Annotated in this window: 116 protein-coding genes, 2 tRNA genes and 2 pseudogenes (2 of these 120 running past the window's edge); 62 read left to right on the forward strand and 58 right to left on the reverse strand. The window is 62.7% G+C overall.

The window, feature by feature from the left end; translation table 11 throughout:
• A protein-coding gene (locus NKH70_RS19625) for a LysR family transcriptional regulator (RefSeq protein ID WP_353025855.1) crosses the window boundary here: on the forward strand, positions 1-66 show its 3' portion. The gene continues 828 nt to the left of window position 1, outside the view; 66 of the gene's 894 nt are visible here — the last part of the coding sequence; its start codon lies off the left edge, out of view; it ends in the stop codon at positions 64-66.
• A 104-nt stretch (positions 67-170) separates the two neighbouring features.
• On the opposite strand, the gene rpsI is transcribed toward NKH70_RS19625, so the two are convergent.
• From rpsI to NKH70_RS19640, 3 genes are all read right to left on the reverse strand, one after another.
• A complete protein-coding gene (gene rpsI / locus NKH70_RS19630; protein WP_023717316.1) occupies positions 171-653 on the reverse strand; it encodes a 30S ribosomal protein S9 in 483 nt (160 codons plus the stop codon).
• Between the two features lies 1 nt (position 654).
• Positions 655-1,119, reverse strand: a complete 465-nt coding sequence (gene rplM, locus NKH70_RS19635) for a 50S ribosomal protein L13 (protein WP_023674645.1) — start codon at positions 1,117-1,119, stop codon at positions 655-657.
• Positions 1,120-1,331: 212 nt separating this feature from the next.
• Positions 1,332-1,796 carry a PaaI family thioesterase gene (locus NKH70_RS19640; protein ID WP_353025857.1) on the reverse strand — a complete coding sequence of 155 codons (465 nt, stop codon included), beginning with the start codon at positions 1,794-1,796 and terminating at the stop codon, positions 1,332-1,334.
• Between the two features lie 149 nt (positions 1,797-1,945).
• Between NKH70_RS19640 and NKH70_RS19645 the strand changes: the two genes are divergently transcribed.
• The 6 genes from NKH70_RS19645 (at position 1,946) to NKH70_RS19670 (ending at position 6,300) form a co-directional block, all read left to right on the forward strand.
• The gene (locus tag NKH70_RS19645; protein WP_352714780.1) at positions 1,946-2,767 is read left to right on the forward strand and encodes an enoyl-CoA hydratase; all 822 of its coding nucleotides are present in this window, start codon (positions 1,946-1,948) and stop codon (positions 2,765-2,767) included.
• A 9-nt stretch (positions 2,768-2,776) separates the two neighbouring features.
• Positions 2,777-3,199 carry a VOC family protein gene (locus tag NKH70_RS19650; RefSeq protein ID WP_352910857.1) on the forward strand — a complete coding sequence of 141 codons (423 nt, stop codon included), beginning with the start codon at positions 2,777-2,779 and terminating at the stop codon, positions 3,197-3,199.
• Between the two features lie 11 nt (positions 3,200-3,210).
• Positions 3,211-3,987, forward strand: a complete 777-nt coding sequence (locus NKH70_RS19655; protein WP_353025886.1) for an AAA family ATPase — start codon at positions 3,211-3,213, stop codon at positions 3,985-3,987.
• The gene (locus tag NKH70_RS19660; RefSeq protein WP_292654186.1) at positions 3,984-4,505 is read left to right on the forward strand and encodes a CoA-binding protein; all 522 of its coding nucleotides are present in this window, start codon (positions 3,984-3,986) and stop codon (positions 4,503-4,505) included. Before NKH70_RS19655 ends, NKH70_RS19660 begins: the two co-directional genes overlap by 4 nt.
• A gap of 158 nt (positions 4,506-4,663) precedes the next feature.
• Positions 4,664-5,944, forward strand: a complete 1,281-nt coding sequence (locus tag NKH70_RS19665; RefSeq protein ID WP_352714775.1) for an O-acetylhomoserine aminocarboxypropyltransferase — start codon at positions 4,664-4,666, stop codon at positions 5,942-5,944.
• 5 nt (positions 5,945-5,949) lie between these two features.
• Positions 5,950-6,300, forward strand: a complete 351-nt coding sequence (locus tag NKH70_RS19670; protein WP_292654182.1) for a cupin domain-containing protein — start codon at positions 5,950-5,952, stop codon at positions 6,298-6,300.
• Between the two features lie 33 nt (positions 6,301-6,333).
• Here NKH70_RS19670 and NKH70_RS19675 read toward each other — a convergent pair whose 3' ends face one another.
• Complete coding sequence (locus NKH70_RS19675; RefSeq protein WP_353025860.1) at positions 6,334-7,581, reverse strand: cytochrome P450; 1,248 nt, start codon at positions 7,579-7,581, stop codon at positions 6,334-6,336.
• A gap of 96 nt (positions 7,582-7,677) precedes the next feature.
• Between NKH70_RS19675 and NKH70_RS19680 the strand changes: the two genes are divergently transcribed.
• On the forward strand, positions 7,678-8,781 hold the full coding sequence (locus NKH70_RS19680; protein WP_352910852.1) for an NAD(P)/FAD-dependent oxidoreductase: 1,104 nt from the start codon (positions 7,678-7,680) through the stop codon (positions 8,779-8,781).
• 4 nt (positions 8,782-8,785) lie between these two features.
• Here the strand turns inward: NKH70_RS19680 and NKH70_RS19685 are convergent, their stop codons facing one another.
• A complete protein-coding gene (locus tag NKH70_RS19685; protein WP_353025862.1) occupies positions 8,786-9,376 on the reverse strand; it encodes a hypothetical protein in 591 nt (196 codons plus the stop codon).
• 348 nt (positions 9,377-9,724) lie between these two features.
• Between NKH70_RS19685 and clpP the strand changes: the two genes are divergently transcribed.
• From clpP to NKH70_RS19705, 4 genes are all read left to right on the forward strand, one after another.
• Entirely contained in the window at positions 9,725-10,354 is a 630-nt protein-coding gene (clpP, locus tag NKH70_RS19690; RefSeq protein WP_352516802.1) for an ATP-dependent Clp endopeptidase proteolytic subunit ClpP, read from the forward strand.
• Positions 10,355-10,660: 306 nt separating this feature from the next.
• On the forward strand, positions 10,661-11,935 hold the full coding sequence (gene clpX, locus NKH70_RS19695) for an ATP-dependent Clp protease ATP-binding subunit ClpX (protein WP_006332719.1): 1,275 nt from the start codon (positions 10,661-10,663) through the stop codon (positions 11,933-11,935).
• A 280-nt stretch (positions 11,936-12,215) separates the two neighbouring features.
• Positions 12,216-14,627 carry an endopeptidase La gene (gene lon / locus NKH70_RS19700; protein WP_352491903.1) on the forward strand — a complete coding sequence of 804 codons (2,412 nt, stop codon included), beginning with the start codon at positions 12,216-12,218 and terminating at the stop codon, positions 14,625-14,627.
• Between the two features lie 197 nt (positions 14,628-14,824).
• Entirely contained in the window at positions 14,825-15,097 is a 273-nt protein-coding gene (locus NKH70_RS19705; RefSeq protein WP_006201846.1) for an HU family DNA-binding protein, read from the forward strand.
• Between the two features lie 74 nt (positions 15,098-15,171).
• Here NKH70_RS19705 and NKH70_RS19710 read toward each other — a convergent pair whose 3' ends face one another.
• Entirely contained in the window at positions 15,172-16,194 is a 1,023-nt protein-coding gene (locus NKH70_RS19710; RefSeq protein WP_352714765.1) for an aldo/keto reductase, read from the reverse strand.
• Between the two features lie 186 nt (positions 16,195-16,380).
• Here NKH70_RS19710 and hxlB point away from each other — a divergent pair, with 186 nt between their 5' ends.
• Positions 16,381-16,947, forward strand: a complete 567-nt coding sequence (gene hxlB / locus NKH70_RS19715; RefSeq protein ID WP_352977416.1) for a 6-phospho-3-hexuloisomerase — start codon at positions 16,381-16,383, stop codon at positions 16,945-16,947.
• A 5-nt stretch (positions 16,948-16,952) separates the two neighbouring features.
• A complete protein-coding gene (locus NKH70_RS19720; RefSeq protein ID WP_352977417.1) occupies positions 16,953-17,696 on the forward strand; it encodes a creatininase family protein in 744 nt (247 codons plus the stop codon).
• Between the two features lie 49 nt (positions 17,697-17,745).
• Here NKH70_RS19720 and NKH70_RS19725 read toward each other — a convergent pair whose 3' ends face one another.
• The 3 genes from NKH70_RS19725 to NKH70_RS19735 form a co-directional block, all read right to left on the reverse strand.
• The gene (locus NKH70_RS19725) at positions 17,746-18,663 is read right to left on the reverse strand and encodes a carbohydrate ABC transporter permease (protein ID WP_352977418.1); all 918 of its coding nucleotides are present in this window, start codon (positions 18,661-18,663) and stop codon (positions 17,746-17,748) included.
• A 26-nt stretch (positions 18,664-18,689) separates the two neighbouring features.
• Positions 18,690-19,811 (reverse strand): carbohydrate ABC transporter permease, encoded by a 1,122-nt coding sequence (locus tag NKH70_RS19730; RefSeq protein ID WP_352977419.1) that lies wholly within the window; start codon positions 19,809-19,811, stop codon positions 18,690-18,692.
• An 83-nt stretch (positions 19,812-19,894) separates the two neighbouring features.
• A complete protein-coding gene (locus tag NKH70_RS19735; RefSeq protein WP_352491909.1) occupies positions 19,895-21,571 on the reverse strand; it encodes an ABC transporter substrate-binding protein in 1,677 nt (558 codons plus the stop codon).
• 294 nt (positions 21,572-21,865) lie between these two features.
• Between NKH70_RS19735 and NKH70_RS19740 the strand changes: the two genes are divergently transcribed.
• Genes NKH70_RS19740 through rbsK form a run of 3 tightly spaced genes read left to right on the forward strand, consistent with a single transcriptional unit; the run spans position 21,866 to position 24,354 of the window.
• Positions 21,866-22,924: an ABC transporter ATP-binding protein gene (locus NKH70_RS19740; RefSeq protein ID WP_352977440.1), complete on the forward strand. Its 1,059-nt coding sequence runs from the start codon at positions 21,866-21,868 to the stop codon at positions 22,922-22,924.
• A gap of 31 nt (positions 22,925-22,955) precedes the next feature.
• Positions 22,956-23,408, forward strand: coding sequence for an RbsD/FucU family protein (locus NKH70_RS19745; RefSeq protein ID WP_352977421.1), 453 nt, complete (start codon positions 22,956-22,958; stop codon positions 23,406-23,408).
• A gap of 4 nt (positions 23,409-23,412) precedes the next feature.
• Positions 23,413-24,354, forward strand: a complete 942-nt coding sequence (gene rbsK, locus NKH70_RS19750) for a ribokinase (protein WP_352977422.1) — start codon at positions 23,413-23,415, stop codon at positions 24,352-24,354.
• Between the two features lie 227 nt (positions 24,355-24,581).
• Here the strand turns inward: rbsK and NKH70_RS19755 are convergent.
• Positions 24,582-24,658, reverse strand: a tRNA-Asp gene (locus NKH70_RS19755).
• A gap of 217 nt (positions 24,659-24,875) precedes the next feature.
• Between NKH70_RS19755 and NKH70_RS19760 the strand changes: the two genes are divergently transcribed.
• A tRNA-Val gene (locus tag NKH70_RS19760) sits at positions 24,876-24,951 on the forward strand.
• Positions 24,952-25,766: 815 nt separating this feature from the next.
• On the forward strand, positions 25,767-26,087 hold the full coding sequence (locus tag NKH70_RS19765; protein WP_353025865.1) for a hypothetical protein: 321 nt from the start codon (positions 25,767-25,769) through the stop codon (positions 26,085-26,087).
• Between the two features lie 195 nt (positions 26,088-26,282).
• On the opposite strand, the gene NKH70_RS19770 is transcribed toward NKH70_RS19765, so the two are convergent.
• The 14 genes and pseudogenes from NKH70_RS19770 to NKH70_RS19835 form a co-directional block, all read right to left on the reverse strand.
• Positions 26,283-26,930 (reverse strand): GNAT family N-acetyltransferase, encoded by a 648-nt coding sequence (locus tag NKH70_RS19770; RefSeq protein ID WP_352714750.1) that lies wholly within the window; start codon positions 26,928-26,930, stop codon positions 26,283-26,285.
• The gene (locus tag NKH70_RS19775) at positions 26,927-27,712 is read right to left on the reverse strand and encodes an SDR family oxidoreductase (RefSeq protein ID WP_352714748.1); all 786 of its coding nucleotides are present in this window, start codon (positions 27,710-27,712) and stop codon (positions 26,927-26,929) included. Before NKH70_RS19775 ends, NKH70_RS19770 begins: the two co-directional genes overlap by 4 nt.
• Positions 27,709-28,704: an ABC transporter permease gene (locus NKH70_RS19780; protein WP_031193507.1), complete on the reverse strand. Its 996-nt coding sequence runs from the start codon at positions 28,702-28,704 to the stop codon at positions 27,709-27,711. Before NKH70_RS19780 ends, NKH70_RS19775 begins: the two co-directional genes overlap by 4 nt.
• Before the next feature lie 164 nt (positions 28,705-28,868).
• On the reverse strand, positions 28,869-29,909 hold the full coding sequence (locus NKH70_RS19785; RefSeq protein ID WP_292663104.1) for a sugar ABC transporter substrate-binding protein: 1,041 nt from the start codon (positions 29,907-29,909) through the stop codon (positions 28,869-28,871).
• A 39-nt stretch (positions 29,910-29,948) separates the two neighbouring features.
• Complete coding sequence (locus NKH70_RS19790) at positions 29,949-30,713, reverse strand: ATP-binding cassette domain-containing protein (protein WP_352714746.1); 765 nt, start codon at positions 30,711-30,713, stop codon at positions 29,949-29,951.
• Entirely contained in the window at positions 30,710-31,876 is a 1,167-nt protein-coding gene (locus NKH70_RS19795; RefSeq protein ID WP_352465582.1) for an ROK family transcriptional regulator, read from the reverse strand. Before NKH70_RS19795 ends, NKH70_RS19790 begins: the two co-directional genes overlap by 4 nt.
• A gap of 119 nt (positions 31,877-31,995) precedes the next feature.
• On the reverse strand, positions 31,996-32,751 hold the full coding sequence (locus NKH70_RS19800) for an ABC transporter permease (protein ID WP_352714744.1): 756 nt from the start codon (positions 32,749-32,751) through the stop codon (positions 31,996-31,998).
• Positions 32,748-33,521 (reverse strand): ABC transporter ATP-binding protein, encoded by a 774-nt coding sequence (locus NKH70_RS19805; protein WP_352714742.1) that lies wholly within the window; start codon positions 33,519-33,521, stop codon positions 32,748-32,750. The genes NKH70_RS19800 and NKH70_RS19805 overlap by 4 nt, the downstream gene beginning before the upstream one ends.
• Positions 33,521-34,548, reverse strand: a pseudogene (locus NKH70_RS19810) (ABC transporter substrate-binding protein). The gene NKH70_RS19805 and the pseudogene NKH70_RS19810 overlap by 1 nt, the downstream one beginning before the upstream one ends.
• A 90-nt stretch (positions 34,549-34,638) precedes the next feature.
• On the reverse strand, positions 34,639-35,076 hold the full coding sequence (locus tag NKH70_RS19815) for a VOC family protein (protein ID WP_023717347.1): 438 nt from the start codon (positions 35,074-35,076) through the stop codon (positions 34,639-34,641).
• 2 nt (positions 35,077-35,078) lie between these two features.
• Positions 35,079-35,819, reverse strand: a complete 741-nt coding sequence (locus NKH70_RS19820) for a FadR/GntR family transcriptional regulator (protein ID WP_352714741.1) — start codon at positions 35,817-35,819, stop codon at positions 35,079-35,081.
• Positions 35,816-37,252 carry an FAD-binding oxidoreductase gene (locus NKH70_RS19825; RefSeq protein ID WP_352714740.1) on the reverse strand — a complete coding sequence of 479 codons (1,437 nt, stop codon included), beginning with the start codon at positions 37,250-37,252 and terminating at the stop codon, positions 35,816-35,818. The genes NKH70_RS19820 and NKH70_RS19825 overlap by 4 nt, the downstream gene beginning before the upstream one ends.
• A gap of 221 nt (positions 37,253-37,473) precedes the next feature.
• Positions 37,474-38,754: a M23 family metallopeptidase gene (locus NKH70_RS19830; RefSeq protein ID WP_352714739.1), complete on the reverse strand. Its 1,281-nt coding sequence runs from the start codon at positions 38,752-38,754 to the stop codon at positions 37,474-37,476.
• A 115-nt stretch (positions 38,755-38,869) separates the two neighbouring features.
• A complete protein-coding gene (locus tag NKH70_RS19835) occupies positions 38,870-39,337 on the reverse strand; it encodes a peroxiredoxin (protein ID WP_352977424.1) in 468 nt (155 codons plus the stop codon).
• A 96-nt stretch (positions 39,338-39,433) separates the two neighbouring features.
• Here NKH70_RS19835 and NKH70_RS19840 point away from each other — a divergent pair, with 96 nt between their 5' ends.
• Positions 39,434-42,811: a hypothetical protein gene (locus tag NKH70_RS19840; protein WP_353025867.1), complete on the forward strand. Its 3,378-nt coding sequence runs from the start codon at positions 39,434-39,436 to the stop codon at positions 42,809-42,811.
• Positions 42,812-42,961: 150 nt separating this feature from the next.
• Here the strand turns inward: NKH70_RS19840 and tyrS are convergent, their stop codons facing one another.
• The gene (tyrS, locus tag NKH70_RS19845; RefSeq protein WP_352977426.1) at positions 42,962-44,215 is read right to left on the reverse strand and encodes a tyrosine--tRNA ligase; all 1,254 of its coding nucleotides are present in this window, start codon (positions 44,213-44,215) and stop codon (positions 42,962-42,964) included.
• On the opposite strand from tyrS, the gene NKH70_RS19850 reads away from it, so the two are divergent.
• The 3 genes from NKH70_RS19850 to NKH70_RS19860 all read left to right on the forward strand — a co-directional run bounded on the left by NKH70_RS19850 (position 44,202) and on the right by NKH70_RS19860 (position 45,557).
• Complete coding sequence (locus NKH70_RS19850; RefSeq protein ID WP_352977427.1) at positions 44,202-44,387, forward strand: hypothetical protein; 186 nt, start codon at positions 44,202-44,204, stop codon at positions 44,385-44,387. The genes tyrS and NKH70_RS19850 overlap by 14 nt on opposite strands.
• 116 nt (positions 44,388-44,503) lie before the next feature.
• Entirely contained in the window at positions 44,504-45,232 is a 729-nt protein-coding gene (locus NKH70_RS19855) for a glycosyltransferase family 2 protein (protein WP_352977428.1), read from the forward strand.
• Entirely contained in the window at positions 45,225-45,557 is a 333-nt protein-coding gene (locus tag NKH70_RS19860; RefSeq protein WP_023717355.1) for a lipid-A-disaccharide synthase N-terminal domain-containing protein, read from the forward strand. The genes NKH70_RS19855 and NKH70_RS19860 overlap by 8 nt, the downstream gene beginning before the upstream one ends.
• Before the next feature lie 41 nt (positions 45,558-45,598).
• Here NKH70_RS19860 and NKH70_RS19865 read toward each other — a convergent pair whose 3' ends face one another.
• The gene (locus tag NKH70_RS19865) at positions 45,599-46,249 is read right to left on the reverse strand and encodes an FMN-binding negative transcriptional regulator (RefSeq protein ID WP_352977429.1); all 651 of its coding nucleotides are present in this window, start codon (positions 46,247-46,249) and stop codon (positions 45,599-45,601) included.
• A 6-nt stretch (positions 46,250-46,255) separates the two neighbouring features.
• Positions 46,256-46,930: an alpha/beta hydrolase gene (locus NKH70_RS19870; protein WP_023674683.1), complete on the reverse strand. Its 675-nt coding sequence runs from the start codon at positions 46,928-46,930 to the stop codon at positions 46,256-46,258.
• A 237-nt stretch (positions 46,931-47,167) separates the two neighbouring features.
• On the opposite strand from NKH70_RS19870, the gene NKH70_RS19875 reads away from it, so the two are divergent.
• From NKH70_RS19875 to sufA, 7 genes are all read left to right on the forward strand, one after another.
• On the forward strand, positions 47,168-48,331 hold the full coding sequence (locus NKH70_RS19875; RefSeq protein WP_352977430.1) for a cysteine desulfurase family protein: 1,164 nt from the start codon (positions 47,168-47,170) through the stop codon (positions 48,329-48,331).
• Between the two features lie 187 nt (positions 48,332-48,518).
• Positions 48,519-50,036 carry a Fe-S cluster assembly protein SufB gene (gene sufB, locus NKH70_RS19880; protein WP_352977431.1) on the forward strand — a complete coding sequence of 506 codons (1,518 nt, stop codon included), beginning with the start codon at positions 48,519-48,521 and terminating at the stop codon, positions 50,034-50,036.
• A gap of 30 nt (positions 50,037-50,066) precedes the next feature.
• Positions 50,067-50,822, forward strand: coding sequence for a Fe-S cluster assembly ATPase SufC (gene sufC / locus NKH70_RS19885; protein ID WP_352977432.1), 756 nt, complete (start codon positions 50,067-50,069; stop codon positions 50,820-50,822).
• A gap of 43 nt (positions 50,823-50,865) precedes the next feature.
• Positions 50,866-52,134 (forward strand): Fe-S cluster assembly protein SufD, encoded by a 1,269-nt coding sequence (sufD, locus tag NKH70_RS19890; protein WP_352977433.1) that lies wholly within the window; start codon positions 50,866-50,868, stop codon positions 52,132-52,134.
• Between the two features lie 51 nt (positions 52,135-52,185).
• The gene (locus NKH70_RS19895; RefSeq protein ID WP_353025871.1) at positions 52,186-53,427 is read left to right on the forward strand and encodes a cysteine desulfurase; all 1,242 of its coding nucleotides are present in this window, start codon (positions 52,186-52,188) and stop codon (positions 53,425-53,427) included.
• A gap of 5 nt (positions 53,428-53,432) precedes the next feature.
• Complete coding sequence (locus NKH70_RS19900; RefSeq protein WP_352977436.1) at positions 53,433-53,825, forward strand: SUF system Fe-S cluster assembly protein; 393 nt, start codon at positions 53,433-53,435, stop codon at positions 53,823-53,825.
• Between the two features lie 110 nt (positions 53,826-53,935).
• On the forward strand, positions 53,936-54,316 hold the full coding sequence (sufA, locus tag NKH70_RS19905) for a Fe-S cluster assembly scaffold SufA (RefSeq protein WP_006206001.1): 381 nt from the start codon (positions 53,936-53,938) through the stop codon (positions 54,314-54,316).
• Between the two features lie 181 nt (positions 54,317-54,497).
• Here the strand turns inward: sufA and NKH70_RS19910 are convergent, their stop codons facing one another.
• Positions 54,498-54,995, reverse strand: coding sequence for a GFA family protein (locus NKH70_RS19910; RefSeq protein WP_352978867.1), 498 nt, complete (start codon positions 54,993-54,995; stop codon positions 54,498-54,500).
• A gap of 90 nt (positions 54,996-55,085) precedes the next feature.
• Between NKH70_RS19910 and NKH70_RS19915 the strand changes: the two genes are divergently transcribed.
• The gene (locus tag NKH70_RS19915) at positions 55,086-55,409 is read left to right on the forward strand and encodes a TfoX/Sxy family protein (protein ID WP_353025873.1); all 324 of its coding nucleotides are present in this window, start codon (positions 55,086-55,088) and stop codon (positions 55,407-55,409) included.
• Positions 55,410-55,443: 34 nt separating this feature from the next.
• Here NKH70_RS19915 and NKH70_RS19920 read toward each other — a convergent pair whose 3' ends face one another.
• A complete protein-coding gene (locus NKH70_RS19920; RefSeq protein ID WP_353025875.1) occupies positions 55,444-56,376 on the reverse strand; it encodes a carbohydrate kinase family protein in 933 nt (310 codons plus the stop codon).
• Positions 56,377-56,654: 278 nt separating this feature from the next.
• Between NKH70_RS19920 and recA the strand changes: the two genes are divergently transcribed.
• From recA to NKH70_RS19935, 3 genes are all read left to right on the forward strand, one after another.
• Complete coding sequence (recA, locus tag NKH70_RS19925) at positions 56,655-57,752, forward strand: recombinase RecA (RefSeq protein ID WP_023717366.1); 1,098 nt, start codon at positions 56,655-56,657, stop codon at positions 57,750-57,752.
• Positions 57,753-58,011: 259 nt separating this feature from the next.
• Positions 58,012-60,678: an alanine--tRNA ligase gene (alaS, locus tag NKH70_RS19930; protein ID WP_352715217.1), complete on the forward strand. Its 2,667-nt coding sequence runs from the start codon at positions 58,012-58,014 to the stop codon at positions 60,676-60,678.
• A gap of 64 nt (positions 60,679-60,742) precedes the next feature.
• Complete coding sequence (locus NKH70_RS19935) at positions 60,743-61,537, forward strand: PhzF family phenazine biosynthesis protein (RefSeq protein ID WP_352714714.1); 795 nt, start codon at positions 60,743-60,745, stop codon at positions 61,535-61,537.
• A 278-nt stretch (positions 61,538-61,815) separates the two neighbouring features.
• Here NKH70_RS19935 and NKH70_RS19940 read toward each other — a convergent pair whose 3' ends face one another.
• Both NKH70_RS19940 and NKH70_RS19945 read right to left on the reverse strand, forming a co-directional pair.
• Positions 61,816-62,442, reverse strand: a complete 627-nt coding sequence (locus NKH70_RS19940) for a glutathione S-transferase family protein (RefSeq protein ID WP_352910833.1) — start codon at positions 62,440-62,442, stop codon at positions 61,816-61,818.
• Between the two features lie 9 nt (positions 62,443-62,451).
• Positions 62,452-63,663, reverse strand: coding sequence for an NADP-dependent isocitrate dehydrogenase (locus tag NKH70_RS19945; RefSeq protein ID WP_096445278.1), 1,212 nt, complete (start codon positions 63,661-63,663; stop codon positions 62,452-62,454).
• A gap of 206 nt (positions 63,664-63,869) precedes the next feature.
• Between NKH70_RS19945 and NKH70_RS19950 the strand changes: the two genes are divergently transcribed.
• The 4 genes from NKH70_RS19950 to NKH70_RS19965 all read left to right on the forward strand — a co-directional run bounded on the left by NKH70_RS19950 (position 63,870) and on the right by NKH70_RS19965 (position 66,694).
• Positions 63,870-64,736, forward strand: coding sequence for an RNA methyltransferase (locus NKH70_RS19950; RefSeq protein ID WP_352714712.1), 867 nt, complete (start codon positions 63,870-63,872; stop codon positions 64,734-64,736).
• A gap of 79 nt (positions 64,737-64,815) precedes the next feature.
• Positions 64,816-65,460 carry a DUF805 domain-containing protein gene (locus NKH70_RS19955; RefSeq protein WP_352714711.1) on the forward strand — a complete coding sequence of 215 codons (645 nt, stop codon included), beginning with the start codon at positions 64,816-64,818 and terminating at the stop codon, positions 65,458-65,460.
• 156 nt (positions 65,461-65,616) lie between these two features.
• Positions 65,617-66,429 (forward strand): glutamate racemase, encoded by an 813-nt coding sequence (murI, locus tag NKH70_RS19960; protein WP_352910830.1) that lies wholly within the window; start codon positions 65,617-65,619, stop codon positions 66,427-66,429.
• Positions 66,430-66,505: 76 nt separating this feature from the next.
• Positions 66,506-66,694, forward strand: a complete 189-nt coding sequence (locus NKH70_RS19965; RefSeq protein WP_023674705.1) for a DUF3008 family protein — start codon at positions 66,506-66,508, stop codon at positions 66,692-66,694.
• 90 nt (positions 66,695-66,784) lie between these two features.
• Here NKH70_RS19965 and NKH70_RS19970 read toward each other — a convergent pair whose 3' ends face one another.
• Positions 66,785-66,997 (reverse strand): hypothetical protein, encoded by a 213-nt coding sequence (locus tag NKH70_RS19970; RefSeq protein ID WP_352714707.1) that lies wholly within the window; start codon positions 66,995-66,997, stop codon positions 66,785-66,787.
• A 380-nt stretch (positions 66,998-67,377) separates the two neighbouring features.
• Here NKH70_RS19970 and rpsD point away from each other — a divergent pair, with 380 nt between their 5' ends.
• From rpsD to NKH70_RS35825, 4 genes are all read left to right on the forward strand, one after another.
• A complete protein-coding gene (gene rpsD, locus NKH70_RS19975) occupies positions 67,378-67,995 on the forward strand; it encodes a 30S ribosomal protein S4 (RefSeq protein WP_023717376.1) in 618 nt (205 codons plus the stop codon).
• A 154-nt stretch (positions 67,996-68,149) separates the two neighbouring features.
• Positions 68,150-69,037, forward strand: a complete 888-nt coding sequence (gene ttcA / locus NKH70_RS19980; protein ID WP_352714705.1) for a tRNA 2-thiocytidine(32) synthetase TtcA — start codon at positions 68,150-68,152, stop codon at positions 69,035-69,037.
• On the forward strand, positions 69,027-69,854 hold the full coding sequence (locus NKH70_RS19985; RefSeq protein ID WP_352714704.1) for an inositol monophosphatase family protein: 828 nt from the start codon (positions 69,027-69,029) through the stop codon (positions 69,852-69,854). Before ttcA ends, NKH70_RS19985 begins: the two co-directional genes overlap by 11 nt.
• Before the next feature lie 49 nt (positions 69,855-69,903).
• A complete protein-coding gene (locus tag NKH70_RS35825) occupies positions 69,904-70,311 on the forward strand; it encodes a UCP034077 family protein (RefSeq protein ID WP_352467257.1) in 408 nt (135 codons plus the stop codon).
• A gap of 19 nt (positions 70,312-70,330) precedes the next feature.
• On the opposite strand, the gene NKH70_RS19995 is transcribed toward NKH70_RS35825, so the two are convergent.
• Positions 70,331-71,530 carry a multidrug effflux MFS transporter gene (locus NKH70_RS19995; RefSeq protein ID WP_502908380.1) on the reverse strand — a complete coding sequence of 400 codons (1,200 nt, stop codon included), beginning with the start codon at positions 71,528-71,530 and terminating at the stop codon, positions 70,331-70,333.
• Between the two features lie 207 nt (positions 71,531-71,737).
• Positions 71,738-72,073: a Grx4 family monothiol glutaredoxin gene (grxD, locus tag NKH70_RS20000; protein ID WP_023674712.1), complete on the reverse strand. Its 336-nt coding sequence runs from the start codon at positions 72,071-72,073 to the stop codon at positions 71,738-71,740.
• Positions 72,074-72,235: 162 nt separating this feature from the next.
• On the opposite strand from grxD, the gene NKH70_RS20005 reads away from it, so the two are divergent.
• Positions 72,236-73,042, forward strand: coding sequence for a phosphodiester glycosidase family protein (locus tag NKH70_RS20005; protein ID WP_352714698.1), 807 nt, complete (start codon positions 72,236-72,238; stop codon positions 73,040-73,042).
• A gap of 12 nt (positions 73,043-73,054) precedes the next feature.
• Here the strand turns inward: NKH70_RS20005 and NKH70_RS20010 are convergent, their stop codons facing one another.
• The 3 genes from NKH70_RS20010 to NKH70_RS20020 form a co-directional block, all read right to left on the reverse strand.
• A complete protein-coding gene (locus NKH70_RS20010) occupies positions 73,055-73,288 on the reverse strand; it encodes a BolA/IbaG family iron-sulfur metabolism protein (protein ID WP_023798252.1) in 234 nt (77 codons plus the stop codon).
• An 86-nt stretch (positions 73,289-73,374) separates the two neighbouring features.
• Entirely contained in the window at positions 73,375-75,612 is a 2,238-nt protein-coding gene (purL, locus tag NKH70_RS20015; protein WP_352715214.1) for a phosphoribosylformylglycinamidine synthase subunit PurL, read from the reverse strand.
• A 149-nt stretch (positions 75,613-75,761) separates the two neighbouring features.
• Complete coding sequence (locus NKH70_RS20020) at positions 75,762-77,174, reverse strand: aminotransferase-like domain-containing protein (RefSeq protein ID WP_352714696.1); 1,413 nt, start codon at positions 77,172-77,174, stop codon at positions 75,762-75,764.
• A gap of 93 nt (positions 77,175-77,267) precedes the next feature.
• Between NKH70_RS20020 and NKH70_RS20025 the strand changes: the two genes are divergently transcribed.
• The 3 genes from NKH70_RS20025 to NKH70_RS20035 all read left to right on the forward strand — a co-directional run bounded on the left by NKH70_RS20025 (position 77,268) and on the right by NKH70_RS20035 (position 78,111).
• Complete coding sequence (locus NKH70_RS20025; protein WP_352714695.1) at positions 77,268-77,519, forward strand: DUF1127 domain-containing protein; 252 nt, start codon at positions 77,268-77,270, stop codon at positions 77,517-77,519.
• A gap of 165 nt (positions 77,520-77,684) precedes the next feature.
• Positions 77,685-77,936, forward strand: a complete 252-nt coding sequence (locus NKH70_RS20030; RefSeq protein WP_352662547.1) for a type II toxin-antitoxin system prevent-host-death family antitoxin — start codon at positions 77,685-77,687, stop codon at positions 77,934-77,936.
• Positions 77,929-78,111, forward strand: coding sequence for a hypothetical protein (locus NKH70_RS20035; protein WP_352714693.1), 183 nt, complete (start codon positions 77,929-77,931; stop codon positions 78,109-78,111). The genes NKH70_RS20030 and NKH70_RS20035 overlap by 8 nt, the downstream gene beginning before the upstream one ends.
• Before the next feature lie 249 nt (positions 78,112-78,360).
• Here NKH70_RS20035 and NKH70_RS20040 read toward each other — a convergent pair whose 3' ends face one another.
• From NKH70_RS20040 to purC, 7 genes are read right to left on the reverse strand one after another with little or no spacing between them, the layout of a single operon-like run.
• The gene (locus NKH70_RS20040; protein ID WP_352714691.1) at positions 78,361-79,008 is read right to left on the reverse strand and encodes a Pr6Pr family membrane protein; all 648 of its coding nucleotides are present in this window, start codon (positions 79,006-79,008) and stop codon (positions 78,361-78,363) included.
• 4 nt (positions 79,009-79,012) lie between these two features.
• Complete coding sequence (locus tag NKH70_RS20045; protein ID WP_352714689.1) at positions 79,013-79,423, reverse strand: hypothetical protein; 411 nt, start codon at positions 79,421-79,423, stop codon at positions 79,013-79,015.
• Positions 79,424-79,425: 2 nt separating this feature from the next.
• Positions 79,426-80,091 (reverse strand): glutathione S-transferase family protein, encoded by a 666-nt coding sequence (locus NKH70_RS20050; protein ID WP_352714687.1) that lies wholly within the window; start codon positions 80,089-80,091, stop codon positions 79,426-79,428.
• Positions 80,092-80,122: 31 nt separating this feature from the next.
• Complete coding sequence (purQ, locus tag NKH70_RS20055) at positions 80,123-80,791, reverse strand: phosphoribosylformylglycinamidine synthase subunit PurQ (RefSeq protein WP_352714685.1); 669 nt, start codon at positions 80,789-80,791, stop codon at positions 80,123-80,125.
• Positions 80,788-81,042 carry a hypothetical protein gene (locus NKH70_RS20060; protein ID WP_352467267.1) on the reverse strand — a complete coding sequence of 85 codons (255 nt, stop codon included), beginning with the start codon at positions 81,040-81,042 and terminating at the stop codon, positions 80,788-80,790. The genes purQ and NKH70_RS20060 overlap by 4 nt, the downstream gene beginning before the upstream one ends.
• Before the next feature lie 18 nt (positions 81,043-81,060).
• Positions 81,061-81,303, reverse strand: a complete 243-nt coding sequence (gene purS, locus NKH70_RS20065; protein ID WP_292659850.1) for a phosphoribosylformylglycinamidine synthase subunit PurS — start codon at positions 81,301-81,303, stop codon at positions 81,061-81,063.
• Between the two features lie 40 nt (positions 81,304-81,343).
• On the reverse strand, positions 81,344-82,138 hold the full coding sequence (gene purC / locus NKH70_RS20070; protein ID WP_023674725.1) for a phosphoribosylaminoimidazolesuccinocarboxamide synthase: 795 nt from the start codon (positions 82,136-82,138) through the stop codon (positions 81,344-81,346).
• 270 nt (positions 82,139-82,408) lie between these two features.
• Here purC and NKH70_RS20075 point away from each other — a divergent pair, with 270 nt between their 5' ends.
• Both NKH70_RS20075 and NKH70_RS20080 read left to right on the forward strand, forming a co-directional pair.
• Entirely contained in the window at positions 82,409-82,729 is a 321-nt protein-coding gene (locus NKH70_RS20075) for a DUF1476 domain-containing protein (protein ID WP_023674726.1), read from the forward strand.
• A gap of 120 nt (positions 82,730-82,849) precedes the next feature.
• Positions 82,850-83,623 carry an HpcH/HpaI aldolase family protein gene (locus NKH70_RS20080; RefSeq protein WP_352714683.1) on the forward strand — a complete coding sequence of 258 codons (774 nt, stop codon included), beginning with the start codon at positions 82,850-82,852 and terminating at the stop codon, positions 83,621-83,623.
• On the opposite strand, the gene NKH70_RS20085 is transcribed toward NKH70_RS20080, so the two are convergent.
• Positions 83,620-84,168, reverse strand: a complete 549-nt coding sequence (locus NKH70_RS20085) for an RBBP9/YdeN family alpha/beta hydrolase (RefSeq protein ID WP_352715211.1) — start codon at positions 84,166-84,168, stop codon at positions 83,620-83,622. The genes NKH70_RS20080 and NKH70_RS20085 overlap by 4 nt on opposite strands.
• A 271-nt stretch (positions 84,169-84,439) precedes the next feature.
• Here NKH70_RS20085 and NKH70_RS20090 point away from each other — a divergent pair, with 271 nt between their 5' ends.
• Entirely contained in the window at positions 84,440-85,252 is an 813-nt protein-coding gene (locus NKH70_RS20090) for a VOC family protein (protein WP_352714681.1), read from the forward strand.
• 1 nt (position 85,253) lies between these two features.
• Here NKH70_RS20090 and NKH70_RS20095 read toward each other — a convergent pair whose 3' ends face one another.
• The 4 genes from NKH70_RS20095 to NKH70_RS20110 are packed head-to-tail and all read right to left on the reverse strand — an operon-like array spanning position 85,254 to position 88,430.
• Positions 85,254-85,826, reverse strand: coding sequence for an RBBP9/YdeN family alpha/beta hydrolase (locus NKH70_RS20095; protein ID WP_352714679.1), 573 nt, complete (start codon positions 85,824-85,826; stop codon positions 85,254-85,256).
• Positions 85,826-87,133 carry an adenylosuccinate lyase gene (purB, locus tag NKH70_RS20100; RefSeq protein ID WP_352714677.1) on the reverse strand — a complete coding sequence of 436 codons (1,308 nt, stop codon included), beginning with the start codon at positions 87,131-87,133 and terminating at the stop codon, positions 85,826-85,828. The genes NKH70_RS20095 and purB overlap by 1 nt, the downstream gene beginning before the upstream one ends.
• Before the next feature lie 59 nt (positions 87,134-87,192).
• Positions 87,193-87,693 (reverse strand): hypothetical protein, encoded by a 501-nt coding sequence (locus NKH70_RS20105; protein ID WP_352714675.1) that lies wholly within the window; start codon positions 87,691-87,693, stop codon positions 87,193-87,195.
• A gap of 11 nt (positions 87,694-87,704) precedes the next feature.
• Positions 87,705-88,430: a DUF2259 domain-containing protein gene (locus tag NKH70_RS20110; protein WP_352714673.1), complete on the reverse strand. Its 726-nt coding sequence runs from the start codon at positions 88,428-88,430 to the stop codon at positions 87,705-87,707.
• Between the two features lie 247 nt (positions 88,431-88,677).
• Here NKH70_RS20110 and NKH70_RS20115 point away from each other — a divergent pair, with 247 nt between their 5' ends.
• The gene (locus NKH70_RS20115) at positions 88,678-88,932 is read left to right on the forward strand and encodes a DUF2171 domain-containing protein (protein WP_023674734.1); all 255 of its coding nucleotides are present in this window, start codon (positions 88,678-88,680) and stop codon (positions 88,930-88,932) included.
• Between the two features lie 47 nt (positions 88,933-88,979).
• Here the strand turns inward: NKH70_RS20115 and NKH70_RS20120 are convergent, their stop codons facing one another.
• Positions 88,980-89,999: a P1 family peptidase gene (locus NKH70_RS20120; RefSeq protein WP_352978934.1), complete on the reverse strand. Its 1,020-nt coding sequence runs from the start codon at positions 89,997-89,999 to the stop codon at positions 88,980-88,982.
• A 14-nt stretch (positions 90,000-90,013) separates the two neighbouring features.
• Entirely contained in the window at positions 90,014-91,087 is a 1,074-nt protein-coding gene (locus NKH70_RS20125; protein WP_352714671.1) for a branched-chain amino acid ABC transporter substrate-binding protein, read from the reverse strand.
• Positions 91,088-91,266: 179 nt separating this feature from the next.
• Here NKH70_RS20125 and NKH70_RS20130 point away from each other — a divergent pair, with 179 nt between their 5' ends.
• The 6 genes and pseudogenes from NKH70_RS20130 (at position 91,267) to NKH70_RS20155 (ending at position 95,723) form a co-directional block, all read left to right on the forward strand.
• The gene (locus NKH70_RS20130; RefSeq protein ID WP_352467274.1) at positions 91,267-91,761 is read left to right on the forward strand and encodes a flavin reductase; all 495 of its coding nucleotides are present in this window, start codon (positions 91,267-91,269) and stop codon (positions 91,759-91,761) included.
• 89 nt (positions 91,762-91,850) lie between these two features.
• Positions 91,851-92,091 (forward strand): annotated as a pseudogene (locus NKH70_RS20135) (VWA domain-containing protein); the annotation flags it as partial.
• Between the two features lie 25 nt (positions 92,092-92,116).
• The gene (locus tag NKH70_RS20140; RefSeq protein ID WP_352714669.1) at positions 92,117-92,455 is read left to right on the forward strand and encodes an XdhC family protein; all 339 of its coding nucleotides are present in this window, start codon (positions 92,117-92,119) and stop codon (positions 92,453-92,455) included.
• 6 nt (positions 92,456-92,461) lie between these two features.
• On the forward strand, positions 92,462-93,166 hold the full coding sequence (locus NKH70_RS20145; protein WP_352714667.1) for an XdhC family protein: 705 nt from the start codon (positions 92,462-92,464) through the stop codon (positions 93,164-93,166).
• On the forward strand, positions 93,163-94,773 hold the full coding sequence (locus NKH70_RS20150) for an NTP transferase domain-containing protein (RefSeq protein WP_352910821.1): 1,611 nt from the start codon (positions 93,163-93,165) through the stop codon (positions 94,771-94,773). Before NKH70_RS20145 ends, NKH70_RS20150 begins: the two co-directional genes overlap by 4 nt.
• A gap of 92 nt (positions 94,774-94,865) precedes the next feature.
• Positions 94,866-95,723 carry an alpha/beta hydrolase gene (locus NKH70_RS20155; protein WP_352714663.1) on the forward strand — a complete coding sequence of 286 codons (858 nt, stop codon included), beginning with the start codon at positions 94,866-94,868 and terminating at the stop codon, positions 95,721-95,723.
• Here NKH70_RS20155 and NKH70_RS20160 read toward each other — a convergent pair.
• On the reverse strand, positions 95,720-96,757 hold the full coding sequence (locus NKH70_RS20160; protein ID WP_352714662.1) for a DUF1176 domain-containing protein: 1,038 nt from the start codon (positions 96,755-96,757) through the stop codon (positions 95,720-95,722). The genes NKH70_RS20155 and NKH70_RS20160 overlap by 4 nt on opposite strands.
• A gap of 123 nt (positions 96,758-96,880) precedes the next feature.
• Here NKH70_RS20160 and NKH70_RS20165 point away from each other — a divergent pair, with 123 nt between their 5' ends.
• The gene (locus tag NKH70_RS20165; RefSeq protein ID WP_352714660.1) at positions 96,881-97,387 is read left to right on the forward strand and encodes a DUF1993 domain-containing protein; all 507 of its coding nucleotides are present in this window, start codon (positions 96,881-96,883) and stop codon (positions 97,385-97,387) included.
• Positions 97,388-97,438: 51 nt separating this feature from the next.
• On the opposite strand, the gene NKH70_RS20170 is transcribed toward NKH70_RS20165, so the two are convergent.
• Entirely contained in the window at positions 97,439-97,585 is a 147-nt protein-coding gene (locus NKH70_RS20170) for a hypothetical protein (protein WP_353025888.1), read from the reverse strand.
• A gap of 399 nt (positions 97,586-97,984) precedes the next feature.
• On the opposite strand from NKH70_RS20170, the gene NKH70_RS20175 reads away from it, so the two are divergent.
• On the forward strand, positions 97,985-99,052 hold the full coding sequence (locus NKH70_RS20175; RefSeq protein ID WP_353025880.1) for an aldo/keto reductase: 1,068 nt from the start codon (positions 97,985-97,987) through the stop codon (positions 99,050-99,052).
• Positions 99,053-99,099: 47 nt separating this feature from the next.
• Complete coding sequence (locus NKH70_RS20180) at positions 99,100-100,365, forward strand: cysteine desulfurase-like protein (protein WP_352714656.1); 1,266 nt, start codon at positions 99,100-99,102, stop codon at positions 100,363-100,365.
• Positions 100,366-100,383: 18 nt separating this feature from the next.
• Here the strand turns inward: NKH70_RS20180 and NKH70_RS20185 are convergent, their stop codons facing one another.
• The 5 genes from NKH70_RS20185 to NKH70_RS20205 form a co-directional block, all read right to left on the reverse strand.
• On the reverse strand, positions 100,384-101,415 hold the full coding sequence (locus NKH70_RS20185; protein WP_352714654.1) for a histone deacetylase family protein: 1,032 nt from the start codon (positions 101,413-101,415) through the stop codon (positions 100,384-100,386).
• Complete coding sequence (locus tag NKH70_RS20190; protein ID WP_352714653.1) at positions 101,412-101,921, reverse strand: GNAT family N-acetyltransferase; 510 nt, start codon at positions 101,919-101,921, stop codon at positions 101,412-101,414. The genes NKH70_RS20185 and NKH70_RS20190 overlap by 4 nt, the downstream gene beginning before the upstream one ends.
• Positions 101,922-102,130: 209 nt before the next feature.
• Positions 102,131-103,060, reverse strand: coding sequence for a 3,5-dioxohexanoate:acetyl-CoA acetone transferase (gene kce, locus NKH70_RS20195; protein WP_352714651.1), 930 nt, complete (start codon positions 103,058-103,060; stop codon positions 102,131-102,133).
• A 7-nt stretch (positions 103,061-103,067) separates the two neighbouring features.
• Positions 103,068-104,435: an aminotransferase family protein gene (locus NKH70_RS20200; protein ID WP_352714649.1), complete on the reverse strand. Its 1,368-nt coding sequence runs from the start codon at positions 104,433-104,435 to the stop codon at positions 103,068-103,070.
• Between the two features lies 1 nt (position 104,436).
• Positions 104,437-106,077, reverse strand: coding sequence for a N,N-dimethylformamidase beta subunit family domain-containing protein (locus NKH70_RS20205; protein ID WP_352714648.1), 1,641 nt, complete (start codon positions 106,075-106,077; stop codon positions 104,437-104,439).
• Between the two features lie 154 nt (positions 106,078-106,231).
• Between NKH70_RS20205 and NKH70_RS20210 the strand changes: the two genes are divergently transcribed.
• From NKH70_RS20210 to NKH70_RS20220, 3 genes are all read left to right on the forward strand, one after another.
• Positions 106,232-106,480, forward strand: coding sequence for a ParB N-terminal domain-containing protein (locus tag NKH70_RS20210; RefSeq protein ID WP_352492428.1), 249 nt, complete (start codon positions 106,232-106,234; stop codon positions 106,478-106,480).
• A 123-nt stretch (positions 106,481-106,603) separates the two neighbouring features.
• On the forward strand, positions 106,604-107,089 hold the full coding sequence (locus tag NKH70_RS20215; RefSeq protein ID WP_352714646.1) for an SRPBCC family protein: 486 nt from the start codon (positions 106,604-106,606) through the stop codon (positions 107,087-107,089).
• Positions 107,090-107,113: 24 nt separating this feature from the next.
• On the forward strand, positions 107,114-107,942 hold the 5' portion of the coding sequence (locus NKH70_RS20220; RefSeq protein ID WP_352714644.1) for an alpha/beta fold hydrolase. 128 nt of this gene lie beyond the right edge of the window; only the first 829 of its 957 coding nucleotides appear in the window; it begins with the start codon at positions 107,114-107,116; its stop codon lies beyond the right edge, outside the window.

Below are 107,942 nucleotides of genomic sequence, written 5' to 3' on the forward strand. Positions count from 1 at the left end.
TATTATCCCGGCCGGCGCCTCGTGCCGGCGCCGCTGCGGGCGTTCATTGACTTCATCAAAGTCTGAAGTCCGCCAGCATGCGTACGAGCCGCGCCCGATGGGTGATGGCTCTGCACGAAAAGAAAGGCCGCCCGGAGGCGGCCTTTCGATAGTGTGTAATTGCGCAGTGCTTAGCGTTTGGAGAACTGGAAGCTCCGGCGGGCCTTCGCCTTGCCGTATTTCTTGCGCTCGACGACGCGGCTGTCGCGGGTCAGGAAGCCACCCTTCTTGAGCACGGCGCGCAGCGCCGGCTCGTAATAGGTCAGCGCCTTGGAGATGCCGTGGCGCACGGCACCGGCCTGACCGGAGAGGCCGCCGCCGATGACGGTGGCAACGATGTCGTACTGGCCGGCGCGGTTGGCGGCGATGATCGGCTGGTTGAGGATCATCTGCAGCACCGGACGCGCGAAATATTCGGCGAACACCTTGTCGTTGACGACGATCTTGCCGGAGCCGGGCTTCACCCAGACACGGGCGATGGCGTTCTTGCGCTTGCCGGTAGCGTAGGCGCGGCCCGATTTGTCGAGCTTCTGGACATGGACGGGTGCTGCCGGCTGGGTGTTGGTGTTGCCGGTGGCAGTTCCGAGTTCTGCGAGCGAGGAAAGCTCAGCCATTTTACGAAACCTTCTTGTTCTTGGCGTTCAGCTTGGCCACGTCGAGGACGACGGGCTGCTGGGCGACATGCGGATGTTCCGTGCCTGCATAGACGCGGAGATTTTTCATCTGGCGACGGCCGAGCGGGCCACGCGGGATCATGCGTTCAACGGCCTTCTCCACGACACGCTCGGGAAAGCGGCCCTCGAGCAGCTGGCGCGCGGTGCGCTCCTTGACGCCGCCGGGGTGGCCGGTGTGCCAGTAATAGACCTTGTCGGTGAACTTCTTGCCGGTGAACACCACTTTGTCGGCATTGATGACGATGACGTTGTCGCCGTCGTCGACGTGCGGGGTGAAGGTGGGCTTGTGCTTGCCGCGAAGATGATTGGCGATGACAGTGGCGAGACGGCCGACGACGAGACCCTCGGCGTCGATCAGCACCCACTTCTTCACCACATCCGCAGGCTTCTGCGAAAAGGTTGCCATGGATTGTTGCTTTCGGTTCGGACCTTCAAAGAAGGCGTTTCTTGTTGCTTGGATTGGCGAAAGGCACTTGCCGTCGCCAATAACAAAACGGCGGCCTTTGCGGGCCGCTGCTTCGTCAGGGCTTATAGGGGAGGGTGGTTATCGCGTCAAGGCGCGTGAAAAGAAGAATGGCAAGCAAAAACAAACAAAAACAATGATTTAACTGAAAGGTATTATTTTACCACATCGTTGATCCGCCTCGGCGGGATCGAATAGGTGCCCGTGGCGTGCGCCACCGTGTGTCCGTCGGGTCCGGCGACGATGTCGATATCGAACACCATCAGGCTCTTGCCGAGCTTGAGGATGCGGCAATGGCCGTCGATCGGCCCGGCCTCGGCCTTGCGGACAAAATTGATGTTGAGATTGGTGGTGACCGAAAGCGCATCCGGCCCGGCATGCGAGAGCACGCAGACATAGCCGCCTATGTCGGCCAGCGTGAACAGCGCCGAACCCGACACGGTGCCGCCGGGACGCAAATGGCGCTCGTCTGCATTGAGCCGCACGATACAGCCGCCTGGAAACACCTCCAACGCCTCATAGAAGGTGAACTGGTCGTTGAGTTGCGGGAAAACGGTCGCCATCAGCGCGTTGATTTCGGCAGCCGTCAGCACCGGCTTGAGATTGCTTTGAGCAGGCATGTCGGTCTCTCGTTTGCGCCTACCTGTATGAGCGTAGCGTGCCGTTTCTGGCAACAGCCATTCATTATTGCAGAAGCGGGGTGTTGGACGAAGCGAGACCCGCATACTAGATTAGTCCATCACCGATCCGGAATCGCGGAGGAACGATCATGGCCGAAATCGTCGCCATCAAGCCTGCCGTTGCCGAAGGGCCGGTCGCCGCCCGGCTGGATAAGGGCGTGCTGCGCCTTACGCTCGCCAATCCGCCGGCCAATGCTCTTTCGCTTGCAGTGATGGCGGCGCTGATGACGGAACTCGACCGCGCCAAGGCCGACAAGTCCGTCCGCGTCATCGTCCTTGGGGCGGCCGGCAAAGTGTTCTGCGCCGGGCACGACCTCAAGGAGTTGAGCACGCATCGCGCCGATGCCGATCGCGGCAGGGCCTTCTTCGAAAAGACGTTTTCCGCCTGCGCTTCACTGATGCAGGCGATCGTTCGCCATCCCAAGCCGGTGATCGCCGAAGTCGACGGACTGGCGACGGCGGCCGGGTCGCAGCTGGTCGCCAGCTGCGACCTCGCCATCGCCTCGCACGAGGCGACCTTCTGCACGCCTGGCGTCAATATCGGACTGTTCTGTTCGACACCGATGGTGGCGCTGTCGCGCAATGTCTCGCGCAAGCACGCCATGGAGATGCTTTTGACCGGCGAGACGATCGATGCGGCAACCGCCAAGGAATTCGGCTTGGTCAACCGCGTCGTGCCGCGCGAATATCTGAATCAGATCGTCACCAAATACGCGCAAACCATTGCGTCCAAATCCTCCTTGGTCGTCAAGATCGGCAAGGAAGCCTTCTACGAGCAGGCGGAAATGGGGCTGGCCGAGGCCTATGATTACACTGGGCGCGTCATGGTCGAGAACATGCTGGCGCGCGATGCGGAAGAGGGCATTGGCGCCTTCATCGGCAAGCGCAAGCCGGAATGGCCGGAGGAATAGGAGGCGGATATGGAACCGCGCATCTCCATCATCACCATCGCCACGGACGATCTCGACCGCGCCACGCGCTTTTATGAGGCGATGGGCCTGACCCGCCACGCTGGGATCACCGACGGCGTTGCCTTCTTCCAGATGGGCGGCGCCATCCTTGCCCTGTTTCCGCGCCCAAGCGCCGAGGAGGATTCAGGCGTGACCTTCGGCAAAGCGCCGTCGGCCGTTTACCTTGCCTACAACACCCGCTCCGACGCCGAGGTCGATGCAGTGCTGGCGCTGGCCGAGACGGCCGGCGGCCGTATCGTCAAGCCGGCGCAACGCGCCTTCTGGGGCGGCTGGTATGGCTATTTCGCCGATGCCGACGGGCATGTCTGGGAAGTGGCGCACAATCCGGCTTTTCCGATCGCGGAAGACGGATCGATTTCGCTGCCGGCTTGACGAGGTTCCCTCTGGCTCATCGCAAGCAACTGACGCGGCTGAAGGCGCCCTATCTCAAGCGTATCCTGATCGAGCCCGGCCGGGTCGTCGATTGGGAAAAATATCCCTGGAACCTGCCGATCTTTCACGGCCACGAATTCGAGCTCGAATTCACCACGCCGATCACCATCATCGTCGGCGAGAACGGCACCGGCAAATCGACATTGCTCGAAGCGATCGGCGCGCTGGCCGGCTACGATGAAGCTGGCGGCGGCAAGGGCTACATGCCGGTCGACCACTCCCGAGCCATCGACAAGAGCGGCGCGGCGCTGGCGGCAACGTTGCGTGGCCACTGGCTGCCGAAGGTCACCGCAGGCTGGTTCTTTCGCGCCGAATCCTTCTATTCGGTCGCCCGCTATCTCGATCAGGCTGCCATCGACGCACATGAGGCGCCGCCCGACTTCCTGTCCTGGTCGCATGGCGAGGGCTTCATCAGGTTCTTCGAGGAGCGCTGCCGCCGGCAAGGCATTTACATCCTGGACGAGCCCGAAAGCGCCTTGTCGCCGACGCGCCAGATCGAACTTCTCAAGATGCTGCGGCGGATGGACCAGTCCGGCACGGCACAGGTGATCATGGCCACGCATTCGCCGCTGCTGATAGCCTGTCCCGGCGCGCGGCTGTTCAGCATCAGCCGGTCCGGGCTCGATCCCACCGATTTTAGCGATACCGACCATTTCCGCATGATGCGCAATTTTTGCAATGATCCAGATGGTTTTCTCGCCGAAGCGCTGTATGAGGACGAGGCATGAACCACGACGCCTACGACAACGCCTATATCGCCGGCATCCTCAATTCGGTGAAGACCATCGCCATGGTCGGCGCGTCGGCCAATGACGTGCGGCCGAGCTATTTCGTGCTGAAATATCTGCTCGGCAAGGGGTTTTCGGTGTTCCCGATCAATCCCGGCCAGGCCGGCAAGGAGATCCTCGGCCAGATGACCTACGCCAGGCTCGCCGACGTTCCGGGACCTGTCGACATGATCGACGTGTTTCGCGCTTCCTCTGCCGTGCCGGGCATTGTCGACGAGGTATTGCGGCTCGATCCGCTGCCGAAGGTCATCTGGATGCAGCTTGGCATACGCCATGACGAGGCAGCCGCACGCGCCGAAGCCGCCGGCATCAAGGTGGTGATGAACCGTTGCCCCAAGATCGAATATGGCAAGCTGTCCGGCGAGATCGGCTGGACCGGCGTCAATTCAGGCGTGCTGTCCTCCAAGAAGCCGCTGATGCGCCCGGGGTTCCAGAGTTTCGGCGTTCGCCAGAAGTAGGTAGTGAATGGTGAATGGTGAATGGTGAATAGAAGGATTTTTCTGGAAGGCGGGCAAGGCGGCATATGAGCCGCTTGCAATCAGGGTGGGGCTGGCCGACTTTGCCATTCACCATTCACCATTCACCATTCACCATTCACCATTGGGGGAGGTTTTCGATGGCCCGCACGCCCGGTTTCAATACGCTCGCCGTCCATGCCGGCGCCAAGCCGGATCCGGCGACAGGGGCGCGAGCGACGCCGATCTACCAGACGACCTCCTTCGTCTTCGACGATGCCGACCATGCCGCCTCGCTGTTCGGGCTGAAGGCGTTCGGCAACATCTACACCCGCATCATGAACCCGACCCAAGCGGTGCTGGAAGAGCGCATCGCGGCACTCGAAGGCGGCACGGCAGGCCTTGCCGTCGCCTCCGGCCATGCCGCGCAGGTGCTGGTCTTCCACAACCTGATGCAGCCCGGCGACAATTTCGTTTCAGCGACAAAGCTTTACGGCGGCTCGATCAACCAGTTCGGCCACGCCTTCAAGAATTTCGGTTGGCAGGTGCGCTGGGCCGACACCAATGACATGTCGACCTTCGAGAGCCAGATCGACGACAGGACCAAGGCGATCTTCATCGAAAGCCTGGCCAATCCGGGCGGCGTCTTCGTCGATATCGAGAAGATCGGCGACATTGCCCGTAAGCACGGCCTGCCGCTGATCGTCGACAACACGCTAGCCTCGCCCTATCTGCTGCGGCCGATCGAACATGGCGCCGACATCGTCGTGCATTCGCTGACCAAGTTCATCGGCGGCCACGGCAATTCGATCGGCGGCGCCATCGTCGACGGCGGCACCTTCGACTGGTCGAAGTCGGGCAAATATCCGATGCTTTCGGAGCCGCGCCCTGAATATGGCGGCCTCGTCCTGCACGAAACCTTCGGCAATTTCGCTTTCGCCATTGCCGCCCGCGTGCTCGGCCTGCGCGATATCGGCGCCGCGATTTCGCCGTTCAACGCGTTCCTGATCCTGACTGGCCTGGAAACCTTGCCGCTCAGGATGCAGCGCCATTGCGACAACGCGGCGGCGGTCGCCGGATGGCTCTCCAACCACCCCAAGGTCGCCTGGGTGTCCTATCCCGGCCTGCCCAGTGACAAGAACAACGCGTTGCAGAAGAAGTACTCGCCGCTTGGCGCCGGCGCGGTGTTCACCTTCGGGTTGAAGGGCGGCTACGCGGCGGGCATCAAATTCGTCGAAGCGCTCGAACTGTTCTCGCACCTGGCCAATGTTGGCGACACCAAGTCGCTGGTCATCCACCCGGCATCGACCACGCATCGCCAGCTTTCCGACGAGCAGAAGATCAACGCCGGGGCAGGGCCGGACACGGTCAGGCTTTCGGTCGGTATCGAGGATGTCGACGACATCGTCGCCGATCTGGAACAGGCTCTCGCCAAGGTTTGATCGCCATGACCAGGCCGAAATTTCTTTCCGTCGGCGTCGACACCGTCGAACCGGAGCTTGGCGCACCGGCGCCGGATCGCCTGATTTCGGGCGATCCGAAATTCCGCACCTGGAATGTTGAGGAGCAGGACGGCGGCCTCTATGCCGGCATATGGGAAGCGACGCCAGGCAAATGGCGCATCGAATATGATGAGTGGGAGTTCTGCCACATCCTTTCAGGGGTCTCGGTGATCGCCGAAGACGGCGGCGATGCGCGCACTGTCGGGGCCGGCGATAGTTTCGTGCTGAGGCCGGGCTTCAAGGGCAGCTGGGAAGTGCTTGAAACGACTCGCAAGGAGTATGTGATCAAGCTTTGATCACCCTGCGGCTGAGCCTGCCGGATCGAATGCTCAAAAGCGTACCGCGAGCGTTTCCAGCCCGTGGAAATGATAGCTGTCGCGGAAGCGTGGCTGTTCGGCGAGATGGAGCCGCGGCAAGCGCTCGAACAGGGTTTTCAGCGACACCTGCAGTTCGAGCCGGGCGAGCGGCGCGCCGATGCAGAAATGGATGCCGGCGCCGAACGATACGTTCTTCTGGTCGGCACGGTCCGGCCTGAAGGCGAGGGGCTCGGCAAACGCAGTAGGGTCGCGATTGGCCATGCCGAGCAACAGCCCGATCGTCTCGCCCGGCTGGACGATGATCCCCGGCCCGGCCTCGACCTCCTGATAGGCGTAGCGCGTGAACATGTGCAGCGGCGCGTCGAAGCGCAGGCACTCTTCGACCGTCGCGGCTGTTGCTTCCAGTGAGGCGAAGAAGCGGCGCGGGTCGCCGCCTTGCGCAAGGATCGAGCGCACCGCATTGCCGGTCTGGTGGACAGTTGCCTCATGACCGGCATTGAGCAAAAGGATTGCCGAGGACACCAGTTCGTCCTCCGACAGTTTCTGGCCGTCCTCCTGTGCCGCAATCAGCAGCGACAGAAGATCCTCGCCCGGCCTCTTTCGCCGCTCGGCGACGTAGCCGCGCAGAAAATCGGAAAAGTCGCGCGCGGCGCGATTGGCCGTCTCTTCGGTCTCGCGGGTGCGGCCATGCATATACATGGCGACCATCCGATGCGACCAGTCGAGCAGCTGCGGCCCCATGTCGACCGGCACGCCGAGCATTTCCGCAATGATGGTAATCGGCAAGGGAGCGGCGAACGCCGGCAGCAGGTCGACTCCTCCTGGTTCGAAACGGTCAATCAGTTCGTTGGCCAGCGCCTCGACGCGCGGCCTGAGCCGCTCAACCTGGCGCGAGACGAAGGCGCGGTTGACCAGCGTTCTGAGCCGTGTGTGGACGGGCGGCTCCAGCTCCAGCATCGAATTGGCCTCGACGCCGTCGAAGGCGCTGAGATGCGTGCGGTCCTGGCCGATGCCCCGGCTGTCCGGAATGCCGGCCGGGTTCTGCCGGCCGAAGCGGCGATCGCGCAACAGACGGTTGACGTCGTCGAAGCCGCCAAAGCACCAGAAACCAAATTCTTCCCAGACGAAGGCGTTCGATGCGCCGTGCAGGAAGGTGTAAGCTTCGTAAGGGTCCTGGAAAAAAGCCGGCTCGTGCGGATCGAGCCGCAGGCGACGCGTGGCTGGATCAAAGGCAAGGTAGGGCGGCTTCAATTCGGTCATGCCAGATCATTAGCGCGGCTTGCCAGTCTGGTGCCAGACCGTGTGTTGGCCCTCCCGAGAGGTGAGCCGCCGAAGCGGTTGCGGAAGGACGGTTTCATGAATGTGATCGTGGTCGGTGCGGGCATTGCCGGGCTTTCCACAGCGTGGTCTCTGGTCAAGGCCGGTCACCTCGTCTCGATCGTCGAGCAGGGACCGATTCCCAATCCGCTTGCAGCGTCGGGCGACCATCATCGCATTATCCGCCGCGCCTACCGGGCCGGAACGGGCTACGGCCGGCTGATCACCGAAGCCTACGAAGCATGGGACGAGATGTGGGCCGATCTCGGCGAAAGCCATCTCGATCCGCGCGGCTTCATCTGTATTTCGCGGGAGCCGGGAGATGAGGCGGAGGAATACCGCGAAGGCATGGAAGCCGGGAATTATCCGTTCGAATTGTTCGAACCGGACGCCGCGGTCGAACGCTGGCCGTTCCTGCAGCCCGGTTCGTTCCGCTATGCGTATTTTTCGCCGGACGGTGGCGCGTTGCACTGCCGCAAGATCGCCTGGGGCCTCGCCACGTGGCTGCGCGCGAATGGCGCCAATGTCTACGAAAACAGCAAGGTGGTCGAGATCGACGCCGACGCCGGACATGTCGTGCTTGCGAGCGGCGAAACGATGCAGGCCGACCGGATCATCGTCGCTGCCGGCGCCTGGGTGCTAAAACTGTTCCCGGAGCTGGATGGCCAACTGAAAACCTGGCGCACCGCGCTCGCCTATGTCGAACCGCCGGCGGATCTGAAAGCAGCTTGGCAGGCTGCACCCGTTGTCCTCGACATCGGCGGCAGCGTCGACGGCTATGCAATCCCGCCGACAGGTGGCGCCAGCATGAAATTCGGCTCGGGCCTGCACAGGGTGCCGACCAGCGATGCCGACTGGAACCGCCAGCCGGTGCCGGGCGAGGGTGAGGCGATCCGCAACCTGTTTTCGCCGCCGATTGCCCGCATCGCGGAATACAAGGTCACCGAAGTGGTCACCTGCGCCTACACCTTCACCGCCGACGAGAAGTTCCTGGCCCACCGGAAAGGCAAATGCCTGGTTATCTCGGCCTGCTCCGGCCACGGCTACAAGTTCGGCGCGGCAGTTGGCAGAAGGGTTGCGGCCTGCGTCGGCAATGGCGATGTCGACGGCCTGAAGAAATGGCTCAGGGCCGAGGCGGCCTGAGCGCCTAGTATCGGCAATGCCTCGGAATATGCACGCGCCGCCAGCTCGACGAGCCCTCCCTGACCACCACGCGGCGAGCCACTGTCTGGTAGGACGCCGGAATGTCGATGATGCGCCGCTGCTCCGGCCGCACCAGCACCTCTTCGGCGACGCTCTCGTATTCGGCGGGGAGGACAACGCGCCGCCGGCGTTCCGGCTCAACCACGACGATTTCGGCCACGCGTTCATAGCGCGCCCTGTGCCTGACCTTGCACAGCACCTTGCGGCCATTGATGATGCGCCATTCCCAGGAATAGCCGCTGTTATCGACCCTCACGGAGCGGTGGATGGTGCGGGTGATGGCGGGCACGATCTCGTAGCTGACGCGCGCCGGCGCGATCTGGACCACGCGCTCGCGCGTCCCGTAGATTGGCGCCTCGTATTCCACCTGCTGGCCGGCTGGGCTGACGAGCACGTCCTCGTAGAGCGTGTCGTAGACGGCCGGCCGGTTGACCTGCTCGTAGCATTCGACCGCGCGTCCGCCGGCAGCCGCCTCGGACGCCATGCCGAGAACGGTGATGCCGGTAAGGGCCAAGGAAGCAGTTTTCCTGATCATCGCACTCCCCCTTATTTGAACTGCGTGAAGCGGGTTCAACGTTGGATTGTAGGGCAAGCCGCGGCCGGAAAAAGCGGTTTCACCACTTTTCGTTAAGCGATGCGGTTAAGAAACTGCTAAACAACGGCCAGACATGAGCGCCCCTTCCCACCGCAGGAGAGGGGCTGCCGGCACGGCGACAGGCGAAACTGGTTTGGAAACCTTGATTCGACTTAACCGGATGGCTAGGAGAGGCGGCCTTGCGCTAGGGTGAGCCGGCATCCTATTTACACAATAACGATCCAGAACCGATTCTGCCCGATTGCAAATCTCCGGCGCCGGAATCCCATCCTCAAAAAGGGATAGTCCATGAAGAACCCCGTCGAAACCTACATGAACCTCGTTCCGATGGTGGTCGAACAGACCAATCGCGGCGAGCGGGCCTACGACATTTTCTCGCGGCTCCTCAAGGAGCGCATCATTTTCATCACCGGTCCGGTCGAGGACGGCATGGCGACGCTGGTCTGCGCGCAGCTGCTGTTCCTCGAGGCGGAGAATCCGAAGAAGGAAATCAACCTCTATATCAACTCACCCGGCGGCGTCGTCACCTCCGGCATGGCGATCTACGACACCATGCAGTTCATCAAGCCCGCTGTGTCGACGCTGTGCATCGGCCAGGCCGCATCGATGGGCTCGCTGCTTCTCACCGCAGGCGAGAAGGGCATGCGCTTTGCCACGCCGAACGCCCGCATCATGGTCCACCAGCCTTCCGGCGGCTTCCAGGGCCAGGCCTCCGACATCGAGCGTCATGCCCAGGACATCATCAAGCTGAAGCGCCGCCTCAATGAGGTTTACGTCAAGCACACCGGCAAGAGCTACGATGAGATTGAAAAAACGCTCGACCGTGACCATTTCATGACTGCCGACGAGGCCAGGGATTTCGGCCTCATCGACAAGGTCATTTCGTCACGTGAGCCGGTCGAAGGTATTGCCTTATAGGTCCGCGGTGGCCCCGCGGTGGCAATGAGTGGCGGGATCACGCGCTTTTGGCGCAGCTTGCGGCATTTCGGCCACAATTGGCTGTTCCCTCGACGGGTGCAATTGCCTACGTTAAGGCTATGTTGATTTTCGACGGCTTAGCTTTGCGCGTGGGGTTGTTCGAATCATTGCCCCGTTTTCCGATTTGTGTTTCGTACGGAATGCGTTGCGGGAGCCGGGGCACTGGCGGCAGCGGATTCCCGCGATAGATTGAATATACGCCCTTTCAACCAGACCATCGGCGGGCGGCCATGAAAGGACAGGAAAATGAGCAAGGTCGGCAACAACAGCGGTGATTCCAAGAACACGCTTTATTGCTCGTTTTGCGGCAAAAGCCAGCACGAAGTGCGCAAGCTGATCGCCGGGCCGACGGTGTTCATCTGCGACGAATGCGTCGAACTGTGCATGGACATCATCCGCGAGGAGAACAAGACCTCGATGGTGAAGTCGCGCGAGGGCGTGCCGACCCCGCAGGAAATCCTAAAAGTTCTCGACGACTACGTCATCGGCCAGCCCTACGCCAAGCGCGTACTGTCGGTGGCCGTCCACAACCACTACAAGCGCCTCGCCCATGCCGGCAAGAACAACGACGTCGAGCTGGCGAAGTCGAACATCCTGCTCATCGGCCCGACCGGTTGCGGCAAGACGCTGCTGGCGCAGACGCTGGCCCGTATCATCGACGTCCCCTTCACCATGGCCGACGCGACGACGCTGACCGAGGCCGGCTATGTCGGCGAGGATGTCGAGAACATCATCCTGAAGCTGTTGCAGTCGGCCGACTACAATGTCGAGCGCGCCCAGCGCGGCATCGTCTATATCGACGAGATCGACAAGATCTCGCGCAAGTCGGACAATCCCTCGATCACCCGCGACGTGTCGGGCGAGGGCGTGCAGCAGGCACTTTTGAAGATCATGGAAGGCACCGTTGCCTCCGTGCCGCCGCAGGGCGGCAGGAAGCATCCGCAGCAGGAATTTCTGCAGGTCGACACCGCCAACATCCTGTTCATCTGCGGCGGCGCTTTCGCCGGCCTGGACAAGATCATCTCGGATCGCGGCAGGAAGACCTCGATCGGTTTCGGCGCCATCGTCGCTTCGCCCGAGGATCGCCGCACCGGCGATGTTTTCCGCCTGGTCGAGCCTGAGGATCTCTTGAAGTTCGGCCTCATTCCCGAGTTCGTCGGCCGTCTGCCTGTCTTGGCCACGCTGGAGGATCTCGACGAGCCGGCACTGATCCAGATCCTGACCGAGCCGAAGAACGCGCTGGTCAAGCAGTATCAGCGGCTGTTCGAGATGGAAAATGTCGACCTGACCTTCCACGAGAACGCGCTCTCGGCGATCGCCAAGCGCGCCATCGAGCGCAAGACCGGCGCACGCGGCCTGCGTTCGATCATGGAAGCGATCCTGCTGGACACCATGTTCGAGCTGCCGGCACTAGAAGGCGTGCGCGAAGTGGTTATTTCGGAAGAGGTGGTGTCAGGCAACGCCAGGCCGCTCTACATCTATTCCGAGCAGAAGGAAAAGAAGGGCAACGTCAGCGCCTGACGTGAGCCGGCAATGGATTTTTCTGAAACGGCGCCGCAGGGCGCCGTTTTGCTGTCGCACACCGCGTATGGCGCCGCGTAATGGCCGCGGATTGGAGGGACGGACCGTGTTGACCCTTGATCTTTACCCCCTGTGCCTCCAACTAATGGCAGAAGGCCGTGGTGCCGAATTCTGTGCTGTAAAACTCCCGTCACAAACGGTGGTAGGCGGAACGATCCCCGGTCGTTAATATGAGATTCGCGGTTGGCCGATTGGCGGCCGCGACATGAAAGGTTGGACAATGGCCAAATTATCCAAGGCTCCCAGCGACGGCGTCTTTGCAGTCCTCCCACTGCGCGACATCGTGGTGTTCCCGCACATGATCGTTCCGCTCTTTGTCGGGCGTGAAAAGTCGATCAAAGCGCTGGAAGAAGTGATGGGTCAGGAAAAGCAGATCCTGCTCGCGACCCAGATGAATGCCGCCGACGACGATCCGGAGCCCGATGCCATCTTTGACATCGGCACGCTCGCCAATGTGCTGCAATTGCTGAAACTGCCGGACGGCACCGTGAAGGTGCTGGTCGAAGGCGCCTCGCGCGCGAAAATCGTCGCGTTCACCGACCGTCCCGACTTCCATGAGGCCCGTGCTGCTGCGCTGGTCGAACCGGATGAGGAAGAGGTCGAGGTCGAGGCGCTGGCGCGTTCCGTGGTCACCGACTTCGAGAACTACGTCAAGCTGAACAAGAAGATCTCGCCCGAAGTGGTAGGTGCCGCCAGCCAGATCGACGACTATTCCAAGCTCGCCGACACGGTCGCTTCGCATCTTGCCATCAAGATCCCCGAGAAGCAGGAGATGCTCGCCACGCTGTCCGTCAAGGAACGGCTGGAGAAGGCGATGGGCTTCATGGAAGCCGAAATCTCGGTGCTCCAGGTGGAGAAGCGCATCCGCTCGCGCGTCAAGCGCCAGATGGAGAAGACGCAGCGTGAATACTACCTCAACGAGCAGATGAAGGCGATCCAGAAGGAGCTCGGCGAGGGCGAGGACGGCCGCGACGAGGCCGCCGAGATCGAGGCGCGCATCAAGAAGACCAAGCTCTCCAAGGAGGCCCGCGAAAAGGCGGAAGCCGAACTGAAGAAGCTGCGGACGATGTCGCCGATGTCGGCTGAATCGACCGTCGTGCGCAACTATCTCGACTGGCTGCTGTCGATCCCGTGGGGCAGGAACTCCAAGGTCAAGCAGGATCTGGCCTTTGCCCAGAACGTGCTCGATACGGATCATTTCGGCCTCGACAAGGTCAAGGACCGCATCGTCGAATACCTCGCCGTGCAAAGCCGCCAGAAGAAGCTGAAGGGGCCGATCCTGTGCCTCGTCGGACCTCCCGGCGTCGGCAAGACGTCGCTCGGCAAGTCGATCGCCAAGGCGACCGGCCGCGAGTTCATCCGCATGGCGCTGGGCGGCGTGCGCGACGAAGCCGAGATCCGTGGTCACCGCCGCACCTATATCGGCTCGATGCCCGGCAAGGTCATCCAGTCGATGAAGAAGGCGAAGAAATCCAACCCGCTCTTCCTGCTCGACGAGATCGACAAGATGGGCCAGGATTTCCGCGGCGATCCGTCATCGGCTTTGCTCGAGGTGCTCGATCCCGAGCAGAACTCGACGTTCATGGACCATTACCTCGAGGTCGAATACGACCTGTCGAGCGTGATGTTCGTGACGACGGCGAACACGCTGAACATCCCTGCGCCCTTGATGGACCGCATGGAGATCATCCGTATCGCCGGCTACACCGAGGACGAGAAGATCGAAATCGCCAAGCGTCACCTGATGCCCAAGGTGATCCGCGACCACGCGTTGCAGCCGAAGGAGTTCTCCGTCGGCGAGGACGCGATCCGCGGCATCATCCAGACCTACACCCGTGAAGCGGGCGTCAGGAGCCTGGAGCGCGAGCTGATGAAGCTCGGGCGCAAGGCGGTGACCGAGATCCTGAAGACGAAGAAGAAGACGATCAACATCACGGCGGACAATCTTGCCGATTACCTTGGTGTTCCGCGCTTCCGCTTCGGCCAGGTCGAGAGCGACGATCAGGTCGGCGTGGTCACCGGGCTCGCCTGGACGGAAGTCGGCGGCGAGCTGTTGACGGTGGAAGGCGTCATGATGCCCGGCAAGGGCCGCATGACCGTGACCGGCAATCTGCGCGACGTGATGAAGGAATCGATCTCTGCGGCGGCCTCTTACGTCCGCTCGCGGGCCATCGATTTCGGCGTCGAGCCGCCGCTGTTCGACAAGCGCGATATCCACGTCCACGTGCCAGAGGGTGCAACCCCGAAGGACGGACCGTCGGCTGGCGTGGCGATGGCGACGGCGATTGTCTCGGTGCTGACCGGTATCCCGGTCAGGGCCGATGTGGCGATGACCGGCGAGATCACGCTGCGCGGCAGGGTGCTGCCGATCGGCGGCCTTAAGGAAAAGCTGCTTGCCGCACTCCGCGGCGGCATCAAGAAGGTGCTGATCCCGGAAGAGAACGCCAAGGATCTGGCGGAGATTCCGGAAAACGTGAAGAGCGGCATGGAAATCATTCCGGTCTCACGCGTTGGCGAAGTGTTGCGCCATGCGCTGGTGCGCATGCCGGAACCCATCCAGTGGGTCGAACCCGTTAATGCGCCGGCCGTGGTCGATGTCGGAGACGAGGCTGGTAAATCGCTAGCGCATTAGCTCTTGCTAAAGTTGCAATGCACAAAGAGAGAGCCGGGCCTTGAGCCCGGCTTTTTCATGTGAAGAACCCCGGATTTCCGGGCTTTTTTCGACTTTCTTGACGCTTTTCGACTTGGTTGCCGGAGCGCTTCTTTCTAAAGTCCGTTTCCTGCCGGATTGAGTCGAGTGTTCCGGTTTTCTCATGGAAGGGAATTTTTATGAACAAGAACGAACTGGTATCCGCTGTCGCCGATGCCGCGAGTATTTCGAAGGGTGACGCGCAGTCGGCGGTTGATGCGGTGTTTTCCGTCATCACCGGCGAACTGAAAAAGGGCGGCGATGTCCGGCTTGTCGGCTTCGGAAATTTCACCGTGTCAAAACGCGCCGCGTCGACCGGCCGCAATCCGCAGACCGGTGCGGAAGTGAAGATCCCGGCGCGCACCGTGCCGAAGTTCTCGGCCGGCAAGGGCCTCAAGGACGCTGTCAACTAAGCGCCTCCTTAAGTCTTTCAGAGAAAAGAAAAGCCGGCATATCCGGTTTTTCTTTTCTGTTGGAAAGGGCGGCGCTATGCCGTCGGCGCGTCAGTGCGCATCAAGCCTTCGTTCTTGAGATCGGCCCACAGCGCCGATGGCAGCTTCGCGTCGAGCAGCGAGCGATTGCTTTCGACTTCGCCCGGCCGCTGGCCGCCGGGGATTACCGAGACGACGGAAGGATGCAGCAGCGGGAACTGCAGCGCCGCCTCGATCAGGCGCACGCCGTGGCGCTTGCAGACGGCCTCGATGCGGGTAACGCGGTCGATGATGTCCTGCGGCGCCTCCGAATAATTGTAGTAGGCGCCGGGCTTCGGCCCGGTTGCCAGGATGCCGGAATTGTACGGCCCGCCGAGAACGATGCCGATGCCGCGTTGCTGGCATAGCGGCAGGAAAGACTGCAGCGCTTCCTGCTCCAGCAGCGTGTAACGCCCGGCAAGCAGGAACAGATCGAAATCGCCGCGCTCGGCCAGCGTCTGGGCAACCGGCCACTCGTTGATGCCGCCGCCGAACGCCTTGATCACGCCCTGGTCGCGCAATGCCAGCAATCCGTAGTAGCCGGAGCTCATGAATTCCTGGATGCGCTGGTCCGAGGCTTCCTTGCTGCCATGGGTGAAGATGTCGACATCGTGCACGAAGAGGATGTCGATGCGGTCGACGCCGAGCCGTTCCAGCGAGGCTTCGAAGGAGCGCATGACGCCGTCATAGCTGTAATCGTAGACCTCGCGGCGCGATGGGGTGTCGAAGAATTTGCCGATGCCGGTGCGCTGTTCCGGCGGGCAGGCGCGCATGATGCGCCCGATTTTGCTGGACAGCACGTAGTCGTCGCGCTTCTTCGAACGCAGGAACGGATTGAGCCGCGTTTCGGCAAGGCCCAGCCCATAAAGCGGCGCGGTGTCGAAGTAGCGGCAGCCGACCCGCCATGCCGTCTCCAGAGTGGCATTGGCATCCTCGTCGGAGACGGCGCGGTAGAGATTGCCGAGCGGCGCGGTGCCGAAGCCGAGCTCGGTGAAGTTGATGCCGCCATTGCCGATGCGGTCGAAATGCCGTGTCTTCATATGCTGCCGTTTCCTCGTTTTTGCGATTTGCCATGACACTATCACGGTTGCGGCGCATCAAAAGCACTGCGTGTCGTTGGACACCGATTTTCGTGGTGATAGCATGAATGAAAACAAGCTGTTCGAGGCAAATGTGAGCGAGATATTCAAGTGGTTCCCCGGCACCGGCAAGCTGGTGCAAATGTCATGACGGACGCCGGCGAAAACCTGTTTGGGATTGCGCTGAGCGAGCTTGGCACCGTGCTGGAGCGTATCGACGAAAGCCGCATCGACGCCGCTTGCGCCATCTTGGCCGGAGCTAGAAAGATCGTCACCTATGGCTGCGGCCGCGAGGCGCTGCAGGTCAAGGGTTTTGCCATGCGGCTCTACCATCTCGGCCTGCCGGTGTCGGTTGTCGGCGACATGACCACGCCGCCGCTGGGCGCGGGCGATGTCTTCCTCGCCAGCTCCGGCCCGGGCGAGACCTCGACCGTGCTGACCTTGATGCGGGTCGCACGCGATGCCGGTGCCGCCGTCCTGCTGCTCACCGCGCAAGCCGACAGCACTGCCGCAAAGCTGGCAGACTTCACACTGCTTATTCCTGCTCAGACCATGGCCGACGACCAGGGCCCGGAAAAGACATCCGTGCTGCCGATGGGCTCGGTTTTCGAAGGCGCGCTGTTCGTCCTCTTCGAAGTGATGGTGCTGAAGCTCAGGGATCTGACCGGCGTCTCGCCGGAAGCGATGCGCGCCCGCCACACCAATATGGAGTAGGTGTCATGCGCTACGAATTGATGCTGCCGCACCAGATCCGCAAGGCGATCGCCGAGAACCGGCCGGTCGTGTTGCCGCTCGGTGTGCTCGAATATCATGGCGAGCACATGGCCGTCGGAATGGACACGCTGGCGGTGGTCAAGAGCCTGGAACTGTTCGAAAAAGAAGCCGAGATCGTCATTCTGCCGCCCTTCTATTACGGCGCGGCGAGCTATGCGGTTGCAGCACCGGAAGGCAGTGGTTCGGTGCAGGTCGGTGGCAATGTGCTGGCGCCATTTGCGGAAGAATTGTTCTACAGCCTGTTGCGCATCGGCTTCCGCAACATCCACGCCATCATTCACCACCAGACCGAAAATTTTGCCGCCGGCATGCCAACCGATCTCGCCTTCAAGGCCGCCGGCCGGCAGGCGATCTTCCGCTTCCTGGAGAAAGAACGCGGCGAAGGCTGGTGGGGCTCTGCGGCGATGGCCGACTATTATGCCGAGCACGCCGAGGGCAGCAATTTCTTCAACTGGGTGCAGGTGCATCCGCTGATGCCGGCTTCAATGCACAGCCAGTACCCGTTCGATCATGCCGGCATCGGCGAGACGTCACTGATGCTGGCGCTGTGTCCGGAAGCGGTGGACGCCGGCCGTTTCGCCGACAACACCGGCTGGTACACGGCAAGCGCCTCCGAAGCCTCGGCGGAATTGGGGCAAAAAGGGGTTGCCATGATTCTCGATCATTTGCGGGCAACACTTTCGGGTTAGCCCGGTTTTCCCTTCTCCCCTTATTGTGGAGAAGGGAAGGCTGGCGCAGTTATTTCACTGCGCCCGCTGTCATGCCCATGATCAGGTAGCGCTCGAGCGCGATGCCGATGACGGCGAGCGGTGTGATGGCGGCGGTGGCAAGCGCTGCCATCGACCACCAGTTGATGCCTTGCGAGCCGGTTTGGCTCGCCACCATGACAGGAATGGTCTTGGCGTCGGTCGAGGTCAGGAGCGCGGCGAAGAAATACTCGTTCCAGCACAGCACCATTGCCAGGATGAAGGCGGCGACCATGCCCGGCAGCGCGATCGGCATGACGATGCGGAAGAACGCGCCCCAGATCGACAGGCCGTCGACAAGGGCTGCTTCCTCAAGCTCGACGGGAATGGAATTGAACTGGTCGCGCATGATCCAGATGACGATCGGCAGCACCATCAGCGTATAGAGCAGGATCAGCCCGACGCGCGTGTCGAGCATGCCGACTTCCCGGTAAAGCACGAGAAAGGGCAGCGCCAACACGACCGGCGGCAGGATCAGCTGCGACAGGAAGAAGAACGAGATGTCCTCGTTCTTGAACCAGGCGAAATGGTAGCGATAGCGGGTAAGTCCGTAGGCGGCGAGGCTGCCGATGATGATGGCGAGGCTCGATGCGCCGACCGAGGTGATCACCGAATTCATGAAGCGCTTGAGGAATTCCTCGCGCACCGTCGAGGTCTGGAAGATCGAGTCCGGTGAAAGGCCGAGCGAGCGCCAGCCTTTCCAATCCGGCTGGAAATCGACGAACGGGATCAAATGACCTTGAGTGACGTCGACCGCGGTCTTGAACGAGGTGGTTATCGTCCAATAGATCGGGAACAGGCAGATGAACGCCCAGAAGGCGAGCGCGCCGTAGATGAAGACGCGACTGGCGACGAAGCTCGCCGGCGAGCGGATCTCCGAGGCGACATATTCGGTGGTCTGGACGCTCATCTTGTTTCAATTCACCCGATCTTGCTTCAATTGACATTGCGCACGAAGCGGTTGGCAAATTTCAACAGCCACGTGACGAACACAACGATGATGACCAGATAGGCCATCGCCAGCATCGTGCCGTAGCCGACATTCGAGCGGTCGCGATACTCGCGATAGATGAAGCTCGACACGGAATCTGTCGCACCGCCCGGACCGCCGGACGTCACCGTGATGATGATGTCGGCAAGCTTCAGCTTGAAGATGATGCGCAGGATCACCGCCGTCACCGACACCGGCAGCATCAGCGGGAAAGTGACCTGCCAGAAGGTCTGCCAGGCGTTGGCGCCGTCGACCCGCGCGGCTTCGAGCACCTCGCGCGACATCGCCTGCAGCCCGGCCAGCAGCATGATCATCATGAACGGAATGAACGTCCAGGCGTCCAGCACCATGATCGCGATGCGCGCGGTGATCGGATCGGAGAAGAAGGCGGGATTTTCCCAGCCAAGATGGCGCGCCAGCGTCGCGGCCGGTCCGAAGCGGTACTCCATCAGCGATTTGCCGATCATCCACGACACCGCGACGGGTGACAGCATCAAGGGCAAGAGGAAGACAACGCGGAAGAATTTTCGCGCCCGGATCTGCGCGTTGAGCAACAACGCCAGGCCAAAGGCAATGATATATTCGACCGACACCGCCAGCACATAGAGCGCCATGTTGAACAGCGCGTTGCGGTAGTAGGGATCGCCCAGCATCTGCCAGAAATTGGCGAGCCCGTTGAACGTGCGGCCGCTGAAGGAACTGAGGTTCCAGTCGGTGAGCGCGATGTAGAAACCGAACAGGGTCGGGAAGATCACCATGGCGATGGTGAACAGCAGCGCCGGCAGCAGGAACAGGGCACGCTGGCCGTCCTCGCCGCGGGTCAGCACCTGGCCGGCGCCAATCGCCAGGCCCCACAGAACATAGGCATAGACGACGGGCCGCCAGGTCTCGAAGCCGATGGTGTCGGCTTCGGTCTTGTACAGGATCTCCAGCGCGATTACCGCCAGCAAGCCAAGCGTCGCAACGGCCATCAGCCCCCAGCCGAGCCGTTTGCGGCGAGGGGAAATCAGATCGGAAGGGACGGCATCCGCCGGCCACGGGTTTACGGTCGAAGTCTGGTCAGCCACAAATTTCGCCCGTTTGAAGGCTCATCGAGGAGCCGGAGCTGTCTGGTGTGGTCCGGCGCCGCCGGACCACGGTTTCACATAGCCTACATGCCGAGCGAGGCCTTGTAGAGCTTGATCTGGTTGTCGCGGCCGATCTGGTCGGTCAGCTTCTCCCAGGCCGCCGCAATGGCATCGGCGCCTTCCTGTGCCTTCATCTTGCCGGCGAAGGTGTTGGCCAAAATATCCTCGGCGGCGCTGTAGTATTGGAAGATGCCGGGGATGCGTGGCTCGATCGCCGCGTTCGGATGGTTGTAGCTGTCGGATTCCGACTTGAGGTACGAGGTGATGAACGCCTCATCGTAGCCGGCCGCCACCCACTCCGGAATATCGAAATGGCTGTTGCGGTAAGGCTGGAAGCCCGACGGATACGCCGCGCACCACAGTGACAGGTCCTTGCCGCCGAGATGGGCGGCGGCGGACCAGGCTGCCTTCTTCTTCTTCTCGTCGCTGTCGACGCGGGCCATGACATAGACGCCCCAGCCGAGATAGGCGCAGTTTGGCGCATAGTTCGGGCCGCTGGCGAGCTTGTCCCACTTGCCGGTCTTGGAATTATAGACATCGTCCGAGCCCGGCAGGATCGAGAAGCCTGTGACGTCGCCGACGACCGAGGAGTCGTTAGTCTTCGCATTCGAGCCAGCGTCTCCCCACCAAGCCAGCATCGAACCAGTGCCGCCCAGGAATTGGGAGAAACAGGTCTGGTTCGGGTCGGCATTGATTTGATCCTGCGGTTCGAAGGGCAGCGCGTCGATCACGTCCTGGATCGCCCGCACCCAAGCCGGGTTGTTGACGCGCGGCTTCATCGTATCGGCGTCGAACAGCCACGCCTTGTCATCAGGGTGCTTAGCATAAGCACTGGCACGGCTGCCGAGGAAGTAGAAGCCGAATCCACCCCATGCCTTGGGCGCGTCGAGGTAGCCGTAGACGTCCTGGCCCTTCATCTGCTTGCCCTTGAGGAACTTGGTCACGGCCTGCACCTGCTGCCAGGTCTTCGGCACGCCCCATTCCGTCAGGCCTGCCTTGTCGCCGCTATCGGCTTTCCAGGCTGCTGCCAGATCAGAGTCGGAGAACACGTCGGTGCGGTAGTTGAAGTTGTGCGCGTCTCCGTCGACGGTCACGCGATACTGCTTGCCGTTCCAGGTGCCGACCGGCGGCTTCAGATAGGCCACCAGATCGTCCATATCGATCTGCTTCCTTACCCAGTCGGGCATCTCGGAAGTGAGGCCCTTGCCGCAGACATCGCCTTCGAAAGGAGCGCCCATCTCGACGATATCAAAGTCGATTGTGTTCGTGGCGATAGCCTGCTGCAGGCGCGGATTGTAGTCCGCCTGTGCAAGGTCGATCCAGTTGATCTTGGCGCCGGTATAGGCCTCCCACGGCTTCAGGAAGCCGCGGAAAAGCACATTGTGCAGGTTCTGGTTGTTGAGGCCCATGAAGGAGAGCTCGACGCCGGCGAATTCGCCTTCCTTAACGTTGGCCTTGGTGGCTTCGAGGCAAAGCTCGCCGACCTTCTGGAAGTCGGCATCGGTCGGCTGACCTTTGCCGACGCCAGGGATCTGCAGGATCTTGGTGCGCAGCTCGCTGGCAGCCGAAGCCGGCCGCGTCAGTGCGCCGAGGCCGGCGCCGGATGCCGCGGCGATCGCGGCCATGCTGGCCGCCCCCTTCAGCACGTCGCGGCGGGTGGCCCCGGCGCGGACAAGTTGGTTATAAAGGCTGATTTTCATCTCGTTCCTCCCAGAAGGTCAATTGTGAATTGGTTCAGATGGTGGAGCGCCGATTATGTTCCCCAACGACAGCGACTCCCGTAAATAGCGGCCCGAATTCTCCCTCCCGCGACGCTTGGCATTCAGTGCCGGACAAGCGTACCGGTGCGCCCGGAACAGGGTCATAAGCCGGGCAGTTGTCACTATTCGCACAACGAAGTGCGGTGTCAACGTGAATGGGTTTTTTATCTATAAGAGACTGACTTGCCCTCGCCGTTTGCGTTGTTTAGCTTCACGGCAAATGAAGGGGGAATGATGGCTCAAGTCGCGATCCGCAATGTGGCCAAGGCGTTCGGAACCGTCAAGGTTCTGCACGATGTCAGCGTCGACATCGCCGACGGGCAGTTCGTGGTGCTGGTCGGGCCTTCCGGCTGCGGCAAGTCCACGCTGCTGAGGATGGTGGCCGGGCTGGAAACGGTCTCCGGCGGCACCATTGCCATCGGCGAGCGCGTCGTCAACCATCTGCCGCCGGCCAAGCGCGACATCGCCATGGTGTTCCAGAACTACGCGCTCTATCCGCACAAGACGGTCGAGCAGAACATGGCCTTTGCTCTCAAGCTGCGCAAAACCGACCCGGCGGTGGTCACTGAGCGCGTCAAGCGCGCGGCCGACATCCTCGACCTCAACCCCTACCTCAAGCGCTATCCGCGCCAGCTTTCCGGCGGCCAGCGCCAGCGCGTCGCCATGGGCCGCGCCATCGTGCGCAACCCGCAGGTGTTCCTGTTCGACGAGCCGCTCTCCAATCTCGATGCCAAGCTGCGTGTCCAGATGCGCACCGAGATCAAGGAACTGCACCAGCGGCTGAAGACCACCACCATCTACGTCACCCACGACCAGATCGAAGCCATGACCATGGCCGACAAGATCGTGGTGATGCGCGACGGTCGCATCGAACAGGTCGGCGCGCCGCTGGAATTGTTCGACCGGCCGGCCAACCTGTTTGTCGCCGGCTTCATCGGCTCGCCCTCGATGAACCTGCTCAAGGGCGTCGTGCGCAAGGGCGACAAGCCCGTCGTCGAGATCGCCGGGACGCCGTTCCCGATTGCGGCGAACAGTGCCGTGGAAGATGGCCGCAATGTCGTCTACGGCGTGCGGCCGGAGCATCTCGAAATCCATCCCGATGGTGTTCCGGCGAAGATTTCGGTGGTCGAGCCGACCGGTTCCGAGACTTTGGTGTTCCTGCGCTTCGGCGAGGGCGAGATGGTGGCGCTGTTCCGTGAACGCCACGACTTCAAGCCGGGCGACACACTGCACCTGAAACCGCGGCTCGACCAGGTGCATCTCTTCGACGCAGAGACCGGCAAGCGTCTCTGATTTCGCCCCAGCAAACTTCGCGAGGAATACCATGCTCAAAGGAATCAATCCCCTGCTCAATGCCGATGTGCTGCAGGCGCTGCGGGCGATGGGCCACGGCGACGATCTGATTATCGCCGACACCAATTTCCCGTCCGATTCGGTGGCGCGCCAGACTGTGCTTGGGCGGCTGCTGCGCATCGATGCATCGGCGGCCGACGTGGTCAAGGCGGTGCTTTCGCTCTATCCGCTGGACACCTTCGTCGACGACGCGGCCGCGCGCATGGAGATCGTCGGCAAGCCGGGCGAAATCCCTGTCGTGCAGCAGGAAGTGCAAAATGAGATCGATGCCGCCGAGGGCAAGGCCTGGCCGATGATCTCGGTCGAGCGCTACGCCTTCTACGAACGCGCCAAGAAGGCCTATTGCGTCATCCAGACCGGCGAGCGCCGCTTCTATGGCTGTTTTGCCTTCCGCAAGGGCGTCGTGCCACCGGATGCGGAGTAGCGGCATGCCGGGAAGACCGATCGTCATGAAGCCTATTGTCATATTGGGCGTCTTCGTCGCCGACACCGCCTACCGCGCCGCCCGCCAGCCGCGCATGGGCGAGACGATCCTGGGCACGTCCTTTACGCTCGGCCCGGGCGGCAAGGGCTCGAACCAGGCAGTGGCGGCCGGCCGGCTCGGCGCCGACGTCACCTTTCTGACCCGCCTCGGCGTCGATCCTTTCGCTGACATGGCGAGGCAGACTTGGGCGCAGGCCGGCGTAAAGAGCGCCGTCATCGACACGCCGGAAAGCTACACCGGTGCCGCCTATATCTTCATCGAGGAGACGAGCGGCAACAACGCCATCATCGTCAGCCCCGGTGCGGCGATGCTGATCTCGCCCGTCGATATCGAGGCAAATGCCGGCCTGATCCGCGCGGCCGGCGTCTTCGTCACCCAACTCGAACAGCCGATCGAGGCGGCGCTGCGGGCGCTGGAGATCGCGCGCGGGGCAGGGGTGACCACCATCCTCAACCCGGCGCCGGCGGCCAAGCTTCCGGACCGTAGCTACACGCTTTGCGACTATGTAACGCCGAACGAGACTGAGGCCGAGGAACTGACCGGCATCAAGGTGTCCTCCATCGACGATGCCCGCCGTGCCGCCGACAGTCTGCTGGAGAAAGGCGTTGGCGCGGTCATCGTGACGCTCGGCGAAAAGGGTGCGCTGCTGCATGCGGCCGATCGTTCCGAGCATGTCGCGGCGGTCGCCGCCGGCCCGGTCATCGAGACCACCGGCGCGGGCGACGCCTTCAATGGCGGCCTGGCTGCGGCGCTGTCGAGGGGGATGGAACCTTTGCGGGCGGTGCGCTTTGCCTGCGCCGTCGCCGGCATCTCGGTGACGCGTCCAGGCACCGCCCCGTCCATGCCGACGCTGCCGGAAGTCGAGGCGCTGCTGGCGAGGGGGTGAGCCCGTCGCTGCGGGATGAGACTGTGGCGGGAGCGAATGGGTTAGACTCGGCGCCTGTCCGAGAGATTATCGTCTTCAGGCTGGACCACAACAGGCTGGCAGGTCGATGGATGACGATCGATGCCATTCGAAGCAATGAACCTGGACTGGGTCACGAAAGAAGATGGTTTTGACAAATCAACGTCGACATTTCTCCGACATCAAGGGGACGTGACCCCAAGGAGAAATGGCGCGAGTGACGGGGCTCGAACCCGCGACCTCCGGCGTGACAGGCCGGCACTCTAACCAACTGAGCTACACCCGCGCATGGACGAGCACGTGTCAGCCGTGTTCGTCGTTGGGGCGGTGGATAAGGGGTAAGCCACCGGGTGTCAAGCGGACCCGAACAGCATAACAGCAAACAGCAGAAGGTTTTTTGACAAGCAGAACTTTGTTGCCGAAACCGGCTCCCGGCCAAGCCGCTGGCCGCTCATTTGGCCTTGCGAAGCCGGTCCTAACTGCTTAAAGGTCCGGCCCGGAGCGGGCGATTAGCTCAGTTGGTAGAGCGCTTCGTTTACACCGAAGATGTCGGCGGTTCGAGCCCGTCATCGCCCACCATTTTCCGCCACGTGTTTCAACCAGGCATGTTCGTGCCACGTCAGGCTCATACGCCTGCACTGCAGGCGACTCGTCCAACTGGCGATTGGTAGACGCAACCATCTGGTATCCTTTATCATTTCGCCAATCTGCATGCACCGGGCTACACTCCATCGCCCCAAAGCTGACCCGCCCGGCGCAATCTCTGATCGCCCGGCCGCATCGAAAAGACGCGGCAGGCTTCTTTCGTTGCCCGGATAAGAGTCAATTCCGGGCGTTGACCCTTCGCGATAATGTCGGCATGGCTTGGAGGTCGGAACGTGAAAGAATTCCCTCGCGAACCCGATAACATCTCAGTAGCACGTCCTCGTCAGACCACTGAACACGGAACCGCGCTGATTGAGGAACTTCGCTACACGATCGCCCTATCGCGCCGGCTGATCGAGGCGTCACATTCACTGCTGAAGAGGTCGCAGAGCCAAGGCAGGCGTGTCGAGGGTGATGGTATCGAGATTGGCTAACACGCACGTGGTTTGTCGACGCTAAGGTCCCCCGTAGTGCACATGGACCCTCGATACTGAGTTGTCCGCAGGCAAGCACCAGCCTCAACACAACCAATGGTTTCGTTGTCGTTACCGTATCTCCGCTCGCAAATGCTTCACGGTTCGGGTGACGCGGATGAGTCTACTAGGACTTTAGTCTGATTCAAACGGTCTTTCTGTTGGGACTTAAGTCTGGTCTGATGCCTCGCTATGCGGCAAACGATTGCCGAAAGTTAAAACTTACAGTAATTTAAGGGAGCACAAAAGAAAGCTAAATCTTACTTGCATATGGGCATGGGCGGAAGCGAAAATATTCCTGGGTGGCTTACGAGTCATCTTCCGAATGATCCTGTGATCGCAGGAGATCTCGCGGATAAGATATCGAAGGAGGCTGAAAAAAACCGGCTTCCAGGCGAACGGGTTGTGACAACCCGTAACGAAGAAGAAATCTTCAAGAAAGAAAAAGTTGAACCTTATCCCGACGCCACGGTTGCGGGAGTCTTTGCCAGCGGTTCATTCCTGCTGTTGGTGTTAGCCATTTATCTGCTTTATGTGCTCTCGATTGTGGCCGGGGGAACGGTTACGGATGTTCCCCTTCCGCTCCCGCTGGACTAGTAGACGCTCCGCTAACACTCGAATTAGCCCGCACCGTGTTGATGCTGCGGACTTTTTTGGTGGTGGAACACGTGGTCCCGACGAAGGTTTCGTTCCCGCGGCAAAGGTGTTCACGCGGGGCAGCTGGCTGCTGCAGAACGGCAGCATCGTAGTTCTATAAGCCTCCCGGTAACCTGAGCGATTGCTTGCCGCAGCTCAGCCTGCAATCGCCGGAGCATGAGCAAGCCGTTTCGCCACATAAACACAACGCTTCGGCACCTGCACCACCTCAAATCCGATCGCCTTGTAGAACCTTACCGCATCATCGTTCTCCGGCATGACTTCGAGGTGGATGCCGGTCGAGCCTCTCGCGGCAAGGCGCTGCTCGAGGAAGGCCATCGCGCGCCTGCCGATGCCTTTCCCGCGCGCTTGCGGCAACAGGTCGATGTGGCCGTGCGACGGGTAGGCCGCCAGTGCAGGCGGGACAGCGAAAGCGGGATGATGGATCCTGTGCCGCGCCCAATCGCTGCCGCGCCAGTGTGAGCTGTCGGATCCCGGGTCGGCGACACGTCGCTGCAGGTCGGGATACCAGTCTGATGCCAGGCTGGCATTGAAAGCGGCTGTTTCGACTGCACCAAGCAGATAGCCGGCCGCACCTGCGGGACTATCGACAATGAAAGCCAGCTCGGGTTCGAGGACCTGATAGGGAATGGTGTAGAGGAGGCCGAGCAGGTCCGGGTCGTCCTCGCGGCCGCTGGCGTCCTTGCCGGCATCGCCGGTCTTGAGACAGATCATCGCAAGCGCTGCATGATCGGCGGCGGTCGCCCGGCGCAGGAAGAAACCGCCGCCGAAATCGAGGATCATGGCGGCAGCAGCCGGAAATCCTTGCCCTCGGGCAAAAGCTGCCCGCCGTCGACGATGATGGTCGTGCCGGTGATGTAGCTGGCGTCATCCGAGGCCAGGAACAGGAAGGCGTTGGCCACGTCGCGCGGGCTGCCGAGGCGGCCGAGCGGGATGGCGTCTTCCATGTTCTTGATGAAGGCCGCACCGCGATGCTGCTCTATGCCTTCGGTGAGGATGTTGCCGGGCTCGACGCCGTTGACTGTAATGCCGTAGCCCGAAAATTCGAGCGCAGCCGAACGGATCAGCCCGTTGATGCCGGCCTTGGTCGCAGAATAATGGCCGTGGCCGGGGCTGGTGACATGCGGGCCGGTGATCGAGGAGGTGAACAGCATGCGGCCAAAGTGCTGCGCCTTCATCGGCACCAGTGCGGCGCGCGCGGCGATGAAGCTGCCGCGCAAGTTCACTGCCATGACCCGGTCCCAGTCGTCGGGACTGGTGTTTTCCAGCAATTGCCAGGGATAGATGCCGGCATTCTGCACCATGATGTCGAGCCGGCCGTGACGGTCGAGGGCCAGCGCCACGGCGGCTTCCGCATCGGCCATCTGCGAAATGTCGGTGCGAATGAAGTGGGCGCCGACCTCATCTGCCGTTGCTTGTCCGGCTTCGGTCTCGGTATCGGCCAGCACCACCTTTGCGTCTTCCTCGGCAAAGCGCTGCGCGATCGCCTTTCCAATGCCGCGGGCGGCGCCGATGACCAGCGCCACCTTGCCAAAAAGTCTCCCGGTTTGCGGTAGGCTGCTCATGCGAGCCTCTGGCGGATTGTTTGCTTGAACGCGTCGAGCAGCACGGCGGCGAGCACCAGCAGGCCGTGGATCACCTGGGTGAAGTTGGCCGGCAGGCCCATCAGATTGATCGCCGTGTTGATGGCGGAGAGCAGCAGCACGCCGGCATAGACGCCGGGTAAGGTGCCGACGCCGCCTTTCAGGCTGACGCCGCCGATGACGACCGCGGCGAAGGCATTGAACAACAGGCCGACGCCGAGATTGGCGGTTGCGCCGGAGGTGCGGATCGCCAGCAGCCAGCCGGCAAGGCCGGCGATGGCGCCGGCGAGAACGAAGGCTATGACAAGGTTGCGGTTGACGCGGATGCCGGCGCGAAAGGTCGCCGTCTCGTTGCCGCCGATCATGACCAGGTGCCTGCCGAAGGGCGTCTTGGCCATGATCAGCGAGAACACCACGAAACACGCAATGGCGATCCAGGCAGTCAGCGGCAGGCCGCCCAGGCGCTGGATGCCGAACCAGCGGATCGCCGGCGCAAGGTCCTGCGCCGAGCGGCCGCCGGAGATGACCAGCACCAGGCCGCGCACCCAGATGTAGGAGGCCAGTGTGATGATGAAGGCGCTCATCTTCACCCTGACCACCAGATAGCCGTTGAAGGCGCCGATGAGGCCGCCGACGGCAAGCGCGATGAGCAGCGAAACCGGAACCATCAGCCATTGCGGCTGCAACTGGATGCCAAGGCCGATGCCCGACGAGCAGAACAGGATGCCGACCGCCATGGCGCTGAGCGCCGCCACCGATTCGACCGACAGGTCCATATGGCCGGCGATGATGACCAGCGCCAAGCCGATCGACATCACGCCGAGCACGCTCGACGCCTCGATGATGTTGGCGAAGATGCCGAGCTGAAAATAGTTCGGGATGAGGATGGAAAAGACCACCAGCACGAAGACCAGCATGAACCAGACGAGATTGTCGAGGATGAACTCGAGGGTTTGGCGCGTGCGGGGGTTCATCTGCGGATCCGGTTGGCGCATGGCCCCGAAAAAACCACTCGGTCTTCGGACTATCAGGCGCGGTTGAAAATTGCTGCAACGTTCCCGTGCGCGTCCGTTTGAACGCGCCGGGGCTGCAGGGCTGGGCTCCGGGCCGGCATGGCCCGGAGCTTCCGGCGAGTTCGCTATTCGACCGGCTTTATGGTTTCGGTCGGCGGCTTCATGTTGCCCCAGAAGGCCGGGTTATCGACATTTTCCTTGGTGATCGCAGCGCCGGGGATCTTGATGTTCGGCCCCCACGCTTCCTTGGTCAGGGTCGATTTCAGGCCAAGCACGTCGTATTCGCCGGGCTTGATCTCCTGCTTGTTGACCACCTTGTCCATGAACATGGCGACCGCCGCGGCCTGGGCGTAGAGCGGCTGCTCGACTTCGACATTGAGCCAGCCCTTGCGGATCAGGTCGAGGCCGACCGGAGCGCCGTTCGAGCTCATCAGCATGACGTCGCCCGGTTTCTTGCCGGCGGCCTCGAGCGAGGCGACGGCGGCGACCGAAAGATGCGCGGCATGGCTGAAGATCAGATCGATGTCGGGGTTGGCGAGCAGCTGGTCGTTCACGATGGTCCCGGCTGCATCCGCTGCCCATTGCATGGCCGGCAGCGAGATGATCTTGACGTCCGGGAACGCCTTCATTTTCTCCTCGAAACCCTTCTGGATGTCGAGCGTATAGGGATCGCCCGGATCGCCGAGCACCTGCAGGATCTTGCCCTTCACCGAGCCGTTCTTCGCGGTCAGGAGTTTTTGCGCCTGATCGGCGGCGACGTAGCCGATCTCGACGGTTCCGGCCACCGAGGTGAAGTCGGACGGGGTCGAGGTGATCTGGCGGTCGAACTCGACGACCGGGATGCCGGCGGCACGGGCCGCCTCGATCGACGGTTTCAGCGCATTGAAATCGACGGCGGCAAGGATGATGGCCGCCGGCTTCAGCGCGATGACGTCGTTCATCTGCGATTGCTGCGCGTCGGTCTTGTTGTCGGCGTTCAGCGTCTTCATCTCGTAGCCGACCTGCTTCAGGAACAATTCCAGCGCGCTCACCGAGCCGGTCTGGAACTCATCGAGCAATGTCGGCACCATGTAGTAGACGGTGCCCTTGGACTGGGCGAATGCCGGCGTGAGCGTGGCAAAGGCCAGTGCCAGGATACCGAAGACGGAAAGAAGTATTTTCTTCATGTCGTTCGCTCCTCTTGCGCCGGACCCCTCATTTGTCCCTCAGCTCGCCGGTCCGGCACCGGCGAGCGTCTCTCCGGTGATCATGTTGATCACCGCGTCGGGACTTGTTTTGTTGCGTGCGACATCGCCAGCCACGACGCCTTGCCGGATCACCACGATCCGGTCGGCGACCTGGAAGGCCTGCTGCATGATATGGGTGATGATGACGACGCCGATGCCCTGGCTCGCCACCTGGCGGATCATGTCGAGGCCGCGCCGCGTTTGCTCGACACCGAGCGCCGCGAACGGCTCGTCGAGAAGCACTAGCTTGCCGCCAAAATGCACGAACCGGTTAAGCTCGATGGCCTGCCGCTGGCCGCCGGAAAGATGCTCGACATTGGTGCGAAGCGAGGGAATGCGGGTGCCGGCGCTGGCCAGCGCCTTTTGCACCACCTGCTCCATGGCGCGCTCGTCGAGCACCGGAATGCCGAGAACCTTCCTGGTGATCTCGCGGCCCATGAAGAAATTGGCGACCACGTCGACATTGGTGCAAAGCGACAGGTCCTGGTAGACCGTCTCGATCCCCGCAGCCTTGGCCTCGGCGGGAGATTTGGCGAGGAATTCCTTGCCCTCGAACAGCATGCGGCCGGAGGTCGGCTCCAGGCCGCCGGCAATGATCTTGACCAGCGTCGATTTGCCGGCGCCGTTGTCACCCAGAAGCGCCACCACTTCGCCCTTGCCGATCGAAAAGCTGATGCCTTTCAGCGCTTCGATGGCGCCGTAATTCTTGGCTACGCTATCGAGCACCAGCAGCGGTTCGCTCATGCTGCGATCCCCTTGTTATGCAGGAGATCTCGCCCGCGTTCGCGTTCGGCGGTGAAGATCTGGCCGAAGCGTGGCGACAGCACTCCTGAGACGGCAAGCGCGGCGGCGCCGCGCAAGACCGCATGCTGGCCGCCGCGCGCGACGCTGACGCGGGGCGTCGTGCGGTCGCTTCGCGCCGAGACCGAATTGGGCAGGTGCGCAGCCGCGCCGGCAAGCCTTTCGAGCAGGTCGGTGGACGCCAGCCCGCCGAGGATGATGGTTTCGGGATCGAACAGGTTTTCGATGATGGTGACGGCGTTGCGGAAGATCGGCGCGATCTCGCTCACCCAGTCGGCGTCGGCGATGTTGCGGCGCCGCAGCGCCTCGAGCGAGAGATACCGTTCGAGGCAGCCGCGATTGCCGCACGGACAGGGCTCGCCGCCCGGCACCGCGGGAATGTGGCCGATTTCACCGGCGTTTCCCCAGGCGCCGCGCAATGCGGCCCCGTCATGCACCATGACGCCGCCGAGCCCAACGCCGAAATAGAGGTAGTAATATTCGGAATATGCCGTGCCGAGGCCGTAGAGGCGCTCGCCGATAGCAGCCGCCGCCATGTCGGTTTCGAAAAAGGCCGGCAGCCCGGTCGAGGCGGCCAGTCGTTCGCGCAGCGCCACATCTTTCCAGCCGGTCATGGTGGTCGGCCCGACAAAGCTCATGGACTCCACGCCGAACGGTCCGGGCAGCGCCATGCCGATGCCAAGAACGCGACCACCGGGCCGCAATGCGGTCAATTCGAGCACCATAGCGCCGATCAGCTCGAAAGCGTGGTCGGGCGTTGCATTTGGGGCTTCGCGGTAGGTGCTCTCGATGACGTCGCCGCTCAGGTTGATCAGGGCGGCATTGATGCCCAGCGGGGTGACATGGATGCCGACCGCATAGCCGCCTTCCGGATTGATGCGCAGCGTTGCCGGCGGCAGGCCGCGGCCCTTGGGCTCTTCGCGCAGCGACAGCACGTAACCGTGTTCTTCCAACTCGCGAACGATGGTCGACACCGTCTGCACCGTGAGCCCGACCCGCCTGGCAATGTCGCCACGGGCGATCGGGCCATGAAGGCGGATCGATTCGAGCACGATGCGCCGGTTATACGGCCGCCCGAACTCCTGATTGGTTCCCCGCAGTGCCATGCCTTGCGCCCTCGAGAGAAGCCAGACTGGCACCGAAGATTTATTCAGTCAAATGGAATTCAAAAATAAATTACAGCCCGCGCACAGCGAACCTGGCGGATGGCCGCTCGACGGCATGATCAATAGCGGATGGCACGTCGCTCCAGCAGAACCACGATAGAGAACATCGCGATCGACAAGGACGACGACAGCACGATCGCCGCATAGAGCCGGTCCGACTGATAGTTGAAGGTCGCCTGGATGATGAGCGCGCCGAGGCCCTTATCCGACCCGATCCACTCGCCGACAATGGCGCCGATCACGGCCGTGGCCGAAGCAATTCTCAGCGAGGAGAACAGCATCGGCAATGCTCTCGGCAGGCGCAGGCTCCAGAAGATCTCCCAGCGCGTAGCCGATAGCACCCGGAACAGTTCGTGCTCGTTGTCGCTGGCCGAGTCCAGCCCGCGGATCATGTTGACCAGCGTCGGGAAGAAGCAGATCACCGCAGCGATCACGATCTTCGGCGTCATGCCGAGCCCGAAGATCAGGATGATGATCGGCGACAGCGCCAGGATGGGAATGGTGTTGAAGAACAGCACGATCGGAAAATAGGCGGCCTGCAGGATGCGGTTGTGCACGAACAGCACCGCCAGCAGCACACCGGCAAGATTGCCGATGACAAATCCCGCCAGCGCCTCGATCAGCGTCGGCCAGAGATTGCTGAGCAGCAAAGCAAGACTCTTCCGGAACACGCCTGATATGGCCGCCGGCGTCGGTACGATATAGGCCGGCACGCCGAGCCATGGCAGCAGGAACTGCCAGGCGAGCAGGATCGAAGCCGCGCCAAAAACGGGCAGGGCGACGGCCAGCGCCGATGGCAAGGGCGCCTGCCTCATGAGGCCTGTTCCAGCGCGCCGCGCAGTTCGGCCATCGCGGCAACGATCGCCGGATCCTCGCGCGAACAGCGGTTGCCCGCCTGCTTGAACGGCAGCATGTCCAGGTCCCTGGCCAGGCGGCCCGGATTGGCGGCGAGAACGATGACCCGTTCTCCGAGATAGGCGGCTTCGGCGATCGAATGAGTAACGAAAAGAATGGTCGTGCCGGTGCGCCGCCACAACGACAAAAGCTCGTCGTTGAGGCGGTCGCGGGTGATCTCGTCCAGCGCGCCGAAAGGCTCGTCCATCAAAAGCAGCCTGGGTTGCCCGAGCAGCGCCCGGGCGATCGCCACGCGCTGGCGCTGGCCGCCGGACAATTGGTGCGGCAGACGCTCACCGAACCCGGCTAGCCCCATCAGATCAAGCAGCTCGTCGGTTCGGTCGTCGATTGTCCGGGTCAGGCGTCCCTGTCCGATATCGAGCGGCAGGCGGACGTTGTCGCGCACGGTGCGCCAGGGCAGCAGGGTCGAGTCCTGGAAGACGAAACCGACGTCGCGCCGCGAACGGACCGCATGCGGTGTGTCGCCAAGCACGCTGATCGAGCCGCCGAGCGGATCGAGCAGGTCCGCGACTACCCGGAGCAGGGTCGACTTGCCGCATCCCGAAGGCCCAAGGATCGACAGGAAGGAGCCGACCTCGACCGACAGGTCGAGACCGGAGAGCACTTTCACCATCGGCTGCCGGCCGCCATAGCCGACATCCAGCCTGCGGGCTTCGATCGCGTTCGCCATCAAGCGGCGGGCGCGTCGAGCTTGGTCGGTCGGCGGCCGACAATTCGAGTATCTTGGTGGTGTAGACATCGGCTGCCGCGGGCCGGCCGTTCGGGTATTGGCCGACCTTGTCCAGCAGTGCCAGCTGCTCCTCGATCGAGGCGGGATCGAAGGTTCCCCATCCGTCCTTGGCGGTTGCACCGTCGAAGGAAAGTTTCAGCACCAGATTGATCGTCTTCTGCTCCCAGCCGAGGTCCATTTCCGGATAGGCCTCGACCATCTTCTTGACTGCTTCCTGCGGATTGGCGTGCACCCAGCCCCAGCCCTTGGCGACGGCGCCGATGAATTTCGCCAGCGTTTCCGCATCCTGTTCGATCGCCGTGTCGGTAGCGAAATAGACGTCGGCATAGGAGTTCAGCCCGAGATCGCGCACCAGAAGATCGATCCTGTCGTCGCCGACGACGCTCAGTGCCTGGGTGTTGGTGATCCATCCGCCAATCGCGTCGACGTCGCCGCGCATCAGCGGTGCCTTGTCGAAGCCGACATTGACGACGGTGACCTCGGACGGATCAATGCCGTTCTTGGCCAGGATCTCATCGATGACGAAGCGCGCCGTCGGCTGGATGCCGATCTTCTTTCCCTTGAGATCGGCCACGCCGCGGATCGGCTTGGCAGGCTTCGAGGTGAAGGCATAGGGACCGGTGCGGAAACCGCAGGCGATGATCTTCACCGGCACGCCGCTGGCACGCGCCGCGTAGAGCTGCGGTGTTTCGGAAAACTGGCCGAGTTGTGCGGCGCCCGAAATCACCGGCGGCACCGTCGCCGCATTGGGGCCGCCGGGGCTGAATTCCACCTCGAGGCCCACGTCCTTGAAATAGCCGTTGGCGACGGCGGCGATGTCGCCGATCTGTCCGTTGGACATCAACCAATCATACTGGATGACGACCTTTCCGGCAGCCCTGGCGCCGGGCGTCAGCACGAGCTGCATTCCGGCCGAAGCTGCCGCGACGGCGGCGAAGCCGGCTTTCACGAAGCTGCGGCGGTTCATGTCGTAGTCTCTGTTCCCACTCATTTTTCGCTCCTGTTGCAAGACGTTCTCGTCTCTTCATTGCGCGCCGTTCCCGTGGCGCGGCGTCGTCTACGGCTGTTCGTCGTGGTAGTCGCCGGGGCCGCCGTCGAGCCAGGCGTATAGTTCCCAAAGCGTGTCGTCGGGATCGGTGAAATAGGCGCAGCGCGCATTCCAGACATAATCCTCCGGCGGGCCGTAGAAGGGCACGCCCTTGGCTGCCAGTTCGCCATGGAGCCGGTCGATCTCGCCGGGCGCGTCTAGCCTGACCGCCACGCAGACCTTGTGCGCCTGGCGCGGCGACCTCAATTTCGAGACGCCGGTGTGCCGGTTGATGTGGTCGATCTCCCACGCCGCCAGTGTGACGCCCTCGCCATGGAAGTCGGCAAAGCCCTCGGCGCGACGCCGCAGGCGAAAGCCGAGTTTCTCGACGTAAAATTCAACCGTCCGCTCGATGTTTTCGACGAGCAGGCAGACGTCTGAAATCGCATATGCGCCTCCGACCGGCATGGCTATCTCCCTGTGCTGTGCGCGGCGCGCGATGCCGGCAGCTTGACGCCGACGCGGTCGGCGGCGCCGATGATGTGGGCGCGCATCGCCGCCTCGGCGGCCGTGGGATCGCCCGCGACCAGCGCCTCGTAGATGCGCACATGCTCCCCGACATTGACTTCGACCAGGTCGTGCAGCGGATTGGTGAGACGCGCGTAGTGGATCGAGCGGCGGATCTGCTCGCAAACGAAAGAGATAAAGGTGTGGATGTAATTGTTGCCGGTTGCCCGCGCGATTTCGCGATGGAACAAAAGATCGGCGTCGATGCTACCCTCTTGCCAGCGCTCCTCGCCGCTCATCCGGTCGAGCGCCGCCTTGATCGCATCGAGGTGCTCCTGCCCACGCCGCTCGGCGGCGAGCGCGGCTGACTCGGCTTCCAGTATGCAACGCAGCTCAAACAGCCGCTCCATATTCCCGGTCGCTTTCAGCGCCTCGCCATCGATGCGGATCGACGCGCGCTGCTCCGGCGCCAGCACGAAGGCGCCGACGCCTTGCCGGGCTTCGATCATGCCATCGGCCCTGAGTTGAGCGATCGCCTCGCGCACCACGTTGCGGCTGACGCCGAATTTTTCCGAGAGCTGCTGCTCGGTTGGCAGCCGCGTGCCCGGATTGAGCTCGCCGGATTCGATCTCGCGGCTGAGGAATGCGGCGACGCGATGCGGCAGCGCCTCCACCGTGCCGATAGCGGCCAGTCTTTGCTTCATGGAAAGGTCTCCGTCGGTGGCAGCAGGCAGCCGGGATTCATCGATCCCTGAGGGTCGATCGTCGTTTTGAGGGCCGTGATGAGCCGGCGATGGGCAGGCGCCAGGCCGGCCCAGAAAGTGCGATGGCGGGTGCGGCCGATACCGTGCTCGGCACTGATCGAGCCGCCAAGCGCGCCGACGATCTGGTAGAGTCCGGCGGTGATCTCCGCGCCTTGGGCACGAGCTTCACCCTCGGCGAGCCCAGGTGGTGGCAGGACGTTGAAATGGATGTTGCCGTCGCCGGCATGGCCATAGGCCTGCGGCAGCCAACCGGGATGTTCCAGCGCCACGAATTGGCGGGCCTGATCGATGAGGGCAGGGATGTCCGATATCCTGACCGCAAGGTCGGTGCGCACATGGTAGCCGCGCTTTGCCTGGCCCTCGACCAAGCCCTCCCGGATGGCCCAGAACGCCCTGGCCTGCGCGATGCTTTCAGCAAGCACGGCCTCAGCAACCAGACCGCTCTCAATGGCGCCGGCCACGAAATCGACCAGCATGGAGCGCAGATCGACCGCAGCACTTGCGGAGAGTTCCATCACCACGTGGACGGGAGCTTCGACCGGCGAAACGACGTCTGCGTCGATCAAGCGCGCGAGGTCGATGCACTCCGAACCAATGATCTCGAAGGCAGAAATCAGATCGGATGAGGCCCGGCGAGCCTGCCTGAACAGGGTGATGGCCGCTTCGAACGAGGCGAGACCGAGATAGGCGGTCTCGACCCGGCTCGGTTTCGGAAACAGCTTGAGCTCGACGCCGGTGATGATGCCGAGCGTTCCTTCGCTGCCGATGAAGAGCTGCTTCAGGTCGTAGCCGCGATTGTCCTTGCGCAGGCCGGAAAAGCCGCTCCACAACTCGCCATCGGGCAGGACGACTTCGAGGCCGAGGATGAGATCGCGCGCCATGCCATAGCGCAGCACGTTGGTGCCGCCGGCATTGCTGGCCGCATTGCCGCCAATCTGGCAGCTTCCCTGTGCGCCGAGCGCCAGCGGAAACAGGCAATCCTGTGCCTCTGCCGCGTCCTTGATGCGCTGCAGGATGCAGCCGGCGTCGGCCTGCAGGATGAAATTGTCAGCGTCGACGAGACGGATGCCGTTCAACCGCTCCAGACTGACGACCACCGCGCCACGGCTGTAGATGTCGATCGCGCCCGCCACCAGCCCTGTGTTCCCGCCCTGCGGGATGATTCCGAGCCCAAGCGTACCGCAGAGCCGCACCACGGCCTGGACTTCGCTGACGGAAGCAGGCTTCAGCACCGCAAGGGCTCCGCCGCGATGATCCCCGGACCAGTCCAAGAGGTATTTCGCCATGCCGGCAGCGTCGGCAGCCACGCCGCTTTGTCCGACGGCGCCCTCCAGGGCATTCAGAATTTCAGGCGGGATACCATGAACGGTCATTACAAGCCTGTTGGGCCAAGGCATAGGCTTATACATATCATCCTACAACTATGCCGGAGTCAACGCTGTGGGCACAAGCCTCAAGGGCTGGAGCCGAATGTTTGCTGGGGAGAATGGAGCGAAGGGCGATCGCCCGAGGATACTTATGCGAGGCGCCTTGGTCTGGCTGCGCAGGCCCGATGCCGCTCAATTGCTGGGTCGTCTGAGGTGCAGCCCGGCTCCTAGAGGTACTGCGCGACCTTCTTGCCGACGGTCAGAAACCGTAGCGGGTCTATGGCCTCGCCGTTGTGGCGGACCTCGTAGTGCAGGTGCGGGCCGGTCGAGCGGCCGCTGTTGCCGGTCTTGCCGATGATGTCTCCGGCATCGAGCTTCTGGCCGACGGCGACGTCGATTTCGCTGAGATGCCCGTAACGCGTTACAAAACCGTTGCCGTGGTCGACCTCGATCATGCGGCCGTAGCCGCCGTTCCAGCCGGCCTTGACGACCACGCCGGCTGCCGTGACCTTGGCCGGCATACCGACCGGCGCCCTGAAATCCATGCCGGAATGCAAGGCGGCCGTGCCGAGGATGGGGTCGGTGCGCACGCCGAACGGGCTGGTGACGCTATGGCCGGGGGCGGGGTTGGCGAGCGGCAGCCGGCGCGCTTCCTTTTTAAGATGATCCAGCGCGTCAAGCGCTTCGTCCAACTCCTTGACTTTGCTGTCGAAGACCAACGAGCTGTCGAGCGGTATCAGCGGGCCGCCGACGTCGCTCTTTTCGAATTCGCTATCGACGGGCAGGCCGGCGGCCTCGAGCGCCTGCGAGATCGCGTCGGCGCTCTTGTAGGCATTGTCGGCAAGTGTGGCGATGCGCGTGAGCTGCTGGCTCTCGATGGCCTTCAGCGAGTTGTTGATCGAAACGAAGAGCTTGTCTGCCCGGTCGGCCGCACTTTCGGTCGGCAGCGGATCGGCGCGGGTCGACCACAGCGAGAACGGCCTCGTGTCGTTGCTGGCAGGGGGGGCAGCAAGGCTGGCGACGGAATAGGCCATCGGCTGGATGCTGCCGATCGCGTCGGCGTGTTCGTCCGGCTTTGCCGTCGGCACGGGCGGCGTTGCGACCTCATTTTCGGCTCGTTCGAGGATCGGGCCGAGGCGGCCGTGACGCAGGCTGAGCTGGCTCTGCCGTTCCAGCAGCTCGCTGACCTTGGTTTCCATCAGTTGCTGATCGAGAAGCTGGCGGCTGGTGATACGGTCGACCTGGCTGCGCAGTGCCGAGATGCGGTCTTCGTAGGCCTGCTGCATACGCGCCTGCCGCGCCGTCGTGGCGCCGATCAGATCGTCGCGCAGCACCAGATAAGAGGTCGCCAGCAGGTAGCCAATGACGACCGCCGCCAGCGCCGAGCCGCAAAATGCAGCCAGCCACGGGCGTATGGTGAAATGCCTTATCTGGTCGCCCCGGGCGATGATGACCGTGTGGGGCTCTTTGCGTCTGCCGAAGACCGCTGACTGACTGGCTACGTTCACGGGACCAAGCTTTCGTTACGACACCAACGACGAGCCTGATTACACATTATTAGGGTTAACAAAGTTTTGTCTTCGCGCAAAACGGGTATCGAATTGCAGCGGCCTGCCGCAGCTCTCAAATTGCGCGAACCGCCTCCAGCACGTCTTCGGCGTGCCCCTTGACGCGGACGTTGCGCCAGATCCTGGCGATGCGTCCGTCCCGGCCAATCAGGAACGTCGCCCGCTCGACGCCCATATAGGTGCGGCCGTAGAGCTTCTTTTCCACCCACAAATGGTAAGCCTCGATCACCTTGCGCTCTTCGTCGGCGACAAGGTCGATGCTCAGATCGTATTTCGCCTTGAATTTGTCGTGTTTCTTGACGCTGTCCGGCGACAGCCCGATGACGACGGCGCCGGCCTTTTCGAACTCCGGCTTCAACTGCGAAAAACCGATCGCCTCGTTGGTGCAGCTTGTGGTGTCGTCCTGTGGGTAGAAATAGAGTACGATGGGCTTTCCCAGCAGTGCGGCGAGATTGAGTGAACCGCCGCCGTCGCGCGGAAGATCGAATTGCGGGGCAACATCGCCCACGTCGAGGTCAGCCATACCGATGCCCTTGTTTGAGGTTACGCGCCAGGCTGCATCGATATAATGTCGAGCGGGGATTCGTCCACGATCGAATTCGTTTCAACGGAAGATTACGTGGATCAGGAGCTGCCGCAGCACGAGAAGATCAGGTTCAGGCGTGACGAGATCACCGACCTGGGAACCTTTCCGTCCGCGTGCCGCGTCCCGCCGCTCGGCCAGGCATCGATCGGTCGCGGCGTTCGTTTGATGGCGCGGCTGTTTGCCGGCCTCGTCGCCCTTGTGCTGCTGGCGGCCGCCGGCGTCTATGCGATCGGCGTGTCCGGCTTCGGCTCGGAGCGGCTTCGCGCGGAAGCCGAAACGGCAATCGAGAAATTGGCTGGCTTCGATGTCGACGTTGCCGTCGGGCCGGCACGGCTGACGCTTGACGGGTCGAGCTTCATTGCGCTGCAGGTCAGCGACGTCAGCCTCAAGACCGCCGACGGCAAACCGATGGCCGATGCGGGCCGGGTCCGCTTCGGCATCCGGCTGATCCCGCTGCTTTCGGGCGAGGTGCGGCTGACCAGCGCCCGGATTTCCGACGCGCACATCGTCATGGCGGCGATGCCGTCCGGCGGCGACTGGACGGCCGGGCTGCGCAACCAGGACGGCCTCATCGATCCGGAAAAACTTTCCGCCGCCGTCTTCGCCAACCTCAATCGCGCGCTCGATGCGGTGCGCGAGGATTCGATGCGCCAGATCGATCTGCGCAACGTCGAGCTGGCACTGGCCGAGACCGGATCGGTCAAGTCGGTCACCATCGCCGACGCCTCCGTCTCGCAGTCGGGACCGGGAAGCATGGAGTTTTCATCCGACGCGGATGTCGACGGCAGGGCGCTTACCATCGCCGCTTCCGCCACCCGCGATCCGGCGACGCGACGCATCACCACGCTGGACGCCAGCATCCAGACGGCGGATGCCGACGCTGCGGCAGCAGGTGGCAAATTGGGCGCGATCGCCTTGAAGCTGACGGGGTCGGAAGGAGCCGGCGAAAACGGCTCGCGGCTGACCGCTGGCCTGTCGCTGACCGGGTCGGTGCTCGATCTCGGTTCGCGCGGCCTGCTTCCGGCCGACATCGATCTCGATGCAACGCTCGTCGCCGGCTCGAACAAGATCCAGGTCGAAGGTTTGCTGGTGAAAACCGGCCGCTCGACCTTCGATTTCGCCGGTTCGATCGGGCCGAAGCCGGCTACCGGCACAGCGGGCGAGGAGCCATCCTATCGTTACGACCTGACCAGCGACGGTTCGACCCTGGCGCCTTCGGATTCGCCGGAGCCGGCACTCGGCTTCATTTCCCGTATTGCAGGCGTCTACCAGCCGACGAGCCAAAAGCTGGTCGCCGAGCAGATCGGCGTCCGGTCCGGACCGGGCAGCGAAGTGCTGGGCACGGCTTCGGTTGCATTCGTGGCCAACCAGGCGCCGGGCATATCGGTGGCGCTCAACGTCCACGACATGCCGGTCTCGCACGTCAAGCAATTATGGCCATGGTTTTCGGCGCGCAATGCCAGGCTGTGGGTGCTTAAGAACCTGTTCGGCGGCCGCGTCGTCGATGGCAGCCTGCAATTTCAGGTCGTACCCGGACGGCTCGGCAACGGCGTGCCGCTTTCAGCCGATGAAGTGTTCGGCCGATTCCAGGTCGAAGGATCGCGCTTCGACACGGCCGGCCGCATTCCGCCGATCCGCGATGCCGTCGGCGTCGTCGGCTTCCACGGCAATGACGTCGACGTCGCGCTGTCCTCGGGCAGCGTCTATATGCCGAGCGGCCGCACCGTGGCGGCAAGCAACGGCACGCTCACCGTCAAGGCGGCGAACCATCCGCCGGTGATCGGCGCGCTCGATATCGATGTCGCCGGCGAGGCACCGGCAATCGCCGAGCTGGCATCCTACGACCCGATCAACGCCATGCGCCATGTCGGCCTGCTACCGGACGACCTGTCCGGCACGGTGACCGGCCACGTCAAGGCCGATATTCCGCTGCAGTCCGGCGTCGACTCGTCCAAACTCGATTGGCTGGTGGCGCTCGACTACAAGGACCTGTCGCTGGGCAAGCCGTTCGAGGGCCAGACGGTCAGCCATGCCGACGGCTCGATCACCGTCGCGCCCGACCGGGCGGTGATCTCGGCCAAGGCACTGCTCAACGGCATTCCGGCCGAACTCGACCTGATCGAGCCGCTCAAGGATGGCGGCCCGCCGCGCAGTCGCAAAGTGGCGCTGGTGCTCGACGACAAGACCCGCGCCACCGCCATGCCTGGCCTGTCGACGCTGCTTTCCGGAACCATCAAGGTGGCAATCGACAAGAGCGGCACCGGCAACCAGAACGTCTCGGCGGACCTGACCAATGCCAGGCTGGACATTCCCTGGGCCGGCTGGAGCAAGGGGCCCGGCATTTCCGCCAATGTCGTCTTCGCCATGGCGAAGACCGGCGACACCACGACGCTGTCCAATTTCGAACTCGACGGCAAGAGCTTCTCCATCGACGGCAGCGCGGTGCTGGTCAACGGCGCCTTGTCCTCGGCCCGATTCAGCAAGGTCACGTTGAACAGGGGCGACGACGTCGCCGTCTCGGTGAAGCGGTCGGGCAAGGCCTATGCGGTCGAGGTCAGCGGTAGCGCGCTGGACGCACGCTCGCTGATCAAGCAATTCACGTCCGATGTCGACACCGCCACCAAGACCACCGGCGTCGATGCGATCTCGGTCAGCGCCGACGTCAGCTCCCTGACCGGCTTCCACGACGAGGTGCTGTCCAATCTGAAGCTCGACTATAGCGCCGCCGGCTCCCGGGTGAACGGGCTCAAGGTGAGCGCCACAGCAAGTTCGGGAGCCGCGATCACCGTCAGCAACACGACCGGCGGCGGCCTGCGCACGCTCAACATGAAGTCGGCCGACGCCGGCGCCATACTGCGCTTCCTCAACATCTACGAGCATATGGAAGGCGGCTCGATCACGCTGGCGCTCACTGGGGCCGGCGACGGTCCGATGAAAGGCCAGGTCGACGCCAAGGACTTCTTTATCGTCAACGAGCCGAAGCTCGCCTCAATCGTATCGACGACGCCGGCCGGCGACAGCCACAGCCTCAACGAGGCGGTCAAAGGCAATCTCGACACGTCGAGGGTGAAGTTCGAGCGCGGCTTCAGCGAGATCGACAAGGGCAGCGGCTATCTCAAGCTGCGCAACGGCGTGCTGCGCGGCTCGCGTATCGGCACCACCTTCCAGGGCACGCTGTACGACCAGAACAACAATATGGACATGACCGGCACGTTCATGCCGGCCTATGGCGTAAACCGCATTTTCGGCGAACTGCCGCTGATCGGCGCGCTGCTCGGCAACGGCCGCGACCGCGGCCTGATCGGCGTCACCTACAGACTCAGGGGTAACGCCAACAAGCCAATCCTCGACGTCAATCCGCTATCGGTAATCGCGCCCGGGATATTCCGGTCGATCTTCGAGTATCGCTGAGGCGGGTAGGTGGGCGGGTGAGGCGAAGAGGCCGCGTGAGGTGGTGTTCAGCGTAGCAGCGCCTAGAGGTAACGGCATGGATCCTAGGGTCTCCGCGACCCATTGCTTGTGCCCGTCCCGGCCCGGTTTCACCTGAATCTCAGCAGACGCTCAAACCGGCCGCACCAGAACGTGCTTCTTCTTGCCGAGCGACAGTTTTGCGACGTTTTCCGGCCCAAGATCCTGCAGCGTCACCATCCGGCGATCGTCGGCTACGGGCTGATCGTTGAGGCGCACGGCGCCGCCCTGGATATGCCGCCGTGCCTCGCCGTTGGACCCAGCCAGCCCGGCGGTGACGAACAGCGACAATATGCCGACGCCGGCTTCAAGATCGGCCCTGCCCACCTCGACGGTTGGCAGTGTTTCGGCGAGCGCGCCTTCTTCGAACGTCTTACGCGCCGTTTCGCTGGCCTCCTCCGCCGCCTCGCGGCCATGCAGCATGGCGGTGATTTCGGTGGCGAGGATCTTCTTGGCTTCGTTGATCTCCGAGCCGCCGAGCCGTCCGAGGCGTGCCATCTCGGCGAGCGGCAGGGTCGTGTAGAGCTTCAGGAAACGGCCGACATCGGCATCCTCGGTGTTGCGCCAATATTGCCAGAACTCGTAGGGGCTCAACATTTCCGCATCGAGCCAGACCGCGCCCGAGGCCGACTTGCCCATCTTGGCGCCGGAGGAGGTGGTGAGCAGCGGCGTCGTCAGCGCATAGAGCTGCGCGCCTTCCATCCGATGGCCGAGATCGATGCCGTTGACGATGTTGCCCCACTGGTCGGAGCCGCCCATCTGCAGCCGGCAGCCGAGGCGCTTGTAGAGCTCTACGAAGTCGTAGGCCTGCAGGATCATGTAGTTGAATTCGAGGAACGACAGCGACTGCTCGCGCTCCAGCCGGAGCTTGACCGAATCGAACGCCAGCATGCGGTTGACCGAAAAATGCCGGCCGACATCGCGCAGGAAATTGACGTAGTTGATGTCCATCAGCCAGTCGGCATTGTTGATCATGACGGCGTCGTTGGGGCCGCTGCCAAATTTGAGGTAGGGCGTGAAGTTGCGGCGGATGCCGGCGAGATTGTTCTCGATGTCCTGCGGCGTCAAAAGCTTGCGCGCCTCGTCCTTGAACGACGGATCGCCGATCATCGAGGTGCCGCCGCCCATCAGCGCGATCGGCCGGTGGCCGGTCTGCTGCAGCCAGTAAAGCATCATGATCTGGATCAGCGACCCGGCATGCAGGCTTCTGGCGGTGGCGTCGAAGCCGATATAGGCGCTCACCGTCTCCGTGGCGAAAAGCTGGTCGAGGCCGGCATCGTCCGAGGTCTGGTGGATGAAGCCGCGCTCGCTCATCGTGCGCAGGAAATCGGATTTGAAGGCGGACATTTTTCTTCCCGAAAGGCTTCCGGCCGAACGCGGCCCGGCTATGCATGAAGGCGGGCGTTTAGCACTCAAGCGCGATCAGCAAAAGTGGAATCCGGTTTTACGTCCGATCGCGCTTCGGATGGGTTTGCGCGATCAGCAAAGTGGAATCCGGTTTTTGCGTCCGCGCGGATAGCGTGCGGCCTGCTTGCGTCATTGTTTCGGCTGGCGTAATGAGGCGCCGCGCCAGCGGGGCTCTTCCTCTGGACCGCGCGGCATCGATCGAATGCCATATCCTGTGACAGAGTCGAGATGCCGGAGATATCCATCGTCATTCCTTGCCGGAACGAGGCGGCGAACCTGCCGCTTCTGCTCGACGAGATCGGCACTGCCTTGGCCGGGCGGGACTTCGAGGTCATTGTCGTCGACGACGGCTCGACAGACGATACGCCTTCGGTGCTTGCCGCAGAAGCAGCGCTTCGCCGGTTTCCGCTGCGCCATCTCAGGCATGAAAAATCCGCCGGCCAGTCGCTCTCGGTGCGCTCGGGTGCCTGGGCGGCGCGCGGCGATATCGTCGCCACCATCGACGGCGACGGCCAGAACGACCCCGGCTACATCCCAGTATTGATCGACGCGTTGCGGCAGGCTGGTCCCGACGTCGGGGCGGCGCAGGGACAGCGTCTGAAGCGCCGCGACAGCAAGATCAAGCAGCTGGCGTCGCGTTTCGCCAACGGGCTGAGAAAAGCCATCCTGCACGACGAGACGCGGGATACCGGCTGCGGCCTCAAGGCGATCCACACCGACATTTTGCGGAAATTGCCGTTCTTCGACGGCACCCACCGCTTTGTTCCGGCGCTGGTCATCCAGGAGGGCTACCGCGTCGTCCATTGCGACGTCGTCGACCGTTCCCGCCGTTACGGCAAATCGAATTACGGCATCTTCGATCGCGGCCTTCAGGGCGTGCTCGATCTTGCCGGCGTCTGGTGGCTGCGCCGCAGGCGCCGCAGAATGCCCAAAGTAGAGGAAATCAGGCATGGGTAACGTGCTTCAGGAATTGGCGACCTGGCTTCACGATGTTTTCGTCAAGCAATTCGATGCCTGGGTTCTGCTCGGCTTCGTCGCCCAGTTCTTCTTCACCATGCGTTTTCTGGTGCAGTGGGTGGCGTCGGAAAAGGCCAAGCGCAGCGTCGTGCCGATCGCGTTCTGGTTCTTTTCGCTGTTCGGCGGCGGCCTGCTGCTGGTCTACGCCATCCAGCGCCAGGATCCAGTGTTCATCGCCGGCCAGGCCATGGGCCTGTTGATCTATATCCGCAATCTCTGGCTGATCGCCAACGAGCGCAAGGCGGCGATGACCAAGGTCGATTGAGCCCGCCACCGGCCTGAAACCGGTCGAGCAAGCAATCCAGATTACTTGCCGTCCAGCCCGCCGTAGGACCTTACCAGCTGGACCATGTCGGCCGAGTTGGCAGTCTCGCTCTCGAGCCCCTCGGCGACACCGACGCGGTCGGCGGCCGGGCGGTTCTGGCTGACTTTCCATTTGCCGCTGATTTCGGTGATTTCGATTTCCAGGCCGACGATGCCCTTGATCTGCGACTGGATGAACGGTGCCGGCGCGTCGGTCACCGCCCATGGCGCCGAGCGGCTGCCCTCCTGCGACATCGTCAGATCGGAAATCTGCTCGGCCAGCCAATCCTGGTCTTCGATCACCGTGACGATGCCGCGCACCTGGACGATGGCGTAGTTCCAGGTCGGTACCACCTTGCCGGTTTCACGCTTGGTCTCGTACCAGGACGGCGTCACATAGGCATCGGCGCCCTGGAAGACGACCAGCACCGGCGCCAGGGGATTGTCGGCCAAAAGCCGCCATTGCGGATTGGCCTTGGCCAAATGGGCGCGCAGCCTGCCGTTCGGTGGCACATCGGGGGCAAGCAGGAAGGGAATCGCGTTGGCGACCGGCCCCTCGGCGCCGTTCGACACCAGCAGGCCAAGCGGATGCGCCCGGATCAGCCCGTGCAGGACCTCCTGCCGTGTTTCCTGGAAGTGAGGTGGTTGGTACATCGCCGATTATCTCAGCCGCTTCGGCCGTGGGTCGGAAAGTTCTCCGGCCAGCCGGCGATCGAGATAGTCCGCGCATTCCTCGATCAGAAGCTCGGCATGGTTGGCAAAGAAATGGTTGGCGCCGGGCAAGGTCTTCTGGGTGATGGTAATGCCCTTTTGCGTGTGCAGCTTGTCGACCAGCCCCTGCACGTCCTTGGGCGGCGCGACCTTGTCGGCATCGCCATGGATGATCAGGCCGGACGACGGGCATGGCGCCAGGAACGAGAAATCATAGGTATTGGGCTGCGGCGCGACCGAGATGAAGCCCTCGATCTCGGGCCGGCGCATCAGAAGCTGCATGCCGATCCACGAGCCGAACGAATAGCCGGCAACCCAGCAGCTCTTGGAATCCGGATGCAGCGACTGCACCCAGTCGAGCGCCGCGGCGGCGTCGGACAACTCGCCGGTGCCGTGGTCGAACTCGCCCTGGCTGCGGCCGATGCCGCGGAAATTGAAGCGCAGCGTGGTGAAATTGCGCTTCTGGAACATGTAGAAGAGGTCGTAGACGATCTTGTTGTTCATCGTCCCGCCGAACTGGGGGTGCGGGTGCAGGACGATGGCAATCGGCGCGCTCTTTTCCTTCGAGGGCTGATAGCGACCCTCCAGGCGGCCGGCCGGACCGGTGAAAATGACCTCAGGCATGAAATACTCCACTTGGCATAAATTGCGCGGCGCCCGGAACAACTTTCCCTAGGCCTTGACGCAGGGCGAGCGTCTTTCTAGAAGCTAGTTTAGAATTGTTCAAAACTGGGCGGCCAAAAACTGTGGCTCGGCCACCCGCGCCGCAAGCCGCGTAAATAGGACGTCTTGCCTTGCAATTTCAAGGAAATAACGCGCTATCTTCGCGGAACGGCTTTTGAAGGGACCAGTTGGACGGAAATGGCCGGAGCACGCGCCTATCTCGACTACAACGCCAGCGCGCCGCTGCTTACCTCGGCGCGCGCGGCCGTAATCGCTGCGCTTGACGTCGTCGCCAACCCGTCCTCGGTCCATGCCGAGGGCCGCGCGGCGCGGCGGCTGATCGAAGACGCCAGGCGCGACGTGGCGCGACTGGTCAGCGCCAAAGCCGAGCATGTCGTGTTCACCTCCGGCGCGACGGAAGCGGCCTCGACGCTGCTGACGCCGGACTGGCAGATGGGGCGCGGCGCCGTCCGCATGAGCCGGCTTTACGTGTCCGAGGCTGACCATCCCTGCCTGCTGAATGGCGGGCGCTTCCCTGCGGCGCAGGTGACGCGGATCGGCGTCGACGCCGACGGCATCGTCAGGTTCGACGCCCTGGCGGCAGCGCTCGGTGCGCATGACAAGGCCGACGGTTTGCCGCTGGTAGCGATCCACGCCGCCAACAACGAGACCGGCGTGATCCAGCCGATTGGCCGCATTGCCGAAATCGTCAAGGCGGCGGGTGGCATCCTGGTTGTCGATGCGGTGCAGGCGGCCGGCCGCATTCCGCTCGATATGTCAGCGGGTTACGCAGACTATTTGATTCTCTCGTCGCACAAGATCGGCGGTCCCAAGGGCGTCGGCGCCATTGTCGCGGCGTCAGACCTGATGATGCCAAAACCGCTGGTCAGTGGCGGTGGCCAGGAAAAAGGCCATCGCGGCGGCACCGAAAACCTGGCGGCGATTGCCGGGTTTGGCGCGGCCGCTAGCGAGGCGTCTGGCGGGTTGCAAACGATCGATGCGGTGCGGCAGCGTCGCGACGAAATCGAGGCGATCGTGAAAACGCTTGTTCCGGACGCCGAAATCTTCGGGACCGGCGCGCCAAGGCTTGCCAATACGACATTCTTCGCTATTGCCGGCATCAAGGCCGAGACGGCGCAGATTGCCTTCGACCTGGCCGGCGTGGCGCTGTCGGCCGGATCGGCCTGTTCGTCGGGCAAAGTCGGGCCGAGCCGCGTGCTGAAAGCCATGGGTTACGGCGACGGCTTTGGCGCGTTGCGCGTGTCCATCGGCCACGCGACCAGCGCTGAAGATATCGAGCTGTTTCGTTCGGCGCTGGCGACGATCGTCGCGCGGCGGGCAAACAGGGAAAAGGCCGCCTGAGCGCGGCAACGGAACATTTGGGCCTTGCGGCCTGGTAGAGCCGTGCGTTCGAATTTGGCCGGGTGAATTTCCGGCATGAACGCACTATATGAAACTTACGCCGCCTCGGATGCCCAAGGGTGCTCGCTTGCGGTGCCATAGTTTGAAAACTGCCGGGCCTTGACCCCGGCGTGGATGGAGAACGCTGATGCCTGCTGTGCAGGAGACGATCGATCGGGTCCGAAAGATCGACGTCGACCAGTATAAATACGGATTCCAGACCGAAATCGCGATGGACAAGGCCCCAAAGGGCCTGAGCGAAGACATTATCCGCTTCATTTCGGCGAAGAAGGACGAGCCGTCCTGGATGCTGGAATGGCGTCTGGAAGCCTATCGGCGCTGGGTGACGCTGGACGAGCCGAAGTGGGCACGCGTCCATTATCCGAAGATCGATTTCCAGGACCTCTACTACTATGCGGCGCCCAAGAGCACGCCGGGACCGACCTCGCTGAGCGACGTCGATCCCGAACTGTTGAGGGTCTACGAAAAGCTCGGTATCCCGCTGAGGGAACAGGAAATCCTCGCTGGCGTGCAGAAGACCGATGCGTCGGAACTCGAGGAACCCAGCGACAATGTCTATAAATCCGGCCGCGTTGCGGTCGATGCCGTGTTCGATTCGGTGTCCGTCGTCACCACCTTCAAGAAGGAGCTGGCGCAGGCCGGCGTCATCTTCTGCTCGATCTCGGAAGCCATCCGCGAGCATCCGGAACTGGTGAAGAAGTATCTCGGTTCGGTCGTGCCGACCTCCGACAATTTCTACGCCACGCTGAATTCGGCGGTGTTCACCGACGGCTCCTTCGTCTTCGTGCCGAAGGGCGTGCGATGCCCGATGGAATTGTCGACTTATTTCCGCATGAACGAGAAGAACACCGGCCAGTTCGAGCGCACGCTGATCATCGCCGAGGAGGGGGCCTATGTCTCCTATCTCGAAGGCTGCACGGCGCCGCAGCGCGACGAGAACCAGCTTCACGCCGCGGTGGTCGAACTGATCGCGCTCGACGATGCCGAGATCAAATACTCGACGGTGCAGAACTGGTACCCCGGCGACGCCGAGGGCAAGGGCGGCATCTACAATTTCGTCACCAAGCGCGGCGACTGCCGCGGCCATCGTTCGAAGATTTCGTGGACGCAGGTCGAGACCGGCTCGGCTATCACCTGGAAATATCCGAGCTGCATCCTGCGCGGCGACGATTCCAGCGGCGAGTTCTATTCGATCGCCGTCTCGAACGGCTACCAGCAGGTCGATAGCGGCACCAAGATGATCCATCTCGGCAAGAACACGTCGAGCCGCATCATCTCCAAGGGCATTGCCGCCGGCTTCTCGCAGAACACCTATCGCGGCCAGGTCTCGGCACACCGCAAGGCGACCAACGCCCGCAACTTCACCAACTGCGACTCCCTGCTGATCGGCGACCAATGCGGCGCACACACTGTGCCCTACATGGAAGCCAAGAATTCGACGGCGCAGTTCGAGCACGAAGCCACCACCTCGAAGATTTCCGAGGACCAAAAATTCTACGTCATGCAGCGCGGCATTCCGGAAGAAGAGGCGATCGCGCTGATCGTCAACGGCTTCGTCAAGGACGTCATCCAGCAACTGCCGATGGAGTTCGCGGTCGAGGCGCAGAAGCTGATCGGGATTAGCCTCGAGGGCTCGGTCGGCTGACCGATAAAGAACTTTCAGGAAAGAATAAGAATGCTTGAAATCAGAAACCTCCATGCCCGCATCGTCGATGACGGCACCGAGATCATTCGCGGCCTGAACCTCACGGTCAGGGCCGGCGAGGTCGCCGCCATCATGGGGCCGAACGGCTCGGGAAAGTCGACGCTGTCCTACATCCTTGCCGGGCGCGAGGATTATGAGGTCACCGAGGGCGACATCCTCTACAACGGCCAGTCGATCCTCGAAATGGATCCGGCCGAGCGCGCAACCGCCGGCATCTTCCTCGCCTTCCAGTATCCGATGGAGATACCGGGGGTGGCGACGATGGAATTCCTGAAAGTGGCGATGAACGAGCAGCGCAAGGCGCGCGGCGAAGAACCGCTGAAGATCCCGGAATTCCTGAAGCGGGTGAAGGATGCCGCCGGCTCGCTGAACATGGACATGGCGATGCTGAAGCGGCCGCTCAATGTCGGCTTTTCCGGCGGCGAGAAGAAGCGCGCCGAGATCCTGCAGATGAAGCTGCTTGAGCCGAAACTCTGCGTCCTCGACGAGACCGATTCCGGCCTCGATATCGATGCGCTGAAGATCGTCGCGGACGGCGTCAACACGCTGCGCTCGCCGGACCGGGCCATCGTCGTCATCACCCACTACCAGCGCCTGCTCCAATACATCGTGCCTGATACGGTGCACGTGCTCTACAGAGGCCAGGTGATCAAGTCGGGCGACAAGTCGCTGGCGCTCGACCTCGAGGCCAATGGCTATGCCGGTGTGATCGGGCAAGCCGCGTGAGATGCCAGCAGGCCCGGAAGGCAAGCCAAACAAGGCGATACTGATGAATATGCACACGACACCCCAGCGAACATTGGCCGAAACGGCGCTGATCGACGCCTTCGGCGAGCGGCTGTCGCTGCTGCCCGGCGACGGCGCGGTGATGCTGAAGCGCGACGACGCCATCGAGGCGATCAAGGGCGGCCTGCCGACGCGGCGCATCGAATCCTGGCATTACACAGACCTGCGCCGGCTGCTGACCTCGGTGCCGGACTTCGATCCGGCAGCGGTCGCGAAAGCCATTGCGCCGATCGTCGAAGGCTCCAGCGTTTTGCCGGTGCTGAACGGCGTTTCGAGTACGAAACTGCCCGATATCGAAGGCGTTGCCGTGCAGCGCCTGTCGGAAAAGCTGACCGACGGCAGCATCGCCCCCGGGCTGGATTCCTATGGCAGCGACGATGCCATCGGCGCGCTGAACACTGCCTTTGTCGCCGACGGCTATTTCGTCGATATCGCTGACGGTACCCAACTGAAAAAGCCGCTCGAACTGCAGAATTTGCAGGCCGGTGGACAGACGCATGTACGCTTGGCCGTCCGTGTCGGTGCCGGCGCCAGGGCTGTCGTCGTCGAACGCCAGGCAGGCGAGGGGGCGGCGCTGGTCAGTTCGGTCAGCCAGCTTGTGCTTGGCGAGGGCGCCGAAGTGACATGGCTGGTCGTGCAGGAGCAGCCGGATACGGCAACGCATCTCGCTCAGTTCAAGGCGCATCTCGGTAAGAATTCGAAACTGACGCTGTTCGTGATGAATGCCGGCGGCAAGCTGGTCCGCCAGGAGGTCGTTGTGAAGACGACCGGCGAGGGCGCCGAATTCACGCTGCGTGGTATCAATCTGCTCGCCGGCGACACCCATACCGACGTCACCATGGTGCTTGACCACGCCGTGCCGCATACCGCCTCGACCGAAGTCATCCGCAACGTGGTGACCGGCAGCGCGCGCGGCGTCTTCCAGGGCCGCATCAACGTCCACCAATATGCGCAGAAGACCAACGCCAAGATGGCCTGCAACACGCTGCTTTTGTCGGACGACGGCGAGTTCTCGACCAAGCCGGAGCTCGAAATCTTTGCCGACGACGTCATCTGCGGCCATGGCGCGACCGTCACCGAGATCGACCACAGCCATCTGTTTTACCTGATGGCGCGCGGCATCGACGAGAAGACTGCGCGCGGCCTGCTGGTCAAGGCCTTCGTCGCCGAGGTGATCGAGGAACTGGATGACGAGGCCATCGTCGAGGCGCTGGAAGCACGGCTCGACAACTGGTTCGTGGCGCACGGGTAGGTGGCTGAGGGGTGCTGGACGGAATGAGGCGGTGCCTCGAGAGAGCTTGTGATGGACCAGAAAGTCGAAAACATCCCCTATGACGTCGAGGCGATCCGCCGCGACTTCCCGATCCTGTCGCGGCAAGTCTACGGAAAACCGCTGGTCTATCTCGACAATGGCGCCTCGGCGCAGAAGCCGCAGGCCGTGCTCGACGCTATCCAGCACGCCTATTCCCAGGAATATGCCAACGTCCATCGCGGCCTGCATTTCCTGTCGAATGCCGCGACCGACGCTTATGAGAAGGCTCGCGAGACGGTGCGCCGTTTCCTCAACGCGCCAAGCACCGACAACATCGTCTTCACCTCGAACACCACGGCGGCGATCAACACGGTCGCCTACGGCTTCGGCATGCCCAATATCGGCGAAGGCGACGAGATCGTGCTCTCGATCATGGAGCACCACTCCAACATCGTGCCGTGGCATTTCATCCGCGAGCGGCAGGGCGCCAAGCTGGTATGGGTGCCGGTCGACGATCTCGGCGTCTTCCACATCGAGGAATTCGAAAAGCGGCTGACAGACCGGACAAAGCTGGTCGCCATCACCCATATGTCGAATGCGCTGGGCACGGTGACGCCGATCAAGGAGATCGTGCGCATTGCGCACGCGCGCGGCATTCCGGTGCTGGTCGACGGCAGCCAGAGCGCCGTGCATATGCCGATCGACGTGCAGGATCTCGACTGCGATTTCTTCGTCTTCACCGGCCACAAGGTCTATGGCCCGTCGGGCATCGGCGTGCTCTACGGCAAGAAGGGTATTCTGGAGCGCATGCGCCCGTTCATGGGCGGCGGCGAGATGATCGAGGAGGTGACGCAAGACATCGTCACCTATAACGATCCGCCGCACCGTTTCGAGGCCGGCACGCCGCCGATCGTCCAGGCGATCGGGCTTGGTGCTGCGCTGGAATACATGGAAAAGATCGGCCGCGAGCGCATCGCCGCTCATGAGGCCGATCTGAAGGATTATGCGCATCAAAAACTGCGCGCCATCAATTCACTGCGCATCTTCGGCGATGCGCCGGGCAAGGGCGCCATCATCTCGTTCGAGCTGCAGGGCATCCACGCCCATGACGTGTCGATGGTCATCGACCGGCAGGGCGTGGCGGTCCGCGCCGGCACGCATTGCGCCCAGCCGCTGTTGAAACGCTTCGGCGTAACATCCACATGCAGGGCGTCGTTCGGCATGTACAATACCAGGGCCGAAGTCGATGCTTTGGCCGATGCGCTGGAAAAGGCGCGAAAGTTCTTCGGGTGACGATCATGGACGATGCCAGCCACACCGCCGAGACCGCTTCGGAAACGATGACCAATGCGGCGGTTTCCGGATCAACGATTCCCGCCGACGAACTGGCGCGGCTGACCGACGACATCGTCTCGGCGCTGAAGACGGTCTACGACCCGGAAATCCCGGCCGACATCTACGAACTCGGCCTCGTCTACAAGATCGACATCGAGGACGACCGCTCGGTCAAGATCGACATGACGCTGACCGCGCCGGGCTGCCCGGTGGCCGGCGAAATGCCGGGCTGGGTCGAAAACGCCGTCGGCGCCGTCGAGGGCGTCTCCGGCGTCGAGGTCAACATGACCTTCGACCCGCCCTGGTCGCCCGACCGCATGTCGGAAGAGGCGCAGGTGGCGGTGGGGTGGTATTAACATACGACCAGCCAGAGGCTGGCGCACTTGCGCCGGGTACAAAACTTCACCATTTTAGGTGAGGAATCATTCGGCAGGCCTTGAACCTGCGCGCAATGGAGAAGGAAAAAATGGGACGCTTCGCCGTCATCACGATGACCGAAAAGGCCGCCGACCGGGTGCGCGAGATCGTCGCGACCCGTGAGAATGCGCATGGCATTCGCCTTGGCATCAAGAAGGGCGGCTGCGCCGGCATGGAATATACGGTCGATCTGGTGACCGAACCCAACACCAAGGACGACCATATCGAGCGCGATGGCGCCCACGTCTATGTCGCGCCGGAGGCAGCACTTTTCCTGTTCGGCACCGAGATGGACTTCGAGCAGACGACGTTGCGCACCGGCTTCACCTTTCGCAACCCGAACCAGAGCTCGGCCTGCGGCTGCGGCGAATCGGTCGAGTTGAAGCCGGCCGACCTGAAGGCACTGGCCGAGGCACGCGCTTCCGCCTGAGGCTTTTCCTTCGCCGTCCCCGGCGGCAATCGCATACGGGAGCCCCCTCATCCGGCCCTTCGGGCCACCTTCTCCCCTCGGGGAGAGGTCGGATTGCCCCGAATTGCCCTTGGCAATTCGGTTGGCAATCCGGGTGAGGGGGCGCTTGCCCATACGCGATAGCGAACGGGGAGAAGAAACGCTAATCCACCCACATCCCCGTTCGCTTGTGCCAGTCTGCGATTGACTCCTCCGGGTAGACATCGAAAACCTTATCGCCCTTGCCGATGTCCGGCTCGACCCAATTCGCCTTGTATTTCAGCATCAGATGCACCTTCTCCGGCGGCTTCGGCAGGTCCGTGTCGATCGCCGAGGCGAAGGGATGCACCAGCTCCGGCCAGGTCGGGTCGTAGAGCCAGAGTGCCGTCCCGCATTTCGTGCAGAAGTTCCGCTCGCCCGTCGAGGTTTCGCGGTGCGGGTGCTCGTCGTCCTCGATCTCGGCCCGGTAGACGCCGAGATGGCGCTTGCCCTGGATTTTCAACGTCTCGTAATCGGCGCCGAGATTGATGGCAAAACCGCCACCGCCCTGCTGCTTGCGGCAGATCGAGCAGTAGCACAGCATGAACGGCACCGGCGTGTGGCTTTCCACCTCGAAACGCACGGCATTACACCGGCAGGACCCTTTGAGCAGAAGCGGCATGAGAAACTCCGACGAAATTGATTCTGAACTTGTCAGGATGGTTCCGGTTGCGTCGATGACAAGGGGAAATCCGGGTGACATGATCGACCCATGGACAATGAGCGCATAGAACAGCTTTTCGAAGGCCTCGGCCCGGTCAGCATCCGCAAGCTGTTCGGCGGCAAGGGCATCTATTTCGACGGCGTCATCGTCGCCATCGTCATCCGTGGCGAACTGATGCTGAAGGCAGACGCCGAAAGCGCACCGGATTTCGAAGCGGCCGGCTGCCGGCAATGGACCTATACCGGCTCGCGCCACGGCAAGCTCGTGTCGATGCCCTATTGGAGCGTTCCCGACAGCGCTTTCGACGATCCCGACGAGATGGCGATCTGGGCGCGCCGGGCCTACGAGGCAGGACGGCGCGCCGGCAAATAGGCTGCGCCATGCTTCGGCAGTTCCGGGCCGCATTTCACGCCAGTTCGCGCGCCTCGGGCACGAGCGCCAGCGCCTCGGCAAAGCCAGCGCTGGTGAAGGCGGCGCTCTCGATGGCGAGCATAGCGGCGGCAACGCCTTCACGCAAAGCTTCGCGCAGTGTCAGGCCGCGTAGCAGGGCGGCGACCGTGGCGCCGGCCAGCGCGTCCCCGGCGCCGGTGGCATCGGTCCGCTTTTGTAGCGGCGGTGGCGAGATCGAGAACGCGCCCAATTCGCCGAAACCGAGCACCGGTCCGTCGCCGGCGGTGATCACGCCGCTCTTCAGGCCGGCGCGTCTCAGGCCGTCGACGATACCTTGATCGCCAGCATCGATGTCGGCGCCGGCGAGCACGCCGGCCTCGTGCCGGTTCATGAAGGCCATCGCCAGAAGGTCAAGCACCGGCGTCAGCCGCGCCGCTTTGCTGGGCGAGACTGCAAGCGCAAACACCGGCTTGCCGGCGGCGAGTGCCGCCAGCCGCTCCAGCGCGGAAGACGGCAGGTTGGCATCGCACAACACCGCGTCGGCCGAACCGATCGCTTCCCGCACCTTGGCGCGGCGGATCTGCTTGGGAAGCGCCAGCTCGTAGAGCACCAAGTCGGCAAGGCCGGCGATCAGCCGGCCGTCGCTATCGATCAGGATCGTATGGCTTGGCGTTGCCCGGTCGAGGAACACCGCCGACAGGTCGACAATGCCGGCCTCGGTGACGGCGCGTAAAACCGTGTCGCCAAGGGCATCGCCGCCGCGCACCGATAGCAACGAGGCCGAGACGCCGCGCCGCATCGCCCAGCGCAAGGCGTTGAAGACGGCGCCACCAACATGCTCGTGCATCGTGCCGGGGTTCAAGGCGGCTGGCACGAAGGCGCCGGCAACCCGGCCGCGCCGCTCGATATAGGCGCCGCCCACGGCCAGGATCGTCGGGGATTTCATCATGCCGGCAAAATGCCCTTAGCTGTTGCCCGGGAGGAGACTAGGTCGCCGGGCGGAACCCTGCAATCGCGGGTCCGATTCGGATGGTGACGGCAACGGCGCAGCATGCGAGGCGGGATATATCCGGAAGCAAAATTGCGAAACAAAAATAGAACAAATATGGATATCCATTATTTTTCAAGCCCTTGGTGCTCATTGACAAATAAGAACAAATGAGGTACATTCTTTTAAGGGATTGCGGGATTGTCCGGCCTCCATTGACGACCACGGGGTGATGTATCATGGCTCAGAATTCTTTGCGGCTTGTAGAGGACAAAGCGGTGGACAAATCAAAGGCTCTGGATGCGGCGCTGTCGCAAATCGAGCGTGCCTTCGGCAAGGGCTCGATCATGCGGCTCGGCGCGAACGAGCAGGTTGTCGAGATCGAAACGGTGCCGACCGGCTCGCTTGGGCTGGATATCGCGCTTGGCGTCGGCGGCCTGCCGCGCGGCCGCATCGTCGAGATCTACGGGCCGGAAAGCTCGGGCAAGACGACGCTGGCGCTGCACACAGTGGCCGAAGCCCAGAAGAAGGGCGGCATCTGCGCCTTCGTCGATGCCGAGCATGCGCTCGACCCGGTCTATGCCCGCAAGCTCGGCGTCGATCTTGAAAACCTGCTGATCTCGCAGCCCGATACCGGCGAGCAGGCGCTGGAGATCTGCGACACGCTGGTGCGCTCCGGCGCCATCGACGTGCTGGTGGTCGATTCGGTGGCGGCGCTGACGCCGCGGGCGGAAATCGAAGGCGAGATGGGCGATTCGCTGCCCGGCCTGCAGGCCCGCCTGATGAGCCAGGCGCTGCGCAAGCTCACCGCCTCGATCTCGCGCTCCAACACCATGGTCATCTTCATCAACCAGATCCGCATGAAGATCGGCGTCATGTTCGGGTCGCCCGAGACGACGACCGGCGGCAATGCGCTGAAATTCTATGCTTCGGTCCGCCTCGACATCCGGCGCATCGGCTCGGTCAAGGATCGCGACGAGGTCGTCGGCAACCAGACCCGCGTCAAGGTCGTCAAGAACAAGCTGGCGCCGCCCTTCAAGGTGGTCGAGTTCGACATCATGTATGGCGAGGGCGTCTCCAAGACCGGCGAGCTGGTCGATCTCGGCGTCAAGGCGGGCGTGGTCGAAAAGTCGGGCGCCTGGTTCTCCTACAATTCGCAGCGTCTCGGCCAGGGCCGCGAAAACGCAAAACTGTTCCTGCGCGACAATCCCGACACGGCGCGCGAGATCGAGCTGGCGCTGAGGCAGAATGCCGGGCTGATCGCTGAGAAATTCCTTGAAAACGGCGGCTCCGAAAGCAGCGACGACGGTTTCGAGGACGACGCCGGGGCGATGTAGGGCAAGCGACGCCTCGCGGAGCGTCAGCCAGGTTTCGATTTGATGTTTTGATTTTGAGTTTGCGTAATCGATGCGTTTCGAACCGCCGGCCCCGTGCCGGCGGTTCGCGTTTGACGGCGAGTCAGACGCATTTCAAAGCGCTGGTGAAAGCCGGGATTTGAGCCCATTTGGTGTTTCTGGACAGGCTGCGGTGCGACCGCTAAAAGGCCATGTCTATTTTCCGCCGGCAGCCGGCGGTTCTCTCGAAAAGGCAGTATTCATGAGTGGCGTCAACGAGATCCGGTCGGCATTTCTCGACTATTTTCGCAAGGAAGGTCACGAGGTCGTCGCGTCGAGCCCACTGGTGCCGCGCAATGACCCGACGCTGATGTTCACCAATGCCGGCATGGTGCAGTTCAAGAACGTTTTCACCGGTCTGGAGAAGCGGCCCTATTCGCGCGCCACGACTGCCCAGAAGAGTGTTCGCGCCGGCGGCAAGCACAACGACCTCGACAATGTCGGCTACACTGCGCGCCACCTGACCTTCTTCGAGATGCTCGGCAACTTCTCCTTCGGCGACTATTTCAAGGAGCGGGCCATAGAGCTTGCCTGGAACCTGATCACCAGGGAGTTCGGCCTGAAGAAGGACAAACTGCTGGTCACAGTCTACCACACCGACGACGAGGCGGCCTCGTATTGGAAGAAGATCGCCGGCTTTTCCGACGATCGCATCATCCGCATCGCGACTTCGGACAATTTCTGGGCAATGGGCGACACCGGACCTTGCGGGCCGTGTTCGGAGATATTCATCGACCGTGGCGAGCATATCTGGGGCGGCCCTCCCGGCAGCCCCGAGGAGGATGGCGACCGTTTCCTCGAATTCTGGAACCTGGTGTTCATGCAGTATGAACAGGTGACGAAGGACGAGCGCGTCGACCTGCCGCGTCCGTCGATCGACACAGGCATGGGCCTCGAGCGCATGGCCTCCATCTTGCAAGGGGTTGAAAGCGTCTTCGAAACCGACCTGTTCCGCCACCTGATCGACGCTGCGTCGTCGGCGCTTGGCAAAGGTCCGGATGCGGACACCGTCGCATCGTTCCGCGTCATCGCCGACCATTTGCGTTCGTCCTGCTTCCTGGTGGCCGACGGCGTGCTGCCATCCAACGAAGGCCGCGGCTACGTGCTTCGTCGCATCATGCGCCGCGCCATGCGCCATGCGCAGTTGCTCGGCGCCCGCGATCCGCTGATGTGGCGCGTGGTGCCGGCGCTGGTCCGCGAGATGGGCCAAGCCTACCCGGAACTGGTGCGCGGCGAACAGATGATCACCGAGACGCTGAAGCTTGAGGAAACCCGTTTCCGCAAGACGCTGGTGCGCGGCTTGGGCTTGCTTTCGGAGGCGACGGAAAGGCTGGCCTCCGGCGACATGCTGGATGGCGAGACAGCGTTCAAGCTCTACGACACCTACGGCTTTCCGCTCGATCTGACGCAGGACGCGCTGCGCCAGCGCAACATCTCGGTCAACCTTGCCGGCTTCACCGAGGCAATGGAGCGGCAGAAGGCGGAGGCGCGCAAAAGCTGGGCTGGTTCCGGTGAAGCCGCAACCGAGACGGTGTGGTTCGCGGTGCGCGACAAGACCGGCGCCACCGAATTCCTGGGTTATGAGACCGAGCAGGCGGAAGGCCTCATCCAGGCGCTGGTCAGGGACGGCAAGACCGTCGACAGCGCCGGCAAAGGTGACGCCGTTGCCGTGGTTGTCAACCAGACGCCGTTCTATGGCGAATCCGGTGGCCAGATGGGCGATACCGGCGTCATTTCAGGCGACGGGTTCTCGATCGAGATATCCGATACCCAAAAGAAGGCCGATGGGCTTTTCGTCCATCTCGGCAAGGTGGCCAACGGCACCGTCAAGACGGGCGCGACCGTCGAGCTGAAGGTAGACCACGCGCGCCGCTCCGGGCTGCGCGCGAACCATTCCGCCACGCATCTGATCCATGAGGCGCTGCGCGAGGTGCTGGGTACCCATGTCGCGCAGAAGGGCTCGCTGGTCGCGCCCGAGCGTCTGCGCTTCGACATCTCCCACAACAAACCGATCTCGCCGGACGAGCTCGAAGAGGTCGAGCGCATGGCAAACGAGATCGTCGTTCAGAACGGCCCAGTGACCACGCGGCTGATGTCCGTCGACGACGCCATCGCCGAAGGCGCCATGGCGCTGTTTGGCGAGAAATATGGCGATGAAGTGCGCGTCGTTTCGATGGGCACGGGCTTGCATGGCGCCAAGGCCAACCGGCCTTATTCGGTCGAACTATGCGGCGGCACCCATGTCAGGGCGACCGGCGATATCGGTCTGGTGCGCATCGTGTCCGACAGTGCGGTCGCTGCCGGCGTGCGCCGCATCGAGGCGTTGACCGGCGAAGCCGCCAGAAAGCATCTCGACGAACAGGACAAGCGGCTGAAGGCAGCCGCTGCCGCGCTGAAGATTTCGCCGGCCGATGTGCCGGCCCGCGTCGAGGCGCTGCTCGACGAGCGCAAGAAGCTCGAAAAGGAGCTGACCGAGGCGCGCAAGAAGCTGGCGCTCGGCGATCGCTCGCCTGCCGGTGTGCCTGCGGAAAACGAAACCATTGCCGGTGTCGGCTTTCTCGGCAAGGCGGTATCGGGCATCTCGCCAAAGGATTTGAAGCCGCTGGCCGATGCCGGCAAGAAGTCGCTCGGCTCCGGCGTCGTCGTCTTTGTCGGCGCCGGCGAGGACAACAAGGCGAGCGTCGTCGTCGCCGTCACCGATGATCTGACCGGCCGCTTCAGCGCCATCGATCTGGTGCGCGTCGCGTCCGCGGCATTGGGCGGGCAGGGCGGCGGCGGGCGACCCGATATGGCTCAGGCCGGCGGCCCGGACGGCTCGAAGGCCGAAGACGCGATCGCTGCGGTGAAAGCGGCTCTCGAAGCGGCGTGAACCTGCACCGGGGGCGGCACGGCCTAAATGGCGCGCCGCCCAGCGGATATCTTTGAGGGCCGATATGCCGACGCTGACGATGTATCAGGTCGATGCCTTTGCCGAACGGGCCTTCCAGGGCAACCCTGCCGCCGTTCTCCTTCTGGAGGAGTGGCTGTCGGAGGAGGTAATGCAGGCCATTGCCAACGAAAACAATCTTGCTGAAACGGCGTTCGTGCGGCCGAATGGCAAAGGTTGGGATTTGCGCTGGTTCACGCCGGTCCATGAAGTCGACTTTTGCGGCCATGCCACTCTTGCGGCCGCCCATGTGCTGACTACGGAATACAATGGTCAGGGCGAAATGGCCTTCGCCACCCGGGTGGGCGAACTGCGGGTTTCCCGGCGGGAAGAGACCTATCAGCTCGATCTGCCGTGTTTTCCGCCGCAGCCCATCGAGGAAGAGCTGAACTCGGCGTTGCAAGCGATATTGCCTCAGCGGCCGGTTGCGAGCTTCCGCAATTTCGAGAACCTGTTTGTCGAGCTTGCCGACGAGACAACCGTGCGATCTTTTGTTCCCGATCTGCTCAGGATCGGAACCTTTCATCCTCTCGGCCTGGTCATTACCGCGGCTGGGCGAGCCCACGATTTCGTCTCGCGTTATTTCGTGCCCTGGGCGGGCATTCCCGAGGATCCGGTAACCGGCTCCATTCATGCGACGCTGGTGCCTTATTGGTCTGAAAAACTCGCCAAGACGCGTCTGTCGGCATTCCAATGCTCGCAGCGCGGCGGGCATTTGCAATGCGAACTGGCCGGAGATCGCGTGCTGATCACAGGCCGTGCGAAGACCTTCATGAAGGCGGAGATTTACCTTCCCGAATGAGCGGTATTTCGCAGTGGGTCGCCTTCGGCGAAGCTGTCGATCTCCCCCCTTGCGGGGGAGATGCCCGGCAGGGCAGAGGGGGGTGCTGTCCCTCCGACTTGCCAGCCCAATCGGAGCCATGTTCTCAGGCCGTTCCCAGTTGGAAAGGATCAGTCGAAGGTTGGCGATCCTTCACACCCCCCTCTGTCCTGCCGGACGTCTCCCCGCAAGGGGGGAGATTGGATGTCACTTCGGCTTTCGCTAATCACCAGAGGGCCTGTTGCCGAACGCTTGTCTCCTCATTCTGCCTTTTCGGTCTTCGCAAAACTCTCGCGTCCGGCGATGCGCGCATACCAATCCCGAATATCGGCAAACTCGGCCAGCAGTTTTCGCCCCTCGGCCACCTTGACGAAATAGCCGATGATTGGCGCGGCGTGCAGGTCGGCCAGCGTCAGGTCCGTCCCCAACAGCCAAAGCCCTTCGGCTTTCAGCGAAGACAGCGCCTGCAATGCCGTTCTCGCCTGCCTCAACCCGTTGGCGATCACGGCTTCGTCGGGCGGCGTTTTTTCCAGCCGCTCGACGGCGACATCCCAGACCATGGCCTTGTAGGCGTAGGCGTCGAGCATGCCGGTGATCTGGTTCATGCGTGCTCGAGGCCGGGCTTCGACCGGCTGCAGCGCCGGGCCGTCAAAGGCTTCGTCGACATAACGGGCAATCGCGCCGGTCTCGTAGAGGCGAAAGCCATCATGCTCGAAGGCCGGGATGCGGCCGAACGGCTGGTGCTCGAAGTACCAGCCGGGAATGCCGTCCGCGGCAAAGATGTCGACGGGCACCAGCTCGTAGCCGACGCCCTTTTCCTCGAGCACCAGCCGCACGATGCGCACATAGACGCTGTAGTCCGCACCGTAGACGACGGGCTTGCCCATGTCGCAGGCTCAGGCCATCGCCTTCTGCAAATTCTCGTCGATCTTGTCGAGGAAGCCGGTGGTCGAAAGCCAGGGCTGGTCGGGGCCGATCAGCAGCGACAGGTCCTTGGTCATGAAGCCGGACTCGACCGTCTGGATGCAGACCTTTTCCAGGGTCTCGGCAAAGCGCTTCAGTTCGGCATTGTCGTCGAGCTTGGCGCGGTGCGCGAGGCCGCGCGTCCAGGCGAAGATCGAGGCGATCGAATTGGTCGAGGTCTCCTCGCCCTTCTGGTGCTGGCGATAGTGGCGGGTGACGGTGCCGTGCGCGGCTTCCGCCTCGACGGTCTTGCCGTCCGGCGTCATAAGCACCGAGGTCATCAGGCCGAGCGAGCCGAAGCCTTGCGCCACCGTGTCGGACTGCACGTCGCCGTCATAATTCTTGCAAGCCCAGACATATCCACCCGACCATTTCAGGCTGGAGGCCACCATGTCGTCGATCAGCCGGTGCTCGTACCAGAGCTTCTTCGCTTTGAATTCTGCTTCGAACTCCGCCTCGTAGACCTCCTGGAAGATGTCCTTGAAGCGGCCGTCATAGGCCTTGAGGATCGTGTTCTTGGTCGAGAGGTAGACGGGGTAATTACGCAGCAGGCCGTAGTTCAGCGAGGCGCGGGCGAATTCGCGGATCGACTCGTCGAGATTGTACATGGCCATGGCGACGCCGGCGCCGGGTGCGTCGAACACATCGTGCTCGATCACCTGGCCATCCTCGCCGACGAATTTGATCGTCAGCTTGCCCTTGCCGGGAAAGCGGAAGTCGGTGGCGCGGTACTGGTCGCCGAAGGCGTGGCGGCCGACGATGATCGGCTTGGTCCAGCCGGGCACCAGCCGCGGCACGTTCTTCATGATGATCGGCTCGCGAAAGATGGTGCCGCCGAGGATGTTGCGGATGGTGCCGTTCGGCGACTTCCACATCTTCTTCAGCTTGAATTCCTCGACGCGCTGCTCGTCGGGCGTGATCGTCGCGCATTTCACGCCGACGCCGTATTTCTTGATGGCGTTGGCCGAATCGATGGTCACCTGGTCGTTGGTGGCGTCGCGGTGCTCGATGCCGAGGTCGTAATATTCGAGCTTGAGGTCGAGATAAGGGTGGATCAGCTTGTCCTTGATGAACTGCCAGATGATGCGGGTCATCTCGTCGCCGTCGAGTTCGACGACCGGGTTCGCCACCTTGATCTTCGCCATGGAAAGAATGCCTCGCTTTTGGGGAACGGAACGGCCTTGCCCGCACGGCTGCCGGCCCTGGGATGCGGCCCGTATATCAAAGGCTTTTTGGCCGCGCAAACGGCGAACCGCTCCGCAGGGACTGCATTCCTTGCGAAAGCTTCATTTTCGCCGCCGAATGTGGCAGGGGACTGCGAAATGCCGCAAACAGCAGTTCGTTGACAATCATGACCGCCACCCAGGATCCCGACAACCCTCTTGCCTCCGGAACTCCTGCGTCCGGACCGGCGATCATCCTGGTCGAGCCGCAGCTCGGCGAGAATATCGGCATGGTTGCACGCGCCATGGCCAATTTCGGCCTTGCCGAGCTGCGGCTCGTCAATCCGCGCGACGGCTGGCCGAGCGAGAAGGCGCGTGCCGCCGCAAGCCGCGCCGACCACGTCATCGATGCCGTCGTGGTGTTCGATGACCTCGCCTCGGCAGTCGGCGATTTGAACTTCGTCTTCGCCACCACGGCGCGCGCGCGCGACAATTTCAAGCCGGTGCGCGGTCCGGTCGAGGCGGGCAGGACGCTGCGGGCGCGGCAGCGGGCCGGCCAGCGCACCGGCATCCTGTTCGGCCGCGAGCGCTTCGGCCTCTATAATGACGAGGTCGGCCTCGCCGACGAGATCGTCACCTTCCCAGTCGATCCAGCCTTCTCCTCGCTCAACATCGCCCAGGCGGCCCTGCTGATGTCCTATGAATGGATGAAGTCCGGCCTGGAAGACGAGACCAGGACCAACTTCTCCGGCCCCGAAATGCTGCCGGCTGCCAAGGAAGAATTGCACGGCCTGTTTGCGTATCTGGAAGGTGCACTGGAGGCGCGCGGCTATTTCCGCCCGGCAGCGAAGAAGCCGAAGATGGTCGACAATTTGCGCGCCGTGCTGACCCGCCCCGGCTTTGCCGAGCCGGAGCTCAAGGTGCTGCGCGGAATAATATCATCGCTGGACAGGTTCTCGCCGGCCATGCCGCGCGGCGACGGATCGCCCGGCGACGATCCAAGGCGGCTTCCGGCAGCGGCGGCACGCGCCGGCAAGGCGAAAGACAAAGACTAGGCTTGCGAATGCAGCTGTCTTACCAGTAACCGAATTTTATTTGGTTTGATCCATGGTTTTCAAAACGATGGATCCTCGGATGTTTAGCTCGGATATCGGTCGTCTTCGCTTTTTCTTCTATTCCGTGGCTCTGCTGGTTGCGGAAATCGTGACCTTTGTGCTGTGCGTCGTGCTGACCATCGGCATCGAGGGTTTGGCCAATTCGAAGCCGGGACCTTCCAGGGAAGGGCTGGCCGCGGCCGTTCTCGTTACCTCGCTGGTGATCGTTCTGTTCCGCGCGAATTTCGCCTGGCGTCGAAGCCGCGACGCGCAAGGGTCGGGTTGGATCCTTTGGTCGTATATCGTGTTCTCGACCCTGTTTGCGATTCTGCAGGCCGGCACTGTTCTTGTCGTAAAATTCGACGGCGAAGATTCGCATTCCAGCCTTAACCTGCTGGGACTCGCTCTCGTCGGGCTGTGGGCCGTCATCTTGGCGGCCAAGCCGGCGGGCGGTGGCTCTTCGGATATGGCGTCATCCCTGAGTTTCGACGATTTCGACCCGCCCGGGCCGCTGCGCGGTACCGCGGCGCCCCATTCAGGGTCAGCCGCCGGCGTGACGGCCCTGGCTCCGCCCTACGCCATGCGCGCCGCACCGGTGCCGTCGAACCGCCCTGCATCTCAACCTGCATCTCCGGCAACCGGCCGGCCGCGGGCCGGCGGCTTCGGCAAGCGGGGCCTTGTGTAACCGGCTCGCCGCATCAAGGCCACGATGGTTCCACATAGAAGCGGCCGGGATAATGCATCATTGGCCGAAGCAAAATGCATGGGCCGGCCTTCTCTCGTGATCTCGTTTGTGATTCCCAGTCCTTAGTGATTCCCAGCCCCTAGTGACTCAATGACAATGACCAATCCATCGAGCGCCCGTCCGATCCTGATGTTCGATTCCGGCATTGGCGGCCTCACCGTGCTGCGTGAGGCGCGCGTCCTGATGCCTGACCGCCGCTTCATCTATGTCGCCGACGACGCGGCGTTCCCCTTCGGCGCCTGGGAGGAGCCGGCGCTGAGAACACATATCCTGGAGTTGTTCGCCAGGCTGCTCGACCGGTTTTCGCCGGCCATTTCGGTCATCGCCTGTAACACCGCCTCGACACTGGTCATCGATGCCTTGCGCGAGAGGTTTCCCGGCCACCCTTTCGTCGGCACCGTGCCGGCCATCAAGCCGGCGGCGGAACGCACGCGCTCAGGCCTGGTTTCGGTGCTGGCGACGCCCGGCACCGTCAAGCGCCAGTACACGCGCGATCTGATCAGCAAATGGGCGCAGAAATGCCATGTCCGCCTGGTCGGCAGCGACAGGCTGGCTGGATTGGCCGAAGCCTATATGCGCGATGGTTTTGTCGACGAGGAGGCCGTGCGCGCCGAGATCGCGCCGTGCTTCGTCGAGCATGACGGGCTACGCACCGACATCGTCGTGCTTGCCTGCACTCATTATCCTTTTTTGGCCAACCGCATGCGCAAGACAGCACCTTGGCCGGTCGACTGGCTCGACCCGGCCGAGGCGATCGCACGCCGGGCGCTGTCGCTGCTTGCCGATACCGAGGCTGGCTATCGCAGAGAGGCACTGCCGGAAGGCGCCGACCTTGCATTCTTCACCTCGAACAGCGCCGATTTTCCGACGCGCCGGCTGATGCAGGGATTTGGCCTGGCCATATCCTGACCGCAGGCAATTGTCGCTTTGGGAACATCGCACCAGACAATGCGTTTTCCTCTCATCGGAAACGGGAGAAACCATCATGCCAGCCACCTCAAAAGCCCAGCAGAAAGCGGCCGGCGCGGCATTGTCAGCCAAGCGCGGCGAGACCAAGAAGGGCGCGCTCAAAGGCGCGTCGAAGGGAATGTATAAATCCATGAGCGAAAAACAGCTCGAGGAATTCGCCGAGACCAAGCGCAAGGGCCTGCCGGAAAAGAAGTCGAAACACTGATCGACTGACCATTCTGGCGGCGGATGCCGGTCATAAAAGGCCCGCGGCTGAGCCGCGGGCCATGAAGTCTCAACGGGCGAGGGCGAAAAATTACCAGTTCCAGCCCCAGCCGCAGCGCCGCACTTTGTAACGGATGACCTTGCGATAACCGTGGCGCCACACCACCTTCTTCTTGACAACGATGCGGCAGACCTGGTGATGTCTGTGCCCATGCCAATGCCGGGCCTGCGCCGGCTCGGGCGCGACCGCCATCGTGCCGGCCATCACCGCGGCTCCTACCAACGTAAGGAAGAACTTCTTCATGCGAATTCCAGCTCCTCTGACTTCAGTCCCTTCCTGATGCCGCTGGCGCAACCTGCCGCCACATCCGGCACGTTCTACAACCATAACACTATCCGGTTCGGCGATTCGCGCCAGCCGGAAGCTTGACAGCGGTTAAATCTCCGTTTAACCAGCCCACCAACACCGGGCCGCAATGCCCGGTGGTTTTCTTTATGTGTGCAAGACGTTTGGGAAGCCGGTTTTACTTTCCTTGTGTCTTGTTTGAAATGACGTGTCCCGTGGGTTTTCCGTCGCGTTGCGTGGAAAACCCTGTCAGGTCTCGAAAACGGAGGCCAGAGGAGGGCGCGTTTCCTTCACCCGGACCATGAGGTTCCGGGTGTGTTGTTTTGAAAGGGAATGCGATGAGCAAGCGCGAATCCGCGAAGTACAAGATCGACCGCCGTCTTGGCGAAAACATCTGGGGCCGCCCGAAGTCCCCGGTCAACAAGCGTGAATACGGCCCCGGCCAGCATGGCCAGCGCCGCAAGGGCAAGCTTTCCGATTTCGGCCTACAGCTGCGCGCCAAGCAGAAGCTGAAGGGCCACTATGGCGACGTTTCGGAGAAGCAGTTCCGCAAGGTCTATGAAGAGGCGGACCGCCGCAAGGGCGACACCTCGGAGAACCTGATCGGCCTGCTCGAATCGCGTCTCGACGCGGTCGTCTATCGCGCCAAGTTCGTGCCGACGATCTTTGCGGCGCGCCAGTTCGTCAATCACGGCCACGTCAACGTCAACGGCAAGCGCGTCAACATCGGCTCGTACCGCTGCAAGCCGGGCGACGTCATCGAAGTGCGCGAGAAATCGAAGCAGCTGGTCATCGTGCTGGAATCGGTGGGCCTGGCCGAGCGCGATGTGCCCGATTACATCGAGGCCGACCACAACAAGATGACCGCGGCCTTCACGCGCATCCCCGGCCTGGCGGACGTTCCGTTTGCCGTGCAGATGGAACCTAACCTGGTCGTCGAATTCTATTCGCGCTGATCGGCGCGTTTCGTCGCGATACAACCGAAGGCCGCCCGTCCAGGCGGCCTTTTCTTTTTTCGTTCCTTTTCGGCGGCGTGATTCCGAAATCGATTTCGATTTTCGGTCCGATGCGCTACTGCGGGCGGCAACAGGACTTTAGGGCCGACGCGCCGTGAACATGCAGCCAGACGCCGAAACGCTTGAACCGGTCGCCGATGCCAAAGGCGGCTTTCATCCGCTGTTTGCCGATGTGCCGTCCTCCGTCGAGTTCAACAAGCTGCGCAAACGGCTGTTGCGGCTTGCACGCCAGGCGATCGACGATTTCTCCATGGTGAGGCCCGGCGACCGTTGGCTGGTCGCTCTGTCGGGCGGCAAGGATTCCTACGGCTTGCTTGCCGTGCTGCTTGATCTCAAATGGCGCGGGCTGCTGCCGGTCGAGCTGTTGGCCTGCAATCTCGACCAGGGCCAGCCGAACTTTCCCAAGCACATATTGCCCGACTATCTCGACAGCCATGCCATTCCGCATCGCATCGAATATCAGGACACCTATTCGGTGGTCACCGACAAGCTGCCCGAAGGCAGCACCTATTGCTCGCTGTGCTCGCGGCTGCGGCGCGGCCATCTCTATCGCATTGCCCGCGAGGAGGGCTGCTCGGCGCTGGTGCTCGGCCACCACCGCGAGGACATACTGGAAACCTTCTTCATGAACCTATTCCATGGCGGGCGCCTCGCCGCCATGCCGCCGAAGCTGCTCAACGACGAAGGCGATGTCATGGTGCTGCGGCCGCTCGCCTATTGCGCGGAAGCCGATCTCGAGAAATTCGCCGGCGCCATGAAGTTCCCGATCATTCCGTGCGATCTGTGCGGTAGCCAGGAAGGCCTGCAGCGCAACGTCATGAAGGCGATGCTGGACGACATCGAGAAACGCATGCCCGGCCGCAAGGATACGATGATCCGCGCCATGAGCAATGTGCGGCGCTCGCATCTGCTCGACAGGACGCTGTTCGATTTCGCCGCCCTCAACGAAACCCTCACCACCAGGCGTCCCGATGACATTTGACGATAGCGCGATCGACTGGCTTGCCGACCTTCTGTCGGACGCCGCCGTCGCCGAGATCATGCCGCGCTTTCGCCGGTTGAGTGAGGGCGACGTCCGTCGCAAGACCTCGGCCGCCGATCTTGTGACCGAGGCCGACGTGAATGCCGAACGGCTCATCACCGCCAGGCTGCGCCAGCGTTATCCCCACGCAATGATTGTCGGCGAGGAGGCCTGCTCCGACGACCCGACGCTGCTCGACGGTCTTGGCGATGCTGAACTCGCCTTCGTCATCGACCCGGTCGACGGCACCTTCAACTTCGCCTCCGGCGTGCCGCTGTTCGGCGTCATGCTTGGCGTCGTGGTCAAGGGCGAGACGGTCGCCGGCATCATCCACGATCCGGTCGGCAAGGACTGGCTGATCGGCGTTCGCGGCGCCGGCAGCCATATCCGCCATGCCCATGGCAATCTGGAAAAGGTTCATGTCGCCAAACCCGCGCCGATGTCGGAAATGACCGGTGCAGTCTCTTGGCACTATGTGCCCGAGCCGGACCGCTCACGTTTGGCGCGCAACCAGACCAAGTCGCTATCGCAGTTCAACTATCGCTGCGCCGCCCACGAATACCGCCTGCTGGCCAGCGGCCACGGCCATTTCGTCGTCTACAACAAGCTGATGCCCTGGGACCACCTGGCCGGCGTGCTGATCCATGCGGAGGCCGGCGGCCATGCCGCGCGCTTCGATGGCAGCGCCTATCTGCCATCGCATGTCGGAGGTGGCCTGCTGGTCGCGCCGGACCGGGAAAGCTGGCGAGAGCTGCGCCGCGAGCTCTGGGCGGAATAACTATTCACTGCCAAAGTTGTCCAATCTTGTGCGAAACCGGAGACCTCGAATGAAACCTCGGTCCGCAATTGTTGCAACGGCCTTTGCCCTTGCCTTGGTTGCCGGTGTCAATGAAGCAAGATCTGGGGAACGCGCATGTCGCAGTCCCGACCCCGTCGACACCATAGACGAGATGTTCTCCGCGATCGTCGCCTGTTGGAAGCCGCCGCCCGGAACCGCGGGCATGACCCTGACGCTGCAGTTCTCAATTCGCCGAAACGGCACGCTTATTGGCAAGCCGCGCGCCACTTACTCCCATCTAGGGGACGATGGCTCGCTCAACCGGGCCTTCGTGGCTTCCGTCCTCGAGGCGCTCGACAAGGCTCTTCCATTGCCCGTTTCGGACAGCATGGGTGGAGCAATCGCAGGACGTACGCTGTTCCCTCGCTTCACCGCGGTCAGTGAGGGTGCATCCTAGGCGCGCCCGGCAATGTGCATTAAACCGGCGGGTTATGCGGCTGGAATAGTCTGCCGCGCTCGGCCAGGAGGATCATCAGCAGCGCCGCCACCGACACGCTGCAGAACCCGGCGGCCAGCGGCGTCACCGTGCCGTTGAAGGCTTGGCCGATCAGCGTGCCGAGGATGCCGCCAAGAAATGTCTGCATGAACCCGAGGATCGACGATGCAGTGCCGGCCAGGTGACCCAGCGGCTCCATGGCGAGCGCGTTGAAGTTCGCGCCGAGCGCGCCGAACGGGACCATGGCGCAGGCAAAGAAGGTAATGAAGAGCCAGAGCGGCATCTTCATTTCGATGGAAACGACCAGCCAGGCAAAGCTGATGGCCAGAAACAGCAGCAGCGCGCTTTGCGACAGACGGCGCATGCCGATGCGGCCGACGAGACGCGCGTTGAGGTAGTTCGAAAAAGCAAGCACGCCGGCAACCCCCGCGAAGATGACCGGGAACATCTCGCCGACATCGAACACGCTGACATAGATCTGCTGGGCCGAGGCGATGAAGCCGAACATGGCGCCGAAGATGAAGGTGCTGGCGAAGGCGTAGCAGAGCGCGATGCGGTTGGTGAGAACGATGCGGAAGCCGCCGATGATGGAGGACAGCGTCAGCGGCCGGCGATATTCGGGGTGTAGCGTCTCGGGCAGGCGCAGCAGCGACCAGGCGGACACGATCAGTGCGCCGGCTGCCATGGTGACGAAGATCACGTGCCAGGTCGCAAACAGCATGATGAACTGGCCGATACCGGGCGCCACCACCGGGATGGCCATGAACACCATGAAGATCAAGGACATGACTTCGGCCATACGCCTTCCGTCGAACGTATCGCGCACGATCGAGACGGCAATGACGCGCGTCGCCGCCGCGCCGATGCCTTGCACCGCCCGGCATAGCAGAAGCGTGGCGAATGACGGGGCGATTGCCGCACCGCCGGCCGCCACGACGTAGATCACCAGCCCTGCGACAAGAGGCGCGCGGCGCCCGAAGCGGTCCGAGATCGGCCCGAAGAACAGCTGTCCGCCGCCAAAGCCAAGGATATAGGCGGTGACCACATATTGCCGGTGGTTTTCATTTGCGACGCCAAGCGAGGCGCCGATCTGCTGCAGTGCCGGCAGCATGATATCGATGGCCAGCGAATTGAGCGCCATCAGCGCCGCGCACAGCGCAATGAATTCCCAGCGCGGAATAGGCAAGGTGCTTGCCTTTTGCTGCGCTTGTGCTTGCTGATCCACGGCCAGTCCGATCCTCAAACGAAAATGCGCCGGCTGACCGACGCATCCATTCGTTGATTGCCCCGACATCGGGCAGAACTTTTTGCCAAGGTGGGGCTGCCCCGGCGCTTAGCGCATGACCCCCGAAAATCGCAGTCGGAAGCTCATACGCAGAAACAGAAGTCAGGCGGCGCCTTTGACGCTGACGCCCTTTTCGACGAGGAAGGTCTGCAATTCGCCCGCCTGGAACATCTCGCGGATGATGTCGCAGCCGCCGACGAATTCGCCCTTGACGTAGAGCTGCGGGATGGTCGGCCAGTTGGAATAGTCCTTGATACCTTGCCGCAGTTCGGCCGACGTCAGCACGTCGACCCCCTTATAGTCGGCGCCGATGTAGTCGAGGATCTGCACGACCTGGCCGGAAAATCCGCATTGCGGAAAGCCGGGCGTGCCCTTCATGAAGAGAACGACGTCGTTGCCCTTCACTTCATTGTCAATGTAGTCGTTGATGCCGCTCATGGAATACCCTTTCATGCCTGTGGGAGTCAGGCTCGAACATTACCCTTCAAATAAACCCATGGGTTGCGCGAAACAAGATGTTTGCCGCCTTGCCATGCAAATGGCGCAAAGGAACGTCTGATCTTGGGCCAAGCCGTTGGCCACCATCTTTCCCGAGGCGTGATGAAAAGACGATATCTCGCCGGGTTCCTCCTCGCCGTTCTGCTCGCCGCACTGGCCTTGATTTGGTGGGCCAGGTCGCCGAGACAGCCACCGCTTGTCGTCGGCGGTGAATTGCCGGCGCCGTGCCGCGACGCGAGCTTCGAGGCGGTCGCCTATGTCGTCTGCGAAATCGATCTGCGCCGCTATGACGTCGGTGTGTTCCACACAGGCCTCGACGGCAAGGCTTTCGGCTCGCTGGACAAATTCGACAAGGCGATGGCGGATCAGGGCCGCCCGGTGCTGCTCGCCATGAACGCCGGCATGTATCACCAAGACCTGACCCCAGTCGGCCTTCTCGTCGAAGACGGCCGGGAGAAGGCGCCGATCAACGTCGCCGGCAGCGAAGGCAATTTCTTCCTGAAACCGAATGGCGTGTTCCTGGTCCGCAAGGACGGCAAGGCGGCTGTCATGGAGACAAGCGCCTATGCCGCCGCCAGGCCGGACGTGATGTTCGCCACGCAATCCGGCCCGATGCTGGTGATCGACGACCGGCTTCATCCTCGCTTCGAGCAGAACGGCACATCGCGCTATATCCGCAATGCCGTCGGTATGCGTGACGAAAACACCGTCGTGCTGGCGATCTCGCGCTCTGAAGTCAGCCTCGGCAGCTTCGCACGGCTGTTTCGCGATGGGCTCGACTGCCCCAACGCGCTTTTCCTCGACGGGGTCGTTTCGGCGCTGTCGAACGGCGAGAGGATGATTGTTGGTGGAAACTATCCTGCCGGGCCGATCATTGCCGTGACCGGTAAGAAGATCGCGAGTCGGTAACTGCAAGAGAGCTCACTCAGGCACGCTGGTCTGCAGGGCAAGCGCGTGCAGCACGCCGCCCATATTGCCCTTCAGCGCGTCATAGACCATCTGGTGCTGCTGGACGCGGCTTTTGCCGCGAAAGCTTTCGGCCACCACCTCGGCCGCATAATGGTCGCCGTCGCCGGCCAGGTCGCGAATCGTCACCTTGGCGTCCGGAATGCCTTCCTTGATCAGCCGTTCGATATCATGGGCGTCCATTGCCATGTGAGGATTCCTTGTTCAGGTCGTGATCTCATAGATATGGTCGAAATGGCGGATGAACCACAGCGAAAGGGCCCCGCTCGATCACATCACGGGTCCACGACCTCATTTGCCATGAAGCGAGGGAACCAGGATTCGTGGGCGGCGGTCAATTCGCCGACCGGTATCGCACGTGCCTCGCCCAGCTTCAATTCGCTGCCGCCTGTCGAGCCGATCCACGGTGCAAAAATGCCGAGCTTGCTTTGCTGTTCGCGAATGGCGTCCCAAGCCTCGCTCTGCGGGTCGATCGACAGCGTCAGCAGATAGCGGCCCTGATCCTCGCCGAACCAGACCGGGACCGGATCTGTACCGATCAGGCCGGGGATGGTCGCGCCGATGCCGGAGGCCATCGCCATCTCGGCCAGCGCCACCGCGATGCCGCCATCGGAAACGTCATGCGCCGCGGTAACGACACCGGAGCCGATCAGCGCCCGCACATGGTCGCCGACCCGCTTCTCGTGGTCGAGATCGACCGGCGGCGGCGGGCCGTCGGCGCGGCCATGGATGTCGCGCATATAGACCGATTGGCCAAGATGCGTGCCCCACATCGTCGGCGCGCCGACCAGCACGATCATCTGGCCTTCGGCGGCAAAGCCGATGCGCACCATTTTCGACCAGTCGGCAATCAGCCCGACGCCGCCGATGGTTGGCGTCGGCAGGATGCCTTGTCCGTTGGTCTCATTGTAGAGCGAGACGTTGCCGGAGACGATCGGGAAGCCGAGCGCCCTGCAGGCATCGCCAATACCTTTCACCGCGCCGACCAACTGACCCATGATCTCCGGCCGTTCCGGATTGCCGAAATTTAGGTTGTCGGTGGCCGCGAGCGGCAGTGCGCCAGTGGCTGTCAGATTGCGCCAGCATTCCGCAACCGCCTGCTTGCCGCCCTCGTAGGGGTCGGCTTCGCAATAGCGCGGCGTCACGTCGGAGGAGAAGGCGAGCGCCTTGGTCGGGTGGCCGTCGACGCGCACGACACCGGCGTCGCCGCCGGGAAGCTGCAGCGAATTGCCCTGGATCAGCGTATCGTACTGCTCCCACACCCAGCGGCGCGAGGAAAGGTCCGGTCCGCCCAGCAGCTTGAGCAGTGCGTCGGCCACATCGGCTTGCGGTGTATCGCCAGCCAATGGCGCCGGCTTGTTCGGCTCGACCCAGGGACGGTCATATTCCGGCGCCTGGTCGCCGAGATCCTTGATCGGCAGGTTGGCGACCTCGTCGCCCTGGTGCAGCACGCGGAAGCGCAGATCGTCGGTGGTCTTGCCGACGATGGCAAAGTCGAGGCCCCATTTGTGGAAAATCGCCTCGGCCTGCTTTTCCTTTTCGGGGCGCAGCACCATCAGCATGCGCTCCTGGCTCTCCGAAAGCATCATCTCATAGGCGCTCATGCGCTCTTCACGCACCGGCACCTTGTCGAGATCGAGCTCGATGCCGAGGTCGCCTTTGGCGCCCATTTCGACTGCCGAACAGGTGAGGCCGGCGGCACCCATGTCCTGGATGGCGATAACTGCGCCGGACGCCATCAGTTCGAGGCAGGCTTCGAGCAGGCATTTTTCGGTGAACGGATCGCCAACCTGCACGGTGGGCCGCTTCTCGTCGATTTTGTCGTCGAACTCAGCCGAGGCCATGGTGGCGCCGCCGACACCATCGCGCCCCGTCTTGGCGCCGAGATAGACGACCGGAAGGCCGACGCCCTTGGCCTCGGACAGAAAGATTGCGTCCGTCTTCGCGAGGCCCGCGGCAAACGCATTGACCAGGATATTGCCATTGTAGCGGCCGTCGAAATTGACCTCGCCGCCGACCGTCGGCACGCCGAAGGAATTGCCATAGCCACCGACGCCGGAAACGACGCCGGCAACGAGGTGCCTGGTTTTGGGATGGTCCGGCGCACCGAAGCGCAGCGCGTTCATCGCCGCGATCGGCCGCGCGCCCATGGTGAAGACATCGCGCAGGATGCCGCCGACGCCGGTCGCCGCTCCCTGATAAGGCTCGATGTAGGAGGGATGGTTATGGCTCTCCATCTTGAAGACGACGCAGTCGCCATCGCCGATGTCGACCACGCCGGCATTCTCGCCCGGGCCCTGGATGACTTGCGGCCCGGTGGTCGGCAGCGTGCGCAGCCATTTCTTCGAGGATTTATAGGAACAATGCTCGTTCCACATGGCGGAAAAAATACCGAGTTCGGTAAAGCTCGGCTCGCGCCCGACCAGGTCGAGGATGCGCTGGTACTCGTCGGGCTTCAGCCCGTGCGCTGCAATGAGTTCCGGAGTGATCGGCACGGAATTGGAAATGGTCATGATCGGCAATTTGTGTCCTTGGGATCGAGTCCCGTCTTATCGCAAGCTTTGCAGCCGATACACCCCGTCGGATGACTAAAACGACGGAAAGCAACAGCTTGCCGCAAGTAGCGGAAGATCGCCACTCGACCCGCCGGTTTCAAGCCGGTTCAGGAAAAGCTGTCGTAGCCGGCGCGGCCTTCGTCCAGAAGCCGCCGGATCACCGCGACGCCGTGCGCAATATCGTCCCGCTGTCGCGGCTGCGAGATGCCAAACCGCACGCCGTGAAAGGCCTGTTCGGAACGCCCGGCCTTGAACTCGTCCTCGTCGTCGATGAGCACGCCATGTTCGAGGCAAGCCTGTTTGAAAGTGCCGGAAAGCCATGGGTCGGGCAAAGTGAGCCAGACGAACGGCACATTGTCCAGCGCCTTGAAGTCGAAGCCGTCGAGTGTCTCGCGCACGATCGCGATGCGCGCACCGATCTCGGCAATGCTGCGCTTGCGCATCTCGGCGGCCTGACCGGACAGCACCAGCCGGCAGCCCACCTCCGCCAGCAGAAAGGGCAAGCCGCCCGTCATCATCTTGTGGGCAACCCGGATGCGGTGACGATAGGCCGGCGGGCAAGCGAGCCAACCGCCGCGAACACCCGCCGCAACCGATTTCGACAGGCCGCCGGCAACGATGGTCCGTTCGGGAGCATATTCGGCCATTAAAGGCGTTGGGTCGTCGGTCAGTCCGCCATAGAGGTCGTCCTCGATCAGGACGACGTTATATTGACGGGCGACACGCGCGATTGCCTCGCGGCGCGATGCCGACAGCGTTATCAGCGTTGGGTTCTTGGCCGTCGGCATCAAAAACATCATCTTCGGATGCTTTTGTGCGCAGACGCGCTCGAAATCCTGGGGATCGATGCCCCCGTCGTCAGCCGCCACCAATGCGGTCCGGCGACCGATCAGGCCGGCGCTGCGGGAAATCTGTGAATAGGTGAGGTGCTCGAAGACGACATAGTCGCCGGGGGCGGTGAGCCCCGCAATGGTTGCCATCACCGCGGCGTGGGTGCCGAGCGTGGGAACGATTGCATCTGCGGCCGGGCGAAAGGAATTGCGCGACAGCCAGCGCCTGCCGGCTTCGAACCAGCGGTCCGGGAAATCACGAGTATAGCTTGAAATCTCATGCGGATGGTCTTGCGCCGTGCGTGTCAACACGTCGGCGACGATGGCACCCTGGCCGACATCCGGTGCGGCCGTGCTATCGAAGCGCAGCTTGTCGCCGGGCGCATCCATATAGCGCGTGCCTTGTTCGACCGGCCCCAGGAACTCCGGCTTTGCGCTCTCCGACTGTTGAGCGAGAACATAGGTTCCGCGGCCGACCTCGCCGCTCACCAATCCCCGCTCGCGCAGCAATTGATAGGCCCTGCCGACGGTGCCGACGGTCGTGCCGATGTCGTATGCCAGATCACGCTGCGGCGGCAGCTTTGCCCCTGCACCGATCAGGCCGCGGTCGATGTCCGTCTCGATGGAATCGGCAAGCCGCTGATAGAGCGGGCCAGTACCGACGGTAAGATCTGGAAGCCAAGTTGTCATGGTGACAATTTTTTACATTGCACCGACATGGGAGTCAATACATATCAGATCGGCGGCGAGACGGGTACAATCCGAAGTTTTGGCAGAAAGAAAATGGCTACAATTGAGACAATCCGCTCCGTTACGGCTGAATTGCAGATGCAGGTGGCACCTCCGTTAGGCCGGCCAACCTATGTTAGTCGGCTGGTGCGTACGCTCGGATCCTTCGCGAGGTGGCTCGGCAGGCTAATGGATCGTCGGCGCAGCCGGCTGGTCCTGCTCGAGATGACCGACGACCAGCTCAAGGACATCGGCATTACGCGTTGCGATGCCCATCGTGAAGGCCTCAGGCCGTTCTGGGACTGAAAGTCCTTGGACGAGGTCGTCATTCGGCGTTGAGAGCTACGGTTCATCACGGCTGAGATGCGATCGTCCTCTCGCCTTCAGGTCTCGCTAGACGCTATCCGATGAAATAGGGATATTGCTGAAAACAGCTGTTTCATCTATTTTCGGGGTGTGAAGGAGATGACTATGGCGAGTTTCACGCTCACAGATCTCGGCAATAAATCCGGCGAGGTCGTCGAGGCTGCGTTCCGTGGTCCCGTCGACATCACCAAGCGCGGCAAACGAAAGTTCGTGCTCCTGACGGCGGAGCAGTTCGACCGCATCACCGGCCGCAGCGCTCAGCGGGCACACCGCGTTGAGGATCTGTCGGCCGAGGAACGCGACGAGCTTCTAGCCGGCCTCGACGCAATCGCGCGAGATGATGTCCGGGATGACTGAGCTTGGTCACGGACAGATCATTCTCTACTCCTATCTTTGGGCAAGGAAATATGACCGCGGCGAGGAGAGCGGACGCAAGGCGCGGCCGACTTGCGTGATGCTGATCGTTGCCGGTAAGAATGGCCGCAAGCAGGCCCTGCTCATTCCGATCACAAGTCAGCCCGCCACGCCCTGACGCATACTATGTCGAGATTCCTGAGACGGAGGCCCGTCGCGCCACGCTCTATACGCCAGCCTGGGTTATCGTCGATGAATTCAACACCGATGATCTCGCGACGAGCTGGGCGCTCGAGGATGCCAAGCCGCTTGGCCAATTCACGCGCAAGTTCATGTCACGGATCGCCGGTGAAGCTGCTGCGGCGATCCGTGCAGGGCGCCGCGCGAACCGTGCCAAGACGCTAAAGGCGACCAGGGCGGGAGAGCGTCATCGCGGACGGACGCGTTCCGCCCTGATCCGCGTGACACCGTGGTCCACAAGCACCGCCACAATGCACAGCATCAGAAAAAGCCCGGTGATGGCCAGAGCTGAGACCGCGACGCTGGCCGCACTGTGTTTGGAGACGTCGAGGAACGGGTAGGGCACTTCGCCGGCGATCGGCGCCCGCAGCAATGCGTAGGCCAGATAGGCGATCGGATAGATCATCCACCAGGAGATGTCGCGCCATCGCGTCGAGCCGTCGGCGCCCGCCACAAGCCACCACAGCACGAACAACAGCGGCGTCACATAGTGCAGGAGAACGTCGCAGAGCAGGAACAATCCTTGCGGCTGCCAAAGCTGCGCCAGGACCGTTGCATAAACGATGAGGACCAGGGTTATGGCGACGGCTACGCCCGCCCGCATCCGTGGCGCGGCAAAGGCCGGAAACCAGGCATAACCCGTCGACGACAGCAACGAGGCATGGACGAGCACCGCGCCGATGTTGGTCAGGATGGTGAAGAAGCTGAAATAGAAGACCAGCGAGCCGACAAAACCGCGGCCGGCTTCCATTGACGCCGGGACGGTGATGCAGAGCTGCAGGACGAGCCCGGCCAGGCCGACGACCAGACCAGTGATCTGCAGCAACCGACCCATTGGGCTAGGCAGCAGCGCCGCAGGCCGGATTGCCCGCCTGCCAGCGGGCAATGTCCGAGCCGATGCGCGTGCCGAGCGGTTCCGCCATCAATGGGCCGAACACGTCGACGCGGCTCGAACTGCCTTGCGCCTGCACGACCAGCAGCGGCTTTCCGCCATAATGTTTGGCCGGCACCAGCAGGAAGCGCGGCGTGCCGCTGAACGAATTCAGTTCGTTGGCCATCTGATAAGATTTGAAGGCAGGGTCCTTGCTGGCGATCCAGCATTTGTGGGCTGCGATCGCCACCTGTTCCATGGCAAGCAGTGACGCGCTCTTGCCCGCCGGCGCCGGCGTACTCTTCGGGCCAGACTGGCAGGAGGCGAGTACAAGACCGGCGGCAGCGGCGAGGGCGAGGCGCGTGGTCGTCGGTCTCATGTTCACGCGGCGCCCATCTCGAGTTCGGACAGAAAGATCTTCAGACCGTCTGTCATCTCACCCCAGACGCGCGACAGCGCCGGATGCTGCAAGGCGATTTGCTCGTAGGCATCGAATTTCGGATAGGCCTCAAGCAAATCGGGGCGGCCGATCGTCGCCCTGAAATTGTTGAAGACGAAGCGGGTCGGCGTCAGCCAGGCATCGGCAAAGGAGATATCGTCGCCGAGCGCGAACGGGCCATGCGCCATGCGGGCCTCGATTGCCGCAAGCCCGTGATGCAATCGGGCGAACTGTGCCTTGATCTCCGCCTCGTTGCGCTGCGGCACGAAATAGAGCTCGAACAGCTTCATCATCGGCGCGAGCACGTCGAGGTCGGTGATGCGGGCGAACATGCGCACCAGCGCCCGGTCCTTCGAATCGTTGGGCAGCAGTGCGGGCTCGGGAAAGCGCTCCTCCAGATATTCGGCAATGACCACCGATTCGACGATCGTTTCGCCCGAGCCGGTGATCAGCACCGGAATCCTGTTGAGCGGCGAGATGGCGCGAAATGCCTCGGGGATGGGAAACCCCGGCGGCGGTGCAATGAGCTTGAGCGGCACGTTCTTGATGTAGGCCAGGGCCCGCACGATCGACGAATAGGGCGACAGCGGTCGCGAATAGAGTTTCATGGCCGTCGCTCCAGGAGGAAAATTGAATGCATCAAGCGGCGATGCCCAGCGCGCTTTCGAACAGCGCCCGGCCGTCGCTGCCGCCATGCGCCGCTTCGATCAGGTTCTCGGGATGCGGCATCAGGCCGAGCACATTGCCACGGCCGTTGAGGATGCCGGCAATGTCGTTGATCGAGCCGTTGGGATTGGTGCCTTCCGCGTAGCGGAACACCACCTGGCCTTCGCCTTCGAGGCGGGCCAGCGTTTTGGCATCGGCAAAATAATTGCCGTCATGATGCGCCACCGGCGCGCGGATGACCTGGCCCGGCTGATACCGGCTGGTGAACATCGTGTTGGCATTGGCGATCTGCAGCTTGACTTGCCGGCAGACGAATTTCAGCGAGGTGTTGCGCATCAGTGCGCCCGGCAGCAGGCCGGCCTCGACCAGGATCTGGAAGCCGTTGCAGACGCCGATGACCGTGACGCCCTTGGCCGCTTTTTCGGCGACAGCCCGCATCACCGGCATGCGCGCGGCAATAGCGCCGCAGCGCAGATAATCGCCAAAGGAAAAGCCGCCGGGAATGGCGATCAGGTCGACATCGGGGATTTCAGTGTCGGTCTGCCAGACGGTGACCGGCGGCGTGCCGGAAATCTTGGTCAGCGCCGCGATCATGTCACGGTCGCGATTAAGGCCGGGGAGCAGGACGACGGCTGATTTCATTTTGGTTCGTAGGGCCTCTGGGCTTCGGCGAGTTCGCGCAATTCTAGGCGGCGTTCGATATGTTCGAGGCGATCGTCCTGCCGCGCCAGCACGCCGTAAATGTTCTTCACATCGCCCTCGGTGGCGACGAGATGACCACGGATCGAACCCAACTCGGACTTTACCTCGCCAAGTGTCAAATCCATCGTGTCCAGCCGCAACTGAATGGATTTGAGGACTTCAAAAATCAGGCTTCCATTGATCTCGGTCATCTACCCTCGGGCACAACCTCAGGTAATGGCCACACTATAATTCTCAATCACCGTATTCGCCAGAAGCTTGTCGCACATGGCTTTCAGATCCGCCTCGGCCTTGGCCCTGTCGCCCTCGGCAAGCTCGATATCGAAAACCTTGCCTTGCCGCACCTGGCCGACGCCGCCGAAACCCATTCCGGAAAGCGCATGCTCGATTGCCTTGCCTTGTGGGTCGAGCACGCCGTTCTTGAGGGTTACGGTAATGCGGGCCTTGATCACGCTGGACATGCTCCTGTTCACCTGTTGAGCGGGTAAGCCGTCAGTGCGGCTTGCCTTTGACACCGTCGGTCGAAGCGACGAGCACCGGTCCGGCAGGGCGCGGCGGCTCGTTCTCGTTCATGATGCCGAGGCGGCGGGCAACTTCCTGATAGGCTTCAACGAGCCCGCCCATGTCGCGGCGGAAGCGGTCCTTGTCGAGCTTGTCCTGGGTCGCCACGTCCCACAGCCGGCAGGAATCCGGCGAGATCTCGTCGGCGACGACGATGCGCATCATGTCGCCTTCGAACAGGCGGCCGCATTCGATCTTGAAGTCGACGAGCTGGATGCCGACACCCATGAACAGACCGGAAAGGAAGTCGTTGACGCGGATGGCCAGCGCCATGACGTCGTCGATCTCCTGCGGGCTCGCCCAGCCGAAGGCGGTGATGTGCTCTTCCGAGACCATCGGATCGTCGAGCGCATCGGCCTTGTAATAGAATTCGATGATCGAGCGCGGCAGCACGGTGCCTTCCTCGATGCCGAGACGTTTGGCCAGCGAGCCGGCGGCGACGTTGCGCACCACCACTTCGAGTGGGATGATCTCGACTTCCTTGATCAGCTGCTCGCGCATGTTGAGCCGGCGGATGAAGTGGGTCGGAATGCCCATCCGGTTGAGGTGGTTGAAAATGTGCTCGGAAATACGGTTGTTGAGGACGCCTTTACCATCAACGATTTCATGCTTCTTCTTGTTGAAAGCGGTGGCGTCGTCCTTGAAGAACTGGATCAGCGTGCCAGGCTCCGGTCCCTCATAAAGGATCTTGGCCTTGCCTTCATAAATGCGGCGGCGATTTTTCATCTGATTTTTCTCTGGATTTGCGGGCAGGCGGCAAGCGACCAGTTCCTGTCCGTCTGCCTAAAATAAGATGGCGACGGTGGGGTTCAATGCCGGTGTCTATCCCAATCGCACTGTTTGCTCAATCGGCAAATCCTTTCAATCAACCGCTTTCGGGGACCGAAATGCCGCAGCGCAGCAAGCAATGTAGCATATTGACCGGCCGGCGCCCTTTTGGTTTGTGCTCCGGCAACACATATTGGCACAACGAATCGGATTTCACGGAGGGATGCCATGAGCAGCATGAAAGACCGCGAAGAGGGCTTTGAGCGCAAATTCGCATTCGACGAGGAACTTCGGTTCAAGGCTGCGGCACGCCGCAACAGAGCGCTCGGCCTGTGGGCTGCCGAAAAGCTCGGCAAGTCAGGCGCCGATGCCGACGCCTATGCCAGGGAAGTGGTCGTCAGCGACATCGAGGAAGCAGGCGATCACGACGTTTTCCGCAAGATACGCAAGGATTTCGATGCAGCCGGCATCGACCAGTCGGACCATCAGATCCGCCGCACCATGGATGAATTGATGGCGCAGGCGATCGAGCAGATCAAGAACACCTGATCCTTCCGCTCGTTCCGATCGCATTCTGGACCAATCGACCGCCCGGCCTAGCCGGGCGGTTTTTCTTTGCCTTTGCGGTCATTTCCGGCTGAATTGCTGCAACCAAAGAGGAAATCGCCAATGTCCCTGAAGTCACGCCTTGCGGCCGACGAGACGCTGTTCACTGCATGGTCCGGCGTGCCGGATGCCTTGACGGTCGAGATACTGGCCAGACAAGGGTTCGACGCGGTTACGCTCGACATGCAGCATGGTGGCCATCACGAGGACAGCGTGCTGCGCGGGCTTGTGCCGGTGCTGGCCGCCAACAAGCCGGCTTTGGTGCGCATTCCGGTCGGCCGCTTCGACATGGCCAGCCGTGCGCTTGACTTCGGCGCCGAGGCGGTGATCGCCCCGATGGTGAATTCGGTGGCGGACGCAAAGCTGTTTGCCGCCGCCATGAAATACCCGCCGCTAGGCGAGCGCTCCTGGGGCCCCACCTATGCCTTTCCGCGCCATGGCAAGGGCGATTATGCCGACTGGCTGCGCGACAGCAACCAGCGCACCATGGCGTTCGCCATGGTCGAAACGCGCGCCGCGCTTGATGCACTCGATGGCATCCTCGACACGCCGGGCATCGACGGTATCTTCCTGGGCCCTTCGGATTTCTCGATCGCCTGGTCGAAGGGCACCACCGTCAGTTCGACGCTGGAGAGCATGATGGAGACCGTCGCCTCGATCGCCGAGCGCACCCGCAAAGCCGGCAAGCATGCGGCGATCTATGTGATGGAACCGGCCATCGCCGGTCGCGTGGTGTCGATGGGTTACCGGCTGCTGGCGATGGGTTCCGAGCATTCGCTGATTTCGCTTGGGGCAAAGACCCTGCTGAACAGCGTCAGGGATTCGATCGCTTCCTAAAGATCCGTCAGGAATTTCGCGAACGTCATCGAGCCTTCGGGCCAAGGGCCAAAGCCGGAATCTGCGTTGAGATGGCCGGCATCGCCGGCGTCGATGAACAGCGACCCCCAAGCCGCGGCAATGTCCTCGGCGACGCCGAAGGCGCAGAACGGGTCGTTGCGGCTGGCGATCACCACCGACGGAAACGGCAGCGGGTCGCGCGGATAGGGGCCGAAGGTCATCAGGTGCCTGGGCTTTATCTTTGGATTGGCGACATCGGGCGGCGCCACGAAAAAAGCGCCGGCGACCGGCCGCTCAAACCGAGGCAAGGCCTGGATGACCGCTGCGACGCCAAGCGAATGAGCGACGATGACGACCGGCCGCTCGGCCTCGTTAACCGCCTTGGCGACACCGGCCGTCCAATCCTCGCGCACCGGCTTCGACCATTCCGTCTGTTCGACGCGGCGCGCTGTCGACAGTTTCGACTGCCAGCGGCTCTGCCAATGATCGGGGCCGGAATTGGTGTAGCCCGGCACGATGAGAATATCTGCTTCCCTGACTTTCATGGCGCGCATGTAGCGAGAGGCGCTGTCGGGTGCAACCGGGTATGAACTCAACAGCGACACGCAAACGGCCTCTCACGAACCCGGTTCTGATCGCTATTGTGAACACCATGTTCGCTTCTTGCGCTCTTGTGTGAACGATCGCGATCGACGATCTGTCGCCGGGAAAGAATGGCTGTTCCGAGATTTTGGCACGGACACGGCGTAGAATGATTGATGGCGCCGGGTTCCTCTGTTGGAAGCTTGTCGAGCGCCGCCTGAACGGAGCACTTTGATGAGCGAACTGCCTTTTGCCGCGACGACCCCGGTCAGCGTTGCCCGCGTCGGCTTGCGGGCGCGCGATGCAGAAAATCTCGCTGCCTACTATCGCAAAGTCGTCGGTTTGCAGGAACTGAGCCGCGCCGGCGGCACGATTACGCTCGGCGCAGTCAATCGCCCTTTGCTCGACATCGAAGCGGATCCGGCCGCGAAACCCGATGACCCGCGCAGCGCCGGTCTTTTCCACACCGCCTTCCTGCTACCCAGCCGTGCCGATCTCGGCCGCTGGATCAACCACGCCATCGCCGGCAAGATCGGCATCGAGGGTGCATCCGATCATCTGGTCAGCGAGGCGCTTTATCTTACCGACCCGGAAGGCAACGGCATCGAGATCTATGCCGACCGCCGCCCGCAGGATTGGAAATGGAACGGCGACAAGATAGCGATGGCGACGGAGCGGCTGAACATTCCGTCGGTCGTTGCCGAGGTGCCGGCCGGCGACACCGGCTGGCAGGGCGCGCCGGAAAACAGCATTATCGGCCACGTCCATTTGCGGGTTGGCAGGCCGGAAGAAGCCGAAGCATGGTGGCATCAGGAGTTCGGTTTCGACACGGTGGCAAAGTACGGTGGCGCGGCGGTATTCCTGTCGTCCGGCGGCTATCATCACCACATTGGCGCAAATGCGTGGCAGAGCGCGGGCGCCGGTCGCCGCGATCCCGCCCGCTCCGGCCTGGCCTGGGTCGAGATGCGTTCGGACAATGCCGCAAGCGAGACCACCCGCGAGGATCCGTGGGGCACGGTGATAAGGACGGTTCCCGGTAAGGCGTAGGTTAGAGGTTTGCTTTTTCGAGCAAGCGGCCAAGCATGAGCAGGCCCGCTGGCCATAAGCCGAGGCCGGCCTCGTTCCCCATATGGCCAAGATCGCCGGCATCGGCGATATCCGCGCCCCAGGCGGCGGCAAAAACGGTCGCCTTGTCGAAGGTGACGCGTGGGTCGCTGCGGCTCGCCACCACCAATGTCGGGAAGGGCAGGCGCTTCAGCGGCATCGGCGCGAACGGGCGCACCGCGTCGAATGAGGGATCGGCATCCTCGACATTGGTCGCGGCAACCAGGAATGCCGCCGCGACCTTGTCGAGTTGGCTTTGACTGGCGCTAGCAGCCCACTTCACCGCCGTCGCCACCGCTAGCGAATGCGCAAGCAGCACGATGCGGCGCGGTGCGGCGGCCACCGCGGCATCTACCTGGCCGATCCAGTCTTCAGGCTTCGGCCGGTCCCACTCAGCCTGCAGCACGCGGCTCGAATTGGGGAACACCCGGCACCAATGCGACATCCAATGATCTGGCCCGGAATTGCCGCGCCCGGGCAGGGCAAGGAAATCGAAATCTCCGGCCGCCGAAATCATCAGGCTTCTCCAAACACTCGGCTGAAGATCGTATCGACGTGCTTGGTATGATAGCCCAAGTCGAATTTCTCGCGGATCTCGGCCTCGGGCAAGGCTGCGACAACGTCCTTGTCGGCCAGAAGTTCCTCAAGAAAATCAGCGCCTTGCTCCCATACCTTCATCGCATTGCGCTGCACCAGCCGGTAGGCGTCCTCGCGCGAAACGCCGGCTTGCGTCAGCGCTAGCAGCACGCGCTGCGAATGCACAAGGCCGCGGAATTTGTTCATGTTCTTCAGCATGTTGTCGGGGTAGACGAGCAGTTTATCGACAACGCTGGTCAGCCGTGAGAGCGCGAAATCGAGCGTCACCGTCGCGTCGGGCCCGATCATGCGCTCGACCGAGGAATGCGAGATGTCGCGCTCGTGCCAGAGCGCCACATTCTCCATTGCCGGCAATGCGAAGGAGCGCACCATGCGGGCAAGGCCGGTGAGGTTCTCGGTCAGCACCGGGTTGCGCTTGTGCGGCATCGCCGACGAACCCTTCTGTCCGGGTGAAAAGTACTCTTCTGCCTCGAGCACCTCGGTGCGCTGCAGATGGCGCACCTCGATCGCCAGCCGCTCGATCGACGAGGCGATGACGCCGAGAGTGGCGAAGAACATCGCATGGCGGTCGCGCGGGATCACCTGCGTCGACACCGGCTCCGGTTTCAGTCCGAGTTTCTTGGCCACATATTCTTCGACATAGGGGTCGATATTGGCGAAGGTGCCGACCGCACCGGAGATGGCACAGGTGGCGATGTCCTCGCGTGCGTGCACCAGCCTCTCGCGGCAACGCGAGAATTCGGCATAGGCCTGCGCCAGCTTGACGCCGAAGGTGGTCGGCTCGGCATGGATGCCATGGCTGCGGCCGATTGTGATCGTGTCCTTGTGCTCGAAGGCGCGGCGCTTGAGCGCCGCAAGCAGCCCGTCAATGTCGGCCAGCAGGATGTCGCTGGCGCGGGTGAGCTGCACGGCAAAACAGGTGTCGAGAACGTCGGAGGATGTCATGCCCTGGTGGATGAAGCGGGCATCCGGCCCGACGAATTCGGCAAGATGGGTGAGAAAGGCGATGACATCGTGCTTGGTGACGCGCTCGATCTCGTCGATCGCCTCGACATCGAACTTCGCCGCCCCGCCTTTCTGCCAGATGGTCTTGGCGGCCTCCTTCGGGATGACGCCGAGCTCCGCCAATGCGTCGCACGCGTAGGCCTCGATCTCGAACCAGATGCGGAACCGGGTTTCGGGCGACCAGATGGCCACCATTTCCGGCCGGGAGTAGCGAGGGATCATCAGTCGGTCCTGACTTGCGAGAGCATTTGCCCGCGTCCTAACAGAGGCAGGCAAAATGCTCAACGTTGCTGGCGTGCAAACCAGACACTGGCGACAGCGAGCGCAATGAAACCGAGCGGAAAATACAGCCGGATGCCGAGGACGACGAACTGATAGAGTGCCGTCAACATCGTGAACACGAACTGGAAAACCCAGGTGATGGTGAACACGGGCGCATGCCATTGGACATAGTAGGAGCGGTATTGCAGCCCAAAGAGGCCGCCGGTGCAGGCGATCGTCGCTGCGAGAAGGCAGACGAAGGCGGCGGCGAGGGCGATCTCCCAGTGGCGTCCGAGCGAGACGAGCCGCGCCAGGAACAGCCCAATCGGGAAAGCGAGCGCACCGCCGGCAGCATAAAGCAGCGAGACGAAGCGGATCTTTGCCGGGGTCTCCCAATCGTACTGCAGCAGATTGAGCAGCGCGCTGGCGCCCATCGCTGTGGCCCACAGCAAGGCACCGGCAAATGCGGCGCGCAGCGACGGCAGAGCGCGGCGGAGACGGCGCAGAGCGCTATAGCGCATGGCGGGGAACGTCAAAGGCGACCGGTTACCGCGATCCAGCGATAGTCCGGCCCTTCGAAGCCGTATTGGCGCACCGCGATCAGCACGGCATAGGCGCTGAGGCTATCCAGCGAAAATGTCTGAACCGCGCCGATCTGGTAGCCATTCGGACAGCCTCTGCTTTGCGGGATCGATTTGTCCTCGTGGATAATCCTCGTCTGGCCGCCGTCCTTCGCCTCGATGCGCAGCAGGCGAAAGCCATTGATCTCGCCCTGGCTCTGGCAGCGTTCGGTGTCATTCATGCCGATCTGGTCGAGCCGGAACTCAAGCGGATCGTCGACCGGCGAAAAGATCGGGCGCGGATTGACCACCATCCGGAAGGGATCGGCAGAAAGCTCGGTCACCGGGTTGAGGCCGGCGGTGATGCCGCGATTTGCCGTCAGTTCCGCCTGACTGACGATCGCTTCGCCCTTTTGCCGGGCCTGCAGCCGCGCTGCGTCCACCGCGGCATTCTCGTCGTCGAGCCGGACATGGATCGGCGAACCCTTCAGGAAACTGTCGTCGGCCGTGTCGATATAATAGCGGTTCGCATAGGGAAATCCCGATCCGTCCTGGACGCCGTATTCCTCGAAGGCAAAGACCCCGCCATCACGGCTGAAGCCGAGGATCTCAAGCTCGGCGACATCGCCTGCGTGGGCGGCGGCCAAGGTTGCAAGCGGGGCAAGCAGGCAGACGGCAAACAGGGCAAGATTTCGCATGGGGCTTTCCATTCAGGCGGTCGACGCCGTTAAATTCCTATCACGATGCCGTCAAAAGATCGTGCTGACTGAAACACAAAGTCGATGCATCCAATCCGGCCGTCGTTTGTTATTGTCGGCAGCTTCACCGCATCGTGCCTTCCGAAAATCAGGATCTATTTTCGTAAGGCACGGTGCATTGATTAAAAATGTTTAGAGCGTCCTTTGCGCGTTCAAAAGGACGCGCGGCGCTCTAAGGGAGACCCCCATGACAGATGCAGCCAAGATTCGCGAACGTATGGAAGTGATCGGCGCCGACGGCGTCCATGTCGGTACCGTCGACAAGGTTGACGGAGATCGTATCAAGCTGACCAAGCGCGACAGCGGCGAGGGCGCTCACAGGGGCCATCACCACTTCATTCCTCTCAGCCTTGTCGCCGAGGTCGAGGGCCAGAAGGTGCGGCTCTCAGCAAACTCGGATGTTGCGGTCACGTTCGAAGAAGAAAAATCCGAACCCACCTGATCATAAGTCCAGTCTGATTACGGCTCACCCGAATGAGCGTGGCGCGGTCAGCGCGACGACCAGACCGGGAACAGATCGCCCTCGGCCGGCGTCGCGGCAAAGACGCCGCGGCTGATGGCCCGCGCCATCGTGGCGCCGGCCGCGGCGTAGAGATCGATGGCATCGTTGGGTGCGAGCTCGATGCCGCTCTTGCCCGTTGCCAGCGCGAAGACCAGATCGCCGTCTGCGGGCGTGTGCGTCGGCCAGATGGCACGGACAAAGCCGTCATGCGCTGATATCGCCAGGCGTTTGGCGGCGGCCTTGGTGAGTACCGCATCGGTGGCGATCACGGCAATGGTCGTGTTGGCGCCGGTTTCCGCCTGCTCTCCGGCATGCCTGTCACGGAACTTCAGCAGGATCTTTCTGGCATCGTCAGGCATCGGGTGGGGATAGCCTAAGCCGCCGAACTCGTCGCCGATCTCGAACGGCGCCGCCCAGAAATGGCGGGTCCCGGCGACCGTCACCGAGCCGGTTGGGTTGACGGCGGCGAGCGCGCCGATGGTGACGCCGCTGTCCAGCACTGTCGAGGCCGAGCCGAGCCCGCCCTTCAGGCCGGAGCTCAAAGCCCCGCTACCTGCGCCGGCAGTGCCGAGCGCAAAGTCGATCGCGGCGGCTTGCCCGGCTTCGTAGCCAAGGTCACGGTAAGGCGGATACCGGTCCCAATCCTTGTCGCCGCCATTGCGCAGGTCGAACAGGATCGCCGCCGGCACGATCGGCACCCGAAAGCCGCCGACCTCGACGCCGATGCCTCTTTCGCGCAATGACGCCTGCACCCCCGACGCGGCGTCAAGGCCAAAAGCCGAGCCGCCCGAAAGCACCACGGCATGGATGGCGTGGATCGAATTGTGCGGCTCGAGCAGGTCGGTTTCGCGGGTGCCCGGCGCACCGCCCAGGATTTGCACGCCGGCGACGGCCGGTTCGTCGCAGACAACGGTGGTCACACCGGATTTCAGCTTGGCATTAGCCGCATTGCCGACACGCAGGCCGGCGACGTCGGTGATGAGATTGCGCGGACCCGTATGGAACATCCCTGTGCTGGACATCATTGGCTCTCCACCGGCACGAAACGGCCGCCGTCGAAACGGTAGGCGCGATAAGGATTTTGCGTCAGGTCACCTTTTTCGTCAAAGCGGATCGGTCCGATCGCCGTGGTGAAGTCGTGCGCGGTCAACACGTTGGCCAGCCTCTCGCCGGAGCTTTGCGTCAATGCTGAGGCCGCCTTGGCGATCTCGACCGCGGCATAGGCGGGCAGCGTGTAACCTTCCGGCACGATGTTTTGTCCGGCAAAGCTTTGCAGCACCTTGGGGTCGGCGACATCGGCCCATTCGGGCGGCGCGATCATCAGCGTGCCGGCGGCATAAGGCGCGTCGCCGAGCGGCGCCCGCAACGCTTCGCCGCCGGCAAACACCATGCCGGTGTCGAGCTGGCCGGCATCGCGGCCCATAATGGCGACATCATCGCCGTCGCCGCCGGCAAAGACATGCGTTGCGCCGGCTTTCTTCAGCCGGCCGATCAGGCCGATCTGGTTGTCGAGCTGCGGCCGGAACGTGTCGACGAACACCGGCTTCAGAGCCGCCTGCTCGGCGGCTGCCCGAAACGTCTCGGCCATTTCGCGGCCGTAGATGGTGCCATCGTCGACGACGGCGAACAGCTCGTTCTGCCATAGGCGGGTGAGGATGGCTGCGACGGCATTGCGCTCGTCGTCGCCGCGCGGCCCGAGACGATAGATCGGCCATCCCGTCTTGGCGCGCCGGTCGGTCAGGCTTTCCGTGCGGACGCCGACGGTGATCACCGGGATGCCAGCGTCCTTCAGGATCGGCAGCGCCGCCTCGATTGCGTCGGTGCAGAGAAAACCGACGGCGACATTGACTTTCGCCGCGGCGAATTCCCTCGCTGCGGCGGCGCCACCATCGGCCGTGCAGGCGTCATCGATCGTCCTGATCTCGGTACCGTCAGCTTCAGCCGCCATTTTCGCGCCTGCCTCGATCTGTTTGCCGAGCATAGCCGACGGCCCCGACAAAGGTGCCGCGACGCCGACCAGCAGCGTCTCGGCATTTGCACTGCAGGCGACCGAGAGCCAGGCCAGCACCGCTATCGTGGTTGTCCAAGGTCGCATGCGAGCGAAGAATTCCTCCGCGCCGATCGCGTGTTTTGCCGGCGCCAATGCCGTCAAGACCTAAAGGCTGGCCAGCTTTGGCGCAACACGGGAATTCGGGATATAGCTCAAGCACTTCGCTTGTGGCATGCAATATCCCGCCATATATAACGGTTGGTTCTGACTAGTGGAAATCATCGGTGCTGAAGAAGAATGACATCGGGCCGCAGGCCTACCGCGACGCGATGGCCCATTTTGCCGGCCATGTACATGTAGTCACCACCGATGGCCCCGCCGGCAGGCGCGGCGCGACGGTGATCGCGGCCTGCTCGGTGTCGGACACGCCGCCGACCATCCTGGTTTGCCTCAATCGTGAAAATTCCAAGAACGAGCCGTTCGTGGAAAACGGCAAATTTGCCCTGAACACGCTGGCTTCGGATCAGGAGCCGCTGTCGATCGGCTTTTCCGGCATTACCGGCCTACCGGTCGAGGAGCGTTTCGCGCTGGCCGAATGGGATGTGATCTCGACCGGTTCACCGACGTTGAAGGGCGCCCTTGCCGTCTTCGACTGCGAGTTGGTCGACACCAAGGATCTGGCCACGCACCGTGTGCTTTTTGGCAACGTGACAGGTTTGCGCATCGGCGATAATTTGCGGCCACTGATCTATCACAACCGCGGCTATCACGCTCTGTAGAGGCTTTAGATGGCCGCGCCCACGGAGACAGAATGACCGAGTTGAAACAGTGTCCGGCGCCGCGGACGATCGACGAGACGCCTGTCGGAGAAATGGAACGGCTGCATAAATCCTGCCGGCGGCCGATCTGGTTGAACCCGCTGCTGCGCTTCGACGGCTTCGAGGCGCGTGCCCGCGGCGTCAAGGCGATGCTGCCGCATGTCGACGAATTCCGTTCGGTGCACAATCTCGATGCGCTCGCCGATCTCTGTGCGTCGCTGGATAAAAAATTCGGTCCGTTCGGTCGACCCGCGCAGATGGATCGAGGCTGGTGCGAAGCGCGTGGCATAACCACATGTCTCCCTGGGAGAAAATCATGGAACACAGCATCTATCTCGATGAGGCCCGCGACCCGCTGATCATCGCGGAGAGCTGGATGAAGGACGGCAAGGATGTCGCCATCGCCACCGTGGTCGAAACCTGGGGTTCGGCACCGCGTCCCGTCGGCAGCCACCTGGTCATCGACGCCGAAGGCAATTTCCATGGCTCCGTCTCGGGCGGCTGCGTCGAAGGCGCCGTGGTGACCGAGGCGGTCGATGTTATCGATAGCGGCAAGGCGAAGATGCTGGAGTTCGGGGTCGCCGACGAAACCGCCTGGCAGGTCGGCCTGTCCTGCGGCGGCCGCATCAAGGTCTATGTCGAAAGGCTGGGCTGATTCTCGATGGATCCTTACGCGCTGAAGACACTCAACGCCGAACGCCGCGCACGCCGCGCGGCGATCCTGGTCACCGACCTCGGCGACGGCCGCGACCGTGTCGTGCGCGAGGGCGACCGGGTAGCCGGCGAACTCGGGGCGGCCATCGCCAAGGCATTTCGCACGGGCAATTCCGGTTCGGTCGAAGCTGAGGGGCGGACGTTCTTCCTCAACGCACATCTGCCGCAGCCGCGCCTGGTGGTGATCGGCGCCGTCCACATCAGCCAGGCGCTGGCACCGATGGCCAGGATCGCCGGCTATCCTGTCGAGATCATCGATCCGCGCACGGCCTTTGCCACGTCCGACCGCTTTCCCGACATCGCGCTGCATGCCGAATGGCCGGAGGATGTGCTGAAGCGTCAGCCGCTCGATAGCTATACGGCGCTGGCTGCTCTCACCCACGATCCGAAGATCGACGATTTCGCGCTGAAGGCGGCGCTCGACGCCGGCTGCTTCTATGTCGGCGCGCTCGGCAGCCGCAAGACCCACACCAAACGTGTGGAACGCCTGCTGGCTTCGGGGGCGACCGCCGACCAGATCGCTCGCATTCATGCCCCGATCGGCCTCGACATCGGCGCCGCCAGCCCGGCCGAGATCGCCGTCGCGGTCTTGGCGCAAGCGATCCACGCCTTTCGCTCCCGCGGCCTCGAATCCAAAGGCGCGGTCGCGTGAAATTTGGTCCCGTTGCGATCGATGCGGCCGAAGGGGCAGTGCTTGCGCACGCCACCACAGCCGGAGAGCGCCGCTTCCGCAAGGCGCACAGGCTAAGCGCCGAGGATTTGTCCCTGTTGAAGGCCGCTGGCATTTCCGAGGTCGTCGCGGCGGTGTTGGCGCCCGATGATCTTAGCGAGGATGCGGCCGCCGAAAAGATCGCCGCATGTATGGTCCACCGCAACATCGAGGCGAAGCCCGCCGCGACCGGCAGGGTCAACCTCCACGCGCACGCTGCCGGCATGTTCACCGTCGACGCGGCGATGATCGACGCTATCAACGCTGTTGATCCGACGATCACCATCGCCACGCTCGCGCAGCATGCGCCGGTCGAAAAAGGTCAGATGGTAGCAACGGTGAAGATCATTCCGTTTGCGGTCGCCTCCGCTTTGGTCGATGCGGTGGCAAGGATCTGCGCCGGCGGCGAGATCTTTGCCGTCAACGCCTATCAGCCGGTGCGCGTCGGCGTCATCCAGACGGTGCTGCCCGGCATCAAACCCAGCGTACTCGATAAGACGCTGCGCGTCACCGAAGCACGCCTGGCGCGTTCGGGCGGCAGGCTGACGGCGGAGCGTCGAACGCCGCATGAAATTATTCCCGTCGCCGAGGCTGCGGCCTCGCTGATCCGTGACAACGATATGGTGGTTATCTTCGGCGCCTCGGCGATGGCCGATTTTGGCGACGTCGTTCCCGCTGCCATCGAAAAGGCAGGCGGCACTGTCATCCGCGCCGGTATGCCGGTCGATCCCGGCAATCTGCTGGTGCTAGGCACTCTAGGCGGCAAGCGCATCATCGGTGCGCCAGGCTGCGCCCGCAGCCCCAAGGAGAACGGCTTCGACTGGGTGCTCGACCGGCTGATCGCCGGTCTCGACGTGACCGCCAGGGATATTGCCGGCATGGGTGTCGGCGGGCTGTTGATGGAAATTCCGACGCGGCCGCAGCCGCGCGAGCCATTGCCGGCCAAAGCCGAACCAAAGGTCGAGATCGTGCTTCTGGCCGCCGGTCGCTCCAGCCGCATGGGCGGGCCGAACAAGCTCTTGGCGCTCTTCGACGGCAAGCCGCTGGTCCGTCGCACTGCCGAACGCGCGATCGCTTCGAAAGCCGCGGCCACCATCGTCGTCACCGGCCACCAGCGCGAGCGCGTGCGCGATGCACTGTCGGGCATGGATGTGACCTTCGCGGACAATCCGGATTTCGCCGAGGGCCTGTCTTCGTCGCTGAAGGCAGGCATCGCAAAGATTTCCGGAGACGCCACCGGCGCCATGATCGTCCTCGGCGATATGCCCGGCGTCGCCTCGGCCGACCTCGACAGGCTGATCGAGGCGTTCCGCAAGTCCGAATGGCGATCGGTGGTGCGCGCCTCCCATGATGGCCGGCGCGGCAACCCGGTGGTGCTGCCGCGCTCGCTGTTCGCCGCGATCGCTCACCTCGGAGGCGATACCGGTGCCCGCCATCTGGTCGAGGCCGAAGGGCTCGACGTCATCGATGTCGAGATCGGCGAAGGGGCAGCCGTCGATGTCGACACGCCCGAGGCGCTGGAAAGCGCCGGCGGCGTGCTGCAGGATTGACAAACCAAAGCCGAAAAACGCATGGCTGCGGGATGGCCTTTCGTTCCTGCTTCCGGTTCCGCTTGCCTCCCTCTGGCCTCCCAGCCCTGCTGATGGCGATTCTTTTGCCGCTCTCTTGCGCCGCCTACGCCAACGCTCTCGAACTCAAACCCTTCAAGGATGATCTCTTCGCCTATCCGGCGACGCTCTCATCCGAAAACAACGGCGCCTATTCGGTTATCGATTATCGTGAGATGCGCGACATCAACGCCCGCGACGAAGTGCCTGAACGTCGTGTGCATGCGCAATACACCGACACCGGCGTGCGTAAGGTGCAGCAGGATCTGTTGCTGCCGACCGATGCAGGCAATGTCCGCCACATCGCCGTCGGCAAGGTCGGGGGCGCCAGCATCATCGTACTTTATCTGCACGGACAGGGTGGCAGCCGTAAGCAGGGCACCGACGACTTCACCTTCGGCGGTAATTTCAACCGCATCAAGAACTTGATGGCCGGCAATGGCGGCCTCTATCTGTCGCCGGATTTTTCCGACTTCGGCGACGCCGGTGCCGCCCAGATCGCCGCATTGATCGGCCACTATGCCGAACAATCGCCGCGCGCAAAAATCTTCGTCGCCTGCGGCTCTATGGGAGGCGCGTTGTGCTGGAAGCTGGCCTCCCGCAAGGATACCGGCGGGCGCATCGACGGGCTGCTGCTGCTCGGCTCGCTGTGGGATGAGAGTTTCTTCTCAAGCCCGGCCTTCAAGCGCCGTGTTCCGGTCTTCTTCGGCCAGGGCAGCAAGGATCCGGTGTTTCCGGTCGAGAAACAGGAAGGCTTCTTCCGCTCCATCCTGGCCAAATCGAAGAGCTATCCCACGCGCTTCGTCCGCTTCGAGACCGGCACGCATGGCACACCGATCCGCATGACCGACTGGCGCGGCACACTCAACTGGATGTTGTCGAAGGCCCCTTAGGGCGCGGTGTTGTAGTCGACGACCGTCTGCGGATTTTCCTCGCCGTCGTAAGACGCGTCGACATCGTACTGGACCAGGGAAAAATCGCCGTTGCGGAACAGATAGGTTCCTGATGAAGAGGCATCGCCGATGCCACGCCATTTGTTGAAGGTGGTGATCGTCTTGGTCTCTTCGTCGTAGTCGGAATTAGTTGCCCAGTCGGAGGTCTGGAAGCCAACTATGGTCATGCCCAGCAATTTGCCGTCGCTGTCATTGTTCTCGTAGCGGATGTCCATTTCAGGTTCGGCGAACTGCAATTGTCTCACGCCAAGCACGTCGTCGCTCATGTAATAGATCGAGTTTTCGTTGTAGGCCGCGGCCGAGCAGGCGAAATGGAAAAGCCGCGTTTCGCTTTCGGGATCGCTGGCAGCCGCATCCTTGTCCTTATAGTGGATCGAGAAAATGTCCGGCTCCTGCGCCAAAAGATCCTTGTCGCACTGGTCGCCATAAGTCGCGGCAAACGCCTTGTTGGCCTGCTCAAGCGCTGCGTCCTTCTTAGGCGGCGGCGGTCCTTCGCCGCAGCTTGCCGGCACGGCATCCTCGAAATCGGCCTTTGACGGTTTCAGCGCACCCTTGTCGATGAAGATCGCGCGAAATGGCGGTTCCTGGATCGAGGCGTTGATCTGGCGCAGCGTATAGCAGCCGGCAAAGACATTCTCGCTGCCGTCCTTGGCCGTCGCCCGGATGGCGACCGGAACGCTGTAGTAGATGCTGCCGGCAGCCCCATCTTCGGATACGCCACCGGTTTTGACTTCGACCGTGTCGGTGCTGTCATAGCCTTTGACGAAGGAATTGAAATCCTTGGCCGGCTTGGTGTCGCCGAAATAGTCCCAGGCGCGCGCGAATTCGTGCCGGCTGATGGCACTATAAAGCGACCGGATGACCGCTTCGGCATTCGACCTGTCGTCGATATAAGGCGCGTCTGCGGCGAGCGCCGATTGGCCAGCAACGGCAAGCGAGATAAAAGCGGTCGCTGCAAAAAGGGCGCGTCTCATCGGGAACCTCCACTCGATGAAAAATCCTATCATATCGATTGCGGCGACGTGGTGACGCTTGAACAATCGCCTGCGAAAGCGCTACCTCTCGCCGTCGGCAGTCGGGCCGCGTGGAGATTTCTTGTGACCATATCAATGTATGAAGCATCCGTGCCGGTATTTTCGGCGAGGCTGAAGGCACTAGCCAATGTGCTGGACATTGCCGAGCAAAATGCGGCTGATCGCAAGATCGATCCGCAGGTGTATCTGACGGCGAGGCTGGCGCCGGACATGTTTGCGCTGACCAGGCAGGTACAGATTGCCACCGATCACGCCAAGGGCGCGCCGTCGCGGCTTGCCGGGCGTGAGGTGCCAAAATACGAGGACAATGAGGCGAGCTTCGCCGATCTGCAGGCGCGCATAGCCAAGACGCTCGATCTACTCGCCACGTTCTCGGCAGCCGAATTCGATGGTTCAGATGACAGAATGGTCGAACTGCGGCTTGCGGGACGCGAGGTTTCGATGCCGGGAATGCAGTATCTGCTGCATGCCGCCATGCCTAATTTCTATTTCCACCTGACCACCGCCTACGACATCCTGCGCCACAACGGCGTGCCATTGGGCAAGTCGATCTTCCTCGGATTGCGTTGAGGTCCGCTCGTGAGATTTCCCGCTGCGGCGGGATATCTCACGGTGCGCTGTTTAGCGCAGGGACATTTCTCGGGCGATGCGCGGGAAATCGGCCGGCTTGACGCCGATATCGGCGCGATCGGCATTGCTCATCGAATGGAGCAGCGCCAGTGCCGCACGATAGCGCAGCTGTTCCCGCGGACGCGGACGGGCGAACATCAGTGAAGAATCCCATGATTCAAGCCCCTTATTGAACCTCCACGGCCGTCAATATAGGCAGATCATGACAATTGTGCAGTGCAGCATTCGCATGGCAGCCATGCTGCCCTGATCTTTTTTGACATAATTCGGCTGTTCCGGCGAAACTTCTGCGGTGCTTCGACCGTAGGCCTCAGTGCCGGCCCTTGGCCGGTTTTTCCTCGCCATTCCTGGCGAACTTCCGGACTGCATTCACATGCAGTCCGGCTTTTTATTGGCCGCTGGGATGAACCCCGTCCGCCGGCGTCCTGGGAAAGTCGCCTGACCTGCCGTCGGTGGGCTTGGAAGCGGGCGGCGCTTTCCTGTATGCTATTGCTTCCTCCTCGCGCAGCCGCGCAAAATTCCCGCCGGAGAAACTCCATGCACAAACGCCGTCTCGGCCAGACCGATCTTTTCGTGTCGAAGATCTGCCTCGGATCGATGACCTGGGGCCAGCAGAACACCGAGGCGGACGGTCACGCCCAGCTGGATCTGGCGTTTGCGCGCGGCGTCAATTTCATCGACACCGCGGAACTCTATCCGATCCCGCCCAAGGCGGAGACACAAGGCCGTACCGAGACAATCATCGGCAATTGGATGAAGGAGAAGCGCAATCGCGGCCAGGTGATCATCGCCTCGAAGGTGGTTGGTCGCACCGCCAACACCTGGTTTCGCGGCGACCGCCCGTCTAAGCTGGTGCGCGCCGATATCGTCGACGCTATTGAAAAGTCACTCGCCAGGCTCAACACCGATTACATCGACCTCTATCAGATCCATTGGCCGGAACGCGACGTGCCGTGGGGCGCCAATCCGAACCGCATCGGGGCCGTACCGCGACGATCCGATGCCGCCGGCGTGCCGGAAGGCGAGACGCCGATCGCCGAGACGCTTGCCGTATTCGATGAACTGGTGAAGGCCGGCAAGATCCGCCATTTCGGCCTGTCGAACGAGAATTCCTGGGGCGTCATGCGTTTCATTGCCGAAGCCGACAAGGGCCTCGGCCCGCGCGTCGCCTCGCTGCAGAACGCTTATAATTTCGTCAATCGCACCTTCGAGGTGAACCTTGCCGAAGTCTGCGAGCGCGAGCAGGTGTCGCTGCTTGCCTATTCGCCGCTGGCGCAAGGCTATTTGACCGGCAAATACGATCATGGCGCGCGGCCGCAGGGCTCGCGCTCGCAATTGTTCAACCGCGGCCAGCGCTACGAGACGCCGAATACTGCCGAGGTGCAGCTCGAATATAACCGGTTGGCGCGCACCTTCGGCATGGAGCCGGCGCTGTTTGCCAATGCCTATGTCTCGAACCGGCCCTTGGTCACCTCGAACATCATCGGCGCCACGACCATTTCGCAACTCGAAATGGCGCTCTCTTCCGCCGACGTGGTCTGGACCGACGAGATGCAGAAAGCCGTCGCCGCGATCCACCAGCGCGTCGGCAATCCGTGCCCTTGATGCGTCGGGACGTAGTTGTCCGATAGTCATAAGGGGAGGGAACAGCCATGGACTTCCGGATCGACGCGGTGCGCGCGAAATTTCCGGCCTTGTCGTTGACCGACAAGGGCCGCAGGCGCATTTATCTCGACAATCCTGCCGGCACGCAGGTGCCGCAGGCGGTGGCGGACGCAGTATCGCGTTGCTTACTGACCACCAATGCCAATCTCGGCGGCTTCTTCGAGACCACCATTGCGGCACAGGACATTGTCGACGAGGCCCATCTGGCGATGGCGGATTTCCTTGGCGCGGCAAGTCCGCAGGAAGTCATTATCGGCGCCAACATGACGACGTTGACCTACCAGATGTCGCGAACGCTTGGCCGTACGATGAAACCCGGCGACGAGATCATCCTCACCCGCATGGACCATGAGGGCAACATCTCGCCCTGGCTGCAACTGGCTGAAGACCTTGGCCTTGTCGTGCGCTGGCTGCCTTTCGACCAGCAGAGCTGGCAGGTCGAGGAGGCAGCACTCGCCGCGCTGCTTTCCGAGAGGACGCGGCTCGTCGCGCTCAACTATGCCAGCAATCTCACCGGGTCGATCAACCGGGTGAAGGCGTTGACCGGCATCGCGAGGCAGGCTGGTGCGCTGGTCTACGTCGATGCCGTCCAGTTCGCGCCGCATGGCCTGATCGACGTCCAAAACCTCGGCTGCGATTTTCTGATCTGCTCGGCCTACAAGTTCTTCGGCCCGCATATGGGAATTTTGTGGGCCAGGCTGGACGTCGTCGATGCACTGCAGCCGTACAAATGCCGCTGCTCGTCCAATGCCCTGCCGGAGCGCTTCGAGCTCGGCACGCCGCAAATTGAATTGATGGCCGGCCTGTCGGCGGCTGTCGATTATTTTGCCGACCTGGGCGCGGCAGCCGGCGCGCAAGCGTCGCGTCGGCAGAAAATCGCCAAGGCCTTCGAAGTTTCAATCGCTTACGAGAACCCGCTGGCGCAACAGCTGATCGATGGTCTGTCGGATATTACCGGCCTGACCATCCACGGCATCACCGATCCGAAGCGGATCAATGAGCGTGTGCCGACGGTGTCGTTCACTGTCGAAGGCATCGTGCCGGAGACGATCGTGCGGCAGACGAATGCCGAAAACATCTTCCTGTGGTCCGGCCACAACTACGCCTGGGAGATCGTGCACCAGCTCGGCATTCCGGCCGAGCAGGGCGTGGTGCGCATCGGCATCGCTCATTACAACACTGCAGCCGAGATCGAAGAGACGCTGGAGAGCGTGCACCGCGTTGTCGCCATGCTGAGGCAGGAGCGATCCTGAGCGGGCCACGCGGGCGGATCATCGCTTGTGGGCGCCGCCAAAACCGGTGAGGAAGGCGGTGAGATTGTCGCCGAGTTCGTCGCAGAGATAACCGCCTTCCTGGACGATGACCGTCGGCAGGCCGAGCCCGGCGATCGCCTCGCCAATGCGCGAAAAACCAGACGTGCTCACCGACAGTCCGCCGAACGGATCGCCTTCGAAGGCGTCTAGCCCCAGCGCCACCACAAGCGCATCGGGCGAGAAGGCGTTGATGCGCTGGAACGCTGCCGCGAGCGCTTCGAGGAAAGCCGCATCGCCGGATTTGCGCGGCAGCGGCAGGTTGAGATTGTAGCCGAGGCCGGCGCCTTCGCCGCGCTCGTCGGCATAGCCCCAGAAAAACGGATAGAACCGCACCGGATCGGCATGCAGCGACACGGTGAGCACGTCCGGCCGGGCATAGAAGATGCCTTGCGTGCCGTTGCCGTGGTGCAGGTCGACATCGAGGATCGCCACCCGCGCCGCCTGCTTGCGCAGAACCTGTGCGGCGACCGCCGAATTGTTGATGAAGCAGAAGCCGCCGGCGACATCGGCAAAGGCGTGATGGCCGGGCGGCCGGCACAGCGCATAGGCGGCCGGCGCTCCCGACATCACCGCCTCGGCGGTTTCAACCGCGCTCCAGGCGCTCCAAAGCGCGCTCTGCCACGTCTCCCCGGAGATCGGGCAGGCGGTGTCGGCCATGTGGTAGCCGGCTTGGCCGACCGCCGAGGCCGGATAGGAGCCGTTCCGCGCGATCGGGTGGATGTTGGGGATGACCTCGGCCGAGGCGCCCTCGATGCGCTGCCAGCGCGCGAAGATATGCTGGAGGAAATCGAGATATTCCGGCGTATGCACCGCCGCAATCGGGCCGAGCCCGTGATCCCGCGGCCGTTCGATCGTGCAGCCGGCAGCCTTTGCGCCGGCTAACAATCGCTCGACCCGTACCGGCTTTTCCGGATTGGGCTGCGGCGCGCCGCTTGAGAGGAACGCCTTCGGGTCGTGGCGCTTCTGTTCTTCGGCATAGAAGGCTTTCATGTTGGCTCCTCCGGTGCGTCGGCAAAGGCGAAAAAGGCCTCGCCGACGATCTTTTGCACCTGCTCGTAGCTCGACCAGGCAATGCCCAACCGTTCGTAAAAAGCCTTGGCGGTCTCGTTGTCGGTGTCGACGGACAGCCTGAGGTAAACGCCGCCGTCTTTGCGGCATTGCGCCGCGACCCGGCGCAGCAGGCGCTCGCCGATCCTGCGGCCGCGAAACCGGTCCTCGATATAGAGGTCCTGCACATAGACGCCGGGCCGGCCCATCCATGTCGAGAAGATCGGAAAATAGAGGCACAGCCCGGCAAATTCGCCGCCGACTTCGGCGATCAAGGTCGAGAAGGCAGGCTTTTCGCCAAATCCATAGGTGCGGAGATCCTGAGCTGTCGAGGCGATCTCCTGATGGGCGCCGACATGCGCGCCCAGCCGTAGGAGCGCGGCGTGGATGGTTTCGACGTCTTCGCTGGTGCCGGGGCGGATAAGTACGTTTGTCGATGGCGTACTCACGGCAGGCAGAGTGCCCAGGCACCCCCCTCTGTCCTGCCGGACATCTCCCCCTCATGGGGGGAGATTGGTAGCTTCGATCTTGTCGCCCATCCTGCAACATCGGCAATTGGCGAAGGCCGCAGTGATGTCCAATCTCCCCCCTTGAGGGGGAGATGTCCGGCAGGACAGAGGGGGGTGTGACGGATCACAATCATCTCAGGCCACAACCATCAGAACGCCACACGGTCGCCGCCCTTGAGCGCCAGCATCTGCCGCGCCTCGGCCGGCGTTGCAACGTCCAGCGACAATCCGTCGAGCACGCTGCGGATGCGGCGCACCTGGTCGGCATTGGACTTGGCGAGCTGGCGCCCGTCGTAGAGGCTGTCCTCCAGCCCGACGCGGACGTTGCCGCCCATCGCCGCCGCAATCGAGATCATCGGCATCTGGTGGCGTCCGGCGGCCAGCACCGAAAACTGGTAGCTGTCGCCGAACAGTTTGTCGGCGATGTGCTTCATGTGGACCAGGTTTTCGGGATCGGCGCCGATGCCACCGAGGATTCCGAACACGAACTGGATGAACAGCGGTCCCGACACCAGCCCGCGGTCGCGGAAATGCGCCAGCGAGTAGAGATGGCCGACATCGTAGCATTCGAATTCGAAGCGCGTGCCGCATCCGCGCGCAAGCTTTTCGAGCACCGTCTCCATGTCGGCAAAGGTGTTCTTGAAGATCGTGTCGCGGGTCGCTTCGAGCAGCTTCGGCTCCCATTCGTGCTGCCACTCCCGCGGCCGGTCGAGCATGGGGAACAGCGCGAAATTCATCGAGCCCATATTGAGCGAGCACATTTCCGGCGCGGCCCTGAGCGGGGCGGCCAACCGCTGGTCGAGCGTCATCAGCGAGGAGCCGCCGGTGGTGATGTTGATCACCGCATCGGTCGCCTGCTTGATGCGCGGCAGGAACTGCATGAACACCTCGGGGTCGGCGGTCGGCCGCCCGTCCTTAGGGTCGCGGGCGTGAAGATGCAGGATCGAGGCACCGGCTTCGGCGGCGGCGATCGCGTCGGCGGCGATCTGGTCCGGCGTCACCGGCAGATGCGGCGACATCGACGGCGTATGCACCGACCCGGTGACGGCGCAGGTGATAATGACTTTTCGCGGTGCCATGGTCGCCTCAACCTTCGACCGGCAGGTCGAGCTCGCCGGCCAGCACCTCGAGCGAGTCGCCGATGATGGATACGATCTCGCCGATCTGCGCGGCGGTGACGATCATCGGCGGCGCGACCATGAAATTGTCGCCGTCGACACCGCCCTTGACCTTGCGTCCGTAGATGATCAGGCCGCGCTCATAGGCGAGGTCGAGCAGGCGCTGGGTGGCCATTTTCGCGGGCTCGATCGGCCTCAGAGTGTCGGGATCGGCGACCATTTCGGCACCGGTGAGCAGGCCCTTGCCGCGGACATCGGCGATGAATGGAAACCGTTTGGCCAATCCCTTCAGTTCGTCCATCAAAAGGTCGCCCATGACAGCCGCGTTGGCGATTAGGCCGAGGCGGTCCATTTCGCCGAGTACGGCGAGCCCGGCGGCGCAGGCGAGCGGATTGCCGGCATAAGTATGGCCGTGCTGGAAGCCGCCCGATGCGAGCAATGGCTGCACCAGCCGCATCGGTGCCGCCAGCGCGCCGAGCGGCGCGTAGCCCGAGCCCAGCCCCTTCGATAGCGCAACGATGTCGGGCTTGCAGTTCCAGTGGTCGCCGCCGAGGAATTTTCCGGTGCGACCCGCACCGCTCATCACTTCGTCATGGATGAGCAGGATGCCGTAGCGATCGCAGATCTCGCGGATGCGCGGATAATAGCTGTCCGGCGCCACAAGTGCTGCCGTGGCAGCGCCGCCGACCGGCTCCATGATGAAGGCGAGCACGCTTTCCGGCCCCTCGGCGAGGATCTTTTCTTCCAGCATATCGGCGTAGCGGATGCCGCGCTGTTCCATCGATAGATTGTCGCGGTCGCGCCAGGCGATGGGCGCCGGCACGGTCGGCATGACCTGCATCATCGGCGTAAAATTTTCGGCCAGCGCATCGTCGCCGGTGACGGCGAGCGCACCCAGTGTGCCGCCGTGATAGGAGGGAAAGCGCGTGATCACCTTCCAGCGGCTGGGCTGGCCCGTGGCGACCGCCCATTGCCGCGCCAGCTTAATGCAGGATTCCGTAGCTTCCGAGCCGCCGGAGACAAAGAAGATGCGGTCCAGGCCCTCGGGGAGTTTGGCCGCCAGTTGCCGCGCGAGCTCCTCGGCCGGTTCGTTCTCGAAATGCAGGCGGTAAGCGAAGGTGGCGCGGTCCATCTGCCGTTTCATCGCGTCGAGCACGTTGCGGTTGGAATGGCCGATATTGGCGACCATCGGCCCGCTCGATCCGTCGATGAAGCAGCGGCCGTCCTGCGTCCACATGTAGATGCCTTCGGCGCGGTCGATCAACGGCCGGCGCAGGCTGGACAGATAAAACAGATGCGAGGCTTCGCGGGCTTCCGGGGCAGGGGACTTCAGCATGTCATGACTTTCCAAGATAGCGGTCGAGGACATTTCTGGTGACACGCTCGACCATCGCATCCTGCCTTAGCAGGCCGGCAACCCATTCGCAGCTTCCGGCGTGAAACACCTCGCCCTTGCCGCGCCGGAAATTGACGATCATGCCGTTGCCGCGTTTGACCTTGTCGAGATTGGCATCGCTTGCCTCGCCGAACAGCGTTTCGGCGGTGAAGCGCCCGTCCTCGTCGCCGAGAAACTGGTCCTTGAGCGGAATGTCGGCGCTTTCCTCGACCTGGCTCGCCATGCCGACGGCCAGCACTTGCAGGCCGTCCGGTGCGCCGCTGTCGGGCTCGGGGTAGGGCAGGCCGCCGCGGATCTCGAAGTCGAGCCCGTCGACCTCGTAACCATAGACATGGCTGTCGGCGCCGAGCAGGTCGCCATAGTAGATGCCGGTACCGGCAAAGGCCCAATGCTCCGGCCGGTAGACCGGAAAGCCGCGCACGCCGCGCGGCGCGCAGCCGCCCCAGCCGGCATAGACGCCTCTTGTCGCGTTGAGGCCGAAGGTCGCCGCACCCGGCCGGCCGATTTCCGGCGCCTCCCAGGAGTTAGTGGCGCGCCTTATGTCGCCGCCGCGATAGGCCGGGTCCTCGGCGCGGGCGCGGTATTTGTAGCAGACCTGCCGACGCCCTTCGTCCTCCAGCCTGGTCTGCCACATGAAATTGCCGGCAAAGCGCGCTGCATGGCCGCCGCGCTCGACATAGGTGTCGACCGCATCGCGCATTTCCCAGGTCCAATATTCGTCGTGGCCGACGAAGACGACGCAGTCATAGCCGTCGAGGATGTCGGGCGAAAAATGCAGATCGTGCTGGCTGGCGAGATCGACGGCGTAGCCGGCACGCTCGGCGAAGCGGAAGAAATGGCTGTCGTAGCTTGCCCAGCCCGACGAGGCGTATTTCTTGGAATGGCCGGTAGCAAAGGCCCATTCCATATGCGGATAGCGCGGCACGGTTTTCGGCTGCACGGCGACTTCGAGCGGCACGCGCGGCGCGTCCTTGGGCAGCACGACGAAGCCGCGGCACCACGGCCGCTGCGTCGATACCATTCGTGCATACTGGTCGCGGCCTGGCCCGGTGATGCCTTCGTAATGGTTGGAACCGCCCCATGTGTTGTAGGCGAGCCAGGTGCCGGTGGCCGCGACCTGCAGCACGCGGCCGGGTTTCTTGCCGGGTTGCGGCGCAAGGACGAAAAGATGGTGGCAGCGGATCACCTCGCCGTCCCGGCCATCTGCCGTCAGTGTGACGCGATAGGCGCCGGACGGCCAATCGTCGCCGATGCGAAACTCGAACGACACTTGCCAGCCGCAGCCTTCGACCGAACATTGATCCGGCGTATCCTGCCAGCGCGCCGCGATACCGGCCTCCTCGAACATTGTCGCTTCCGCGCCGCCGTCGCGGATGATCGCGATGCCGAAACTGGCGGCTGTCGAACTGACATGCAGCGCCATCATGTCGCCAGGACGGTAGGAAAAACGGTCGCTGTAGCACCAGATTTCGCCACGCCCGCCATCCATCCCCGGCCATTCCCAGTAATGGCTGCGCACCGCCTGGCGTCGCTGCTCCGGCGTCAGTCCGAAATCGGGAAACTCTGTCGGCAGATGGTTCATGGACACCGCTAAGGTCGAAGGCCGCCATTTCGGCCATCGGCCGGCCAAGCGTCAATTGGAAACGATCGGGCCAGCCATTGCCGGGCCGCTCCCTTGGCCTTGCCGGCCAAACAGACTATCTCACAAGGGCGGCCTTGTCCGCATGGGAGCCGATATGCTGAGAGTGCAAAAGGTCAGGGTCGACGACATCTACGTGCCGACCGCGCGCAAGAAGACGCTGCATCCCGAAACCGTCCGCCATCTGGCCGAGGACATTCTGGAAAACGGCATGAAGATGCCGATCCAGGTGCGCCATGACGGCAAGCGCCACATCCTCGTCGAAGGGTTGCATCGGCTGGAAGCGGCCAAGTGGCTCGGCGAGACCGAGATCGACGCCTATCTGGTGCAAGCCAAGCGTCACTGAAGCCACTCATTTCCGTCGTTCGAATCTCCGGTCCCGCGGATTTTTTCTCGCGAACCGTGTCGGCTTGCGTCTTGTCGGTTCGTCCTAGACACGAAAGCCAAAACCGACATGTGAGGAAACACCATGACCACCAAGCTCGACATCGCCCCCAACTCCGACCGCGAGTTGGTTCTCGCCCGCATCATCGATGCGCCGCGCGAGAACGTCTATCGCTGCTGGACCGAGCCGAAGCTCTTGACGCAATGGTTCGCGCCGAAGCCGTGGACGACGCCGCGCGCGGAGATGGATGTTCGGCCCGGCGGTACCAGCCTCGTCGTCATGGCCGGTCCTGACGGCAACGAGTTTGCGAACCCCGGCGTCTTCCTCGAAGTCGTGCCGGGCAGGAAGCTCGTCTTCACCGATGCCTATACCAAGGCGTGGGAGCCTTCCGCCAAACCGTTCATGACCGGGATTGTGACACTCGAGGACGAGGGCACGGGCAAGACCCGCTACATCGCCCGGGTTGCGCATTGGTCGGTCGCCGACCGCGAACAGCACGAGAAAATGGGTTTTCACGAGGGCTGGGGCCAGTGCGCCGAACAGCTCGAGGAGGTCGCAAAGCGACTTTGATGCAAACGGGAGAGGGAGACTGATATGTCCAGATCTATATTTTTTGCCATTTTCGCCTCGGCCGCCGCGCTCTTTGCGGCGCCGGGCACCATCAACGCAGAGGAGGCCAAGCCCGCCATGACGACCGCAACCGCAACACTGCCGACGCCGGAAAAATCCGGCCTGCTGCCGATCAACGGCCTGAACTATTATTACGCCGTCTATGGCAAGGGCGAGCCGCTGCTCCTGCTGCATGGCGGTCTCGGCACGACCGACATGTTCGCGCCGATCCTGCCGAAGCTTACCGAAAACCGCACCGTCATCGGGGTCGACCTGCAGGGCCATGGCCGCACCGCGCTCGGCGATCGGCCGCTCAGCCTGGAGGCGATGGGCGACGACATGGCGGCGATCGTCAAGGCGCTCGGCTACGACAAGGTCGACGTCATGGGTTATTCGCTGGGTGGCGGCGTCGCCTTCCGCATGGCCGTGCAGCATCCCGACGTGGTGCGACGGCTCGTCCTGGTCTCGACCGGCTACGCCGCGGACGGCTTCTATGCCGAGATGCGTGGCCAGCAGGCACAAGTCGGCGCGGCGATGGCCGACATGATGAAGGACACGCCGATGTACAAATCCTACGTCGCGGTCGCGCTGCATCCGGAGGATTTTCCGAAACTCCTTGACCAGCTCGGCGCCTACATGCGCAAGGACTACGACTATTCGGCCGACGTGCCGAAGCTGAAAATGCCGGTGATGCTGGTGTTCGGCGACAGCGACATGTACCGGCCCGAGCACGAGATCAAATTCTATCAGATGCTTGGCGGCGGGCTGAAGGACGCCGGCTGGATGCGCGAGAACCTGTCGCAGAACCGTCTGG

This window comes from Mesorhizobium sp. M0991 (assembly GCF_040318915.1).
GTDB lineage: Bacteria > Pseudomonadota > Alphaproteobacteria > Rhizobiales > Rhizobiaceae > Mesorhizobium.

What these genes read in the sequence shown, in the direction of transcription:
- NKH70_RS20045 (WP_352714689.1), bottom strand. Translation starts at nt 79,423, where the DNA reads ATGAGACCGACGACCACGCGCCTCGCCCTCGCCGCTGCCGCCGGTCTT.
- purQ (WP_352714685.1), bottom strand. Translation starts at nt 80,791, where the DNA reads ATGAAATCAGCCGTCGTCCTGCTCCCCGGCCTTAATCGCGACCGTGAC.
- NKH70_RS19855 (WP_352977428.1), top strand. Translation starts at nt 44,504, where the DNA reads ATGCCGGAGATATCCATCGTCATTCCTTGCCGGAACGAGGCGGCGAAC.
- NKH70_RS19665 (WP_352714775.1), top strand. Translation starts at nt 4,664, where the DNA reads ATGGCCCGCACGCCCGGTTTCAATACGCTCGCCGTCCATGCCGGCGCC.
- kce (WP_352714651.1), bottom strand. Translation starts at nt 103,060, where the DNA reads ATGGCACCGCGAAAAGTCATTATCACCTGCGCCGTCACCGGGTCGGTG.
- recA (WP_023717366.1), top strand. Translation starts at nt 56,655, where the DNA reads ATGGCTCAGAATTCTTTGCGGCTTGTAGAGGACAAAGCGGTGGACAAA.
- NKH70_RS20200 (WP_352714649.1), bottom strand. Translation starts at nt 104,435, where the DNA reads ATGCTGAAGTCCCCTGCCCCGGAAGCCCGCGAAGCCTCGCATCTGTTT.
- NKH70_RS19640 (WP_353025857.1), bottom strand. Translation starts at nt 1,796, where the DNA reads ATGCCTGCTCAAAGCAATCTCAAGCCGGTGCTGACGGCTGCCGAAATC.
- NKH70_RS20040 (WP_352714691.1), bottom strand. Translation starts at nt 79,008, where the DNA reads ATGGGTCGGTTGCTGCAGATCACTGGTCTGGTCGTCGGCCTGGCCGGG.
- NKH70_RS19985 (WP_352714704.1), top strand. Translation starts at nt 69,027, where the DNA reads ATGACATTTGACGATAGCGCGATCGACTGGCTTGCCGACCTTCTGTCG.
- NKH70_RS19965 (WP_023674705.1), top strand. Translation starts at nt 66,506, where the DNA reads ATGCCAGCCACCTCAAAAGCCCAGCAGAAAGCGGCCGGCGCGGCATTG.
- clpP (WP_352516802.1), top strand. Translation starts at nt 9,725, where the DNA reads ATGAAGAACCCCGTCGAAACCTACATGAACCTCGTTCCGATGGTGGTC.
- sufD (WP_352977433.1), top strand. Translation starts at nt 50,866, where the DNA reads ATGAATATGCACACGACACCCCAGCGAACATTGGCCGAAACGGCGCTG.
- NKH70_RS19740 (WP_352977440.1), top strand. Translation starts at nt 21,866, where the DNA reads ATGGCTCAAGTCGCGATCCGCAATGTGGCCAAGGCGTTCGGAACCGTC.
- NKH70_RS20120 (WP_352978934.1), bottom strand. Translation starts at nt 89,999, where the DNA reads ATGTTCCATACGGGTCCGCGCAATCTCATCACCGACGTCGCCGGCCTG.
- NKH70_RS19820 (WP_352714741.1), bottom strand. Translation starts at nt 35,819, where the DNA reads ATGAAGCAAAGACTGGCCGCTATCGGCACGGTGGAGGCGCTGCCGCAT.
- rplM (WP_023674645.1), bottom strand. Translation starts at nt 1,119, where the DNA reads ATGGCAACCTTTTCGCAGAAGCCTGCGGATGTGGTGAAGAAGTGGGTG.
- NKH70_RS20075 (WP_023674726.1), top strand. Translation starts at nt 82,409, where the DNA reads ATGAGCAGCATGAAAGACCGCGAAGAGGGCTTTGAGCGCAAATTCGCA.
- NKH70_RS19920 (WP_353025875.1), bottom strand. Translation starts at nt 56,376, where the DNA reads ATGATGAAATCCCCGACGATCCTGGCCGTGGGCGGCGCCTATATCGAG.
- NKH70_RS19710 (WP_352714765.1), bottom strand. Translation starts at nt 16,194, where the DNA reads ATGAAGACACGGCATTTCGACCGCATCGGCAATGGCGGCATCAACTTC.
- NKH70_RS19895 (WP_353025871.1), top strand. Translation starts at nt 52,186, where the DNA reads ATGGACCAGAAAGTCGAAAACATCCCCTATGACGTCGAGGCGATCCGC.
- NKH70_RS35825 (WP_352467257.1), top strand. Translation starts at nt 69,904, where the DNA reads ATGAAACCTCGGTCCGCAATTGTTGCAACGGCCTTTGCCCTTGCCTTG.
- NKH70_RS19825 (WP_352714740.1), bottom strand. Translation starts at nt 37,252, where the DNA reads ATGACCGTTCATGGTATCCCGCCTGAAATTCTGAATGCCCTGGAGGGC.
- NKH70_RS19725 (WP_352977418.1), bottom strand. Translation starts at nt 18,663, where the DNA reads ATGAGCGTCCAGACCACCGAATATGTCGCCTCGGAGATCCGCTCGCCG.
- tyrS (WP_352977426.1), bottom strand. Translation starts at nt 44,215, where the DNA reads ATGTCCGCCTTCAAATCCGATTTCCTGCGCACGATGAGCGAGCGCGGC.
- NKH70_RS19955 (WP_352714711.1), top strand. Translation starts at nt 64,816, where the DNA reads ATGTTTAGCTCGGATATCGGTCGTCTTCGCTTTTTCTTCTATTCCGTG.
- NKH70_RS19785 (WP_292663104.1), bottom strand. Translation starts at nt 29,909, where the DNA reads ATGAAGAAAATACTTCTTTCCGTCTTCGGTATCCTGGCACTGGCCTTT.
- NKH70_RS20140 (WP_352714669.1), top strand. Translation starts at nt 92,117, where the DNA reads ATGGAACACAGCATCTATCTCGATGAGGCCCGCGACCCGCTGATCATC.
- rbsK (WP_352977422.1), top strand. Translation starts at nt 23,413, where the DNA reads ATGCCGGGAAGACCGATCGTCATGAAGCCTATTGTCATATTGGGCGTC.
- NKH70_RS20215 (WP_352714646.1), top strand. Translation starts at nt 106,604, where the DNA reads ATGACCACCAAGCTCGACATCGCCCCCAACTCCGACCGCGAGTTGGTT.
- NKH70_RS19720 (WP_352977417.1), top strand. Translation starts at nt 16,953, where the DNA reads ATGCGCTACGAATTGATGCTGCCGCACCAGATCCGCAAGGCGATCGCC.
- NKH70_RS20180 (WP_352714656.1), top strand. Translation starts at nt 99,100, where the DNA reads ATGGACTTCCGGATCGACGCGGTGCGCGCGAAATTTCCGGCCTTGTCG.
- NKH70_RS20185 (WP_352714654.1), bottom strand. Translation starts at nt 101,415, where the DNA reads ATGAAAGCCTTCTATGCCGAAGAACAGAAGCGCCACGACCCGAAGGCG.
- NKH70_RS20175 (WP_353025880.1), top strand. Translation starts at nt 97,985, where the DNA reads ATGCACAAACGCCGTCTCGGCCAGACCGATCTTTTCGTGTCGAAGATC.
- NKH70_RS19790 (WP_352714746.1), bottom strand. Translation starts at nt 30,713, where the DNA reads ATGAGCGAACCGCTGCTGGTGCTCGATAGCGTAGCCAAGAATTACGGC.
- NKH70_RS19775 (WP_352714748.1), bottom strand. Translation starts at nt 27,712, where the DNA reads ATGAGCAGCCTACCGCAAACCGGGAGACTTTTTGGCAAGGTGGCGCTG.
- NKH70_RS19645 (WP_352714780.1), top strand. Translation starts at nt 1,946, where the DNA reads ATGGCCGAAATCGTCGCCATCAAGCCTGCCGTTGCCGAAGGGCCGGTC.
- NKH70_RS20085 (WP_352715211.1), bottom strand. Translation starts at nt 84,168, where the DNA reads ATGAAAGTCAGGGAAGCAGATATTCTCATCGTGCCGGGCTACACCAAT.
- NKH70_RS19940 (WP_352910833.1), bottom strand. Translation starts at nt 62,442, where the DNA reads ATGGGCAAGCCCGTCGTCTACGGTGCGGACTACAGCGTCTATGTGCGC.
- NKH70_RS19800 (WP_352714744.1), bottom strand. Translation starts at nt 32,751, where the DNA reads ATGAGGCAGGCGCCCTTGCCATCGGCGCTGGCCGTCGCCCTGCCCGTT.
- sufC (WP_352977432.1), top strand. Translation starts at nt 50,067, where the DNA reads ATGCTTGAAATCAGAAACCTCCATGCCCGCATCGTCGATGACGGCACC.
- NKH70_RS19780 (WP_031193507.1), bottom strand. Translation starts at nt 28,704, where the DNA reads ATGAACCCCCGCACGCGCCAAACCCTCGAGTTCATCCTCGACAATCTC.
- lon (WP_352491903.1), top strand. Translation starts at nt 12,216, where the DNA reads ATGGCCAAATTATCCAAGGCTCCCAGCGACGGCGTCTTTGCAGTCCTC.
- NKH70_RS20205 (WP_352714648.1), bottom strand. Translation starts at nt 106,077, where the DNA reads ATGAACCATCTGCCGACAGAGTTTCCCGATTTCGGACTGACGCCGGAG.
- NKH70_RS19865 (WP_352977429.1), bottom strand. Translation starts at nt 46,249, where the DNA reads ATGTACCAACCACCTCACTTCCAGGAAACACGGCAGGAGGTCCTGCAC.
- NKH70_RS20125 (WP_352714671.1), bottom strand. Translation starts at nt 91,087, where the DNA reads ATGCGACCTTGGACAACCACGATAGCGGTGCTGGCCTGGCTCTCGGTC.
- NKH70_RS19735 (WP_352491909.1), bottom strand. Translation starts at nt 21,571, where the DNA reads ATGAAAATCAGCCTTTATAACCAACTTGTCCGCGCCGGGGCCACCCGC.
- NKH70_RS19815 (WP_023717347.1), bottom strand. Translation starts at nt 35,076, where the DNA reads ATGCCGGTCGGAGGCGCATATGCGATTTCAGACGTCTGCCTGCTCGTC.
- NKH70_RS19680 (WP_352910852.1), top strand. Translation starts at nt 7,678, where the DNA reads ATGAATGTGATCGTGGTCGGTGCGGGCATTGCCGGGCTTTCCACAGCG.
- NKH70_RS20080 (WP_352714683.1), top strand. Translation starts at nt 82,850, where the DNA reads ATGTCCCTGAAGTCACGCCTTGCGGCCGACGAGACGCTGTTCACTGCA.
- NKH70_RS19870 (WP_023674683.1), bottom strand. Translation starts at nt 46,930, where the DNA reads ATGCCTGAGGTCATTTTCACCGGTCCGGCCGGCCGCCTGGAGGGTCGC.
- purL (WP_352715214.1), bottom strand. Translation starts at nt 75,612, where the DNA reads ATGACCATTTCCAATTCCGTGCCGATCACTCCGGAACTCATTGCAGCG.
- NKH70_RS19910 (WP_352978867.1), bottom strand. Translation starts at nt 54,995, where the DNA reads ATGCCGCTTCTGCTCAAAGGGTCCTGCCGGTGTAATGCCGTGCGTTTC.
- grxD (WP_023674712.1), bottom strand. Translation starts at nt 72,073, where the DNA reads ATGAGCGGCATCAACGACTACATTGACAATGAAGTGAAGGGCAACGAC.
- NKH70_RS20020 (WP_352714696.1), bottom strand. Translation starts at nt 77,174, where the DNA reads ATGACAACTTGGCTTCCAGATCTTACCGTCGGTACTGGCCCGCTCTAT.
- alaS (WP_352715217.1), top strand. Translation starts at nt 58,012, where the DNA reads ATGAGTGGCGTCAACGAGATCCGGTCGGCATTTCTCGACTATTTTCGC.
- NKH70_RS19660 (WP_292654186.1), top strand. Translation starts at nt 3,984, where the DNA reads ATGAACCACGACGCCTACGACAACGCCTATATCGCCGGCATCCTCAAT.
- NKH70_RS19860 (WP_023717355.1), top strand. Translation starts at nt 45,225, where the DNA reads ATGGGTAACGTGCTTCAGGAATTGGCGACCTGGCTTCACGATGTTTTC.
- rpsD (WP_023717376.1), top strand. Translation starts at nt 67,378, where the DNA reads ATGAGCAAGCGCGAATCCGCGAAGTACAAGATCGACCGCCGTCTTGGC.
- hxlB (WP_352977416.1), top strand. Translation starts at nt 16,381, where the DNA reads ATGACGGACGCCGGCGAAAACCTGTTTGGGATTGCGCTGAGCGAGCTT.
- purC (WP_023674725.1), bottom strand. Translation starts at nt 82,138, where the DNA reads ATGAAAAATCGCCGCCGCATTTATGAAGGCAAGGCCAAGATCCTTTAT.
- NKH70_RS19650 (WP_352910857.1), top strand. Translation starts at nt 2,777, where the DNA reads ATGGAACCGCGCATCTCCATCATCACCATCGCCACGGACGATCTCGAC.
- NKH70_RS19875 (WP_352977430.1), top strand. Translation starts at nt 47,168, where the DNA reads ATGGCCGGAGCACGCGCCTATCTCGACTACAACGCCAGCGCGCCGCTG.
- sufB (WP_352977431.1), top strand. Translation starts at nt 48,519, where the DNA reads ATGCCTGCTGTGCAGGAGACGATCGATCGGGTCCGAAAGATCGACGTC.
- NKH70_RS19685 (WP_353025862.1), bottom strand. Translation starts at nt 9,376, where the DNA reads ATGATCAGGAAAACTGCTTCCTTGGCCCTTACCGGCATCACCGTTCTC.
- NKH70_RS19670 (WP_292654182.1), top strand. Translation starts at nt 5,950, where the DNA reads ATGACCAGGCCGAAATTTCTTTCCGTCGGCGTCGACACCGTCGAACCG.
- NKH70_RS20145 (WP_352714667.1), top strand. Translation starts at nt 92,462, where the DNA reads ATGGATCCTTACGCGCTGAAGACACTCAACGCCGAACGCCGCGCACGC.
- sufA (WP_006206001.1), top strand. Translation starts at nt 53,936, where the DNA reads ATGGGACGCTTCGCCGTCATCACGATGACCGAAAAGGCCGCCGACCGG.
- NKH70_RS19970 (WP_352714707.1), bottom strand. Translation starts at nt 66,997, where the DNA reads ATGAAGAAGTTCTTCCTTACGTTGGTAGGAGCCGCGGTGATGGCCGGC.
- NKH70_RS19835 (WP_352977424.1), bottom strand. Translation starts at nt 39,337, where the DNA reads ATGGCTGACCTCGACGTGGGCGATGTTGCCCCGCAATTCGATCTTCCG.
- NKH70_RS19805 (WP_352714742.1), bottom strand. Translation starts at nt 33,521, where the DNA reads ATGGCGAACGCGATCGAAGCCCGCAGGCTGGATGTCGGCTATGGCGGC.
- NKH70_RS19900 (WP_352977436.1), top strand. Translation starts at nt 53,433, where the DNA reads ATGGACGATGCCAGCCACACCGCCGAGACCGCTTCGGAAACGATGACC.
- NKH70_RS20160 (WP_352714662.1), bottom strand. Translation starts at nt 96,757, where the DNA reads ATGAGACGCGCCCTTTTTGCAGCGACCGCTTTTATCTCGCTTGCCGTT.
- NKH70_RS20035 (WP_352714693.1), top strand. Translation starts at nt 77,929, where the DNA reads ATGACTGAGCTTGGTCACGGACAGATCATTCTCTACTCCTATCTTTGG.
- NKH70_RS19795 (WP_352465582.1), bottom strand. Translation starts at nt 31,876, where the DNA reads ATGGCACTGCGGGGAACCAATCAGGAGTTCGGGCGGCCGTATAACCGG.
- NKH70_RS19705 (WP_006201846.1), top strand. Translation starts at nt 14,825, where the DNA reads ATGAACAAGAACGAACTGGTATCCGCTGTCGCCGATGCCGCGAGTATT.
- murI (WP_352910830.1), top strand. Translation starts at nt 65,617, where the DNA reads ATGACCAATCCATCGAGCGCCCGTCCGATCCTGATGTTCGATTCCGGC.
- NKH70_RS20210 (WP_352492428.1), top strand. Translation starts at nt 106,232, where the DNA reads ATGCTGAGAGTGCAAAAGGTCAGGGTCGACGACATCTACGTGCCGACC.
- NKH70_RS19935 (WP_352714714.1), top strand. Translation starts at nt 60,743, where the DNA reads ATGCCGACGCTGACGATGTATCAGGTCGATGCCTTTGCCGAACGGGCC.
- NKH70_RS20060 (WP_352467267.1), bottom strand. Translation starts at nt 81,042, where the DNA reads ATGACCGAGATCAATGGAAGCCTGATTTTTGAAGTCCTCAAATCCATT.
- NKH70_RS19915 (WP_353025873.1), top strand. Translation starts at nt 55,086, where the DNA reads ATGGACAATGAGCGCATAGAACAGCTTTTCGAAGGCCTCGGCCCGGTC.
- NKH70_RS20110 (WP_352714673.1), bottom strand. Translation starts at nt 88,430, where the DNA reads ATGCGAAATCTTGCCCTGTTTGCCGTCTGCCTGCTTGCCCCGCTTGCA.
- NKH70_RS20030 (WP_352662547.1), top strand. Translation starts at nt 77,685, where the DNA reads ATGGCGAGTTTCACGCTCACAGATCTCGGCAATAAATCCGGCGAGGTC.
- NKH70_RS20010 (WP_023798252.1), bottom strand. Translation starts at nt 73,288, where the DNA reads ATGGCAATGGACGCCCATGATATCGAACGGCTGATCAAGGAAGGCATT.
- NKH70_RS20095 (WP_352714679.1), bottom strand. Translation starts at nt 85,826, where the DNA reads ATGATTTCGGCGGCCGGAGATTTCGATTTCCTTGCCCTGCCCGGGCGC.
- NKH70_RS19765 (WP_353025865.1), top strand. Translation starts at nt 25,767, where the DNA reads ATGGGCGGAAGCGAAAATATTCCTGGGTGGCTTACGAGTCATCTTCCG.
- rpsI (WP_023717316.1), bottom strand. Translation starts at nt 653, where the DNA reads ATGGCTGAGCTTTCCTCGCTCGCAGAACTCGGAACTGCCACCGGCAAC.
- NKH70_RS19770 (WP_352714750.1), bottom strand. Translation starts at nt 26,930, where the DNA reads ATGATCCTCGATTTCGGCGGCGGTTTCTTCCTGCGCCGGGCGACCGCC.
- NKH70_RS19945 (WP_096445278.1), bottom strand. Translation starts at nt 63,663, where the DNA reads ATGGCGAAGATCAAGGTGGCGAACCCGGTCGTCGAACTCGACGGCGAC.
- NKH70_RS20005 (WP_352714698.1), top strand. Translation starts at nt 72,236, where the DNA reads ATGAAAAGACGATATCTCGCCGGGTTCCTCCTCGCCGTTCTGCTCGCC.
- NKH70_RS20115 (WP_023674734.1), top strand. Translation starts at nt 88,678, where the DNA reads ATGACAGATGCAGCCAAGATTCGCGAACGTATGGAAGTGATCGGCGCC.
- clpX (WP_006332719.1), top strand. Translation starts at nt 10,661, where the DNA reads ATGAGCAAGGTCGGCAACAACAGCGGTGATTCCAAGAACACGCTTTAT.
- NKH70_RS20155 (WP_352714663.1), top strand. Translation starts at nt 94,866, where the DNA reads ATGGCGATTCTTTTGCCGCTCTCTTGCGCCGCCTACGCCAACGCTCTC.
- NKH70_RS20090 (WP_352714681.1), top strand. Translation starts at nt 84,440, where the DNA reads ATGAGCGAACTGCCTTTTGCCGCGACGACCCCGGTCAGCGTTGCCCGC.
- NKH70_RS20050 (WP_352714687.1), bottom strand. Translation starts at nt 80,091, where the DNA reads ATGAAACTCTATTCGCGACCGCTGTCGCCCTATTCGTCGATCGTGCGG.
- purB (WP_352714677.1), bottom strand. Translation starts at nt 87,133, where the DNA reads ATGATCCCTCGCTACTCCCGGCCGGAAATGGTGGCCATCTGGTCGCCC.
- NKH70_RS20105 (WP_352714675.1), bottom strand. Translation starts at nt 87,693, where the DNA reads ATGCGCTATAGCGCTCTGCGCCGTCTCCGCCGCGCTCTGCCGTCGCTG.
- NKH70_RS19950 (WP_352714712.1), top strand. Translation starts at nt 63,870, where the DNA reads ATGACCGCCACCCAGGATCCCGACAACCCTCTTGCCTCCGGAACTCCT.
- NKH70_RS19675 (WP_353025860.1), bottom strand. Translation starts at nt 7,581, where the DNA reads ATGACCGAATTGAAGCCGCCCTACCTTGCCTTTGATCCAGCCACGCGT.
- NKH70_RS19745 (WP_352977421.1), top strand. Translation starts at nt 22,956, where the DNA reads ATGCTCAAAGGAATCAATCCCCTGCTCAATGCCGATGTGCTGCAGGCG.
- NKH70_RS20025 (WP_352714695.1), top strand. Translation starts at nt 77,268, where the DNA reads ATGGCTACAATTGAGACAATCCGCTCCGTTACGGCTGAATTGCAGATG.
- NKH70_RS20170 (WP_353025888.1), bottom strand. Translation starts at nt 97,585, where the DNA reads ATGTTCGCCCGTCCGCGTCCGCGGGAACAGCTGCGCTATCGTGCGGCA.